The following is a 113,590-nucleotide window of genomic DNA, read 5'->3' as shown; positions in this document are numbered from 1 at the left end:
AGGGCATCGAGGTCAAGCCGCTGTACACCGGCGCCGACCTGGAGGGCCTGGACTTCCTGGAGACGTACCCGGGCGTGGCCCCGTATCTGCGCGGTCCGTACCCGACGATGTACGTCAACCAGCCGTGGACGATCCGCCAGTACGCGGGCTTCTCCACCGCCGAGGAGTCCAACGCCTTCTACCGCCGCAACCTCGCGGCCGGCCAGAAGGGCCTGTCGGTCGCCTTCGACCTGCCCACGCACCGCGGCTACGACAGCGACCATCCGCGCGTGACCGGTGACGTCGGCATGGCGGGCGTGGCCATCGACTCGATCTACGACATGCGGCAGCTGTTCGACGGGATCCCGCTGGACAAGATGTCCGTGTCGATGACGATGAACGGCGCCGTGCTGCCGGTGCTGGCGCTGTACATCGTGGCCGCGGAGGAACAGGGCGTACCGCCCGAGAAGCTGGCCGGGACCATCCAGAACGACATCCTCAAGGAGTTCATGGTCCGCAACACCTACATCTATCCGCCGAAGCCGTCGATGCGGATCATCTCCGACATCTTCGCGTTCACCTCGCAGCGGATGCCCCGCTACAACTCGATCTCCATCTCGGGCTACCACATCCAGGAGGCGGGCGCGACGGCCGACCTGGAGCTGGCGTACACCCTCGCGGACGGTGTCGAGTACATCCGCGCGGGACGCGAAGTCGGCCTGGACGTGGACGCGTTCGCGCCCCGGCTGTCCTTCTTCTGGGCGATCGGCATGAACTTCTTCATGGAGATCGCCAAGTTGCGGGCGGCACGGCTGCTGTGGGCGAAGCTGGTCAGGCAGTTCGACCCGCAGAACCCCAAGTCGCTGTCCCTGCGCACCCATTCGCAGACCTCCGGCTGGTCGCTGACCGCGCAGGACGTGTTCAACAACGTCACGCGCACCTGTGTCGAGGCGATGGCGGCGACCCAGGGCCACACGCAGTCGCTGCACACCAACGCCCTTGACGAGGCACTGGCGTTGCCCACCGACTTCTCGGCGCGCATCGCCCGCAACACCCAGCTGCTGATCCAGCAGGAGTCCGGCACCACCCGGGTCATCGACCCGTGGGGCGGCAGCGCGTACGTCGAGAAACTGACGTACGACCTCGCCCGCCGCGCCTGGCAGCACATCCAGGAGGTGGAGGCGGCGGGCGGCATGGCCAAGGCGATCGACGCCGGCATCCCCAAGCTGCGCATCGAGGAGGCCGCGGCCCGCACCCAGGCCCGTATCGACTCCGGCCGCCAGCCCGTCATCGGCGTCAACAAGTACCGCGTCGAGACCGACGAGGCGATCGAGGTCCTCAAGGTCGACAACTCCTCCGTGCGCACCCAGCAGATCGAGAAGCTGCGGCGGCTGCGCGCGGAGCGGGACGAGACCGCCTGCCGGGACGCGCTCGACGCGCTGACCCGGGCCGCCGACGGCGAGGGGAACCTCCTGGAGCTGGCCGTGGTCGCGGCCCGCGCCAAGGCCACCGTGGGCGAGATCTCCGACGCCCTGGAGAAGGTCTACGGCCGCCACGCGAGCCAGATCCGTACGATCTCCGGCGTGTACCGCAACGAAGCAGGGGAGTCGGAGAACGTGGACCGCACCCGTGCCCTGGTGGACGCCTTCGAGGAGGCCGAGGGCCGCCGGCCGCGCATCCTGGTCGCCAAGATGGGCCAGGACGGTCATGACCGCGGCCAGAAGGTGATCGCCACCGCCTTCGCCGACCTCGGCTTCGACGTCGACGTCGGCCCGCTGTTCCAGACCCCGGGCGAGGTGGCCCGCCAGGCCGTCGAGGCGGACGTGCACATCGTCGGCGTCTCGTCGCTGGCGGCGGGACACCTCACCCTCGTGCCGGCGCTGCGCGAGGCGCTCGCCGAGGAGGGCCGGGAGGACATCATGATCGTGGTGGGCGGGGTCATCCCGCCGCAGGACGTGCCGACCCTCCTGGAGATGGGCGCGGCGGCCGTGTTCCCGCCGGGGACGGTGATCCCGGACGCGGCCTACGACCTGGTGGAGCGTCTGTCGGCCGACCTCGGGCACGGGCAGTGATCGAGCTCGACGCGTATGTGAAGGGTGTCCTCGACGGGAAGCGGGCGATGGTCGCCCGCGCCATCACCCTCGTCGAGTCCACTCACCCCCGACACCGGTCACTGGCCCAGGAGTTGCTCACCGAGCTGCTTCCGCACAGCGGCCGGGCCCGGCGGATCGGGGTCAGCGGGGTGCCGGGCGTGGGCAAGTCGACGTTCATCGACGCGTTCGGCACCATGCTCACCTCGCTGGGACACCGGGTGGCCGTGCTCGCCGTGGACCCGTCCTCCAGCCGTACGGGCGGCTCGATCCTCGGTGACAAAACCCGGATGGAGCGCCTGGCCGTCGACCCGAACGCCTTCGTACGGCCCTCCCCCAGCGCGGGCACGCTCGGCGGGGTGGCGAAGGCGACCCGGGAGTCGATGGTCGTGATGGAGGCCGCCGGCTACGACGTGATCCTGGTCGAGACCGTCGGCGTCGGGCAGTCGGAGACCGCGGTGGCCGACATGGTCGACACCTTCCTGCTGCTGAGCCTGGCCCGCACCGGCGACCAGCTCCAGGGCATCAAGAAGGGTGTTCTGGAGCTGGCCGACGTGATCGCGGTCAACAAGGCGGACGGCCCGCACGAGCGCGACGCCCGCGCGGCCGCACGTGAACTGGCGGGCGCCCTGCGGCTCATGCACGGCAAGGACGCCTTCTGGACTCCCCCGGTGCTCAGTTGCAGCGCCCGCGAGGCGACCGGCCTGGACGTGGTGTGGGAACGCCTCGAACAGCACCGGACACTCCTCGACTCCACCGGGCGGCTCATCGCCAAGCGCCGGGACCAGCAGGTCGGTTGGGCCTGGGCGATGGTCCGGGACGAACTCCTCGGCCGGCTGCACTCCGACCCGGCCGTCCGGTCCCTCGCCCCGGACCTCGAACAGCGGGTAAGAGAGGGCCGGTTGACGGCGACGCTGGCCGCCGAGCGGATCCTTGAAGCGTTCGGCGGCAGCACGGGGGACTGACGGTCCTGAATGAGCTGTTGTGCCTGCGAGCCCGGCAGGACGGCACGGCGGCTCGTGTACGGTTCCGCTCGACGGGCGAGCACCGGCCCGAGCTGGACGAGGCGGCCGCCACCACCCTGTTCCGGGTGGCGCAGGGCCTGCTGGCCAATGTGCGGGAGCACGCGCGGGCGACCAGCCTGCTCGTGACGCTCCACCACTGCGCGGACCGCGTCGACCTGGACGTCTGCGACGACGGTGTGTCGGCCTCGACCTCGCCCGCGTCGCCGGCCCGTCCCCGTCGGACCGCGGGTTCGGCCTCCCGGCCGCCCGGGCGAGACTTCGGGAGTACGGCGGCGATCTCGCCATCGACGGCACGCGGGCCGGGGCACCCGGAATCTGGCCACCGTGCCCGCCCGGACCCCTCCGCCGCCGTTCTGGCCGAGAGTCCCGTGGCGGCTGTCCGGTGACCGCGTCCCCGCTACGCCTGCTGATCGCCGACGAGGGCGAGGCGGACCTCGACGTGATCGCGGAGGCCTCGGGCCCCGAGGAGGCCGTACGCCTCGCCGTGGACCTGGCCCCTGATGTGGTCCTGATGGACCTGCGGTTCGAGGCCACGGGCCGCGGCAGCGGTACACCGGACGGCGTCGAAGCGGTCCGCGTGCTCGCCGCCCGGGCTCCGGCCATGCCCGTGGTGATGCTGACCAGCTACTCCGGACGCGTCGACGTGGTGCGTGCGCTGGAGGCGGGGGCCCGCGGTTACGTCCTGAGGGCCGGGCCGCCGGAGGACGCTGACCGTCGGCCATCAGCTGCACGACCTCCCGCTCCCGGAGCGTCAACTCCGGGAGCGGGGCTGACAAACCGCGCCATCGCCGACTCCCTCTGTCTCAGCGAGGCGACGGTCAGGACGCACCTGGTGCGCGTCTACCGGCAAGCTCGGCGTGGACAACAGGGCGACGGCGGTCTCCGAGGCGGTCCGACGGGGCTGCTGGAGTTCACATAGCCGGTGGGCCGGGGCCCCCGGAACTCAGGCGGCCGGTGGCGGCGGGGCCTGCTGATCCGGCCCCTGCTGATCCGGCCCTTGCTCCCGCACCTTGGCGACGGCCGCGGCCATCTGCTGTTGCACCTGCTCCGGCACCGCGGCTCCGTGGATGGCGCCCATCAGCTCCTGGGCGAGCTCGTGCAGTTTGGTGTTGGTGTTCTGGGAGGCGGTGACCAGCACCGTCCAGGCGTCCTCGGCGCTCAGCCCGAAGGAGGCCATGACGATCCCGCGGGCCACGTCGATGGCCGGCCTGGTCCGCATGGCCCGGCGCAACTGATCGACCTCCAGGCGCAGTTCCTGGTCGACGTCCATGGGCTGCGGCTGTTCCTCCACGGCTCCCGGACCTTCGGGGCGCGCGGAATGCTCGGTCACGAACAGCTCCCGGGCCCCGGTCAGCTCCAGCAGGCGTCCGACGACCGGGCTGTATGCCCGGACGGTGACCGTCTTGCCCTGGTCGAGGGCCTCCCGGCGCAGGCTCAGCAGGACGTTGAGGCCACCGCAGTCGCAGAACCGGACCTCGTCGAGATCCAGGTCCACACCGGTGGCCGAGCGGTCGAGGACGGCGTAGAGCTCGGGCTCGAGTCCCTGGGCCCCGATGTCGAACTCACCGCGACAGGTGACAACCATTCGTTCCCCGGCCGGTACCGCCTCGATCGTGGCCAGACACGGCGGGCGCGCGTCCAGCGTGGCGAGGGGCTGCGCCGAGTGCGCAGGTTCCGGCATGGCCCTCTCCCTCATGTGCTCGGCTGCCTCTGTGCCTCAGATTCCCTTCGGCCGCCAACATACGTCAACCAATACACGAAATAAAGTTCGGGTTTTTGAATACGTGAATGCCCGGTCGCTACACTGCTGCCATGGATGGAGTGCCCGAGTCTCACACCGGATGGACGTTTGTCACCAACCACGCAAGGGTGCTGGCAGCGATCGCCGACAACCCCAGCACCCGGATCCGCGACATCGCCGCGCACTGCCGGCTCACCGAACGTGCCGTACAGAAGATCATTTCCGATCTGGAGCAGGACGGGTACCTCTCGCATGTGCGGGAGGGGCGCACGAACACCTACCGCATCGACCCGGGCAAGGTCCTGCGCCATCCCGCCGAGGCGGGCTTGACGGTGGCGTCACTGCTCTCCCTGCTCGTCCAGGACGAGGCGGACCGCAGCCCGCTCCTCGACAACCGGCGGCACACCCCGGCCTGACGCCGCAGCGAACGGAACCTGTCACGGCCCGCGCCCCGGCAGGTTCGTCGGCCTGGGCGGGCTCGGCGGGACGGCACTCCGGCGATCACAACGGCCGCTCGCCCCCGCCACTCCACCAAGGGCGAAGCCGTTCCACCCCTTTCAGCGTGACGGACCGCGGGATCCGAGCCGTACACGGGCCGTGGACGGCTCCGGCCGGGACAGAATCGTCGGCGTCCCCGCCCACGCATCCCCGCCCGCCATCCGCCGCCACCCCACCCCGGCCTCCGCCACCCCCAGGACACCGGGCGCGATCAGACCGACGCCACCGCCAGGCCGGCCGGGCGCCGTCAGGCCGGCGCCGCCGCTCCCATCCACCTCATGCTCAAGCCGCCGCGCCGAACCACCTGGGCAGTCGGGCCAGCAGTTCGGCCTGGTCCTCGCCGGCCCAGGCCACATGGCCGTCCGGGCGCAGCAGTACCGCGGGGGCGTCCAGTTCCTCGCCGGTGTCGACGACGTGGTCGACCCGGTCCGCCCAGCCCGCCACCGAGAGGCGCCCGGTGCCGTCGAGCAGCAGTCCGCGGCCGCCGCGCATCAGCTCGTAGAGGCGGCCGCGCCCGAGCGTGAGGTCCCGCAGGCGCCGGCCGAGCAGCTCGTGGCCCTCACCGAAGTCGTAGCGGACGCCGATCGCGGTGATCTGCTCGATCAGGTACCGGTTCACCTCGTCGAAGTCCATCAGCCGGGACAGCAGCCGACGCACCGCCTGCGGCCCGGGCTCGGTCGACAGCAGCTCCATCTGCGCACGGGTGTTGTTCAGCACCTCGGCGGCCACCGGGTGCCGTTCGGCGTGGTAGCTGTCCAGCAGGTCCTCGGGTGCCCAGCCGGCCACCTCGGCGGCCAGTTTCCAGCCCAGGTTGAACGCGTCCTGGATGCCGAGGTTGAGCCCCTGTCCGCCCACCGGAGGATGGACGTGGGCCGCGTCGCCGGCCAGCAGCACCCGGCCGACCCGGTAGCGGTCGGCCTGCCGGGTGGCGTCGCCGAAACGGGAGAGCCAGCGCGGTGAGTGCACGCCGAAGTCGGTGCCGGCGACCGCCCGGAGCCGGCGTTTGAACTCCTCCAGGGTCGGCGCGACCGAACGGTCCCCGCTCACCCCCTCGGCGGGCACGACGACGCGGTACAGCCCATCCCCGACGGGTCCGAGACCGAACAGCTTCTGGGTGCGCCGGACGTCGGTCACCACGGCGGTGACCGTCTCCGGCGGCACGCCCACCTCCATCGCGCCGAGCAGCGTCTCGGCCTTGGCGGGTACGCCGGGAAAGCCGACCCCGAGCAGCTTGCGCACGGTACTGCGGCCGCCGTCGCAGCCGACGAGAAAGCGCGAGCGCAGCCACGTTCCGTCGGCGAGGTCCACGCTGACCCCCTCGTCGTCCTGGCTCAGCCCGACCAGCTCGCAGCCGCGCCGGATCTCGGTGCCGAGCTCGACGGCGTGCTCGGCGAGCAGGCGGTCGGTGACCGGTTGCGGAATACCGAGGACGTAGGCGTGCGCACTGTCCAGCCGGTCCGGCCAGGGCTTGTCGACGGCGGCGAAGAAGCCGCCGGCCTTGAGCTGCTTCCCGTGCGCGAGGAACCGCTCCAGCAGCCCGCGCTGGTCCATCACCTCGATGCTGCGCACGTGCAGACCGAGCGAGCGGACGATCTCGGTCGGCTCCCCCGCCTTCTCCAGCACGACCACCCGCACCCCGTGCAGCCGCAGTTCGGCCGCCAGCATCAGCCCGGTCGGTCCCCCACCGACGACGATCACGTCGATCATCGGATCCCCCTCCATTCCCCCTCCGTGTCCCGGACGGAGATTGTGCGGCAGGACGGGGATCTTGCCGCAAGGCCCCCTGTGAGCTATACGTTGAAGAGGGCGAGGAGAGCGGTGATCTCCTTGCCTTTCCGCATTTCCTCATGGGCGTCCTGACGCGGGTGACCGCCCTCAGGACGGCTGGAGGTAGCGCGCCAGCAGATCGTCCAGCGTCACCATCCCCGTAAGCGTGCCCGTCCCGTCCCGTACGACCGCCAGCGAGGCCCGGTTGCGGCGGAGCAGGTCGATCGCGTCGGCGACCTTGGTGTCCTCCGTCAGCTCCGGGACCGGGCGGGCCAGGGTGCGGGCGGTGGCGGTCCGGGCGCGGGCGCGGGCGCGGGCGACCAGGGCGTCGCGGGCGTGGAGCGAGCCGAGCACGAGGTCGCCCTCGCGGACCAGCATGCGGGTGCGGTCGTGGTCGGCTGCCGTGCGCAGGATGGTGTCGAGGTCGGCGTCCCCGGCCACCGAGGTGATCTCCGCGGCCGGGATCCGGAGGTCGGCGACCGGGGTGTCGGGCTCGGTGAGCGAGCGGGTGAGCAGGTCCGAGTCGGCCTCGCTGATCAGTCCCAGCCGCTCCGACTCCTCGACCAGGTGGGTGAGTTGCTCACGGTTGTGCACGGCGGCCAGCTCGTCGCGCGGGGTGACCCGGCACAGCCGTACCAGCGCGTTGCTCATCCTGTTCAGGACCGAGAGCAGCGGCCGCACGGCCTTGACCACGCCTCGGAAGGGCGGCGAGAGCAGCATCGCGGAGCGCTCGGGGTGGGCGATCGCCCAGGACTTGGGGGCCATCTCGCCGAGCACCATGTGCAGGAACACCACGACGACCATGGCGACCACGAAGGCGATGCCGTAGCTGAGCGCGCTGGGCAGGCCCAAGTGGTGCAGCAGCGGGTCGAGTTCGTGGGAGATCGCGGGCTTGGAGACCGAGCCCAGGCCCAGGGTGCAGACGGTGATGCCGAGCTGGGCGCCGGCCAGCATCAGTGACAGTTCGCGCATCCCGGCCAGGGCCGCCTTCGCCCCGCGCCGCCCCTCGGCCGCGGCCTTCTCCATGCGGTGCCGCTTGGCGGCGACCAGCGCGAACTCGGCGGCGACGAAGAAGCCGCTGCCGATCAGCAGCAGGACGGTGACGAAGAGCGCCATCGGGAAACTCATGCCGACTCCACCCTCTCCACGCGGACGCGTTCCGGTACGTGCCGGTCCAGTGTCCGTACGTCGATCACCGCACGGCCGCCGCCGAGCAGCTCGACGGTGACCCGGTCCCCGATCGCCGGGAAGCGGCCGAGGCGGTCCACGACCAGTCCTGCGACGGTGTCGTAGTCCTCCTCCTCGGGCAGTTCGACGCCGGTGGCGTCGGCGATCTCGTCGAGGCGGCGGCCCGCGTCGACCAGCCAGCCGTCCCCGTCGCGCACGGCGGGTTCGGCGACGGTGTCGGTCTCGTCGGCGATGTCGCCGACCAGTTCCTCGGCGATGTCCTCGTAGGTGACGATGCCGGCGACGCCGCCGTGCTCGTCCAGGACGACCGCGAACTCCTCGTCCCGCTCCCGCATCTGCGCGACCGCCTCCGGCAGCGGGAGGGTGTCGGGCAGCAGCAGCGGGGTGCGGGCGAGGGCGCCCGCGGTGACCCGGGTCAGCTCATGGGCCGGCAGGCGCGTCAACTCCCTTACGCCCAGGACGCCCGGGATGTCGTCGGGGTGGTCGCCGAGGACGGGGTAGGTGGAGTGGCCGTGCTCGGCGATCAGGTCGACGGCCTCGGCGGCGGTGGCGTCCTTGCGGACGAAGACGGCGTCGACGCGCGGCACCATCACCTCGTCGAGGGTGCGCTCGGAGAACTCCAGGGCGTGGTCGAGGAGTTCGGCGGTGTCCCGGGGCAGTTCGCCCTGTTCGTGGGACTCGCCGATGAGGTGGCCCAGCTCCTCCAGGGTGGCGCCGTGGTGCAGTTCCTCGACGGGTTCGATGCCGACCCTGCGGAGCAGGCGGTTGGCCGCGCCGTCGAAGACGTGCACCAGCGGGCCGACGACCTTGAGGTAGCCGAGCGTGGAGGGCGCGAGGGCCTTCGCCAGCCGCTCCGGGACGGCGATGGCGAGGTTCTTCGGGGCCAGCTCGCCCAGGACCATCTGGACGACGGTGGCCAGGACGAAGGCCAGCACCACGGAGATCCCGCCGACGGCCCCCTCGGGGACACCGAGGCCGGTGAGGGCCGGCTTGAGCAGGGCGGAGACGGAGGGTTCGGCGATGAAGCCGACGACGAGACCGGTGACGGTGATGCCCAGTTGGGCGCCGGAGAGCATGAAGGACAGCCGCTCCAGCACGCTCAGCGCGCGGGCGGCCTTCCTGTCACCGGCCTCCGCCGCACGGGAGAGGGCGAGCCGGTCCGCGGAGACGTACGCGAACTCCTGGGCGACGAAGTAGCCGGTGCCGGCGGTCAGCAGGAACACGGCCAGCAGGCCGAGGACGGCATTCGTGGTGCTCACCGGCGGGTCGATCGTGCGGGGTGGGAGTCCGTCGGTGTGGCGGACACGGGCTTGCTCCTCAGGTAGTGATGGGCGCTGTGTGAACGGCTGGGGCGATGGCGGCGTTCCCCGGATCCGCCGGCCGGGCGACGGGACCGCCCGGCGGTCATACGGTGGCCGGCGTCGGCCCGACCAGCTCGGTGAGGACGTCCTCCATGGTCACGAAGCCGAGGACGGCCCCCGCCTGTCCCGTCACCGCCGCCAGATGGCTCCCGTCGGCGCGCAGCGCGGTGAGGGTGTCGTCCAGCGGGGTGTCGATGCGGACCCGGGTGACCGGGTGCAGGGCGGCGCGCGGGAAGGGCCGGTCGCGCTCGGTGACGCCCAGGGTGTCCTTGATGTGCAGGTAGCCCAGCAGGGTGCCGTCCGGGCCGGTGACCGGGAAGCGGGAGTAGCCAGCGTCGGCGGCGACCCGCTCCAGCCGGGCCGGGGTGACCGAGGTGTCGACGGTCCGCATCTTCGGCACCGGGACCAGGATCTCGCCGACCGGCCTGGTGCCGAGCTCCAGCGCGTCCCGCAGCCGCTCGCCGTCGGCGGGCGAGAGCAGCCCCGCCTCACTGGCGTCGACGACCATGCGGGCGAGCTGGTCGTCGGTGAACGCCGACTCGACCTCGTCCTTGGGTTCGACGCGCAGCAGCTTCAGCAGCGCGTTCGCGAAGGCGTTGATGCCGAACACGAAGGGCTTGAGCGCGCGCGTGAGGGCCACGAGCGGCGGGCCGAGCAGCAGCGCGGTCGGCACGGGTGCCGCGAGGGCGATGTTCTTCGGCACCATCTCGCCGATCAGCATGTGCAGATAGGTGGCCAGCGACAGGGCGATCACGAACGCGATCGGGTGCACCAGGCCGTCCGGGATGCGGGCCGCCTCGAAGCCGGGCTCCAGCAGGTGCGCGATGGCCGGTTCGGCGACCGCGCCGAGCACCAGCGAGGAGACGGTGATGCCGAGCTGGGCGGTGGCCAGCATCGCGGAGAGGTGTTCGAGTCCCCACAGGGTCATCCGGGCCCGCTTGTGGCCCTCACGCGCGCGGGGCTCGATCTGGCTGCGGCGCACGGAGATCAGGGCGAACTCGCCGCCCACGAAGAAGGCGTTGGTCAGCAGCGTCAGCGCGCCGACGAGCAGCCGGACGGTGGTCATCGGGCCTCCTCCCCCACCCGCACCAGGGCCGGCGCGGTGATCAGGACGCGGTCGGCCCGGTGATGGTCGATCTCCAGGACCTCGATGCGCCAGCCGCCCTCCAGCTCGATGCCGTCGCCCTTGGCGGGGATGCGCGCGAGGCGGGTGGCGACCAGTCCGGCCACGGTCTCGTACGGACCCTCGGGCGCCGTGAGGCCTGTCTCGCCCAGCCGGTCGACGCGGACGGACCCCTCGGCCTCCCACGTCCCGTCACCGGCGGGCCGCAGATCGGGGCTCTCGACGGGGTCGTGCTCGTCGCGGACCTCGCCGACGACCTCCTCGACGATGTCCTCGACCGTCGCCACGCCCGCCGTGCCGCCGTACTCGTCGATGACGACGGCCATGGTGCGGGAGGCCCGCATCCGCTCCAGGAGCCGGTCGGCCGTGAGGCTGTCCGGGACCAGCAGGGGCGCGGTGGCCAGCTCGGTTACCGGGGTGGTGGCCCGCTTGCCGGGTTCCAGGGCGAGTACGTCGCGGATGTGCACGGTGCCGATGACCTCGTCCAGGCTGTCCCGGTAGACCGGGAAGCGGGACAGGCCGGTGGCGTGGGTGAGGTTGGCGGCGTCGGCGGCGGTCGCGTGGGCTTCGAGGGCCTTGACGTCGACGCGCGGTGTCATGACGTTCTCGGCGGTCAGCTCGCCCAGGTGCAGGGTGCGTACGAACAGTTCGGCGGAGTCGGCCTCCAGGGCGCCCTCGGCGGCGGAGTGCTCGGCGAGCGCGACGAGCTCCTCGGGGCCGCGGGCGGAGACCAGTTCCTCGGCGGGCTCCAGGCCGAAGCGTCGTACGAAACGGTTCGCGGTGTTGTTGAGATGGCGGATGAACGGGCCGAAGAGGGCGGTGAAGGCGCTCTGCGGTCCGGCGACGACCTTGGCGACGGCCAGCGGGCGGGCGATCGCCCAGTTCTTCGGCACCAGCTCGCCGACGACCATCAGGACGACGGTGGACAGGGCCACGCCCAGCGCGGTCGCCACCGGAGCGGCGCCGCCGCCCAGGCCGGCGGCCTTCAGCGGGCCCTTGAGGAGCGCCGCGAGGGAGGGCTCGGCGAGCATGCCGATCACCAGCGAGGTGACGGTGATGCCGAGCTGGGCGCCGGAGAGCTCGAAAGTGAGCCGGCGTACGGCCTTCAGCGCGCCCTCGGCGCCGCGCTCACCCGCCTCTGCGGCCCGCTCCAGGTCGCCACGCTCGACGGTGGTCAAGGAGAACTCGGCCGCGACGAACACGGCACAGGCCAAGGTGAGGAGCACGGCCGACACAAGCAGCAGGATCTCGGTCACCGGGCCGTCCCCGCCCATCCGTATGCGGGGGACGTGGCGCGGCCGGTACTGGGAGGTTCACCCATCGCGGAACCGTGGCTCCTTCTTGTCGGGGGCAGGTCGCATCCAATAGTAAAGGACGGGCAAAGCTACCTGTTCCCGGGAGTGCGGGGTACGCTGCCGGTCCGGCGGGCATCTCGTCCGGCCCGGCGTCCCCCCGACGGAGGCCCACCCCATGTTCGGACTGAGCGAGCTCGCGATCATCCTCGTCGTCGTCATAGTGGTCCTCGCCGTCAGGAAGGGCCCGGAACTGACCCGCACGGCGGGCAGGTCGGCACGCATCCTCAAGGCGGAGGCCCGTGCGGGGCGGGAGGACGGTCCGGAACCCAAGGTCGTCCAGGGAGAGGTCCTCCGGCCCGGCACCACCGGAGGCACCGAGCAGGGGCCCGGCACCCGCTGAGACATCGGCGTCCGTACCCGGTCCACGCTTTTCCCTGCCGGCCGGCCCCGCGATGATCCATGATGAGCGGGCCATGCACCTGCCGGCCCCGACCACTCGCGCTCCACTGCCCGTACTGCGGGCCGCGGTGTTCGCCGTCGTCGGCACGGTGCTCGGGGTCAGCGCCCATCACCTGCTCGCCGAGGGCCCGGTGCCCTGGGGGCGGGGGGTCGCCGCGACGGCCGTGCTCTTCGCGGTGGGTCTCGTCGGGGTGCAGCGGCCCCGAAGCCTGGCGACGGTCGTCGCGTGCAGTGTCGCGGGACAGTCCGGGCTGCATCTGTGGCTGACGCTCACCGCCGCCGCGCACCACCCTGGCGGACATGTGCGCGACGGCGGCACGGCGTGGCACGAGCGGCTCCACGGCTCCCTGGTCATGACGGCGGCCCACTCGCTGGTCGCCGTGCTCGTCGCCGTCCTGCTGCACCGCGCGGACGCGGCCTGCTGGACGGTGGCCCGCGGGGTGACGGCGGCTCTCGACGCGGTACGGGACCGACTGGCCGCCGCCCGGCCGCTGTTCACCCGGCCCACGTCACCCGCGTGGACGGCCGCGATGACGGTCGCGCCGGCGTACGACGAACGGCCGCTCACGGCACGCCCGTTGCTGGCGCACGCGGTGGTACGGCGAGGTCCTCCGGCGGCGAGCGCAGCTCTCGCCCACTGACCCCACGGGGACGCCGTCCCGGCCCGCGCCGCACGGCCGCCCCGCCGTACCAGCTCGCCTGGAGACCTCCATGTCCCGAATCCCCCTGTCCCGTCTGTCCGTCGCTGCCGCCGCAGCGGCGACCGCCGTACTCCTGACGGCCGTCCCGGCCGCCGCCCACACCGAGGTCGAGGCCGACAAGGCGCAGGCCCTCGCCGAGAACGTCACCGTCTCCTTCCACGCCGAGGCCGAGTCCGACACCTCCGGGATCAAGGAGGTGCGGGTGGTTCTGCCCGAGGGCATCACCCCGGCCGACGTGAGGTACGGCAAGGGCCCCGTGGGCTGGAAGTTCAGCCCGACCGACGACGGCTACACCGTCAGGGGCACGGAACTGAAGACCGGCGAGAGCGCCGAGTACTCGGTCGTCGTACGGCAGTTGCCCGACGCGGAGGAGGTCGCCTTCAAGACCCTCCAGACCTACGGCGACGGGCACGTCGACCGCTGGATCGAGCTGGACGAGAACGGGGAGAACCCGGCGCCGACCCTGAAGCTGAAGGCGGCGGCACCGGACGCGAAGCCGGTCAGCCCTTCCCCGAGCACCGCCGTGAGCCCGATCCCGACAGCCGTGGAGACCACGCCCGCGCCCTCCCCGCAGGCCGCCGACACCGGGAAGGACGACGAGGGCGGCCTGTCCGCGGGTGCCTGGACCGGGATCGGCGCGGGGATCGTCGTGGCGGTGGCCGCGGCGGTCTTCGCGGTACGGCGGCGGAGCGGCGCCGAGGGGTAGGCGCACCCCGTCCGGGGGTTTTCCCCGGCGCCCTGGATGAATCCCGCGCCTCCGGGTAGGCCAGCCCCACGGCGTACCCGGAGATGGAGTGCCATGACCTGCGCGAACTCCCCTGCACGGCACGGGACCTGGGCGGTGGCCCTGACTGTCGCCGCCCTCGTCCTGACCGGAGCCTGCGGCGACGGCGACGGCGGTGACGAGGGCGCCTCCCGTACGGGCCGGCCTTCCGTCACCGGCTCCCCGGGCCCGACCACGGCCGGCGGCTCCCCCTCGCTCTCCGCCTCCCCGACACCGACCGCGACCGCGCCCTCGGACCCCGACCAGGCGGAGCGGGACATCCGGGAGGCGTGGACGGTCCTGTTCGACCCGAAGTCCTCCCTGGACCAGCGCACTGACGTCGTCGAGGACGGCGACGAGAACGCCCTGATGATCGACAACCTCTTCCGCGACCCGAGCGGCAGCAAGCTGCGCGCCGAGGTGACCTCCCTGGCGTACACCTCGGACGTGCGGGCCGAGGTGGCCTACGACCTCACGCGCGAGGGCCGCCGGCTGGACACCGGCGGCCCGGGGGCGGCCGTACTCCAGGAGGGCGGTTGGAAGGTCGCCCTGCGTACGGTCTGCGCGCTGACGCGGCACGCCGAGGACGCCCCGGAGGCGCCGAGCTGTGCGTCGGCGTCCGCCGGCCCCGCCGCTAGCCCCGCCTCCAGCCCTGCCGGAACAGGTCGTTGAGCTCGGTCGGGGAGAGCTGGTCGGCGGCGTACGAGAAGGTGCCCAGGTCGGCCAGCTCCCGTGCCGCGTCGAGCACACGGCGGTACATCGCACGGGCGATGCTGCCCCCGACCGTGACCCGCCGGACGCCGAGTGCGCGCAGGTCGTCGAGGGAGAGCGCGTTGCCGGTCAGGCCCATGACCACGTTGAGCGGGCCGTCGATCTCGCGGACCAGCCTGCCGATGGTCTCGGCGTCGGCGGCGCCCGGCACGAACGCGCAGTCGGCACCGGCCTCCAGATAGGCGTTGGCCCGCCGCACCGCCTCGTCGAGCGTGCCGCCCACCAGGAGCGCGTCGGTGCGGCCGACCAGGACGAAGGGCTCCCCGTCGGCCGCCAGGGTCTCGCGGGCGGCCCGGACCCGCTCGACGGAGAGCTTGTGGTCGTACAGCGGACGGGTGCGGTCGCCGGTGAAATCCTCGATGTTGCCGCCCGCGGCTCCGGCGGCGAGGGTTTTCGCGACGGTGTCCGCGACGGTCTCGGGCGACTCGCCGTATCCGTCCTCCAGGTCCGCGCTCAGCGGTACGGCGAGCCCGCCCGCGATCTCGCGGACCCGGCCCAGCATGGTCTCGCGGTCGACGCGGTCCTCGGGCGGCTGTTCGGCGAAGAAGTCGTGGTCGGGCCGTCCGAGCGAGAACGCGACGCCCGCGCTCGTGGTCGCCACGGCCGGGAACCCGGCCGCCTCCAGGATCCGGGCGCTGCCCACGTCCCACGCGTTGGGGAGCAGGAAGCAGCCCTCCCGGTGCAGGTCGGCGAAGCGCTGTGCCTTGGCTCGGCTGTCGGTGTCCACACGGTCCTTCCCGGCCCGCCGCCCCTCGACGGACTCCCGGAGAACGTACGCCGGAGGGACCCGCGCCCGTGCGCACTGAACAGAGGGCGGCGCCGGGACGTACCCAGGACGGACGGCGTCGATGCACGGCCGTGACACAGCCCCCCTCTAGGATGAGCCCGATGACCAGCTCCGAGCAGCCCAGCGCGCGTCCGCCCCTGTGGCGGGCGCTGCTCGTGCTGGGGCTGCTCGTGGGGGTGCTGGGCATGCACGCCCTGGCGCCCGGTGGCGGCATGGGTGGGCACGAGGGCAGGTCCCCGCACATGGCGACGGCGGCCGCTGTCGTCGTCGACACCGTCTGTCACGACGGCTGCGGCTCGGGCCATCTCCACCACGCCGACGCGACCTGTACGTCGGGGGCCGTGAGCGGTGGGCCCGTCCTGCCCGCGCTCGTTCCCGATCCGTCGGGAAGCACCCCGGGCACGGTCGACCTGTGCGCCCAGACGGCCGCGGCCCAGGAAGGTGCCCGCGCCCCGCCCTCCCTCGCGGAACTCCAGCTCCTGCGGATCTAGACACGGCGTGTTCCGCCACGTCCAGATCCCTTTCACCGCAACGGAGTTCCAGCATGCGCAGTACCCGTACCGTGATCCGCCGTGCCTGTCTCGCGGCGGTCGCCCTGAGCGCCGCCCTCACCCTCACCGCCTGCGGCGGCGACAGCGACGACAGCGGCTCGGCCGCCTCGTCGCCGTCGGTGTCCGCCGCCGAGACCTCGGCCGGCACCCACAACGCCCAGGACGTCTCCTTCGCCCAGGGCATGATCCCGCACCACCAGCAGGCCGTGGAGATGGCCGGCCTGGCCGCCGACCGGGCCTCCTCGCCCGAGGTCAAGGACCTCGCCGCCCGGATCGAGAAGGCCCAGGGGCCGGAGATCGAGACCATGAGCGGCTGGCTGAGGACCTGGGGCAAGAAGGTCCCCGAGGCGATGCCCGGCATGGACCACTCGGCGCACTCCGGCATGGCCGGGATGATGGACAGCGCCGACATGGAGAAGCTGGGGAAGGCGTCCGGCAAGGACTTCGACTCCATGTTCCTGACCATGATGGTCGAGCACCACGAGGGTGCCGTCGAGATGGCCGGCACCGAGAAGGCCAAGGGCGAGGACCAGGCCGCCACGGCCATGGCCGGTGACATCGTCACCACGCAGAAGGCCGAGATCAGCGAGATGAAGAAGCTCCTCGGCGAGAACTGACCCGTCCGCGTGCCGCCCCGGTGCCCGCGCCGCCGTCCGGCGCGGGCACCGGGGCCGTCACCGGACGGTTCGCGGGTCCTTCTCCGGGCACTAGGAGAAGGGACTCTGCGGATTCACGAGGAGCGACAGTGACGACAGGGCGACTCCCCGATCACGAACAGCGCATCCTGGACGAGTTGGAACGCGCCCTGCGCCGCGACCGCCGGCTGGCCCGCCGGATGCGTTCAAGCCGGCCGCGCCGACGGCCGGACCTCACCCGGGTGACCCACTACCGGCCGCACGTCCTGACCGTGAGCCTGCTGCTCGCGATGTCGACCGGACTCATGGTGACGGGCATCGTCACCTCGCGGCCCGCGGTGATCTGGGCCTTCGCGGCCATATGGCCACTGGCCCTGTTCGCGGTGTTCCGACTCCTGTGCCGCTGGACCCATCCCTGAGCCTCACGCCTCGTCGTTCTCGAAGGCCGACTCGATCGGCCGCTCGTCGACCAGGACCCGCCCCCGCGGCGGCCCGGCGAGCAGCGCGCGTACGGCGGTCAGGACGTCCGGCGCCACATGATCGGCCCGTGCCGTCTCCTCCGGCCGGGTCCGCTCGTCCGGTACGAGGATCCCGTGGGCGCCCACCCGGGCCGCGGCCTCGGCGTCCGCGGCGGTGCCGACGACCGCGCAGTCGGCCGGCGCGGTGCACACCCGGCCCGCCGCCCACAGGATCAGGCCCGGTTCGGGCGGACGGCAGTGGCAGCCGTCGTCGGGCCCGTGCGGGCACACTCCCCAGATGTCGAAGGGGCCGAGCAGTTCGTCGACGCGGTGGTTGACGGCCCGCACGTCGGCATCGCTGAGCGGCCCGTGTCCGATGCCCGGTTGCAGGGCCATGAACCCGGTGCGGACGCCGTGCAGGCGCAGCATGCCGAGCGCCTCACCGGCACCCGGCGCGGGGCGCACCCGGTCGGGGCCGGGCGAGTCTCCGGCAAGGATGCTGTCGCGGTCGAACAGCACCGTACGCACGCGCGTCATGCGGCCACCTCCCGCTCTCACGGCACTTCTTCCCCTCGGCGAGTAACCGTGTGAAGCCGGACCATGCGGCGGCCTGTCCTGCGGTTCGCTGCCCCCAGGGCCCGTCCGGGCGGCCGCCGTACGGTCGCGCGCCCCATGAGATCCACTCTGAGCAGGACTGATTCCCTAAGATCAGCTCGTGGTCACCTTCCTCCTCGAACGTACGGCCCCGCTCTCCCCGGACGAGGCCTGGCGCCGCCTCACGGCGTGGCCCCGCCACGGCGAGGTCGTCCCCCTGACGCGCGTCACCGTCGTGCCGCCGGGGCCGACGGCCGAGGGCACGCTCGTCGTCGCCCGTTCGGGGATCGGCCCGCTCGGCTTCGACGACCCCATGGAGGTCACGGTCTGGCGCCCGCCGGCGGAGGGCGTCTCCGGCCTGTGCCGTCTGGAGAAGCGCGGCCGGGTGGTGCGGGGCTGGGCCGAACTGGAGGTGCACCCGGGCCCGGGTGGCCGGGCCCGCGTGATCTGGCGGGAGACCCTGCGCTTCCCCCTCGTCCCCGAACGCCTGCTTGGCGTGGCCGCCCGGTCGGTGTTCGGGCGGGCCCTGAACCGGCTGCTGCGGGGATCGTGACCGGCCTGCAACAGTGGGCGCCATGACGGCAGTTGACGGTACGACCGTGCGGGTGAACGAGGTCGAGGAGCTCGCGCGCGTTCGCCGGGCCGGACCAGCCCCAGGTGTCCGCTCAGGCCACCGACCCGATCCGCCGGGCCGCTGCCGACGTCCCGTCGTGATGGATCGGTGTGTGCGCGCCGGTGAGGGAGACCCCGCTGCCGCCCCGCCGGGCCGCCACGATCTCCGCGGCGATCGACAGGGCCGTCTCCTCGGGCGTACGGGCGCCGAGGTCAAGGCCGATGGGTGACCGCAGCCGCGCCAACTCCATTTCGGTCACGCCGACTTCGCGGAGGCGTTCGTTGCGGTCGAGGTGGGTGCGGCGGGAGCCCATGGCGCCCACGTAGGCGACCGGGAGCCGGAGGGCCAGGCGCAGCAGGGGGACGTCGAACTTGGCGTCGTGGGTGAGGACGCACAGGACTGTCCGGGCGTCGACCTCGGTGCGCTCCAGGTACGTGTGCGGCCACTCGACGACTATCTCGTCGGCCTCCGGGAAGCGTGCCTCGGTCGCGAAGACGGGCCGCGCGTCGCACACGGTGACCCGGTAACCGAGGAACGTGCCGACCCGCACCAGGGCCGACGCGAAGTCGATCGCGCCGAAGACGATCATCCGGGGCGGTGGCACGGAGGACTCGACGAGCACGGTGAGCGGGGCGCCGCAGAGCGAGCCCTGTTCACCGATCTCCAGGGTGCCGGTGCGGCCCGCGTCCAGGAAGGCGCCGGCCTCGGCGGCGACCGTGCGGTCCAGCTCGGGATGGGCGCCGAAGCCGCCGTGGCCCGAGGGGCCCTCGGGTCGTACGACGAGTGCGCGGCCGACGAGTTCGCCCGGTCCGGAGACGATCCGCGCCAGCGCCGCCGCCTGTCCCTTCGCGGCGGCTTCCAGGGCGGCCGTGATCACCGTACGGACGGGGTCGCCGGCCCGGACCGGGGTGACGAGGATGTCGATGACGCCGCCGCAGGTCAGGCCGACGGCGAAAGCGTCCTCGTCGCTGTAGCCGAAGCGTTCGAGGGCCGACTCGCCGTCCTCCAGCGCCTGTTGGCACATGTCGTAGACCGCCCCCTCCACGCAGCCGCCGGAGACCGAGCCGATCGCCGTGCCGTCGGCGTCCACCGCGAGGGCGGCACCCGGCCGGCGGGGCGCGCTGCCGCCGACGGCCACCACGGTGGCCACGGCGAAGTCACGTCCCTGCTCGACCCACCGGTGCAGCTCTTCGGCGATGTCCAGCATGTCTCGGTCTCCTTCACAGCGGTTGCGTACAGCGGTTGCGTACAGCGGTTGCGCAAGGGGGCGTTCAAGCGTGCTAGTGCACGCCCATCCAGCTCTCGATGGGGTTGAGGGCGTAGTACACCAGGAAGATCACCGTCAGTCCCCACATGAAGGCGCCGATCTCGCGCGCCTTGCCCTGGGCGACCTTGATCGCGACGTACGAGATGACGCCCGCGGCGACGCCCGCGGTGATCGAGTAGGTGAACGGCATGATCACGACGGTCAGGAAGACCGGGATCGCGGTGGCGCGGTCGGCCCAGTCGACGTGGCGGGCGTTCATCATCATCATGGCACCGATCACCACGAGGGCGGCGGCCGCGACCTCGCCCGGCACGATCGCCGTGAGCGGGGTGAAGAAGAGACAGGCAGCGAAGAACAGGCCGGTGACCACGGAGGACAGCCCGGTGCGGGCGCCCTCGCCCACACCCGTCGCCGACTCGACGAACACGGTCTGGCCGGAGGCGCCGGCCACCCCGCCGATCGCGCCGCCCGCGCCGTCGATGAACAGGGCCTTGGACAGGCCCGGCATCCGGCCCTGCGCGTCGGCCAGCTTCGCCTCGGTGCCGACGCCGATGATGGTGGCCATCGCGTCGAAGAACCCGGCGAGCACCAGTGTGAACACGATCATGCCGACCGTCATCGCACCGACCTCGCCCCAGCCGCCGAACTCCACCTTCCCGAAGATCGAGAAGTCCGGCATGGAGACCGCGCTGCCGTGCAGTTCGGGAGCGCCGCTCGCCCACTGCTTCGGGGCGATGGCCCCGGCAGCGTTGAGGAGGACGGCCAGTACGGTCCCGCCGAGGATGCCGATCAGGATCGCGCCGGGAACACCGCGTGCCTGGAGCATGAAGATGGCGAGGAGGGTGACGGCGAACAACAGGACGGGCCAGCCCGCGAGTTCGCCCGTGGGGCCGAGGGTCACCGGGGTGGCCTTGCCCTGGTGGACGAAGCCGGCCTTGTAGAAGCCGATCAGGGCGACAAAGAGGCCGATGCCCATGGTGATCGCGTGCTTGAGGGCCAGCGGGATCGCGTTCATGATCATCTCGCGCAGGCCGGTGACGACCAGCAGCATGATGACCACGCCGTACATCACGCACATGCCCATGGCCTGCGGCCAGGTCATCACGGGCACGACCTGCGAGGACAGCACGCCGGAGACGGAGAGGCCGGCGGCGAGCGCGAGGGGCACCTTGCCGAAGAAACCCATCAGCAGCGTGGTGAGGGCCGCCGCGAACGCGGTCGCGGTGATGAGCGCCTTCTGGCCGAGCGTGTCCCCCGCCGCGTCCTTGCCGGACAGGATCAGGGGGTTGAGCAGGAGGATGTACGCCATCGCCATGAAGGTGGTGACGCCGCCGCGCAGTTCACGCGCGACCGTGGATCCCCGCTTGGATATGTGGAAGTACCGGTCGAGCCAGGACCTGCCTGCCGGGACGCGGGTGCCTTCTCCCGCGTCGTCGGCCGTGGTCCTGGGTTGAAGGGACTGCTGGGTCATGGTGCCGTCTCCCAAGGTTCACAGGGGCACCCGTGCAACCGCCTTGTCGGTCACGGGATTTGGGATGTGCACGACCCGGGGGACGGCCCAGGACGGACAGTTGGGGGCCGGGGGACGAGGTCCCCCGGGTGACTCACCGGTTGATCAGGTGCCGGTCAGGTGTTCCGGCCGCACCGGTGTGCGGTTGAGCTCCAGCCCCGTCGCGTTGCGGATCGCCGCGAGGACGGCCGGGGTCGAGGACAGGGTGGGTGCCTCGCCGATGCCGCGCAGCCCGTACGGCGCGTGGTCGTCGGCGAGTTCGAGCACGTCGACGGGGATGGTCGGCGTGTCGAGGATCGTGGGGATCAGGTAGTCCGTGAAGGAGGGGTTCCTGACCTTCGCCGTCACGGGGTCGACGATGATCTCCTCCATCACCGCCACCCCCAGGCCCTGGACGGTGCCGCCCTGGATCTGGCCGATGACGGACAGCGGGTTGAGCGCCTTGCCGACGTCCTGCGCGCAGGCCAGTTCGATGACCTTGACCAGGCCGAGCTCGGTGTCGACCTCCACGACCGCACGGTGGGCGGCGAAGGAGTACTGGACGTGTCCGAAGCCCTGCCCGGTGCGCAGGTCGAAGGCCTCGGTCGGCCGGTGCCGCCACTCGGCCTCGACCTCGACGGACTCGCCCTCCAGCACGTCGGCCAGGTCCGCGAGGACCTCGCCGCCGTCGGTGACGATCTTGCCGCCCTCCAGGAGCAGTTCGGCGGTGGCCCAGGCGGGGTGGTAGGAGCCGAACTTGCGGCGCCCGAGCTCCAGGACCTTCTCCCGGACGAGCTCGCAGGAGTTCTTCACGGCGCCGCCGGTGACGTACGTCTGACGGGAGGCCGAGGTCGAACCCGCCGAGCCCACCTGCGTGTCCGCGGGGTGGATGGTCACCTGGGTGACACCGAGCTCGGTGCGGGCGATCTGCGCGTGGACGGTGACCCCGCCCTGGCCGACCTCCGCCATGGCGGTGTGCACGGTGGCGACGGGCTCACCGCCGACCACCTCCATGCGCACGCGCGCGGTCGAGTAGTCGTCGAAGCCCTCGGAGAAGCCGACGTTCTTGATGCCGACCGCGTAGCCGATACCGCGGACGACGCCTTCGCCGTGGGTGGTGTTGGACAGACCGCCCGGCAGCTGCCGTACGTCGGCCTCCTCGCCGGCCGCGAGCCACTGCTGCTCCGGGGGAAGCGGCATCGCCTTGACGCGGCGCAGGAGTTCGGCGACGGGGGCCGGGGAGTCGACGGGCTGGCCGGTCGGCATGATCGTGCCCTGTTCCATGGCGTTCAGCTGCCGGAACTCCACCCGGTCCATGCCCAGCGCGTCGGCCAGTTTGTCCATCTGGGCCTCGTAGGCGAAGCACGCCTGGACCGCGCCGAAGCCGCGCATCGCGCCGCAGGGCGGGTTGTTGGTGTAGAGGGCGATGGCCTCGATGTCCACGTCGTCGACGACGTACGGGCCGATCGACAGCGAGGAGGCGTTGCCGACCACGGCCGGGGAGGCGGAGGCGTACGCGCCGCCGTCCAGCACGATCCGGCACTTCACGTGGGTCAACTTGCCCTCGCGGGTGGCCCCGTGCTCGTAGTACAGCTTGGCGGGGTGCCGGTGGACGTGCCCGAAGAAGGACTCGAAGCGGTTGTAGACGATCTTGACGGGCTGGCCGGTGCGCAGCGCCAGCAGGCAGGCGTGGATCTGCATCGACAGGTCCTCGCGGCCGCCGAAGGCCCCGCCGACGCCGGACAGCGTCATGCGCACCTTGCGCTCGGGCAGGCCGAGGACGGGCGCGATCTGCCGCAGGTCGGAGTGCAGCCACTGGGTGGCGATGTAGAGGTGGACGCCACCGTCCTCGTCCGGCACGGCGAGACCCGACTCGGGGCCGAGGAACGCCTGGTCCTGCATGCCGAAGGTGTACTCGCCCTTGACGACGAAGTCGGCGCGCCCCGCGGCCTGTCGCGCGTCGCCGCGGACGATCGGCTGCCGGTGCACGATGTTCGGGTGCGGGACGTGCCCGATGTGGTGGTCGTCGCGGTTCTCGTGGACGAGGACCGCGTCGGGGGCGGTCGCGGAGGCCTCGTCGGTGATGACGGGCAGCTCGCGGTACTCGACCTTGATCTTGGCGGCCGCGCGGCGGGCGGTCTCCGGGTGGTCGGCGGCGACGATCGCGACCGGCTCGCCATGGTGACGGACCTTGCCGTGGGCGAGGACGGGGGTGTCCTGGATCTCCAGACCGTAGTGCTTCACCTCGGTCGGCAGGTCGTCGTACGTCATGACCGCGTACACGCCCGGCAGGGCCAGGGCCTCGCTGGTGTCGATGGAGACGATCTCGGCGTGCGCGACGGTCGAGCGGAGGATCTGACCCCAGAGCATGTCCTCGTGCCACATGTCGGACGAGTACGCGAACTCGCCGGTGACCTTGAGGGTGCCGTCCGGACGGAGCGTGGACTCGCCGATGCCGCCCTTGGTCTGCGAACCCTGGGTGATCTTGGTGGGGGTGCCGTTGGGAGTCGACATGTCAGACCGCCTCTCCCTGCCGGGCGGCCGCGAGGCGGACCGCGTCCATGATCTTCTCGTAGCCGGTGCAGCGGCACAGGTTGCCCGACAGCGCCTCGCGGATGTCCGCGTCGCTCGGGTTCGGGTTGCGTTCCAGCATCTCGTCGGCGGCGACCAGCAGCCCTGGCGTGCAGAAGCCGCACTGGACGGCACCGGCGTCGATGAACGCCTGCTGGATCGGCGCGAGTTCGGAGCCCTCACCGGTCTGCGAGTCGTGCCCCTTGGCGGCCCAGTCCTGGGCCTCCTGGAGCGAGGTCCCGCGCGAGGAACCGCAGGAGCGGTGCTTCGCGTAGTCGGCGAGCCCCTCGACGGTCACCACTTCGCGGCCCTCGGCCTGCCCGGCGGCGACCAGGCACGAGCACACCGGGACGCCGTCGAGGCGCACCGTGCAGGACCCGCACTCGCCCTGCTCGCAGGCGTTCTTCGAGCCGGGCAGCCCCAGCCGCTCGCGCAGCACGTACAGCAGGGACTCGCCCTCCCACACGTCGTCGGCTTCCTGCGGACGTCCGTTGACAGTGAAGTTGACGCGCATTACGCAGCTCCCTCCGTGGTGGCGGCGGTGCCGCGGTACGACTCCCAGGCCCAGGTCAGCGTGCGGCGGGCCATGATGCCGACCGCGTGGCGGCGGTAGCTCGCCGTGCCTCGGACGTCGTCGATCGGGTTGCAGGAGGCGGCGCACAGGTCCGCGAACTGCTTGGCGGCCGAAGGGGTGATGATCTTGCCGCTGTCCCAGAAGCCGCCCTCGTCCAGGGCCGCGTTCAGAAATTCCTCGGCGGCCTTGGCCCGAACGGGCGTGGGAGCCGCGGACCCGATTCCCGTCCGCACGGTCCGCGTCCCGGGGTGCAGCGCGAGCCCGAAGGCGCACACCGCGATGACCATGGCGTTGCGGGTGCCGACCTTGGAGTACTGCTGGGGCCCGTCGGCCTTCTTGATGTGCACGGCGCGGATGAGCTCGTCGGCCGCCAGCGCGTTGCGCTTCACGCCGGTGTAGAACGCGTCGATCGGGATGAGCCGCGATCCGCGCACCGACTCGACCTCGACCTCGGCGCCGGCCGCGAGGAGGGCGGGGTGGGCGTCGCCGGCCGGGGAGGCGGTGCCGAGGTTGCCGCCGACGCCGCCGCGGTTGCGGATCTGCGGGGAGGCCACGGTGTGCGAGGCGAGGGCCAGGCCGGGGAGCTCGCCGCGCAGGCTCTCCATGATCCGGGTGTAGGGCACGGAGGCGCCGAGCCGCACGGTGTCCTCGCCGACCTCCCACTCGGTGAGGTCACCGACGCGGTTCAGGTCGAGCAGGTACTCGGGCCGCCGATGGTCGAAGTTGATCTCGACCATCACGTCGGTGCCGCCCGCGATGGGCACAGCGGTGGGGTGCTCGGCCTTGGCGGCGAGCGCCTCCTCCCAGCTGGCGGGGCGAAGGAAGTCCATGACCGGCTCTCTTCTTCGTCTTGAGGGTCGTACGGATCGAGCCAGATCGGGTGCGGCGGGCCCGGCTCGTTCATGTGGTGTTCACGTGGAGTGGAGCCAGTACACAGCGGTGTACTCCGACGGGGTCAGTCACGGAAACCATGAAGGAGTTGGCTGGTCGGGACCGTCATCTTGTAGATTCGTATGAACGGCTGCGCTCAGCAACCTCCGTGTTTTCCTTTGGAAACATCCGATACAGCCCACGTGACCTGGGACACAGCCCCGGAGGCGGCAGCAGCCGCTCCCCACCCCACCGGACCCCTTCTCCATCGTAGATTTCGAGACAAAGAACGGCGGCGACGAGAATGCGGCTGCGCGCACTGCTGGACACCGACGCGCTGGGCCTGCGGCTGCTCGGCGGCGAGGACGAACTGGACCGCACCGTGCGCGGTGTGATGACCACGGACCTGCGCGACCCCAGCCGCTACCTCTCCGGCGGGGAACTGGTCCTGACGGGCCTCGCCTGGCGCCGGGACGCCGCCGACTCGGAGCCTTTCGTACGACTCCTGGTACAGGCCGGAGTAGCGGCGCTGGCGGCCGGCGAGGCGGAGCTGGGCGATGTCCCGGAGGACCTGGTCGTCGCCTGCGCCCGGCATCGCCTGCCCCTGTTCGCGGTGCACGAGTCGGTGGCCTTCGCGACGATCACCGAGCATGTCGTACGGCAGGTCTCGGGCGAACGCGCGGGTGACCTGGCGGCCGTGGTGGACCGCCACCGCCGCATGATGACCTCGGGCCCGGCGGGCGGCGGCCCGGACGTGGTCCTCGACCTCCTCGGCTCGGACCTGGACCTGCGCGCCTGGGTCCTCTCCCCGACCGGGCGCCTGATCGCGGGCCCGAAGGTGGCGGGCCCCGGCCTGCCCGCGGACACCTGCGCGAAGCTGGCGGCCGAGCACCTGGCAGCGGCCCGCACCGGCCGCCGCGGCCCCCACAGAGTCACGCTCGGCTCGTCGGCGTACTCCCTCTTCCCGGTCCGCAGCAGCGGCCGCTCCTCCCAGGCCTCCAGGGACGTACGCGAGTCCGTCCTGTCCGACTGGCTGCTGGCGGTGGAGGCGGACGCCGGTGACTGGCCGGAGGAGCGCCTGGACCTCCTCCAGGGCGTCACCCAGCTGATCGCGGTCGAGCGGGACCGCAGGGACGCGGCCCGCACGGTCCGCCGCCGGCTGGCCCAGGAGGTCCTGGAACTGGTCCAGACAGGAGCGGCACCCGCCGAGATCGCCGCCCGCCTGCGGGTCGCCGCCCCGGTCCTCCTCCCCGGCCTCGGCGCGGCCCCCCACTGGCAGGTCGTGGTGGCGAGGGTCGAATGGCAGGACGGCGAGCTGGAGGGCGGCCCGATGGCGCAGTCCCTCCTGGAGGAGATCCTGGTGGACCCCCTGGCGACCGGCCCCGAACCGTCCGACCGCATAGCGGTGGTCCACACCGGCGACGAGGCGATCGCGCTCGTCCCCCTCCCCGCGGTCCCGACCGAGCACGACGGCTCGGAGCCGGGCATCCTGGCGGAAGCGCTGCTGGAGTCGGTCCGGGACCCCCTGTCGGCCGGACTGGACGACGACGGCAGGGTCACCCTGGGCGTCAGTGCGTCGGTGCACTCGGCGGAGGGCCTGCGCGGCGCGCTGGAGGAGGCCCGCCACGCCCGCAGAGTGGCGGCGGCCCGCGCAGGCCGCGTCTGCGCGGCAGGCCACCAGGAGCTGGCCTCCCACGTCCTGCTGCTGCCCTTCGTGCCGGACGACGTACGCCGCGCCTTCACGGCCCGGCTGCTCGACCCGCTCCGGGACTACGACCGCCGCCACCGGGCCGAGTTGATCCCCACCCTGGAGGCCTTCCTGGACTGCGACGGCTCCTGGACCCGCTGCGCGACCCGCCTCCACCTGCACGTCAACACGCTGCGCTACCGCGTCGGGCGGATCGAGCAGTTGACGAGCCGCGACCTGTCACGCCTCGAGGACAAGCTGGATTTCTTCCTGGCACTGCGGATGAGCTGAATCCTGCGGGGCCCCGGACTCCCTCGACTTTGTGAATTCCTTCACCCACCCCCTTGGCCAGGCCCGTCGTTTCGTGCTGAGATGCCGCCACCACTCAAAGCTCGACGGCGCGCTCGGGGAGGGCAACGTGGCGCATACCGCCATGTCTGGTAACGGAACGACCGCCGGTGACGATCCACTCCAGACCGCGGTATGGCGGCTGCGCTCCCGGGCCTGCTGGGCCGACGCGGCCGCCCTGCTCCAACCGGTCACCGCACCGGCGGCCCTGCAGAGAGCGGCCCTGCTGGTGGAACGCTGCCTGTACACGGAGCAGGGCTGGCCGGAGGCGGAGGACGCGCTGCGCACCGCCGAGGCGTTGGCCCACAGCGACGGCGAACGGGGGGCGGCCGCTTGTGAACGAGGGCAACTCGCGTACGCCTCGACGCTCCACGGGGTCCGTGACCGCGCGGACGAGGCGAGGGCCGCGCTGGGCCGGGCGGCGGCGCTGATCGCTCCGGGGGCGCGGGGAAGGGCCCTGCTGGACTTCCGCCGGGGCCTGCTGGCGGAGAACCTGGCCCAGGCCCCCCAGGCGGCCCGAGCAGCCTACCGCCGCGCCCACGCGGGCGCCACGGCCCACTCCGACCCCCTGCTGCTGTCCTTCACCTGGCGCCACCTCGCCGGACTGGCCCTGCGGGAGGGCGAGTTGGCCGAGGCGCGGCACGGCTTCGCCGAATCGCTGCGGATCCGCGAGGAGTTGGGCTACCTGGTGGGCACGGCGCCGGCGCTCGCCTCGCTGGCGGACGCGGAGGTGGAGCCGGAGGCGTCCCGGCTGCGCGAGGAGGCGCGGCGGTTGTACCAGCTGCTGGGGGGCGTACCCACGTGGCTGGCACGGCAGTTGACACCCCCGGCGGCTACGGCCTGAGTCGGGTGCCTGAGGGGTGCCACAGGATGCCGACGGCGGCTGCGGGTGAGCGGGGGGCTGGTCGCGCAGTTCCCCGCGCCCCTGGGCTTCGCAGTGACCCTGCGCCACGATGGACTGAGCGCCGCAGGCGTCCGTCCCTCAGGACCCGCCGGCGAAATGCCCGCCCACCAGTGCCCGCACCACATCCAGATCCCGCGCGATCAACGCGTCCAGCAGCGCCGTGTGCTCCGCCGCGTCCGCGATCAGGTCCGCCCGTCCCCGTGCGGCCGACCCGCCCACCAGCGGCCACTGCGACCGTCGGTGCAAGTCCTCCGAGATCTGCACCAGTTGCTCGTTCCCCGACAGCAGCAGCACCGCGCGGTGAAAGGCCCGGTCGGCCTTCGCGTACGTGGCCCGGCACCCCGAGGACGCGGCCCGTACGGTCGCCTCCGCCATCGGCCGCAACTCCGCCCAGCGCTCCACCGGCACACTCCGCGCCAGCCGCAGCACCACCGGCACCTCGATCAGCGCCCGCACCTCGGCCAGCTCGGCCAGCTCGCGAGCCCCCCGCTCGACGACCCGGAACCCGCGGTTGGGAACGACCTCGACGGCGCCCTCCAGCGCGAGTTGCTGCATGGCCTCCCGCACGGGTGTCGCCGACACCCCGAACTGTTCTCCCAGCGCGGGCGCCGAGTACACCTCTCCGGGCCGCAACTCCCCCGCGAGCAACGCGGTACGCAGGGCGTCGAGGATCTGGCCCCGCACCGAGGCCCGCTGCACGACCGGCCGGGGAATCGGCACCTCACTGTGGGTGTGTTCGCCCCGGACCCCGGAACCCGCCTCGACCCGGGCCCGCGCCACGTCGGAGGCCCGCAGCTGCGGCGGCACCCGGACCGACCCCGCGTCCCGGTCCGCGGCCCGCTCCGCACCCCCCGTCCCGGCGAAGCCCTGCGCACCCTGCTTCACGGGCCCTCCTCCGGACGTGTCAGTACTTGGGGTCATTAACGGCAGGTTGTTACTCACCCGTCAAGCACCTTAGGCGCAGAACGCTCCAGTTCAAATCCTGGACAACTTGGTAAGGTTAGGCTTACCTCCAGTCGACTGCGAATCGGTGGACCCGCATGCCCACACCGCTGCCCGCCCCCCGTTCGGCCCCTGCCGTTCGTTCGGCCGTCACCGCCGCCTACGCGCGTCTGACCGAGGCCCTCCCGGTGCTGACGGTCACGGAGCTGCCCGAGGACACCCCACTCCCGGCCGGCGACGGCTGGGTCACCGCCGCCGCCCTCGCGGAGAACGCGACCGCCCTGGACGCCTTCCTCGCCTGGGATGACGAGCAGGTCCTCAGGGACAACGCCAGGAAGGGGCGCCCGGACGTGATCGCCGGCTTCGGTCTGCACCGCTACGCCTGGCCGGCCTGCCTCCTCTTCACGGCACCGTGGTTCCTGCACCGCAGGGTCCCCCGCTACCCCGTGACACACGTCTCCTACGACCGCACCCGGGGCCCGATGGCCCTCGCGGTCCACCCGGGCCGCTTCGCCTGCCTCCCGGACGACCCGGCGGCAATGCTGCCGGGTGCGTACACGGTCCCCGACGAGGAGTCCCTGCGCGCCGAGCTGCGGGACGCGGTCGCCGAGCACATGGGGCCGCTGCTGGGCGCCTTCGGGCCGCGCATGCGCCGCCGGGGCCGGGCCCTGTGGGGCATGGTGACCGACGAGATCGTCGAGGGGATCTGGTACGCCGCCGGGCTCCTCGACGAGCACGAGAAGCACCGGGCCGAACATGCCCTGGAGCTGCTGCTGCCCGGGACGACGAAGCCGTACGTCGGCTCGCCGGCCTTCCGCGTGCTGACCGGTCCGGACGGCGGGTCCCTGCTCACCCGGGACCGGGTGAGCTGCTGCATGTACTACACACTGGCTCCGGACGACACCTGCGCGACCTGCCCGCGCACCTGCGACACGGACCGGATCGCCAAGCTCACGGCGGCCGCGGCGAGTTGAGGGACCCTCAGGGGACCCCCTGGTGCGGACTCCGTTTCCGCGTCCCGTAAGATCAACGCCGACTGAGACGCCCGTTCGGTTACAGGCAATTCACAACTTCCTCACTTGTCGCAGGAACTTTCCGTGGAACCACCCGTGCGGGTAGTCTTATTCGAACTCAACTCCCGCCCCTCAAGCGGCAGTTCGAGCAAAACGCTGCCGTGGGCAATCCCTTGCACCTCCTTGGCGGCCTCTTGCCCCGAAACCCCCTGAGGGCCGACGGGTGTGGGCCACTATGGCGGGCGTTACGCCCTATCCCAATGCAAGGGACCCCAGATGAGACTGACCGACATATCGCTGAACTGGTTGCTTCCGGGCGCCGTACTGCTCCTGGGCATGCTGGCGGCGGTGGCGGTGCTCGCGCGGAGCAAGCGGTCCGGCGGGGAGCACGCGAAAGACGACTCGTGGGAGCGCAGCGAGGAGCGCCGCAGGCGCAAGGAAGCCATATACGGCACCGCCTCCTACGTCCTCCTGTTCTGCTGTGCGGCGGTTGCCGCCGCCCTCTCCTTCCATGGTCTGGTGGGCTTCGGCCAGGAGAACCTCGGCCTCTCCAACGGCTGGGAGTACCTGGTCCCGTTCGGCCTGGACGGCGCGGCCATGTTCTGCTCCGTCCTCGCTGTGCGCGAGGCCAGCCACGGTGACGCCGCGCTCGGCTCCCGGATACTGGTGTGGACGTTCGCGGGCGCCGCGGCCTGGTTCAACTGGGTGCACGCGCCCAGGGGTTTCGGTCACGACGGCGCGCCCCAGTTCTTCTCCGGCATGTCCCTCTCGGCCGCCGTCCTGTTCGACCGCGCGCTGAAGCAGACCCGCCGGGCCGCGCTGCGCGAGCAGGGTCTGGTGCCGCGTCCGCTGCCCCAGATCCGCATCGTCCGCTGGCTGAGGGCGCCGCGTGAGACGTACAAGGCCTGGTCGCTGATGCTGCTGGAGAACGTGCGCAGCCTCGACGAGGCGGTCGACGAGGTCCGCGAGGACCAGCGTCAGAAGGAGGCGGCCCGCCTCATGCGCCGCGACAAGGAGCGCGTGGAGCGGGCGCAGCTCAAGGCGATCAGCCGGGGTCACCGCGGCTTCGTCGGGCGGGGCGGCGGGCGCCAGTTGGAGCAGCAGCAGCCGCAGGCCGCCCTGGAGCGGGCTTCCGCGGAGCCTGCGATATCCAGCCCGGAGCCGCTGCCGGTGCGCCAGCGTCCCTCTCTCCAGCCCGTCCGCGGGGCTTCCGAGTCGAGCTCGGTGGATCTCACCGCGGAGGACGACACAATGGCCCTGCCGCGTCTCGACTCGCTGGAGCGCAAACTCAAGGATCTTGAGCAGCAGTTCGGCTGAGGCGAAGGCCGAGGCCTGAAGGGCGCGGCCGAAAGGCCGGAGCACCACGGGAAGGGGGCGTGACCGACGCGGTCACGCCCCCTTCCCGTGGTTCACGCCGCTCCGGCGTCGAGTTCGAACCAGACGGACTTGCCCACGCCATGTGCCCGTACGCCCCAGGCGTCCGCGAGGGACTGCACCAGGGCGAGGCCTCTGCCGTGCGTGTGGTCGTCGGCGTTCGCCACCCGCACCCGGGGTATGCGGGCGACGAAGTCCCGCACCTCCACCCGCAGGGCCCGCGGCCCGACCGTGGCGGTGACGACCGCGTCGTGGTCGGTGTGCACGAGCGCGTTGGTGACGAGCTCGCTGGTGAGCAGTTCCGCTATCTCGGATCGCCCGGGCCTCCCCCAATGACGTAACAACTCGCGCAAGGCCCTGCGTGTCTCGGGTACGGCCCCCAGGTCCGCCCGCTCCAGTCTGCGCCGGAGCTGAGGCGACTGCGCCTGCTCCAGGGCGCTGTCGGCGTTCTCCTCCATGGTCTGTGCCGAGAAGGCCCCTACTGCCGTGGGACCGCCTCCTCGTGCCTGCCTCTTCATGACCCCCGCCCGCGTGCCGATGTCGGTTTCCCTCCTGCTCGAACACGTTCACGGGGATCCATGCCCCGTAGTTCATGCGCCAGTCATGTCGAATCGTCAACGACCAGGTGTTCGGCCACGTTTGCGGGGGCGACCACGGCCGTGCCGACGGAGCGGACGGATCCCCGACGGCGCCCCGCGAACCCCCGCGTACGACGGCGCGGTTGCCGAGGAGAGGCCCCCCGCGGCGGTCCGCACGGGGCGTCTGCCACACGGTGCCTGTGCCGCTGGTCCCCTCCGGATGGCATGTGCCCCGCGCTCCGCTGTCCGCCTGCCGGACGCCACGGGTGGCGCGCGAGCCCTTCACGAGCGGAAAGGCCCGGGGAAAGCACCTGTTCGGCGGGGTGGGTCCCGAGGTCCGGGAGGAGTGGGCTGACCAGGCCCGGCAGGCGGCGACCGGCCCCGGACGCACCCGTGCCCGGCCCGGCCGCCGGGTGAGGAGCCTGCCGTACGACGGCACGCGCGCCCCTGAACGACGTGCGCCCCCGCCGCCGGCACCCGAGGATCGGGGTCCGGCGGCGGGGGGGGTGAGCCGGTGCACGAGTTCCCCTCGGGCGGCCTCCGGTCCCACGGTGCCGTGGGGCTCCCGGCCCACCTGGCTCCGGGACGCCGGGATCGCCCGGCATGGGCCGATCTGCCGACTCCGCGCTGCCGACCTCGTCGTATACGGCGAAGAGGTGGGGCAGCAGGGAAACTGGCCGGAATCCGCCGCTACTTGCTGCCGACTCCCTTGGCGCCGATGTGGAGGATCTTGTGGCTGTCGCGGGTCATGTCGACCACGAGGGTGCTGGTCTGGCCGACGCTCCAGGTGAGGGTGACGACGGCCTCGGTGCGGGCGGCGGTGGAGCCGTTGTCGGTGACCTTCCACGCCAGGGGCACGTTCTGGGCGCGCAGGACGCCGTCGGCGTGCTCCTTCTCCTCCCAGGCGTTCAGCTCCTTCTGGAAGGCGGGCGTGAGGTAGTGGGCGCGGAGGGCGTCCCTGAGGTCGCCGCTGCCCTCGTCGGTCACCGCGTCGATGTAGGCGCCGTAGAAGTCGGCGATGCGCGTGATGTTGTCGGAGGGCTTTCCGCTGACGCTGCGCGGTGCTCCGGCGGAGGCCTGGGCCGTGACGCCGAGCCCGATGGCCAGGGCGAGGCCGAGGGCCAGGGTGGTGCGGCGGGTCGCCTTGGTCGTGTTCATCGCTGTTCCCCGTTTTCTGTTCGGTTCCTGCTGCTGGTCAGGTGTTGCTGCTGCTCATGCGGTCCGTGCGGGGCCGCCCGCCCGACCCCCGTGCGGGAGGGCGGCCCCGGCTTCAGTGGAGCTTGTTCACCGCGGTGGCGGTCGTCTTCTTGAAGGCCTTGACCGGGGCGTCGGCGAAGTCGCCCATCTGGGACCACTCCACGACGGTGACGGTCCGGTCGTCCCGGCCCACGGACAGCAGGCGGATGTCGGTGGCGCCGTACGAGTACTCCGTGTGCAGCCCGTGCACCCGGGCGCCCTCCTCGACCGCGACCTTGCCGTAGTCCTTGTACGTCGCGTCGAGCTCCGGGTCGCCCTGTTCGAGGCGGTCCGCGCAGGTGCGGATCTCCTTGTTCATGCGGGTGGCGAGGGCCGCGGCCTTGGTCTTGGTGCCGACCTCGATCGTCAGCTGGCGGGCGCTGGTGTCCAGGTCGGTGCGGAAGTCGCGGTACCGGGAGTCGTAGCCCGGCAGCGCGTCCTTCAGGCAGAGGAGCAGTTCGTCCGGTACGCCGTCGGTGACCTTGCCCGCCGTCCACGTGGACGAGGGGTGCGGGGGGAGGTCGGCGGCCGAGAGGAACTTGGGCGCGGCCGGCGCGGCCCCGGCCTGCACCGCGAGGGTGACGCCGAGCATGAGGCCGGTGAGAGAGAGTACGGTGAGCCCGCCTGCTCGACTGTGCTTGGGCATGAGTGTCCCCCGTGAGATACGTACAGGAATGTGGGATGCCACGACGACGCCGGATGGTCGGTCCGGCCCGGTCGGTGTGACACCAGAAGCATCAGCGGTCACACGGGGCGGACGCAACAAGGGACACCGGATCCGTCGGCATGGAACCATCCCAGGCCGTCTGACGTGCAGGTATAGGGAGTGCCTGGGATGCGGGATCTAGGGGGAATCGTTGTCGGCACCTGAACCACAGGACGATGTCCAGGAGTTCGCGGCCCTGCTGCGGCGTCTGAAGGAGCGCACGGACCGCAGCTACGGCTCGCTCGCCCGGCGGCTGGGCATGAACACCTCGACCCTGCACCGGTACTGCGCGGGGGACGCCGTACCGGTCGACTTCGCGCCGGTGGAGCGGTTCGCCGCCCTGTGCGGGGCGTCGGCCGAGGAGCGGATGGACCTGCACCGGCTGTGGCTGTCGGCGGTGGCGGCGAGACAGCGGCCTCGGACTGCGGAGGCGTCGGAGGCGTCGGGGTCGTCTGGGTCGTCCGAGGCTTTCGTCGTGCCGGCGGGAGCTGTGGAAGATCCTCGCGCGGACGCAGCCGGTGGGCCGGACTCGGAGAGCGCGTACGAGGGAGAGGGACCGGACGACAGCGAGAGTGCGGGTGAGCCGGACACCGTGCGGGTGTCGGGGTCGGCTCCCCCGCCCCGCCCCTGGTACCGGCGTCGGCGTCTCCTCGTCACCGCGGCCGCCGTCGTGGCCGCTCTCGCCACTCTGGGCAGTCTGTCGGCGCTGCCGTCCGGCGGTCCCGCCTCGGACAAGGTGGCCCAGGCTCCTGATCCGTCGTCCCGGACGACCGCGTCGGGCCTGCCCGGCCGTTCCGGATCGCCGTCACCGAGTCCCTCCGCCGCCTCCGCCTCTCCCTCGGCCAAGATCACCGGAACACGGCCCTCCGTTTCGGCGTCCCACGGCCGCGGCACCTCGAAGGAGGGCGCGGGGGCCGGGCAGCGGGGGACCTCCGTCGGCACTCCCCTGACCTGGAGCGCGAACTCCCAGATCTGGGAGGGAAGCTGCGGTCACGACTACGTCATCGACAAGCCGCCCTCCCAGGTGCCCCCGCCCCCGCTCGTGCAGGACGCCGGCATCTGGGCGGCGACGCAGGGCGCGATCCACGGGCGGGAGACGAAGGTGCAGATCACCGTGCAGGGACGGTCGTCCACGGCCGTCGTCCTGGAGGCGCTCCGCGTCCGGATCACCGGCCGCGGCTCCCCGGCACCCGGTACCGCGTACGCCATGGACCAGGGCTGCGGCGGCGGGATCACCCCGCGCGGCTTCGACGTGAACCTGGACATCGACCGGCCCGTCGCCCACGCGGTCGCCGGCAACGAGACCGGACAGACCGTCCCCGCGGTGCAGTTCCCCTACCGGGTCTCCGCCACGGACCCGGAGGTGCTGCTGGTCACCGCGACGACGCAGACGTACGACTGCAACTGGTACCTCGAACTCGACTGGTCCTCGCAGGGCCGCACCGGCACGGTCCGCATCGACGACCACGGCCGCCCGTTCCGCACGAGCAGCATCAAGGGCCTGACGCGTCTCTGGTACGGCACGAACAGCGCCGGTGAGCGGGCGTGGGTGCCGTCCGGCACCTAGGGCCTGTCTGGCGCGGACCCCACTCGGTGAGCCGTGCCGTCGGCGTCCACGTAGGTGAACTCCCGTAGCCCGTAAGGCGTGTCGGCCGGCTCGCCGAAACGGCCCTCGACGCCGGAGGCCACCCACTCGGCATGGACGGCGTCGGCGTCGCTCACGTAGAGGTAGACGACGGCTCCGGTACGCAGCGGGTCGTGCTCGGACCACTCGCTGAGGTGGATCGAGACCGACCCCCGCTCGACGAAGCCGTACCGCTGCGGACCGTCGTAGGCACGCGCGGTGAAGCCCAGCCGGCGGTACCGCTCCAGGGCCGCGTCGAGGTTGAGGACCGGGATGACGGGCGCGACATCGGTGAAGGCGATTTCCGGCATGCGGCCAGTCTGGCAGCCACTGGCTCCTCAGGGCCGTGGCACGTTGCGGAGGTTGGAGCGGGCCATCTGGAGCATCCGGCCGACTCCGCCATCCAAGACGATCTTCGAGGCGGAGAGCGCGAAGCCCGTGACCATCTCGGCGCTGATCTTCGGCGGGATGGACAGGGCGTTGGGGTCGGTGACGATGTCGACGAGGGCGGGCCCCTTGTGCTTGAACGCCGACTTCAGGGCGCCTGCGAGGTCCTTGGGCTTCTCGACACGCACGCCGTAGGCGCCACAGGCCTGAGCCACGGCCGCGAAGTCGGGGTTCTTGTTGGTGGTGCCGTAGGAGGGCAGGCCGGCGACCAGCATCTCCAACTCGACCATGCCGAGCGAGGAGTTGTTGAAGAGGACGACCTTCACGGGGAGGTCGTACTGCACGAGGGTCAGGAAGTCGCCCATCAGCATGGAGAACCCGCCGTCCCCGGACATCGACACGACCTGTCGCTTCCGGTCGGTGAACTGCGCCCCGATCGCCATGGGCAACGCGTTCGCCATGGACCCGTGCGAGAACGAACCGATCACGCGGCGGCGGCCGTTGGGCGAGATGTAGCGGGCGGCCCATACGTTGCACATGCCGGTGTCGACGGTGAACACCGCGTCGTCGTCGGCGAGTTCGTCCAGTACGGAGGCCACGTACTCGGGATGGATCGGGACGTGCTTGTCGACCTTGCGGGTGTACGCCTTGACGACCCCTTCGAGCGCGTCGGTGTGCTTCTTGAGCATCTTGTCCAGGAAGCGCCGGTTCGTCTTCTCCTTCACCCGGGGCGTCAGACAGCGCAGGGTCTCCTTCACATCACCCCACACGGCGAGGTCGAGCTTGGAGCGGCGGCCCAAGTGCTCGGGACGCACGTCGACTTGGACGATCTTGACGTCGTCGGGGAGGAAGGCGTTGTACGGGAAGTCGGTGCCGAGCAGGATCAGCAGGTCGCACTCGTGGGTGGCCTCGTAGGCGGCGCCGTAGCCGAGCAGGCCGCTCATGCCGACGTCGAAGGGGTTGTCGTACTGGATCCACTCCTTGCCCCTGAGAGCGTGCCCCACGGGGGACTTGACCTTCTCCGCGAACTCCATGACCTCGGCGTGCGCGCCCGCGGTGCCGCTGCCGCAGAACAGGGTGATCCTGTCGGCCTTGTCGATCATCTCGACGAGCTTGTCGACCTCGGCGTCGCCGGGGCGGACGCTGGGCCGGGAGGTGACGAGGGCGGTCTCGGCGGCCTTCTCGGGGGCGGGCTGGTCGGCGATGTCCCCGGGCAGGGAGACGACGCTGACGCCGGAGCGGCCGACGGCGTTCTGGATGGCGGTCTGCAGCAGCCTCGGCATCTGCTTCGGGTTGGAGATCAGCTCGCTGTAGTGGCTGCACTCGCGGAAGAGCTGGTCGGGGTGGGTCTCCTGGAAGAAGCCGAGGCCGATCTCGCTGGAGGGGATGTGCGAGGCGAGGGCGAGAACCGGGGCCATGGAGCGGTGGGCGTCGTAGAGCCCGTTGATGAGGTGCAGGTTGCCGGGCCCGCAGGAACCGGCGCAGGCGGCCAGCTTTCCGGTGATCTGGGCCTCGGCGCCCGCGGCGAAGGCGGCGGTCTCCTCGTGCCGTACATGCACCCAGTCGATGCCGGCGGTGCGGCGGACCGCGTCCACGACCGGGTTGAGGCTGTCGCCGACGACGCCGTAGAGGCGTTTCACCCCGGCCTTGACGAGGATGTCCACGAACTGTTCGGCGACGTTCTGTTTGGCCATGGATCCATGCACCCCTTCGGTCTCCTTGGGTCCATCAATCCACACTGGCCGCGATCACGCCTCCCAAACGGCGGCGGCCGTGCGGTCGTCGGCATATCCCTTGACCCGGACCTGGGAGTCGGCGAGGAACGCGGCGAGACCGGGCGGGGTGGGGTCCGCCCACCGTCCCGTGAGGTACTCGCGCAGTTCGGGCTCGCCGCGCAGGGGGTCGGCGAGGCCGCCGGTGCACATCAGGAGGGCATCACCCGGGCGGGCGACGGAGGCGCGGAAGCGGAAGGCCTCGCGGGGCGGTTCGGGTGCGGGCTCGTAGGGGCTCGGGGGTGTGGGGATGCCCAGGTCCATGGTGAGCCGGTCGCCGTCGGGGGTCTCGGGGGGCAGCGAGCCGAAGCCGACGACGGGTTCGCCGGGGATGTCGGTGACCTGGGGTTCGATGTCCTGCCACTCGCCGTCGCGGAGGCGGAAGAGTCCGCCCGCGCCGACGCCGAAGAAGACGCGGACACGGCAGTCGGGGTCGGCCGGCAGGAGCAGACAGCGCAGGGTGGCGGCGTACTCCTCCGGGTCGATGCCCTGCTCGACGGCGCTGGCGCGGAGCTTGCCGAGACTGCGGTCGGTGAGCCGGTGCAGCCCTGACTTGAGGTCACCTCGGCGGGCGGCGCCGATGTCCTGCGCGAGCCGGGCGTGACTGCGCCCCACGGCCCGCCCGATCCAGTGACATGCCTCTGCGGCGGCGCGGTGGGCGCCGGGGGTGGCGCGGGCGCCGGTGGCCATGGCCACCAGGATCAGAGCCTGCTCGCCGGTGCCGAAACGGGCGGTGAGCAGGGAGTCCCGCCGAGGCTCGCCCCGGAACCTGGCCGAGTCTCCGCGCATGGACACCGCCCGCAGCGTGCAGGCCCCGTACCTGGCCCCGTCCAGCACGGTGTCCGCCACCAGGTCGTCGAGTTCGTCGGGGTCGGCGGGTGGGAGGGCGGTGGGTTCGGCGTCGTAGGTCGGCGGACCGGAGCCGACGAAGCCGACGGGTGCGGGCGGAAGGGTGGGCAGGTCCACGCGGGTGGCGGTGCGGGGTGCCTGCGGGGCGGGTTCGACCTGGTAGGGGGCGCTGACCTGGCCATGGCCGGGATCCTGCCCGGGGCGCTCGGGCGTGGGATTGGGTTGCGTGGAGCCGGGGCCGGTGCGGAGTGGTGGCGCGACCGCGGGGGTGGCGTCCTGGACGGCGCCGGCATCGGGGGCGAAGCCGGGGGCGGGTGGAGCAGCCCACCAGTCGCCCTCGCCACGCCGTGTGCCGGCCGCGCGTCGATCCGAGGGCCCCGGAAGGCTCTCGGGACGGCGGCCAGGAGTCGGCGCGTCCTCGTCCCCGCCGGCAGAGGCGGCCCCACCGGAGACGGAGCCCTCCCCGGAGTCGGCCTCACGCGAACCGGCACCGCCCGGGACACCCTCCTTGAAGCCGGGCCCAGGGGCGTCGCCACGGTCGGGCGGGACGGGCCCACCGAGACCGCCCCCGCCCGAGTCACCGCGCTCGGACGGGACAGCACGGTCGACGTCCTGGACCGGACCCCCAGCGGGCCCCCCTCGCGAAACCTGCCCGCCGAAACCGCCCCGGTCCGAGGCACCGGTGCCGGGCGGGGGTGGGGCCGCGGGGCGAGGTGGGGCGGAGGGGGGTGGGGGTGGAGCCGTCGGGGGCCTCGGCGGCTCGGTCGGCATCCGCGAGGCCGGGACCGACGTGGCCGGAGGGGTCTCCGTGGACGCACGACCACCTGGTGGCGCAGGCGGCCGGTCCTCGGGGGCGCGCGCGACGAAGCCGGGTGGCTTCGGGCCGGACGGGAAGGAGGCGGGCGCGTCAGAGGGCGGTTCCGGTTCCCACGGCGCTCGGTGCCGGCCGGGTGCGGGGGCCGTCTCGTCGGGGATGCCGGTGCGCGGCGCGGGAACCCCGGTACCGGGCCGAGGACTGCTCACCCCGGAGTCTGCTCCTCCCCCATCGCCGCCGTCCCGGGGTCCTTCGGCCTCGTCGGCCGTGCTCACCGTGCTCCCGGACCCGTCCCGTACCGTCCCCGCCGCCGAGGCGAAGCGGTCGTCGAGGGTGTCCGGGGCCGGTGCGGGGCCCGTGTCGTCGGTGGAGTCGTACAGCTGCCCCCACCAGTCGTCCTCTTGACCGGTGGGCCTTCCCCCCTGCTGGCTCATGCCCCTAATTGTCCACCGTGCGGGCCGTATGAAAACGGGGCATCGCGAAAATCAGGTGCCGCCGCGCCCGTCGAACGGCGTGTCGAGTGAGCTGTCGAACGCGTGTTGCCCAAGAGGCCGGGCCGGGTCCACGACCATCGCTGATCTGCGCTTCCTGCCGTCCTCCTGCACCCTGGACGAATGGGAGTGTGGGACCTCCTGCTGGTCGGCCTGGTCATGCTGTTCGGCCTGGTCGGGGTTCTGTTGCCCGGCGTACCGGGGTCGTGGCTCGTGTGGTCCGGGGTCCTGTGGTGGGCGCTGAAGGATCCGCAGCCGGTCGCGTGGGGCGTGCTCGTGGGGGCCACGGTCGCCCTGTTCCTCTCCCAGGTGGTGCGCTGGGCGCTGCCGCCGCGCCGGCTGCGGACGAGCGGGGCCACCCCGCGCATGGCCGTGTACGCCGGGGTGGGCGCGTTCCTCGGCTTCTTCCTGATCCCCGTGCTCGGCGCGATCCCCGGGTTCATGGGGGGCATCTACCTCTGCGAGCGCCTTCGCCTCGGCCGCCACAGGGAGGCGAAGGCCGCCCTGCGCACGGCGATGCGCTCGGGCGGCTCCAGCGTGCTGGCGGAACTCTTCACCTGTCTGCTGATCACGGGCGCGTGGCTGGGGGCGGTGCTGTGGGGATGACGTACGGGATACCGATGTGCGGGCCGCGCGCGCGTGTTTGGGTGGCTGCCATGACCGAATTCAGCGAGGCCGAGCGCGCGTACCTGAGGTCCCAGCGGCTGGGGCGGCTGGCCACCGTCGACCCGCAGGGACAGCCGCAGGCGAACCCGGTCGGCTTCTTCCCGCAGGACGACGGGACCATCCTGATCGGCGGCCACGCGATGGGCCGTACGAAGAAGTGGCGCAACCTCCAGAGGAACCCGAAGGTCGCCCTGGTCGTCGACGACATCGTCAGCCTGAACCCGTGGACGGTGCGCGGCATCGACATCCGCGGGGAGGCGGAACTCCTCACGGGCCCGCACGAATTGGGCCCGCACTTCAGCGAGGAGCTGATCCGCATCCATCCGCGACGGATCCACAGCTGGGGGCTGGAGGAGTCCTGAGTCTCACAGGGCGCCTTCGAGGGTGAGCAGGGCCGTCTTGCGTTCCAGGCCGCCCGCGTACCCGGTGAGCAGGCCGTTCGCGCCGATCACCCGGTGGCACGGGCGGAGGATCAGCAGGGGATTCGCGCCGATCGCGCCGCCCACGGCCCGGACGGCGACGCGAGAGGCACCGACGCGGGCGGCGATCTCGCCGTACGTCGTGGTCGCGCCGTACGGCACGTCGTCGAGGGCGTCCCAGACACGGGTCCGGAACTCGGTGCCCGTGGGACGCAACTCCAGCTGGAAATCCTTGAGTTCACCGGCGAAGTAGGCGGCCAGCTGCTCCTCGGCGTCCCGGAAGGGGGCGGGGTCGTGGACCCAACCCTCCTGGACGGTACGGCCGTTCTTCTGGCCGGGGACGGACAGCGAGGTCAGTGCGCCGGTCTCGTCGGCGGTGACCAGCAGAGTGCCGACCGGGCTGTCGAGACGGGTCCAGCGGATGGCCATGATTACTCCAACTCTCCTGCTGTGCGCAGGTGTTGCCAGGCGTAGGAGCGCCAGGGGCGCCAGGTGTCGGGGGTGTCGAGGCCCGGTGGGGCGACATCCGGGTCGCCGAGGGCGCGGGTGCGGATGACGGCAACGGTACGGGCGTCCAGACCGGGCAGGGCGAGCAGCGCGTGCTGCGCCTCGTCGCGGTCGGCGCCGGGATCGAGTCGTACGGTTCCGTCGGCGAGGGCGGTGGCGAGCGCGCCGAGAGAGCCGGCCGCCTCGGACAGGGCCGCGGACTCGGGGAAGAGGTGGGTGAGGCTGCCGCAGGGCGCGTCCAGGGTCTTGCCGTGGCGCCGGACGAGCCGTTCGGCTTCGGTACGGCCGACCAGGGCCCGTACGGCGCACTCCTCGGGGTCGGCGGCGCCGGGCGACCGGAGTCCGGGACGGGCGGCGACCAGGGGGGCGAGCCGGGTGTCCTCGCCGAGCCGCTCGTCGACGGCGTAGGGGTCGGCGTCGAGGTCTAGGAGCCGCCGCAGCCGTCCGACGGCGGTGGTCAGATCGCGGGGGTCGGTGAGGTGCAGCTGGGCGTCGAGCCAGCCGCCGGGGTGCGCGCCGGAGGTGGTCCTCGACGTGCCGGGGCGTTCCTGGACGGCGACGATGCCGGTGCCGTACGGGAGGCGGAGGGTGCGGCGATAGGTGCGCCGGCCGGGTGCCCCGCTCACCTCCTCGACGCCGGGCACTGCCTCGCTCTCCAGCAGGTCGAAGACGGCGCCGGACCGGTAGGGGCCGCGGTGGGCGAGCCGTAGCGGAATGCCCGCCGTGGGAGTGGCCGCGCGGCGGGTGGTCCGGGCCGCGGCCCGCAGGGCGCTGGGCGTGGCGGCGTAGATCTCCCGGACCGTGTCGTTGAACTGCCGCACGCTGGCGAAGCCCGACGCGAACGCGATCTCCGTGACCGGCAGGCCGGTGGTCTGGAGCAGGACGCGCGCGGTGTGGGCCCGCTGGGCACGGGCCAGGGCGACGGGTCCCGCGCCGAGCTCGGCGGTGAGCTGGCGCTGGACCTGGCGCGCGCTGTAACCGAGGCGGTCGGCGAGCCCGGCGACGCCCTCCCGGTCGACGACACCGTCGCCGATCAGGCGCATCGCCCGGCCCACCACGTCCGCCCGGGCGTTCCAGTCCGCGGAGCCGGGCACCGCGTCCGGACGGCACCGCCGGCAGGCCCGGAACCCGGAGCCCTGCGCGGCGGCGGCCGTCGCGTAGAAGCGGACGTTGTGACGCTTCGGGGTCACCGCCGGACAGCTGGGGCGGCAGTAGATCCCGGTCGTCTCGACGGCGAAGAAGAACTCCCCGTCGAACCGGGCGTCCCGGCTGCGGACGGCTTCGTACCTGGTGTCTTCGTCCATCACGTGTTCCAGTGTCCGCCGTCGGAGAGGGTTCGGCTGGCGGAAAACGGACACCACGGTCGGGTCCGTCGTGGCCGGTCGCGCCGCGGTTCCACTCCTGAGCAGGGTCTGGCGATACCCACTCAGGGGCGCGGGGAACTGCGCGACCGGCCCCCACCCACCGGCTGCCGGACGACTACGCCCAGCGCCCCCGCTTCGCCTCCATCGCCGCCTTGCCCTGCGCGCCCCGCTTCTTCCACTCCTTCCTGATCTCCGAACGGAGCCTCGCATCCGTCTTCGCCACGATCCGCTGGTTCTCCCGGATCAGCTTCCGGTAGCTCTCCATCCGCCGCTCGGGCAGCTCACCGGAGTCGATCGCGGCCAGCACCGCGCACCCCGGCTCGCTCTCGTGCGCGCAGTCGTGGAAGCGGCACTTCCGGCCCAGTTCCTCGATCTCGGAGAAGACCTGCGCCACACCGGTCTCGGCGTCCCACAGGCCGACCCCCCGGAGGCCGGGCGTGTCGATCAGCACACCCCCGCCGGGCAGGGCGAGCAGGTTGCGGGTCGTGGTCGTGTGGCGCCCTTTCCCGTCGGCGTCCCGCGTGGCCTGCACGGTCATCATGTCCTCGCCGATGAGCGCGTTCGCCAGGGTGGACTTCCCGGCACCGGACTGCCCGAGCAGCACGGACGTACCGCCGGAGACGACCGCGACGAGGACGTCGAGCCCTTCCCCGTCCAGCGCGCTGACGGTCAGTACCGGGACCCCCGGCGCCGTGGTCTCCACGTCCTGCACGAGATGCGCGAGGGTCGCCGCGTCCGGCACGAGGTCGGCCTTGGTGAGCACGACCACCGGCTGGGCGCCGGACTCCCAGGCCAGGGCCAGGAACCGTTCGATGCGGCCGAGGTCGAGTTCGACGGCCAGCGACACCGCGACGATCGCGTGGTCGACGTTGGCCGCGAGGATCTGCCCCTCGGACCGCTTGGAGGAGGTGGAGCGCACGAAGGCCGTACGGCGCGGCAGATACGTGCGTACGTACCGCGGATTGCCCGCGGGCTCGACGACGGCCCAGTCGCCGGTGCACAGCACCCGCATCGGGTCGTTCGGGGTGACGAAGGCGGTGTCGGCCCGCAGCATCCCGTCGGCGGTGACGATGTCGCACTGCCCGCGGTCGACCCGGACCACGCGTCCGGGCAGGAGCCCCTCGGGCTCGTAGGGGGCGAACGCGTCCGCCCAGTCCTCGTCCCAGCCGTAGGGAGCGAGAGCGGAGAAAACCTGAGAAGTGGAGCTGGAAGTCAAGGGAGACCCTTCACAAGGGTGGCCCCGGCACCGGGAGTTGGTGTCAGCCGACGGCCACGGAGGTGGACTTGATGATCTGGATGCGGGCAGCGCTCGTCGCAAAGACAGCCATCGGTCGACACCTCCCTGATTCCTGCTCGTGGGGCACGGCAGCCGTGAGCCGCCGTGCGAAGTGATCTCACCATAGGGGCGCCGGCGTGCGGGGCGCCACCGGTTTTCCGGACCCCGACGCGAGCGCCCACCTCACTCGAACAGCCCGGTGCGCTGGTCGTCCGGGAGGAGCGGTTGTGGCATGGAAGCCGACCCCCATCTCCAGGAGACCCCGTGATGACCCACCGCCCACTCCGCCCGCTCCGTGTCCTCGCCCCCGCACTGGCCGCCGGAGTCCTGTTGACGACCGCCGGGTGCTCGGACGGCGAGGACGGCGGGCGGGACCGCGCGGACACCACGCGGATCTCCTCCTCTCCTCTCGCACAGGCCTCCCCGGCCCCGCTCACCGCGGCCGGGGCGCGGGCCGCGCTGGTGACCGAGGCGGACCTGGAGGACGACTGGACCCAGGTCAAGAACGCGGCCACCTGGCGCGACAGCATGCTGGTCGGCAAGGTGGACGTCGCCGACTTCCTCACCGCCAAGACGAACGCCGCCGACTGCCAGAAACTCCTCGACCGGCTCTACGGCGACGATCTCCTGGGCAAGCCGTCGGGCGCGTCCGCGCTCACGGGCTTCCAGCAGGGCGACTCCCGACTGCTGTACCAGGTGGCCGCCTATGACAGGGCGGGGCTCGACACGTCCTTCGCCTGGCTGAAGAGCCTGCCGGTCAAGTGCGACCAGTTCACGGCGACGGACAGCTCCGGCGCTCCGCGCACGGTCCAGGTGATCGAGCGCTCCCTGCCCAAGGGGGGCGACGCCCGGCAGCGGCTGCGGGTCACGGTCCAGGGCACCTCGGGCGGCGCGCCCGCCACCCTCACTCTGGACGTCGCGGCGGTGCGGGTCGGCACGGACGCGATCACCCTCACCAACGGCGGCCTCGACGGAGTCGACGGCGACAGCACCGAGCAGGCGGTGAAGCTCGGCACGGCACGGCTGAAGGACGTCCACGCGGGCCGGACCCCGTCCGGCGACCCGAGCGAGATCGACTGACGGCGGTCGGCGGGCGCGGCGGGGGGCGGCTGTCGGGGTGTTCCCACCCAGAGAGCCATGTGACATAGTACTGGCGTGAGCAAGCGACTGACCTGCGATGTCGTGGTCGTCGGTGCCGGGATGGTGGGCGCGGCCTGCGCTCTGTACGCCGCCCGGGCGGGCCTCGACGTGATCGTCGTCGACCGCGGCCCGATGGCCGGCGGCACGACCGCCGCCGGTGAGGGCAATCTCCTGGTCTCCGACAAGGAGCCGGGTCCCGAGCTCGGACTCGCTCTGCTGTCCGGCCGGTTGTGGGCCGACCTGGCGGAGGAGGTCGGCGACGCGATCGAGTACGAGCTCAAGGGCGGCGTGGTCGTCGCCGCCGCCCCCGACGGCCTCGAAGCCCTGGAGAAGTTCGCGACCGGGCAGCGGGCCGCGGGCGTCGAGGCGGTACCCGTGGACGCGGATCGGCTCCGGGAGCTGGAGCCCCAGGTGGCGCCCGGGCTCGCCGGCGGTGTGCTGTATCCCCAGGACGCGCAGGTCATGCCCACGCTGGCCGCCGCCCGTCTCGTACGCGCCTCGGGTGCCCGCCTGGCCACGGGGGCGGCCGTGACGGAGGTGCTGCGCGGTGCCGGCGGTGCCGTACGCGGGGTGCGGACCGGCCGGGGAGAGATCCACGCGCCACATGTCGTCAACGCCGCCGGGACGTGGGGCGGTGAACTGGCCGCGCTGGCGGGAGTGCACCTCCCCGTGCTCCCCCGGCGCGGTTTCGTCCTCGTCACCGAGCCCCTCCCCCGCCTGGTCCGCCACAAGGTGTACGCCGCCGACTACGTGGCCGACGTGGCCAGCGACTCGGCGGCCCTGCAGACCTCGCCGGTCGTCGAGGGGACGGCGGCGGGGCCCGTCCTGATCGGCGCGACCCGTGAACGGGTGGGATTCGACCGCTCGTTGTCGCTGCCCGCACTGCGAGCGCTGGCGGCGGGCGCGACCCGGCTGTTCCCGTTCCTGGAGCACGTGCGCGCGATGCGGACGTACCTCGGCTTCCGGCCGTACCTGCCCGACCACCTGCCCGCGATCGGCCCCGATCCGCGCGTGCCCGGCCTGTTCCACGCGTGCGGACACGAAGGCGCGGGCATCGGACTGTCCACCGGGACAGGGCAGTTGATCGCGCAGGTGCTGGCCGGGGAGGCGCCGGAGCTGGATCTGGCACCGTTCCGGCCCGACCGTTTCCCTGTCTCCCCACTCGCCTCCTCGTCCAGCTCCTCGTCCAAGTCGTCGTCCGGTTCCTCGTCCGACTCCGAGGAGGCCTCGTGAATCCGCTGGAACTGGCGCGCGCCGAACCCGGTCCCGCCTTCACCGTCACCCTCGACGGGCGGGAGATCGATGCCCTGCCCGGCCAGACCGTCGCCGCCGCGCTGTGGACCGCGGGGGTCACCTCCTGGCGCACCACCCGGGGCGAGGGCCGCCCGCGCGGGATCTTCTGCGGCATCGGCGTCTGCTTCGACTGCCTGGTGACCGTCAACGACCGTCCGAACCAACGGGCTTGCCTGGTCCCCCTCCGACCGGGCGACGCGATCCGCACGCAGGAGGGGACGGGCCACCATGGGTGAACCGGGACTGGCGGTGATCGGCGCGGGCCCGGCCGGGCTCGCGGCCACCCTCGCGGCAGCCGCACGCGGCGTCCACGTCACGCTGATCGACTCGGCGGCGGAGGCGGGCGGGCAGTTCTACCGGCAGCCCGCACCGGGGCTCGGAGCCCGGCGCCCGCAGGCCCTGCACCATCAGTGGCGGACCTGGGAGAGACTGCGGGACGGACTGCGCACACACGTACGGGCAGGCCGGGTACGGCACTTGACGGATCATCATGTCTGGTTCGTCGAGCGCAGGGGTGCCGCCGGGCTCACCGTGCACGCCCTCATCGGCCCGGAGCAGGAGGAACCGGCCGAGGTGCGCGCCGACGCGGTCCTCCTCGCCACCGGCGGCTACGAGAAGGTGCTGCCCTTCCCCGGCTGGACCCTGCCCGGTGTCGTCACCGCGGGCGGGGCGCAGGCCATGCTCAAGGGCGGGCTCGTACTGCCCGGCCGTACCGCTGTCGTCGCCGGGACCGGCCCGCTGCTGCTAACCGTCGCCACCGGGCTCGCGGCGGCGGGCGCGACGGTCGCCGCGCTGGTGGACTCGGCCGACCCGACGTCGTTCCTACGGCGGTCCCGGGCGCTGGCGGGCCGGCCGGACAAGGTGGCCGAAGGCGCCGGGTACGCGGGCCTGTTGCTCCGGCACCGGGTGCGGACGCTCCTGCGCCACACCGTCGTGCAGGCGCACGGCGCCGAGCGGCTGGAGGCGGTGACGATCGCCGCCCTCGACCGGGACGGACGGGTGCGCCCCGGCACCCGGCGGCGCCTCGGCTGCGACGCCCTCGCCGTGGGCCACGGCATGCTGCCGCACACCGACCTCGCCGACGCGCTGGGCTGCCGGGTCGACGGGACGGACGTGTACGTCGACGACGAGCAGCGCACCGACGTGCCGGGCGTGTGGGCGGCCGGCGAGACCACCGGCATCGGCGGCTCCGCCCTGTCCCTCGCCGAGGGGCACATCGCCGGGCGGTCGGTCGCGGCACGGCTGGCCGGGCGGGTGCCGGACCGGGGTGAGTGGGCGGCCGCCGCGCACGCCCGGGAGAAGCTGCGGGCCTTCTTCGCCGCCGTCGACTCCGTGTACGCGCCGCCCGCGCACTGGGCCGAGCAGGTCACCGACGAGACGGTCGTGTGCCGTTGCGAGGAGGTGTCGGCCGGTGCCGTGCGGGAGGCGGTGCGGGAGCTGGGGGCCGGTGATCTGCGGACCGTGAAGCTGCTCACGCGGGCCGGGATGGGCTGGTGCCAGGGCCGGGTGTGCGAGCCCGGAGTGGCCGGAGTCGCGGGGTGCGCGCAGACGGCGGGGCGCAGGCCGTTCGCTCGGCCGGTGCCGCTGGGCGTGCTGGCGCGCGCCGGAGAGGACAGGGAGTCCGCCGGAGAGACCGGGGAGACCGGGGAGTCCGAGGAACCGTGAGCCGGAGAGACGGGGAACAGTAAAATGTCACACTTCACCGAGAGGGAATCCGTATGATCACCACCGACCTCCGCCCCTGGCGCGGTGTCCTCGTCGCCACCGCCCTCCCGCTGAACGACGACCTGTCCGTGAACTACGACCGGTACGCCGGGCACTGCGCCTGGCTGGTCGAGAACGGCTGCGACGGCGTCGTACCGAACGGCTCGCTCGGCGAGTACCAGGTGCTCACGCCCGAGGAGCGGGCCAAGGTCGTGGAGACGGCCGTGGCCGCGATCGGCGGTGAGCGGGTGATGCCGGGTGTCGCCGCGTACGGCTCCGCGGAGTCGCGCCGCTGGGCCGAGCAGGCGCGCGACGCGGGCTGTGCGTCCGTGATGCTGCTGCCGCCCAACGCCTACCGCGCCAACGAGCGGTCGGTGCTCGCGCACTACGCCGAGGTCGCGAAGGCGGGCCTGCCGATCGTGGCCTACAACAACCCCATCGACACCAAGGTCGACCTGGTGCCCGAGCTGCTGGCCAAGCTGCACGCCGAGGGGTGGATCCGGGCGGTCAAGGAGTTCTCAGGTGACGTCCGGCGCGCCTATCAGCTGGCCGAACTCGCCCCCGAACTCGACCTGTTGATCGGCGCCGACGACGTCCTGCTGGAGCTGGCGCTCGCCGGGGCGAAGGGCTGGGTGGCCGGGTACCCCAACGCGCTGCCCAGGTCGTCGGTCGAGCTGTACCGGGCCGCCGTCGGCGGCGACCTCGCCACCGCGAAGAAGCTGTACGAGCAGCTGCACCCGCTGCTGCGCTGGGACTCCAGGGTCGAGTTCGTGCAGGCGATCAAGTTGTCCATGGACCTCGTGGGCCGCCACGGCGGAAGGTGCCGTCCGCCGCGGGTCCCGCTGCTGCCCGAGCAGGAGGCCGTCGTGCGGGCCGCGACCGAGAGGGCGGTCGCGGCCGGGCTCGTGTGAGCCTCGAACCGTCCCTCCGACCACCAGGAGTGTCATGCGCAGCAAACTCGTCCTGCACGCCGTCGACTCGCACACGGAGGGCATGCCCACCCGCGTGATCACCGGCGGGATCGGCACGATCCCCGGCGCGACCATGAACGAGCGGCGGCTGTACTTCCGTGAGCACCGCGACGACATCAAGCAGCTCCTGATGAACGAGCCGCGCGGGCACGCGGCGATGAGCGGCGCGATCCTCCAGCCGCCGACCCGCCCGGACTGCGACTGGGGGGTCGTCTACATCGAGGTCTCGGGCTATCTGCCGATGTGCGGGCACGGCACGATCGGGGTGGCCACGGTGCTGGTGGAGACCGGGATGGTCGAGGTCGTGGAGCCGGTCACCACGATCCGGCTCGACACCCCGGCGGGCCTGGTGATCGCCGAGGTCGCGGTGGAGGACGGCCGGGCCAAGAACGTCACCCTCCAGAACGTGCCCTCGTTCTCCGTCGCCCTGGACCGCAAGATCGCACTGGCCGACGGGCGGACGGTGACATACGACCTGGCATACGGCGGCAACTTCTACGCCATTCTGCCGCTGGAGGAGTTCGGGCTGCCCTTCGACCGGACCCGGAAGGACGACATCCTGAAGGCCGGGCTGTCCCTCATGGCGGCGATCAACGCCGAGGAGGAGCCCGTCCACCCGGAGGATCCGTCCATCCGCGGCTGTCACCACGTCCATCTGATCGCGCCCGGTGCCACCGCCCGGCATTCCCGGCACGCGATGGCCATCCACCCCGGCTGGTTCGACCGGTCCCCCTGCGGCACCGGCACCAGCGCGCGCATGGCCCAGTTGCACGCGCGCGGTGAACTCCCGCTGCACACCGAGTTCGTGAACGAGTCCTTCATCGGGACGCGGTTCACGGGCCGGCTGCTCGGCACGACCGAGGTGGCGGGCCGTCCCGCCGTGCTGCCCAGCTTCACCGGGCGCGCGTGGATCACCGGCACGGCCCAGTACCTGCTCGACCCGACCGATCCGTTCCCGGCGGGATTCGTCCTGTGAGCCCTGCGGGCGTCGAGGATAATGCCGGGTGCCGCGTGACATTGCACCACTAGGAGATGCCCCTCATGGCCGCCCAGCGATCCAGCACCCCCGCTCTTCCCGTTCTCGGCGGAAAGAAGAGCAGCTACCGGGAGCGGGTCGCCGATGCCCTGCGGGCCGCGCTGATCGCGGGCGAACTCCTCCCGGGGCAGGTGTACTCGGCGCCCGCGCTCGCCGCCCGCTTCGGTGTGTCGGCCACGCCCGTGCGCGAGGCCATGCTCGACCTCGCCAAGGAGGGCCTGGTCGACACCGTCCCCAACAAGGGGTTCCGGGTCACCGCGGTCTCCGAGAAGCAGCTCGACGAGTACACCCACATCCGCTCGCTCATCGAGATCCCCACCGTGGTGGAGCTGGCCTCGACCGCCGACCCGGTCTCCTTGGAGGCGCTGCGTCCGGCCGCCCGGGAGATCGTCCAGGCGGCGGTGTCCGGCGATCTGATCGCGTACGTCGAGGCCGACACCCGCTTCCACCTCGGCCTGCTCGCCCTCGCGGGCAACACCCACCTGGTCGAGGTGGTCGGCGACCTCCGCAAACGGTCACGTCTCTACGGCCTCACCCCGCTGGTGAAGTCCGGCCGGCTGCTGGCCTCCGCCGAGGAGCACCTCGAACTCCTCGACGCGCTGATCGCCCGCGACGAGAGGGCGGTCCACGAGGTCATGACCCGGCACATCGGGCACGTCCGGGGGTTGTGGGCCGCCAAGTAGGCCCTGGAGGCACGAACTGATTCCCGGTCAGGACTTGGCACACTCCTGCCCGTTGAGGGAGAAGTCATAGGCCGGGGCGTTCTTGCTCTGCCAGGAGGCGAGGAATCCGAAAGAGAGCGAACCGTCCGCGGCGACCGACTTGTTGTAGGCGGCGGCGGTCGCGGTGACCTTCGAGCCGCTCTGGGTGAAGTTCGCGTCCCACATCTGCGTCACCTTCTGGCCGTCCTTGAAGGACCAGGTGACCCGCCAGTCGTCGAGCGCCTCGGTGGTGGTGAGGGTGACCTCGGCCTGGAAGCCGTCGGGCCACTGGTTGACGAGGGAGTATTCGAAGCGGCAGGCCGGTGCGGCGCTCTCGCCGGGCTCCGGTTCCTCGGCGCCGGCCGAGGAGGTGCCCTGGGGTTCCGGGTCGGAGTTCGTCGCCCCCGTGGACTCCGACGGGTTCCCCGTGGGAGTCCCGGAGGGCCGCGCAGAGCCGGGCGCCCGCGAGGTGGCGGCGGGGACGGAGAAGGTGGGGTTGGCCACCGGCTGGCCCTCGGCGGTGGTGCCGGGCCCCGCGGCACCGTTCTTCATGTCGTCGCCCGGCATCATCGAGACCGCGAGGGCGAGCAGGGAGACAAGGACGGCGGCGACGAGCAGCCCGTTGCGCGCCACCTTCGCCTTGTGGGCGCCGGGGTGGGGGGACCCGCTCTCCAGGGCGAGCGGGCGCCCGGCACCGAGACGCACCTCGGCGGCCCGGCGGCGGCGCTCCAGATAGGCGAGCCCGCCCCAGCCGATCACCCCGCCCGCGAGGGCCGCGGGCAGCCCGCCGCCGTGCAGTCGAAGACAGGCGGCGGCCTCCGCGCACTGCTGGCACCGCGCGAGATGGCGGGAGAGGTCGACCGGGGCCTCACCGGAGGTGGAGCGGGTGACGGCGTCCAGCAGCCGTGCGTAACTGCGGCACTGCGCGTCCATCGGCATGTCGAGGTGGTTGCGGTGGCTGCGGTCCCGGAACAGGCCGCGCACCTGGTCGAGTTCTTCGCCCACGGTGGCCGGGTCAAGGCCGAGCCGACGGGCCACCACGGGCAGCGGCAGCGCCTCCACCTCGGCCAGCCACAGCAGTTCGGCGTCCGCCGCCTGCAGATCGCGCAGTCCGCGCAGGGCGATGGGGCGCTGCAGCGGCGGCCCGGTGTAGCGGGCGGCCTTGTCGGAGTTGAGCCACAGGCGCAGATCGGGGTCGAGCCGGTGGCCGAGGCCCTGTGTCTCCCAGTCGGCCGCGGTGGTGCGAACGGCGGTGAGCAGCAGGGGTATCCGGGGCAGCCGGGCCGGACGGCGACCGGCACCGCGGACGGCGGCCTCCGCCTCCCGGGCCTCGCGCATGCCGAGGGAGAACGCCTCCGTGGCCAGTTCGCCGGCGGCCGTGGAGCCGGCCGTGCACAGATCGGCGTACGACAGCACGGCATCCCAGCACTCGGAGAACAGCGCGGCCTCGGCGGCGTCCTGGGGGGTCGGCAGGTCGGGCATGGGTCTCCTGCATCCAAAGCGAGGTCAACTCGCCATACTGGCAAAGGAGTTGGGGGGAACCTCGCGGCAGGACAGGAGCCTTTCACGTCTCCCGCACAACTGACAAGCAGGCTATTCAAATCGATTACCGAGGGTTCGGTCCACTCCCCCACGGCATATTGCTGCGCGGAGTCACGCCCTTGTGTACGGACCGGAAGCGGGAACGTATCAATCCCGCCACACAGGAACCAGCCGTAACGCGGAATCACGTCGCCCGGAGGCCCGATGGGACTCGGCGCCGGTCGGCCGGCGGCAGGAACCGACTGAGGCCGAGGTCCGCCCCGCGCGTGCGGGGCGGACCTCGGCCTCGACCGGTGCCGGAGCCGTCAGACCTCGGCCGCCTCGGCCGGTTCCGGGGCCTCCGGAAGGCTGTCCATGAAGGAGCTCACCGAGAACACGGCACGGCCGGGTCCGGGCGGGCCGTAGCCGGGGGGCGAGGAGAGACCGAAGTCGTCCATGGTCTGGCGGTAGGCCTGGAGCAGCCGGATGTGGTACTCCAGCGGCGCGCCCTGCGGGTTGGCCTTGCCGAGCGGAGTCGTCGGCTCGGGGCACCAGGTGGTGAAGCGGGGCGTGATGCCGTGCGACATGAAGAACCGCAGGCCCTCGGTGGTGGACGCGATGGCCTCGTCGACCGTCTTGAAGCCGAAGGGCTCAGCCATCTCCACGCCCGCCACGAAGTTGGGGATCACATTGCGCGCCCCGAAGACGTCCGCCGAGTCCAGGATCCGCTTGTGCCACTCGTCCCGGCCGACATAGCGCTCCTTGCCCGGGCAATACATCTTGAAGAGGTACTCGTCCCACACCTCGTAGTTGGGGTGGTAGATCTGCACGCCGTAGTCCTTGAACCGCTGCACGTCGTCCTTCGGCAGCGCCTGGGCCACGACCTTGCCGATCCAGCGGTTCGGGAAGTGCTCCTCGATGGCCTTGGCGTACATGCCGTAGAAGTCGGCCTCGTCACGGCCCTGGAGCTTGGAGGTGATGGCACCGCCGGTCAGGGTGTAGGCGGTCGACGTCTTCGCCGTGTCGTAGCGGTCGATGATCTCCAGGGCTTCAAGGACCTCGTCGACGTCCTTCACCCCGGTGTACGGCCGCCCGGCCGCCTTGTGCTGGCGCCAGTTGTGGTTGATGTCGCAGTACTGACACTCCTCCTTGGCGCCGAAGTACTGGCAGACCCGGAAGACGGTCAGGTAGATCAGGTAGCCCCACTGGATGGTCGGGGCGACCTCCATGACGGACTTCCCGCTGGAGAGCTTGTGCCGGTAGTACTCCGGCATCGGCGGCACACCCACGTCGGCGATCCGCTTGCCGTCGAGGTAGAGCCCGAGCATGCCGGAGTCATCGGCTGCCACGCGGTAGGGCGAGGCGGGGTTCACCCGCACCGACACCACGGTCCGCCTGAGGTCGTACGGCCCGCCGGTGAGGATGATCTCCTCCGGCGGCCGGCGCAGCGCGGCCTCACCCAGCTCCGGCAGGGTGCCGTGGTCGAAGGAGAAGATGAAGTACGACTTCGGCTTCACCTCACCGGACTCGTTGTCGCTGAGGGCTGACGGGTCGAAGGCCACGCCACCTCGCAGCAGGTCCTCCTTGAAGACGGCTTCCCGCGGAACCTGCGGAAACCGCTCCATCAGATCTTCGACCAGCGCGGTACGGCTGCCCATCCCGTGTCTCCTCCCGGATCGGACGTACGACTCCTCACGGTATGCCCTCGCTCGGACATCATCCGTGCCGGGTCCCCTCACGGCGTGCGATGTGGGGCGGTATGGGTGTTTCCGGAGGCAGTGTCAGGTCCGGAACCGGCGTGCCCCACACCGAGGTGAGCGGAAGCACACCGGCCCACAGCCCCAGCTCGGCGTCGGGTCCGTCGCCGTCGTCGGGCGCGCCGGTACGGATCTTGACGGAGGCCTCGTCGAGGCGGAGGGCGAGCAGGGTGGTGGCCGCCAGCTCCTTCCGGCTGGGCTGCCGGGCGTACGACCACTGTCCGGGCGCCGCGTGTTCGGTCAGCAGGCGCAGGCCCGCCAGCTTCTCCTGCGGGTCGGTCACCTTGCGGGCCTCGCCGTGGATCATGGCGCTGCGGTAGTTGACGCCGTGCTCGAAGACGGACCGCGCGAGGACCAGCCCGTCGACGTGCGTGACGGTGACACAGACCGGCACACCGCCCGCGAGGCTGCGACTGGCGACCGAGCCGTGCAGGTAGAGCTGCCGCTCGTCCCGCCCGTACACCGTGGGCACGACCAGCGGCCGCCCCTCGACCACGACCCCGAGGTGACAGACGAACCCCGCGTCGAGGATCGCCTCCAGGTCGGCCCGGTCCAGACTGCCCTGCTCGCGCAGGCGCCGGTGGCGGGTGAGGTCGGTCTCGGGAAGCCGATCGGGAACCATGAACCAGGACGCTACTGATTCAGCGGCTCCGAGACCAGTATTCAGCCCCTCTGGACTGCGAATTAGCCGAATGACAACGAAATCCGCAGCTCAGGCCGTCCGCTCCAGCCCGGCGTAGTCCACCGGAAACGCGAGCCCCGTCCCGGACACCATCCGCTCCGCCTCTTCGGCGACCGCCAGCCCCAGCCGCGCCAGCTCGTTGCCCTGTGAGCCCGCGAGGTGCGGGGTGACGAAGGCGCCCGGAAGGTCGTGGAGGGGGGAGTCGGCGGGCAGCGGCTCCGGGTCGGTGACATCGAGGACCGCGGACAGGCGGCCGGTGCGCAGTTCGTCCACGAGGGCGTCCGTGTCGACCAGGCTCCCCCGCGCGGTGTTGATCAGGACCCCTCCGTCCGGCATCAGGGCCAGTTCGCGGCGGCCGATCAGGTGCCGGGTCTCGGGGGTCTCCGGGGCGTGGACGGTCACGATCTCCGAGGTGCTCAGCAGGTCGTCCAGCCCCATCAAGGGGACGCCCAGCTCCGCGGCCCCCGCCTCGTCGACGTACGGGTCGCTCAGGCTCACCGAAAGGTCGAACGGCCGCAGCAGCTCGATCACCTTCCGCCCGATCCGGGACGCCCCGATCACCCCGACCCGCCGCCCGTGGTTGCCGATGCCGGGCACGACCCCCCAGCCGGGAGCGGCCCGCTCGGCACGCAGCCGCTCGCGGCGCACGAGGACGTCCTTGCCGGCGAGCAGGATCATGGCGAGCGTGTACTCGGCGACGGGCACCGCGTTGGCCTCGGCGGCCGAGGACACGGCGATCCCGCGCCGCCAGACCTCGGGGGTGGCGAAGCCCTTGACCGACCCGGCCGAGTGCAGGACGGCCCGGAGCTTCGGGGCCGCGTCGAGGACGGCCGCGTCCAGCCGGGGGCAGCCCCAGCCGGTCACGAGGATCTCTGTGCGGGCCAGGACGTCCGCGAAGGCCGGGTCGGTGAGATCCTCGGCCACCAGAGCGGGGTCGATGTCCACCCATTCCCGCAGTCGCGCCAGCACCTCGGGCGGGAAGACGAGCGGCACGTTCTCCGCGGTCATGGCGAACAGCGCCTGAGGTCGCTCGGGCAAGGTGATGGCCCTCCATACCTGCGGAAAGGTTGTAGAAAACGCTCTCTACCGTAGGCCCCGACAAATGAGAGGGTCAACGCATACGCACTCCCGGGAGGAACGACGGACATGTCGGAGACGATCACCAACTGGGCGGGGAACATCACCTACTCCGCCAGGGAACTGCACCGGCCCCGCTCGCTCGACGGGCTCGCCGCCCTGGTCGCGGACAGCGCACGGGTGCGGGTGCTGGGCAGCGGGCACTCCTTCAACGAGATCGCCGAGCCGGGCCCGGAGGGCGTCCTGCTGTCGATCGCCGACCTGCCGCCGGTGATCGACGTGGACACCGAGGCCCGTACGGTACGGGTCTCGGGCGGCGTCCGGTACGCCGAACTGGCCCGCACGGTCCAGACCCACGGTCTCGCGCTGCCCAACATGGCGTCACTGCCGCACATCTCGGTGGCCGGCTCGGTGGCGACCGGCACCCATGGCTCGGGCGTCGGCAACGGTCCGCTCGCGTCGGCCGTGCGTGAGGTGGAGCTGGTCACCGCGGACGGCTCCCCGCTGACCATCGGCCGGGACGACCCGCGTTTCGGCGGCGCGGTCACCTCCCTGGGGGCGCTCGGTGTCGTCACCGCGCTCACCCTGGACCTCGTGCCGTCCTTCGACGTGGAGCAGTACGTCTTCACCGAACTCCCCCTCGCCGGGCTGGACTCGGCGGCCTTCGGAACGGTCATGTCGACGGCGTACAGCGTCAGCCTGTTCACCGACTGGGGGGCGCCGGGCTTCCGGCAGGTCTGGGTCAAGCGGCGGACGGACCAGCCCCTCGCGGACTTCCCGTGGGCCGCGCCCGCCGGCGAGAAGATGCACCCGGTGCCGGGCATGCCCGCGGTCAACTGCACCGAGCAGTTCGGGGTGCCGGGGCCCTGGCACGACCGACTGCCGCACTTCCGGGCCGAGTTCACGCCGAGCAGCGGGGCCGAACTCCAGTCGGAGTACCTGCTGCCGCGCGCGTACGCCGTCGAGGCGCTGCACGCGGTGGACGCCGTCCGGGAGACGGTCGCCGGGGTGCTCCAGATCTGCGAGGTGCGGACCGTGGCCGCCGACGAGCAGTGGCTGAGCCCCTCTTATGGCCGGGACACCGTCGCCCTGCACTTCACCTGGATCGAGGACACCGCGGCCGTCCTTCCGGTGGTGCGCGGACTGGAGGAGGCACTGGCCCCCTTCGACGCGCGGCCGCACTGGGGGAAGGTCTTCACCACGCCCACGGATGTGCTGGGCGAGCGCTACCCGCGCCTCGGCGACTTCCGGAAGCTGGCGCGTGAGCTGGACCCCGAGGCAAAATTCGCCAACGCCTTCGTGCGGACCGTACTCGCCGACTGACTTTATAAAGCCCCTTTCCTAACCCCTTGTACAAAGTCCCTCGCTGCCCATAGCCTTGCGCCGCGCCGGTGCCACTGTCGTCCCGGCATGAGCGAAGGGATGGGGCAGGCCCGGTGAAGCGCACATCACGCGACATCCGCACCGCGAACCGCTATGAGGTGTTGCGCCAGATCATCGCCGAGTCGCCCACCTCCCGGCAGGAGCTGGCGGCGGCCACCGGGCTGAGCCTGGCCACCGTCGCCACGCTCGTGGGCGAGCTGCTCGATCTCCGGATGATCACGGAGGTCGGGTTCGAGGAGTCGGCCGGCGGGCGTCCGAGGGGCCTCGTGGCCGTCAACGCGTCGGGGGGCGCGTTGATCGGCGTCGACATCGCGGAGACGTACGTCCACGTCGAGCTGTTCGACCTCGCGCTGAACGTCCTGGCCCGCGCCGAGGAGGACGTCCACCCCGGCGAGAGCCTCCCCGAGCAGGTGGTCGGCCATGTCGCCGCCGCCGTCGGCTCGGTGGTCACCCAGGCCGGGATCGAGGGCGCCCGGGTGCTCGGCGTGGGCGTGAGCGTGCCGGGGCAGGTGGACCGCGCGACCGGCATCTCGGAGTACGCGCCCAACTGGGACTGGCACGACGTGCCGCTGGTCGACCTGCTCTCCGAGTACATCGCCTACCCCCTCTACCTGGACAACCCGCTGCGTGCCGTCGCCGTGGCGGAGCTGTGGTTCGGGGCCGCGCGCGGGAGCGGGAACGCCGTGGTGGTCACCCTCGGGACCGGCGTGGGGGCCGGGCTCGTCCTGGGCGGCGCACTGCACCGGGGCGTGTCCAACAGCGCCGGCGAGTGGGGCCACAACACGATCGTCCTGGACGGACGCCTGTGCCGCTGCGGCAACCACGGCTGCGTGGAGACGTACGTGGGCGCGCCCGGGATCATGCTGAACCTGCGGGAGCTGAGCCCCGACAGCGAACTGCTGCACCCGGGCGACCAGACGGCGACGGTCGACGCTCTGGCCCGGGGGATGCGCACCGGGGACCCGGTGGCGATCGAGGTCGTCCGGCACACCGCCCGCTATCTGGGCGCCTCCATCGCGCACCTGGTCAACCTGTTCAACCCGGAGGTGGTCGTGCTCAGCAGCTGGGTCGCGGCCGCCCTCGGGGAGCCCCTGGTCGCGGAGGTGCGCGAGGCCGTCGCCCGGCACGCGCTGCCCCGGCCGATGGCCGCCACCGAGATCGTCCTCTCCCCGATCCCGACGGACCCGGCGTGCCTGGGCGCGGCGACGTTCGCGCTCGAAGGGGCTCTCCAGTCGGTCGGGCAGAGGTCCGTGAAACGCACCACCCCGGCACGCCCGAAGGCGCACAACTCCCGCTAGGAGCCGTACCGCACCACCTTCATGACGACGGAAGGGATGCACGTGTCTCACCCCCACCGCAGGAGATCGGCCCTGCTGACAGCCGCAGCCGCGTTCGCTGTCGCGGGACCGCTGATATCCGCTCCGCCGGCGTCGGCCGCCACCCCCACGGTGGCCGAAGTCTCCCCGCACGCCGCCCAGACCATCGACAACATCGGTGCCTCGGGTGCCTGGTGGGTCAACGACCTGAAGAACTTCGACCCGAAGGTCCAGGCCCGGGTGTCCAGGCTGCTGTTCTCCAAGGACGGCCTGGCGCTCAGCAGTTACCGCTACAACATCGGCGGGGGCGGAACCGGCGTGACCTACGCGCCGCGCGCCCCCGAGACCTTCGTGAACGACGACGGGTCCTACGACTGGAGCAAGGACAGGGCGGGCCGTACGTTCCTGTACGCGGCCGCCAAGTACGGCGTGAAGGACCTGATCGCCTTCGTCAACAGCGCGCCGGCGCGGTGGAAGACCAACGCCAAGAGCTGCGGCGGCTATCTGAAGGCGGAGAACACGCAGGACTACGCGAAGTACGTCGCCGACGTCACCGCCCACTTCGCCCAGCAGGGCGTGAAGTTCGACTACATCAGCCCGTTCAACGAGCCGACCAACAGCTTCGACGACTGCGGCCAGGAGGGCATGCTGGTCCCGGTCGACCAACGCGACGACATCGTGCGGGCGTTGGGCGCCGAGCAACGGGCCCGGCACCAGCGGACCGGCATCATCGCGGACGAGTCCAGCAGCACGGTCAGCTTCAACACCGAGGTCCCGCAGTGGATCTCGCAGCCGGGCACCGCCCAGTACGTCGACAAGCTCGCCCACCACACGTACAACAACCCGGGCGACGATCAGCGGGCGAAGATCTACGAGACGTCCAGGTCGGTCGGCAAGCAGTCCTGGTCCACGGAGATCTGCTGCTTCGGCAAGGGCGGCACGGGCTGGGCGCAGGAGTACGACCCCACGATCGACGGCGGTCTGAATCTCTCGCGGATCATCTACAAGGACTTCGCGACCGCGCACGACTCGGCGTTCCAGTGGTGGGTCGCCCTGTCCGAGATGATCGGTTCCGACGCTCTCGCGCGCAACGACGAGGGCTGGAACGACGGCCTGATCTACTACGACCCGAACTACGCCGGCAACGGCAACCAGACCCTGTACTTCACCAAGCGCTACTACGCGCTCGGCCAGTACAGCAAGTTCGTCCGGCCGGGCTCGGTCGCGCACAACGTGACCGGCGTACCGGACGGCGTCGAGGTGTCGACGTACGACGACCACGGCAAGTGGGTGGCGGTGGTCAACAACCACAACACCACCGACACCGCCCTGCAGTTGCACTTCAACAGCAAGGCTCCGGTGCGCGCGAGCAAGGCCGTGCGGACCTCGGCGACCGAGAGCTGGGCGAACGTCACCAAGCCGTCGGTCAAGGGCGGCACAGCCTCGGCGACCCTGCCGGCCCGGTCCATCACGACGTACGTCCTGGACCAGAAGGGCCACGGCACGTCGGTGGTCGCGGGCGCGCTCCAGGGCAAGCAGTCCGGCAAGTGCCTGACCGCGAACGCCTCGGGTGCGGTGATCACGAGCTGCACGGGCGGGCCCGAGCAGGTGTGGTCGTACGACGCGAAGGGCCGTCTGAAGGGCGTGAACGGCTATCTGACCGCGGGGAGTTCGGGACTCACGACGAGCCCGGAGGCAACCCGTGACGGCAGCCGGCAATGGCTGCTGAACTCCAACGGCCAAGTCGTCAGCGAGGCGTCCGGCACCTGCCTGGACGTCGGCGGACAGGCGACGGCCGAGGGCAGCAAGGTCGGCCTGTGGACCTGCAACGGCGGGACCAACCAGGCCTGGTTCAGGCACTAACACAGCACATCCGCAAGGGGGTTGCGGGCCGCTGGTGCGGCGGCCCGCGATCCCGAGCCGTCCGGTATCCCGAACGCCGCACAACGCTTCGAGCAGACTTCGTCCAACCCCTTGCCGAAGCCTTAGCCGAAGGTTAACGTCCCGCACCGCAGGTCCATTTGAGCCACCTGGCACTGAGCCGCAGAGCCTTGGCACAGAGTCGCAGCCGTATTCGAGACAAGGACGTCAGCATGTCGGCAATGAGCAACAACCACTGGAACCGTCGAAGCGTTCTGCAGGCCGGGATGGGTCTTGCCGCCGCCGGCGGGCTGGCCGCGTGCGGCGGCAACACGGGGCGCAGCGGTGGCGGATCGGGCGACGGGCTCGTCCAGTACTTCCACGCGTACGGCGAGGCGGGCACGGAGCAGGCCATCAAGCGGTACGCGGCGGCCTACAAGAAGGCCGACGTGAGGACCAACTGGATCACGGGCAGCAACTTCGAGTCCGCGCTCTTCGCGGCCCTGCTCACCAAGAAGGCGCCCGACGTCTTCGAGTTCCACCCGCAGATCCAGATGGTCAAGAGCGGGCAGGTGGCCGACCTGACCGACATCATCGACCCGGTCAAGGACGACTTCAATCCGGCCGACATCAAGTCGCACACGGTGGACGGGAAGATATACGGCGTCCGCATGATCGACGACCCGCAGTTCTTCTTCTACCGGAAGTCGATGCTGGAGAAGGCCAAGGTCGAGGTGCCGACCACCCTCGACGAGCTACTCGTGGCGGCGGAGAAGCTGACCACCAGCAAGGTCAAGGGCGTCTTCCTCGGCAACGACCTCACCCCGGCCATCAACCCGCTCCTCTGGTCGGCCGGCGCCGACACCCTCACCCCCGACAACAAGCCCGCCTTCCACACGGACGCGGTCGTCGCCGGCATGAAGCAGCTCCGCCAACTGTTCACCAGCGGCAACCTGCTCCTTGACGCCCCGGCCGACTACTGGGACCCGTCCACGATCAACCAGGGCCTGTGCGCCATCCAGTTCTGCGGCATGTGGGCGATGCCCGCCATGCAGAAGGCCCTCGGCGACGACCTCGGCGTCTTCCCCTTCCCCAAGGTCGGGGACAACGGCAAGCAGTCGGTCTACAACGGCGGCTGGTCGATGTTCGTCAACGCCAAGGGCAAGAACGTCGACGCGGCCAAGGAATACGTCAAGTGGCTGTGGATCGACCAGAAGCAGTACCAGGAGGACTGGGCCACCTCGTACGGCTTCCACATCCCGCCGCGCACCTCCATCGCCCAGTCCGCCACCAAGCTCAAGACGGGTCTGCCGGCCGAGGGCGTCAAGCTCTTCAACGAGTTCGGGCACTTCGACAACATCGGCTGGACCCAGGCGATGATCACCGCCCTGACCGACGCGTTCGCCAACAGCGTCCGTAAGAACGGCGACCCGAACGCCGCGCTCGCCACCGCGGAGAAGAAGGTCAACGCAGAGCTCAAGAAGCTCTTCGGATAGGTCGACGGAGAAACCACGACATGTCGACCACCACCACGCGCGGGGTCGCCCAGCCCGCCCCGGCCAAGGCCTCACCGGCCCGGCCGCGGCGGGGCCTACGGGGCAACCCGACCTTCAACTTCTGGCTCTTCACCGGGCCGTTCCTCATCGGCCTGGCGATCTTCGTCTTCGTGCCGATCGTCTGGAGCATCTGGCTCAGCTTCTTCGACGCGCGCTTCACCGTCACGCCGAGCAAGTTCATCGGCCTCGACAACTACAAGAGCATGCTGACGAACGCCAATTTCACCGGCTCCCTGGTGACGTTCACGGTGTTCGCCGCGCTCATCGTGCCGCTCACCTGGGCCCTGTCCCTGGCCCTGGCGATGCTGGTGCACCGGCTGCGGTTCATGCGGGCGTTCTTCCGGTCGGTGTTCTTCCTGCCGACCGCCGTGTCCTACGTCGCCGCCGCGCTGATCTGGAAGATGTCCATCTTCACCGGGGTCCGCTTCGGCCTGATGAACACGGTGCTCGGCTGGTTCGGCGTCGACAACATCGCCTACCTGTCCGACCCGAACCCGCCCTGGTACTGGCTGGTCATCGTGACCGTACGCCTGTGGCTGCAGTCCGGGTTCTACATGATCCTGTTCCTGGCGGCGCTGCAGAACATCCCGGCGGAGCTGTACGAGGCGGCCGCGATCGACGGCGCCAAGTCCGGCTGGCAGACCTTCCGGTACATCACGCTGCCCCAGCTGCGCGCCACCTCGACCGCGGTGATCCTGCTGCTGCTCGTCGCCGCCTACCAGGCGTTCGACGAGTTCTTCAACATCGTCACGACCAAGGCGACCTGGGGTCAGACGCCGCTCATGGTCCTGTACAAGACAGCCCTCGGCGACAACCAGGACTACGGCGCCGGCAGCGCGGGCGCCGTCATCCTCACGGTGCTGATCTGCGCCGTCACACTCCTCCAGGGCAAGTTCATGGGCTTCGGAAGGGGGGAGGACTCCAAGTGACCACCACCGCACCTCAGGTGGGCAAGGAGCGCCGCAAGCAGCGCGGCGGCGTCCTCGGCAACGCGGGCCTGTACATCGCCGTCAGTGTCGCCGCCCTGCTGTTCCTGCTCCCCTTCTACCTGATCCTCCGCAATTCCCTCTCCACGGACCCGGAGATCACGGGCGAGAACTGGAAACTGCTCCCCTCCTTCCAGTGGGGCAACATCAGCGAGCTGTTCAGCGACCCGACGGTCGACTTCGCCAGGTCCATGTGGAACTCGACGGTGATCGCCGTCTCCATGACCGTCGGCACCCTGCTGATCTGCTCCCTGGCCGGCTACGGCCTCGCACGCATCCCCTACAAGCACGCCAACAAGGTCTTCTACGTCGTCCTCGCGACCCTGATGGTCCCCACCGCCGTCACCTTCGTGCCGAGCTTCGTGCTGGTCTCGTCCCTCGGCTGGATCGACACCTACCGCGGTCTGATCATCCCGGGCCTGTTCAGTGGTTTCACCTGCTTCCTCTTCCGGCAGTACTTCCTCGGGTTCCCGAAGGAGCTGGAGGAGGCGGCACGCGTGGACGGGCTCGGTTACTGGGGCGCATACTGGCGCATTGTCGTACCCAACTCGCTGAACTTCTTCGCGGCGATGGCCACGATCACGTTCATCAGCGGCTGGAACGCCTTCCTGTGGCCGTTGGTCATCGGCCAGGACCCGAGCTCCTGGACCGTCCAGGTCGCACTGTCCTCCTTCACGACCAACCAGACCGTCAACTTCCACCTGATCTTCATGGCCACCGCCATTTCCATCCTGCCCCTGGTGTTCGTGTTCGTCTTCCTCCAGCGCTGGCTGGTCCAGGGAATCGCGCAGACCGGCATCAAGGGCTGACACCTTCTCTCAGGACCTGGAGACCGATGTCCTTCCGCACCACCAGCAGCGCTTTCGACTACGTCGAGGACGTGTCCCCGGGCAGCGGGGCCCTCCCGCCCCGCGCCTGGTACGCCACCTCCGACGCGAAGGTTCTGCCCCTCGACGGCGCCTGGCGCTTCCGGCTCTCGGCGACCGCAGACGCCGAGGACGACTCCTTCGCCGAGGAGGGATACGACGCCGACGGCTGGGCCGAGGTCACGGTCCCCGGGCACTGGGTCCTCCAGGGGGACGGCGCCTTCGGGCTGCCCGCCTACACCAACCACCTCTACCCCTTCCCGGTGGACCCGCCGCACGTCCCCACCGAGAACCCGACCGGCGACCACCTGCGCGTCTTCGACCTGCCGGAGGACTGGCCCGCTCTCTCCGAGGGAGGCGCCGTCATCCGGTTCGACGGTGTCGAGTCCTGCGCCCGGGTCTGGCTCAACGGCACGGACATCGGCGAGTTCAAGGGCTCCCGGCTCGCGCACGAGTTCGCGGTCGGCCATCTGCTGAAGCCGAAGGGCAACGTCCTCGCGGTCCGTGTGCACCAGTGGTCGGCCGGGTCCTACCTGGAGGACCAGGACCAGTGGTGGCTGCCGGGCATCTTCCGTGAGGTCACGCTGCTGCACCGCCCGGCGGGCAGCGTCCAGGACTTCTTCGTGCACGCCTCCTACGACCACCTCAGCGGCGAGGGCACCCTGCGCGTCGACTCCGACGTCGACGGGCGGGTGCTCGTCCCCGCGCTCGACATCGATGTCGCCACCGGTGAGTCCGTGACGGCCCTGGTGGCCCCGTGGAGCGCCGAGAGCCCCCGGCTCTACGACGGCGAACTGGTCACCGAGGGCGAGCGGGTCCCGCTGCGGATCGGTTTCCGTACGGTCGCGCTAGAGGACGGCCTGATCAAGGTCAACGGCAAGGCGATCCTGTTCAAGGGCGTCAACCGGCACGAATGGCACCCGGAGAGGGGCCGCACCCTCGACCTCGCGACCATGCGCGAGGACGTGCTGCTGATGAAGCGGCACAACATCAACGCCGTGCGCACCTCGCACTACCCGCCGCACCCGGCCTTCCTGGACCTGTGCGACGAGTACGGCCTGTGGGTCATCGACGAGTGCGACCTGGAGACCCACGGCTTCACCGAGCAGGGCTGGCGGGACAACCCCGTCGACGACGACCGCTGGACCCCGGCCCTCCTGGACCGTGCGGCCCGCATGGTCGAGCGCGACAAGAACCACCCCTCCATCGTCTTCTGGTCGCTGGGCAACGAGGCCGGCACCGGCCGTGGTCTGACCGCGATGGCCGAGTGGATCCACGGGCGCGACCCCGAGCGGCTCGTGCACTACGAGGGCGACTGGAACTGCCGGGACACCGACGTCTACTCGCGCATGTACGCCACCCACGCCGAGGTCGAGCAGATCGGCAAGGAGCTGGACGGGGGCACGCTGGGGCGGCGCGGGCTGCCGTTCATCCAGTGCGAGTACGCCCACGCCATGGGCAACGGCCCCGGCGGCCTCGCCGACTACCAGGAGCTGTTCGAGAAGTACGACCGGCTCCAGGGCGGCTTCATCTGGGAGTGGATCGACCACGGCGTGCGCCATGCCGAGCTCGGCTACGCCTACGGCGGCGACTTCGGCGAGGAGCTGCACGACGGCAACTTCGTCTGCGACGGCCTGATCTTCCCGGACCGCACGCCCTCCCCCGGCCTGATCGAGTACAAGAAGGTCATCGAGCCCGTCCGCATCGAGGGCGCCGAGGGCGCCGTACGCGTCACGAACAAGTACGACTTCGCCGACCTGTCCGCGCTCGCCTTCGAGTGGTCGTACCAGGTGGACGGCGAGACGGTCGAGGCCGGCACGCTGTCGGTGCCCGCGCTGGCTCCCGGTGAGTTGGCGGACCTGAAGCTGCCGCAGCCGCCGGCGCACGAGGGTGCGGAGGCGCAGTGGACCGTGCGGGCGCTGCTGGCGTCCGACACGGCCTGGGCGGCGAAGGGCCATGTCGTCGCGTGGGGCCAGCTGCCGGCTTCTTCACCGGCACGGCCCTCCGTCGCGGCCACCGACCGGCCGGTGCGCGGCGAGAAGCTGATCACCCTCGGCCCGGCGTCCTTCGACGGCCGTACCGGCGCTCTCAAGGCGATCGGCGGGGTGGCCGTCGAGAACCCGCGGCTGGACGTCTGGCGGGCGACGACCGACAACGACGACGGCATGGAGTGGAGCTCCGGTATCCAGTACAGCGCGCTGTGGCGCACGCTGGGCCTGCACCGGATGCAGCACCGGCTGGACTCGGTGGAGCTCGGCGAGGACGCGCTGACGGTCCGGACCCGGGTGGCGCCCGCCGCCCGCGAGGTGGGGCTCGCCGTCGCGTACCGCTGGACCTCGGACGGCTCGCGGCTGCGCCTGACGGTGTCCGTCGGCCCCGAGGGCGAGTGGACGCAGCCGCTGCCCCGGCTCGGCATCAGGCTCGGACTGGCCGAGGCCGACCAGGTGAAGTGGTTCGGCGGCGGGCCCGGCGAGGCCTACCCGGACACCCGGAAGGCGTCCATGGTCGGGCGCTGGCAGGCCAGTGTGGACGAGCTCCAGACGCCGTATCTGCGCCCGCAGGAGAACGGCGCCCGGGCCGACGTCCGCTGGGTGGAGCTCGGCGGGCTGCGGATCGAGGGGGACCCGGAGTTCTCCTTCACCGCCCGGCGCTGGACGACCGAGCAGCTGGACGCGGCGACGCATCTGACGGATCTGCGCCCCGGTGACACGGTGTGGGTGAACCTCGACCACGGCCACCACGGAGTCGGCTCGCAGTCCTGCGGTCCCGGCCCCCTGCCGCAGTACCACCTGCGGGCCGAGCCGACGGAGTTCTCGTTCGTCTTCTCGGTGCTTGGACGGTGATCGATTAGTCCAATTCTCCGGTGGGTTAGTCCATTGCCAGTGTGATCGGGATTCTGCGACGGTCATGGGGTACCCGCGGCCGGTCGGCCTTCCAAGCCGACCGGCCGCACCTCTTGTTCGCAACAAGGGAGTCCCAGCGTGCCCGGAAGCATCGAGGTTCGCGGCCTGTCCCGCACCTTCCACACCACCGTCCGCCGCCCCGGCCTCGGCGGCACCCTGCGCTCCCTGGTCAATCCGGAGCGGGTCGCCAAGCACGCCGTCTCGGACATCACCTTCGACGTGGCGCCCGGCGAACTCCTCGCCCTGCTCGGCCCGAACGGCGCCGGCAAGTCCACCACCATCAAGATGCTCACCGGCATCCTCACGCCCACCTCGGGCGAAGCCAGGGTGGCGGGCGTGGTGCCGTACGAGGATCGCGAACGCAACGCCCGTAACATCGGCGCGGTGTTCGGGCAGCGCACGCAGCTGTGGTGGGACCTGCCGGTGCGCGAGTCGTTCTCGATCCTCCGGGACATCTACGAGGTGCCGAAGGCCGAACACGCGGTCCGGCTCGCGGAGTTCGACGCCATCCTGGAGCTGTCCACGTTCTGGGACACCCGGGTCCGCCATCTCTCCCTCGGCCAGCGGGTGCGCTGCGACCTGGCGGCCGCGCTGCTGCACGACCCGCCGGTCGTCTTCCTCGACGAGCCGACCATCGGCATGGACGTGGTGGTCAAGGAGCAGGTGCGGGAGTTCCTGCGCCACCAGGTCGAGGAGCGCGGCCGTACGGTCCTGCTGACCACCCACGACATGACCGAGGTCGAGCGGCTCGCCGAGCGGGTCGTCCTGATCAACCACGGCAGGCTCGTCCTGGACGGCAGCCTCGACGAGATCCGCCGCAAGTTCGGCTCCACCTGGCAGGTCCGCGCGACCCTCGCCGACGCGCACACGGACGTCGTGCCGCTGCCGGGGATCGCGGTGCTGCGCAAGGAGGGCCCGCAGGTCGTCTTCGGCCCCGAGAGCCCCGACGGACCGGACTCCCCCACCGTGCACCAGGCCCTGAAGGCGGTCATCGAGCGGTACGAGGTGACGGGCGTCGCCATCGACGAGGCCGACCTCGAAGACGTGATGCGGGCGGCCTACGTCCACGCGGAACCCGCGACCGAGGCGGTCTGACATGGCCGTCCTGCACGCCTGGCGCGCCGCCCGGGTCACCCCGCTCGGCGAGCTGCACGCACCGCCCCGGATGACGGCCGTCCTGGTCCGACTGGCCGTCCAGGTAGTCCTGGTGGCCTCCCTGTGGCACGGTCTGTACGCGCACACCGGCACCACCGCGGGCCTCGCGGAGGGCCAGGCGGTCACCTATGCCGTGCTGGCCGTACTCGCCTCCCGGATCAGGGAGCTGGACCAGTACGCGGGCCGGGACACCGTGCTGCAGCACATGCACTTCGGCACGATCGTCTACTGGTATCTGCGCCCGCTGCCGCCTCAGCGCTACCACGCCCTGCGGGCGCTGGGCGAGCAGCTGTACGGCTTCGCGTGGGCGCTCGGCGGCTATCTGGTCTGCCTGGCGGCCGGGGTGGTGGAACCGCCCAGGTCGGCCGCCGTGGCCGGGGTGTTCGTGCTGAGTCTGCTCCTTGGCCAGGGCGTCCTGTACTTCGTGATGCTCACGCTGGACCAGCTGTGCTTCTGGACGGTCCGCAACAACGCGGCGATGCTGATCCTGATCTTCGCGCAGAACCTGCTGTCCGGTGTGTACGCGCCGCTGTGGTTCTTCCCGGACTGGTTCATCACGCTGAGCGGATTCCTGCCGTTCCAGGCCACGTTGAGCGTGCCGCTCTCCCTCTACATCGGACGCATCCCGCTGTCCGACGCCTTCGGGCAGCTGGCGATCCAGGCGTTCTGGGTCGTGGCGCTGTTCCTGTTCACCCGTTTCCTGTGGCGGCGGGCCGCCCGTCGCGTCATCTCCCAGGGAGGCTGAGGCCTGTGAACGGCATGCGGATCGCGTGGCGCGTCACGCGTCTCAACTTCCGTGCGCAGCTGGAGTACCGCACCGAGTTCCTGCTGATGATCGCGATCGGTGCGATCTGGCAGGTGTCGGTGATCGTGTTCGCCACGGTGCTGCTGACCCGGTTCACCGGGATGGGCGGCTGGGACAGCTCGGAGGTCCTGCTGATCCCGGCGACGCGGATGCTCGCGCACGGGCTGTTCGTCCTGTTGCTGGGCCGGGTGCACGGCGCGGGCCGGCAGATCCAGGAGGGCAGGATCGACATCTACCTGACCCGCCCGATGCCGGTGTACCGCCAGCTCCAGCTGGCCTTCTTCCCCACCAACGCGATCGGCGACCTGACGGTCGCGGTGGGCCTGATGGTCGGCGCGCTCAGCCGCAGCCAGCTGGACTGGACGCCGGGCCGGATCTCCTACCTGATCGCCGCGGTCGTCGGGGGCATGTTCCTGGAGGCGGCCCTCTTCACGGCGATCACCTGCGCGGGCCTGCGGTTCCCGGCCGCGGACTACTGGAGCCGCTGGCTGGAGGAACTCCTCGGCACCTTCGGCAGCTACCCCCTCAACGTCCTCCCGAAGGCGGTGGGCGGCCTCCTCACCTACGGCCTCCCCCTCGCCTTCGTCGCCTACTTCCCGGCGGCGATCCTGACGGGCCACGGCCACGACACGGGCGTCCCGTACTGGCTGGCGGCGATATCGCCGCTGCTGGGCGTGGTGGCGTATCTGGGGGCGCGGGTGCTGTGGGGGTGGAGTCTTCGGCATTATTCGGGGGTCAACGGGTGACGTCGGGCTTCCACCCGAACTGACCCAACGCACAGCCTGCAAAAGGGACTTGGCCGAAATTCGTGCGGTAGCGGGTTGCGGTAGGAGCGGAGCATTCATCGCGTGCTCACCGGGGAACAATCCCCCGCATGACCGACTCCGCCCTCTGGTTCTCCTCGTTGACCGCCGGCACAGCCGTGCTGGCCAGTTGGGTCACCAGCCGCGGCACGGCGCGCGCGGCACAGATTCAGGCGAACACGGCCGAGAAAACCCAACGCGTGGTCCGGATCAGCGCGGCACGCCGGACCGCGTATGTGAGCCTCATCGAGCAGGCCCACAAGATGGCCGAGTTGTACTGGATGATTTCGGACATCCACGCCTCAGCCGTACCACGTATCGAACAGTTGCCCGCACTGAAGGAGGTAAGGGCGGGCCTTCGCGAGGAATACGCGCAGCTGCGCCACGTCATATGGGTCATCAACCTGGAGGGCCCCGACACCGTGGCTGAAGCAGCGGAAAACCTGCGCCTCGCGACCAGGCCTCCCTACCGTGTCCTAGAGGCGGCGATCGCCGGCGATTCGAGCGCACTCACCGAGTTCGACCAGTACTACGACCCCTTTTGGCTGTCGCTGCTGGCCTTCGTCTCCACAGCTCGGTCGGCGGTTCACGACCTGTGAAGCGCGCAGGGTGCGGTCAGGGTCGCCCCGCCCGTCGTACGGGAGTGAACAGTGCGGCTACCGCGATCACCACGCAGCACCCACCGGCGACCAGACCCACCGGCGCTGTGCCTTGCCGGTCCGCCGCCCAGGTCAGGACGGCCGCGCCGATCGGGGCCGCCGAGTAGTGGAGGGTCCAGAAGGCGGAGGTGACGCGGCCCAGGAGGGGTTCCGGGGTCACCTCCTGGCGCAGGGACATCGAGCAGGTTCCCGCCATGCCGCCGCAGGCGAGGAAGACCGCGCACAGCGCCGCGACGGCCGGTACGTCGCGGGCCCAGCCGATGCCGGCGAACGCGAGCCCGCACAGCGCGACCGAGCCGGTCCAGACCGCGCCGAAGCCGAGCCGCCGGCGTACCCGCGCCACCAGCAGGGCGCCGGTGATGGTGCCGAGCGCGCCGACGGCCATGACGGTGCCGACCGTGCCGTCGTCGTGGCCGAGGTCGTGCTTGAGGTGGTAGATCACCAGGTCGTTCAGGCCGAGGGTGAGGAAGCTGAACACGAACAGCAGCAGGGTGAGCGAGCGGAGCACCGGGTGCCCGCGCAGGAACGCCACCCCGGTGCGCAGGTCGCGCCACAGGCCGGTGCGTTCGGGTGCCTCGGCGAGGCGGGAGCGGAACCGTACGAAGTACGTGCACAGCGCCGACACCCCGAAGCTCGCCGCGTCCACGCCGACCGCCGTGGCGGGGCCGGTCCAGGCCGCCACCACACCCGCGCACACCGGCCCCAGCACCCCGGCCGCGGCGGCGGTCGCGTTCAACCGCCCGTTGGCCTCCGTGAGTTGACCGGTACCGACGAGACTCCGTACGACGGTGACGTACCCGACGGCGAACAGCATGCCGACCGCCTCGCACACCGGCAGCACCGCGTACAGCAGCCAGACCCGCGGCCCGAACAGCCACACCAGCGGGATCACCCCGTACAGCACCATGCGCACGAGATCGCAGCCGATGAGCAGCCGGCGCCGGTCCACCCGGTCCACCACCACGCCCGCGAACACGGCGGCGACGACCGAGGCGGCACCGCCGACCGCCGTCAGGAGCCCCATCCGGGCGAGGGAGCCCGTGGCCTCCAGCACCAGCAGGGGCAGCGCGATCAGGGCGAAGGAGTCACCGAGGACGGAGAGGGTCTGGGCGGCCCAGAAGACGGCGAAGTCGCGTTGCCGCCAGAGCGGGCGCGGCTCGTCGTCGGACTTCGGGGAAGCCGTGCGGCCGTCGGACTCTCCGTCACGCCTCGCCTTGCACGCCATGCCCCTCCCCAGGTCTCGGACAACCTGGGCAACCTTAGGGCCGCCGCCACCGGCACGGAAACGACTTTCGGCGCCCGTGTCCCGCGCCCCTGGGCATCGCGGGATGTGGTGCGACAGGAGGCCCGGACGGGCGCACCCTGGCCACCGCGAGCGGCAGTCGCGGATCGGTGACGATGTGGGACGCGCGCACCGGCCGGCTCCAGGACGGCTTCCGTGTCGAAGGTGAAGTGGCGTCGCTGGCCTTCAGCCCCGATGCGCGCACCCTGGCCGCGAGCGGCGCGAGAGACGTCCAGTTGTGGGACCTCGCCACCAGCCAGAACAGACTCACCCTGCCGACGCGCTCACCCGAAGCGGTGGCGTTCAGCCCCGACGGACACACCCTGGCCATCGGCACGGACGGCTCCGTCGGCCTGTGGAACGTCGACCTGCCCGACCCGGGCCGCGCGATCCACGACATCTGCGCGGCCGTCGACACTGGCCTCACCCCTCCAGAACAGTCCCGCTACCTGCACGACCGGTCCACGGAAGCCGACTGTCGGCAGGCCGCGCCATAGGAGGAGTCAGTCGGCGCACGACCCCACTCGGAGCTCCGCCCAGACGGTCTTGTACGCCCCGCCCGGCCGGAGTTCGACGCCCCACTTCTCCGACAGCGCCTCGACCAGCAGCAGCCCCCGCCCTCCTTCGTCCGCCTCCCGCGCCGGCACCGGCAGCCGATCCACCCTCGCGTCGCTCACCTCCACCCGCAACGACTCCTCGCGCGCAGCAGTCGTACGCGGAACCCGCGCCCACTCACCCGACCGTGCCGTACGGCGTTGGCGGCCAACTCGGCGACGACGAGGGTGACGTCCTCGTTCGGTTCGCTCCCGTGCGCGTAGCCCCAGACGTCCATCCGGTTGGCGACGAGCCGTCGGGCCCGCCGGGCACCGGGCGGGGTGCAGGCGAAGAGCTGGGTGAACGTGCTGACGACGACGGGAGGTTGGAGATCGGTCTCTGCGTGCATGCCCCAACCGTCCCGGGAGCGACGGGAGTCGGCCAGGCACGAAACTCGTACGCTCCGGGTTGTACGAGTTACGGAGTGGACATTGCCAGTGACCGTACGTGATCATAGGTGGTCCGGCGGGGTCGGGAACTGTTGCCGGTTTGCCCAGCATGAGTGACCTCTGGTGAGCGTGGGTGAGTGTCCGTGCTGGATGCGCATGTTCCGTTGTGCGTCATGAGGGTCTCCTCCGGCCTGGGATGTTCTGTGGTCCTTTGCTGTCGGGAGGGGAACGGGAGTTCCTGGGGCGAATGGGTGACCTTTTCCGGGGCTGCTCGTTGACTGCCGTGACAGATCGCCCCCTGCTCCACGTCCACGGCGACGAAGAGCATGTCGAGGTCGGACCGGGGCTGGAACGTCTGCGACCGGACGAAGGCCATCAGCGTGCCCCGTCGGACCAGGACCCCGGTGGACATCCTGGCCTTCACCTGCACGGCCAGGGTCGCGGTGCTGCCGCGCCGGTGGAAGACGAGGTCCACGCCTTCGTCGTCCACGAGCGAGGTGGAGACGTTCAGCTCGCCGTCCGTGGCGAGGATGGAGGAAGCCGCGACCAGGTACTCGGCAGCCTTCCCCATCCGTGCGGCGGCCGGGCTCTTGTCCTGGTACTCCTCGTCGTCACTCATGGCGTGAATCTACTGTCCGCGCAAGGCACTTGAGCCTGTTCCCGCTCTCTGAAAATCGCTGGCCGACGACCGAGGCACCCCGGGTAGCCTCCTCCCGTGAGTCCTGGAGCAGGCCTGCCCGCCGACCGTCTCGCCGGGCCGGGAGCACGCCGCGGGCGGCGGGCGGCTTCGACGCCTGCCAGGACGAACACGACCCCTGAGGAGAGACCATGGCCGACCCGCATCTTCACTACGACGTCACCGGCACCGGCCCCGTCCTGCTGCTGATCCCCGGCGGCGCCGGCCACCCCATGGGCCTCGGCCCGATGACGGAGGCACTCGCCGGGCGCTTCACCGTCGTCACCTACGACCCACTCGGCCTCGCCCACGGACGGCTGGGCGCGCCCGTCGAGGACCAGCGGCCCCAGGACTGGAGCGGCGGGGCGCGGCGGGTGCTCGACGCGACGCTCCCGGACGGCGAGTCGGCGTATGTCCACGGCATCAGCGCGGGCGGTGTCGCCGCCCTCGACCTGGTCGCCCGGCACCCGGAGCGGCTGCTGCACGTCGTCGCGCACGAGCCGCCGTGTGTGAGCGTGCTGCCGGACGGGGCACGGCAGCGGGCCGGGTTCGTGGAGGTCTGCGACGTCTACCGCGACCGGGGTCTCGCCGCGGCGGGAGCCCGCATGACCGCCCTGCTGGAGGAGCGGGCGGCCGGCGAGCTGCCGGAGGGCCAACCTCTTTCCAGGGAGGAGGAGTTGGCCAGTCCCATGGCGATCTCCCTGGCCCACGTCCTGCGGCCCTTCACCGCGTACATCCCGACGGCGGCTCCATCGGGGCCCCGGCTCACCCTCACCGCCGGCACCGACTCACGCAGCCAACTCCTCTACCGCACAGCCGAGTTGCTCGCCAAGGAGCTGCACGGCGACTTCGTCGAGTTTCCCGGCGGTCATCTCGGCGCCGCCCAGCATCCGGTGGCCTACGCCGAACAGCTCACGCGGACGCTGCTCGGGGCGGACGTGCCCGGCTGATCTTTTGGGCGGGCGCCGGGGCGGCCTCAGTCCGAGGCGATCGACCTCCTCGTCGCGGGTGCGGTCCTGCGGCTGGAGGTCGAAGTGAAGGCGGTTCCTGACGGCCTGCCGCCCAGAAGGACGGGACGCTGACCTGGGCGTACGCTCCGGTGACACCGTCGTACGCCACCCCACTGAACGGTTTCTCCCCGACCGCGACGACTCTGCGGATCGTCCGCCTCAAGCCCTGAGGACAGCCGTGCAACCGTCTCCCCCGGCCGCGTGTCCCACTCAGTGCGACGCACGCGGACGGGGGAGAGCACATGGGCGACGGTGTACGAAGTGTCCGACGGTTCTTTCGGCGGCCTCCGACGGAGCCACCCCAGCCCTCGGAGCTCCTGCCCATTCTGCGGGTGTGGTTGTTCCTGCTGGCCGTGGGGGCGGGTGCGGCCGCGCTCGGCTGGGAGACGGTGTCGCTCACGCTCCTCGTCGGGACGGTGTGCGCCATGTTCGACGAAGTGACCGTGGGCGTACGGCACGGTTTGCCCGCCTTCGTGGCAGCGCTGGCGGTCGGCCAGGGCGTGAAGCGCCTCGCGCGGGCCGCGGTGCCCGGTTCTGGGTCACTGTGGGACGAGTTCTGCGTGAACGCCCTGTGCACCGCGGCGGCTCTGGTGACGTTCGTCGGGGTCAGTCGGCTGCGGTGGCGGAGGCACTGATCCGGTCGACCATCCGCCGCATGACCTCGACGGGCAGCGCCGGGTTCCGGGCGGCGGTCTCCGCGGAGCCGCCGCCCTGGCGCAGCAGTCGGACCAGGATTCCGGCCGGCATGTGGGGGTGCCGGGCGGCCGCATTGCGGATGTGCTCGTGCGGATCCTCCAGCAGCCGGGCCGCGGCGGCCGGAGACAGTCGCGGGTCGCAGACGGCCCGGTAGCGCACCTCTTCGTTCCTGTCCCGGCTGAGCCGTTCGACCAGCTCGGGTGTGGACTCCGGGTCGTCGAGGGCGAGCCTGCGCATCCGCGGGTTCGGGTCGTCGGCGTACCGCACGAGGTCCCGGCGGGGGAAGTTCGGATGACCACGGGGACGGTCGGGCGCCGTGAGGCTGCCGTCCCACCACTGCCACACCCGCATCAGCATGTCGGCGGGCGCGTCGTCGCAGGATTCGGCGAGGAAGAGCTGGACGACCCGGTCCTCGTCGTGGGCGAGGCGTTCGACGACGTCGGGCGGGAGGTGTCGGGCGCGGGCGACGCTTCTGCGGACAACGGGGTGAGAGGAGGCTGCCAGGCGGCGCATGGCCTCGTCGTCCTGGTGGAGGGCGACGACCCAGTCGAGCGGGTGGTAACGGCCTCGCGGGTCGAACTCGTAGAGGATACCGGCGCGTTGCTCCTCGGTGAGGTCGGCGCGGAGGGACACCACGAAGCGGACGCCGGCATCGGGGTCCTCGCCGAGGACAGCCACCAGATCAGGGTCCAGCCCGGGATTCGCGGCGAGGGAGCTGCGCTCACCGGGCTCCCCGTTGCGCACCAGGTACTCGGCGAGGCCGCGCTCCAGCCGGCAGGTCTCCAGCACGTGGGCCCCGACGTCCTGTGCCCCGTACACCGAGCGGGGCATCGGGTGGTCCTGGTGGTGCAGCAGCAGCGCCTGCGCTCGCACCTTGGCCTCGGGGTCGTTCAGCAGTGCGTGCCGTGCCGGGGCGTCGAGGTGCGGCCAGGCCGGTTTGCAGGCCACGTACCGCACCCCGCCGTCGGGGTCTGCGGCCAGCGCGACGGCCAGGGACGGGGGCAGTCCCCGGAGGCGGGCGGCCTCGGAGCGCACGCGGGCGGACGGGTCGGCGGCGAGCGTCCGGCAGGTGTCCTCGGGGACTTCGGCCCGGCGATCGGCGGCCAGCAGGGTGAGGACCCACCGTTGGCGGTCGTCCTGCTCGCCGAGGATCACACGGGACCACTGCTCGGGCGTGATGTTCGGCTGCACCTCGGCAGCCCGTGACCGCGTCTTCCAGTCCGGATGGGCCAGTGCCGCGTCCACCGCCTCCGTCGGCAGGACGCTGTACATCCCGTAGGAAGACCTCTCCCACAGCTGGGACCGCGGCTCCTTCGGGAGCGCCGGGTTGAGCGAGAGTCCGCTCGCCCACGCGTCGAGCAGTCTCCCGCGGGCCTGCGGTCCCCGGAACAGCCCCTCCCAGGCGTCCGCCCGGTCCTGCGGGCTCTCCTCGGCGGCCGCCAGCGCCGCCGCCTCCCGCCGCTCCCTGAGCCGGTCGACGGCGACGAGCCAGACCGCGTACTCCTCGGTCGTGGCGCCCACCATGGTGTCGCCGTCCAGGGACAGCGTCAGGAACTCCGGCTGTCCCGGCCGCGGGCCCAGCACTCCGGCCAGATCCCAGTCGTCGGTGAGCCGGACCCGCACCCAGCTCCCGTTGCCGGAGAAGTCGACGAGGAACACCCCGTCGCCGCCGAGGATCCCGGTCTCGGTCGCCAGCCGGTGCCACTGGGCGTTGAGTTCGGCGACCAGGTCCGGCCGGTCGTCCGCCACCGCGACGGTCGGCTCGGTCTCCCACCCGACGACATGCCGCCACGCGAACGGCGGCGGCAGCACCTCCTCGACCCGCCGGTCCCGCACGACCTCCAGCCCGGCCCGGCCGAGCAGTTCTACCAGTTCGTCTCTCCCACCCATGATCCTCATACTGCCCGAGGCGGTTCAGTCCCCGGCGGTGATCTCCACTCCGGAACCGTCCAGCCGGACCCGCGTCTCGGAGCCCCCGCTCCAGACCACGGTCAACTCCCCTTCCCCCGCGGCCCGTACGGACACCGTCTCCCCCAACGGCACGGCATCGGCGTCAGCGGTGAGCCGGGCCAGCGCGACGAACAGGGTGTCCCCCTCGCCCGTCACCCCGCTCAACTCGTCGTCGAGACCCACGGCGGGCAGGAGTTCGGCCCGGACACCGTCCCGCGCGGCCCACCCCGTCACCCGCACCGGCGTCCCGGGCTCGGCCCCGGACACGAGGAAGACGCGCACCTCCACGGCCCCCCGCGCGAGGACGACACCGAAAACCCGCGCACCCCCGGCCGCCCTGTGCCGCGAGGCGGCCCACCCCTCCCCCACCCCCAACGGCTCGATCTCCGTGCGGCTCGGATCCCCCGCCACGATGAAGCTGTTGTCGTACGACGCCGAGGGCTCGGTCGCCGTCGAGTACGCGAGGCGGGTGTAGTACGGGTCGTAGCGGACGTCCTCGCTGCCGTGGTTGTGGAGGCGGACGAGGCCGTCGGAACGGGTGGACTGGAGCAGCCAGTTGGGGGCGGCGATCGAGGTGACCGCGTCGGAGCGTTCGGCGGGGCCCGGTTCCTCCACCGCCGTCCACACCTCGTGGTCCGACGGGAGGAGCAGGCCGAGGAAGCCCTTGCTCGCCCAGTACGGGGAGGCCGGGCCCGAATAGCCTTGCAGGACGGCGGGGTCGGGGCCGTGCCAGCCGAGGGTGAGCAGGTCCCGGGAGTCCACCGCGCCCCGGTCCAGGAAGTACTTGAGGGCTCCGGAGGCCAGCCGTCGGGTCTCGCCCGGGGGCAGCGGGGTGTGGCCCGTCAGCGCGCCCAGCCACAGCGGGGCAGTGGTCGCGAAGCGGTACGTCAGTGAGCGGCCCTGGTGCATCGGGGCGCCGTCGGCGCCGAACAGGCGGGCGTAGTCCTGGAGATGGCGGGAGAGGCGGCCGCCGTACAGGTCCAGCAACCGGTCATCTTGGGCCAGCCAGGCGTGCAGCACCGGGTAGAGATGCATGGCCCAGCCGTTGTAGTAGTCGAACTTGCGGCCCTCGCCGTCCGTGTACCAGCCCTCGCCGACGTACCACTGCTCGATGCGCTCCAGGCCGCGGTCGATCGCCTTGCGGGAGGCGTCCGGCTCGTACCCGAGCGAGGACAGGAAGCCGGCCACCGTGACCGGGAAGAGCTCCCAGTTGCAGGGCCAGGCCTCGGCGGTGAGCGCGTCTGCGAGCCAGGCCGCGGCGCGCTGCCGTACGGCGTCGTCCAGGCGGTCCCAGAGCAGCGGCTTCGTGATGCGCAGCGCGAACGCGATCGACGCCGCCTCGACCAGCGGCTGGCCGCGGTCCTCGATGCGGGGCCAGACTCCCGAGACTCCGGCGGCGAGACCCTCGGCGTACCGCTCCAGCGCGGTCCCGTCCTGGCGGAAGGCCGCCAGCAGGAGCGTACGGGCGTAGCCCTCAAGGCCGTCGGACAGGCGGCCGGACCAGCTCTGCCGGTCACCGGGGAGGTGGTAGAGGGCGCGGTCCCCGGTGGCGTACGGCTCGACCGCGGCGAGCAGGGCGTCGGCCGCGGCCTCCCAGTGGGCGCGCGTGTAGCCGGTGTACGGACTGAGGGTGTGGTCCTCGGAGGGCAACTGCATCGGTTCTCTTTCTTCGGCTCGCAGGCTCACAGGCGCGTTGGCTCGTTGGCTCGTTGGCTCGTTGGCTCGTTGGCTCGCAACACAGACCTGGGGCGCCCCGGTTCCGGTCGGGACGCCCCAGGCGTCTATCCCACCCTCACGGCCCCTTCGGGCACCAGTCCCCGGGCGACGAGTTCGTCGCGGACCAGGCCCGCGTACACGGTGGCGCCGTGTACGGAGGTGTGGGTGTTGTCCCTTTTCTCGTTGTAGAGGTAGATCGCCTTGGAGCCCTCCACTCCCAGGGACTCCACGAGCGACTTCGTCTTCGCCGTCAGGTCGATCAGCGGGACGTCCTCGGCCGCGGCCACCGAGCGGATCACCGCGGGATGGTCCACCCCGAGGCCGTTGACCAGCAGGGCCGTCCCGTTGTTCAGCGTGCCGTCCGAGTTGAACCAGCGTCGCACGATGGGCGTCACGAGGACAGGGTTCCCGCCTTTCTCCCTCACACCCGCCACCAATGTCTCCAGGTTCGCCCGGTACGTCGCCTCGTCCGTCGTCTTGTCGTTGTGGGCGAGCTGGACGAGGACGAGGTCGCCGGGCCGGATCAGCGGCTGGACGGTGGCCCACAGACGCGGCTCGGACAGATAGGTCACCGTGCTCTCGCCGGAGTCGGCGTAGTTGGCCACGGACACGCCCTTGCGCAGGTACTGGGGCAGCTGCTGGCCCCAGCCGGAGTAGGGGTCGCCGGGCTGGTCGCACACCGTGGAGTCGCCGACGAGGAGGATCTGGCGGGCGTGCCGGGCGCGGGTGACCTTGATGTCGGCGAGCGCGGGGGCCGAGCCGCCCAGCACCAGGTCCAGGCCCGGGGTGCCGTCGGGTCCGGTCGGCTCGCCCTCCGGGGTGCGGACGTTCACGGTGAAGCTGCGGAAGACCCGCCGGCCGGCCTCGGCCGCCGTCTCCGGCAGCAGCGAACGCAGGGTCTCGCCGCTGATCGCCGTGCTCGACGCGGTGTCGCCGCCGAGGAGGACCTTCACGTCGTACGTGCCCGGCGGGACGTCGAAGTGGCAGCGGGCGGTGGTGCAGTTCTCGATGCCGAGGGGGCGGCCGGAGTGCGCCTGTGCCGGTACGGCGGTCAGTCCCGCGCCCAGCGTGACCGCCGCCAGCACGGCGAGGTTGAAACGTCTCATTCGAGGCTCCTCAGACGGACGACAAGGCCTGGCGGCTGGACCGTACCCTCATCGACAAGCGCTTTCTAGCCCCTGGGCCGATTTCACGAGATTGCCAACTCCCAGGCAGTGCAAGCCCTTTCGCGAAATCGATTCAACTGTCACCCTCCAAAGCACCCGCACCACCCCCACACCTCCCGTAGGAGGCACCCCCACATGTCCGAATCCACCGTGAACAGACCGGTCGGACGCCGCACCTTCGTCCTCGGCACCGCGGCCGCCGCGGGCACCGCCGCCCTGGCCGGGCCGCTCGCCGACAGCGCGTCCGCCGCGGGCTTCGGCTGGTCCGACGACGGCTCGAACTACGTCGTCGACACCGGCGCGAGCCTCGTCTTCAAGGTCAGCAAGACCAACGGCGACCTGACCTCGCTGGTCTACAAGGGCACGCAGTACCAGGGCTACGGCGGCAAGAACTCGCACATCGAGTCCGGCCTCGGCACGTCCACCGTGAGCATCAAGCAGTCCGGTACGACGATCCTGATCTCGGTCGCGTACGGCACGCTGAAGCACTACTACGCGGCCCGCAGCGGCGAGAACAACGTCTACCTGTGGACCGACAAGGCCGACGACTCGGTCTCGGCGACCCGCTACATCCTGCGCGTCAACGCGGGCAAGTTCCTCAACGACGAGCCCGACTCGTACACCTACGCGCCCACCACCATCGAGGCCTCCGACGTCTTCGCGAAGTCCGACGGCCAGACCCGCTCCAAGCACTACGCGAAGGCGCGGGTCATCGACTACAACTACGTCGGCTGGACCACCGGCAGCGTCGGCCTGTACATCGTGCGCTCCAACCACGAGAAGGCCTCCGGCGGTCCGTTCTACCGCTCCCTCCTGCGCCACCAGAGCGCGGACGGCGGCGGCCTGTACGAGATCCTGTACTACGGCGAGAACCAGACGGAGGCCCAGCGCTTCGGCCTCCAGGGCCCCTACGTCATCGCCTTCACCGACGGCGGCGCCCCCTCCTCCGCGCTGTACCCCGGGACCCTCACCACCTCGTGGGCGGACTCGCTCGGCATCTCGGGCTACGTCCCCGCGAGCGGCCGGGGCAGGGTCGCGGGCGTCGGCATCACCGGCCGGACCACGTCGTACGCCTACACGGTCGGGCTCGCCAACTCCGCCGCCCAGTACTGGGGTTCGGCGCGGTCCTCGGACGGCTACTTCTCCATCGGGGGTGTGCTGCCGGGGACGTACGCGCTGACCGTCTTCAAGGGTGAACTCGCCGTCCACACCGGCTCGGTGAGCGTCGGAGCGGGCGGCACGACCACCCTCAACAGCATCGCGATCCCGTCCTCGAACGATCCGGGCAACGCGAGCGCCATCTGGCGCATCAACAACTGGGACGGCACGCCCGGCGGTTTCAAGAACGCCGACCTGATGACGTACGCCCATCCGTCCGATGTCCGCGCCTCCTCCTGGACCGGCAACGTCGTCATCGGCAGCGGCACCGAGACCTCGGCCTTCCCCTGCTATCTGTGGAAGGACGTCAACAGCGGAATCGTCGTCTACTTCAAGCTGACGGCCGCCCAGGCCGCCGCCGCGCACACCCTGCGCATCGGGGTGACGACGGCCTACGCCAACGGCCGCCCGCAGGTCGTCGTCAACGACACCTGGACCTCCGCCGTCCCCTCCCCGCCCACCCAGCCGAGCACCCGGTCGCTGACCGTGGGCTCGTACCGGGGCAACAACTACACGTTCACCTACCGCGTGCCGGCGTCCGCCTGGCTGACGGACACCAGCGCCTACAACACGCTGAAGATCTACGTGGCGAGCGGTTCGGGGTCGACGTCGTTCCTCAGCGCGGGCACGTCGATCGACGCGATCGACCTGCTGACCTGACGTCAGGTACCGCGTGTCCACTGCTGGTTGGTCGCCCCGCTGCACGTGTACGTGATGATCGCGGCGGAGTTGGCGGTGGACGCGCCGTTCACATCCAGGCACTCACCGCTGGCGCGCGCCTTGACGGTCACGTACGAGCCCGAGGTGACCAGCGACCACTGCTGGGCGGTCGCGCTGCCGCAGTTCTCCTGGGTGACGTTCGTGGCGTTCTCCTGGAGACACAGCGAGCTGCCGCGGCCGACCAGCTGGTAGTAGCCGGTGCCGAGGTTCTTGAACCACCACTTCTGGTTCGCGCCGCTGTTGCAGGTGTACTGGCTGATCGCGACGCCCTGCCACAGCGACTGGTCGGCCACGTCCGCGCACTTGCCGCTGTTGCGGGAGACCAGCGTGTTGTACGTGGCGCTGGTACCGGAGAGCGTCCCGGCCGCCGCGTCGATCGTGACCTCGGGGTACCAGGACATGGACATCGTGGTCGAGGTCGGGAAGGTCAACGGCAGCCACACGTACCGCGAGTCGTTGACGGTCCCGCCGAAGGAGTTGCCCCAGCGGTCGCCCATGTAGAGGTACGAGGTGCCCGAAGTCCCCTGCACCGGAAGGACGTACGCGGTCTGCGAGTTGTAGGCCGTGGAGTCGCCGACGTTCGCCATCGAGGTCCAGGGACCGGCCAGAGAGGTCGCGGTGGCGTACTGCTGCTGGTTGGCGCTCCAGCCGGTCGCGCCCGAGGTCAGCATGAAGTAGACGCCGCCCCGCTTGAAGAGGGCCGGGGCCTCGCGGTGTCCGCCGGGCCACGGGTTGGCGACCAGGCTCGCGATGCCGGTGTAGTCGGCGGTCAGCCTGTAGATGTGCAGGTCGTAGTTCTCGTTGGCGGCCGAGACCATGTAGCCGGTGCCGTCGGTGTCGACGAAGGTCGTGATGTCACGGGACATGTTGTCGCCCAGCGGGCGGAAGCTGCCCTGGTAGGTGTAGCTCCCGTCGACCGTGGACGAGACGGCGACGGCCGCGCGGGCCTCGCTGTAGTCGGTGCCGTTCTCCTTGTGCATCCACATCACGAACTTGCCGGTGGACGCGTTGTAGACGACCTTGGGCCGCTCGATGTAGGCGGTGGACAGCTCGGAGGCCGAAGATTGGCTCAGGACGTGGTTCCTGAACTCCCAGTTCTTCAGGTCGGTGGAGCGGTAGGCGTCCACGTACCGGAAGGTGTTGTCGGCGTTGCGGTCCTCGCCGAACCAGTAGTAGTAGGAGCCGACCTTGATGACCCCGCCGCCGTGGGCGTGCAGGGCGGCTCCCGAAGTGTCCGTGAACTGGACGCCGTTGGGGATCGTCAGCGGGGCGGCCTGGGCCGGACCGGCGGTCGCCAGGGCGCCGGCCAGGGCCAGGCACAGGGCGAGCAGTACCGCGTGAGCTCGTCTCATGACGCGAGCTCCGTGGCCGTGGCGGTGTCCGCCACCGGTATGCCGAAGTCCGGGGTGCCGTCGGCGTGCCAGCCGAGCTTCTGGACGCGGGTGTGCCGGTTGGGGTCGTTCAGCGGGTCGCCGACGATCTCCTTGTACTGGCGGGCGTGGTAGACGAGGACGTCACTGCGGCCGTCCTCGGCCACCGTGAAGCAGTTGTGGCCCGGGCCGTACTGCCTGGTGGTGTCGTTGCTGGTGAAGACGGGGGTCGGCGACTTGGACCAGCTCGCCGGGTTCATGAGGTCGGCGTTGGCGTCGGCCGTGAGCAGGCCCATGCAGTAGTGCCAGTCGGTCGCGCTGGCCGAGTAGGACATGAAGAGGCGGCCGTTGCGGGCGATGACCGACGGCCCCTCGTTCACCTTGTAGCCGACGCACTCCCAGTCGTACTCCGGGGTGGAGAGCCGGATCTGAGGTCCCGTCAGGGTCCATGGGTTCGCCATCCTGGACAGGAAGATGCCGGTGTTGTTGTCCAGGCCGGGCTCGTGCTGCGCCCAGGCGAGGTAGCGGGAGCCGCGGTGGGTGAAGGTCGTGGCATCCAGGGAGAAGGTCTCCCAGGCGGTCCTGATCTGGCCCTTCTCCACCCAAGTGCCCTTGAAGGGATTGGGGTTGGCGTTCTCCAGGACCCAGATGCGGATGTCCCACACGCTCTCGGCGGGCGCGGAGGCGAAGTAGATGTACCACTTGCCGCCCACGCGGTGGATCTCCGGCGCCCAGATGTGGGCGCCCATGGCACCGGTCGGGTGCTTGGCCCACAGGACGGACTCGTCGGCGGTCGCGAGCCCGGCCAGGGTGCGGGAGCGGCGCAGGACGATGCGGTCGTACTCGGGGACGGTGGCGGTGAAGTAGTAGTAGCCGTCGGTGTGCCGGTGGATGTACGGGTCGGCGCGGTGCCGGACGAGCGGGTTCACGTAGGGCGCGGCCTTCTTCGGGCGCGGGGCGGCTTCGGCGACGGTGGGGGTCGCGGCCAGGGCGCCCGCGGCCAGGGCACCTTTCAGCAGCAGTCGTCGGTGGGGGACGTCGGGGGCGCGGCTCATGCGGACTGCCTCTCGGGTGGGGGTGTCCTGAGAGCGATGTTCGATATTGAGAACATCTGTTGTGATTGCGAACAGCCGAAAGGTACGGCTGGGGAACCAGGAGGTCAACGGGTCGGACGCGACCAGAAGAAGGCGCTTTCTGCGTTCCGGATTTCTGTTATCCGTCCGGCCTTCGCGCGTCTCCGATCATGTGAGCAGCCAAACCCGCAAGACAGCAGCAGTCGTGGGCGCCCTCGTCGCCCTCCTGGCCTGGGCTCCCCCGGCTCTGGCCGCCGGCCCCCGGGACGTCACCGCCGACGTCCTCGCGGACCGGGACGTCACCCTGACCGGCGACACGGTGGTCAGCGTGCCCGCGGGGACGACGACGTACGACGGGGTGTTCCGCGGCGAGGGCACGCTCACCGTGCGCGGCACCGGGACGCTGGTCCTCACCAAGGACAGCGACTTCACGCTGCCCAGGTCCCGGCAGCGGCAGTCCGTGCGGACTCAGGGCGGCAACCACCCGTACGTCACCACGACCCGCCCGGACCCGCCCGCGATCACGGTCGAGCGCGGGGCGACCCTGCAGTACGGCGACGGCGGGACGACAGGACTGATCGGCCACTTCCCCTACAACACCCCGGCGTTCCGGCTGAACCAGGACAACATCCGGGTCGACGGCACCCTGCGGCTGTCCCTGACGAGCGCCTACAACCTGGGCACCGTCAGCGGCTCCGGCCTGATCACCCAGCCGCGCTTCCTCTGGGGCACGTGGGACCTGACGTCCGGCCCGTTCTCCGGGGTCGTCGACAACGGCACGCAGACCAACGCGGGGCGGCCCGAGTACGCGACCGCGCTGCCGAACATGCGCAAGGTGCTGAACCAGGGCACCTGGACCGTGGACACCCCGCTGGGACAGACCGTCACCGAGCGGATGGACTTCTACCAGCGCGAGTACGGCAGCGACATCAACGTCCAGTCCCGGCCGGGCAGCAAGGTGATCCTGACGGGCCAGTACAGCTGGTCGAACCAGGGCGGCGACACCGATCCCTCGCTCAGCGACCCCGCCCTGAACTGGACCCCGGCCGTCAAGAACGTCAACAAGCGCGGCACCAACATCAAGGGCGCGAACGTCCAGTGGGGCGACGGGACGACCAGCAGGATCTTCATGCCGGGCACGGCGAAGACGGTGTACATCAACCTCCTTGCGGCGCGCTCCCGTTCACTGCTGACCTTCGACTACAACGGGCCGGTCACCCTCGGAGCCCCGATCGGCGGCGGCCGCTTCCACGACACCCTGTCCGCGCCCGGCGCGGGCGACATCGTCATCAAGGGGACCAAGGGCAACGACGTCACCTTCGCGGCCGTCCAGTACTACGACGGTTCCACCACCATCGAGAAGGGCGCCGCACTGCGCCTGGGCAGCGGCAAGGCGGGGAGCGACGGAGGGCTCTACACCGGGGGCGGCCTCTACAAAGTCGTGAACAACGGCTCGCTCGTGCTCGACAACACGGCCAGGTCCCTGACCCTGCCCCGGATCAGCGGCAGCGGCTCCCTCACCCAGACGGGCAGGGCGACGACGACACTGACCGGTGGCGCGATCACCTACACCGGCACGACGACGGTCAAGAAGGGCACGCTGGCCCTGCGCGGCGGAGCAACACTCGCCCGCAGCAGGGGAATCCGGCTCACCTCGACGGCCGCACGGCTCGACGTCGGCACAGCGGGCCTCCGGGTGGTCTTCGCGCTGTCCGGCAAGGGAACGGTGAAGGGCACGGTCACGAACGAGGGCGTGGTCGCGGGCGGTCTCGCCGTCACCGGCGGGTACACCCAGAGCGCCAAGGGCCAACTCGTCCTGGGAAGCACCCCGTTGAAGGTGACGGGTCCGGTACGGCTGTCCGGTGACCTCGACCTCGCCGCGGCCGGCGCGGACCCGGCCCGCAGGATCACCGTGCTGGACAACAAGGGCGCCGCGAAGATCGTGGGCGCCTTCAAGGGCCTGAAGGAGGGCACGCGGCTCAAGCTCGCCGACACGACCTACCGGCTCACCTACCGCGGCGGCGACGGCAACGACGTCGTCCTGACCGCCGTATCGGCGAGCGCGTCCCCGCAGGTCCGTTCCGCCTCGACGCCGAAGGAAGAGGCCGCGGCACCCCACGCCACGGGTGAGGCGAGCGAGGGACTGGGCTGGTGGCCGTACATCCTGGCGCTGGGACTGCTGCTCGGCCTGGTGGTCCCGCCGACGGTGCGGAGGCGGAGCAGGCGACCCGGGGGCGGGCGCCACGCGGCGCACTGAACGACCCGGGGGTTCCGCGGCACCCCCGTCCGGTCCGCCTGCCGAGCCCGGTGTTCGCGGACCGGACGGCCCCGGCCGTCCGGCGGTCCTTCGGTTAGCGTCGAGGCATGACCAGCGACACCCCGGAAGTCCCCGACGCCCTCTCCCGCCCCTTCGCCGAGGCCCTCGCGGCCGGACCGGTCGTGCTCGACGGCGGTATGTCCAACCAGCTGGAGTCCGCCGGGCACGACCTGAGCGACGAGCTGTGGTCGGCCCGGCTGCTCGCGGAGCGGCCCGAGGCGATCACCGAGGCGCATCTCGCGTACTACGAGGCGGGCGCGGACGTGGCGATCACGTCCAGCTACCAGGCCACCTTCGAGGGCTTCGCCAAGCGCGGCATCGGGCGCGAGCGGGCCGCCGAACTGCTCGCCCTGAGCGTCGGACTGGCTCAGGAGGCGACGCGGCAGGCGCGGGCGAAGGGGGTATTGCGGCCGCTGTACGTGGCGGCCTCGGTCGGGCCGTACGGCGCGATGCTCGCGGACGGCTCGGAGTACCGCGGGCGGTACGGCCTGAGCGTGGCCGAGCTGGAGGCGTTCCACCGGCCCCGGCTCGAGGTGCTGGCGGCGGCCGGACCCGACGTCCTGGCCCTGGAGACGATCCCGGACAGCGACGAGGCGCAGGCGCTGCTGCGGGCGGTCCGCGGTCTCGGTGTGCCGGCCTGGCTCTCCTACTCCGTAGCGGGCGGCCGTACCCGGGCCGGCCAGCCGCTGGAGGAGGCGTTCGCCCTCGCCGCCGACGTCGACGAGGTCATCGCGGTGGGCGTCAACTGCTGCGTCCCCGAGGACGTGGACACCGCGGTCGAGACCGCCGCGCGGGTCACCGGCAAGCCGGTGGTCGTCTATCCCAACAGTGGGGAGACCTGGAACGCGGGCGCGCGCCGCTGGGAGGGACGGTCCTCGTTCACGCCGGAGGAGGTCACCGGGTGGCGGAAGTCGGGGGCGCGGCTGATCGGGGGGTGCTGCCGGGTGGGGCCGGGGGCGATCTCCGGGATCGCGGGGGCGCTGCGCTAGCGGGAGCCATACGCCTCATCGCCATAGGGGTTCTGACGGTGCGCGGCCGCGGCTTTCGTCGGGGTTTTAGCGCAGCTCCCCGCGCCCCTGAAGGTGCGCTTCGCGCCCCCCAGGACCAGCGGGCGGGGCGCTGCGCTAGCGGGAGCCATACGCCTCATCGCCATAGGGGTTCTGACGGTGCGCGGCCGCGGCTTTCGTCGGGGTTGCTCGCGCAGCTCCCCGCGCCCCTGAAGGTGCGCTTCGCGCCCTCAGTGTCGGCGGGCGAGCCCCGAGCGCCGCAGCCGTCGTACGACCGACCGCAGTTCCGCGGTCCGCGCGGGCCAGCCCTCCGCCGGTTCCGACACGGGCGCCGTCTCCTCGGTGGTCGGGTCCGCCGTCCACACCGCGAAATCGTGGTCCCGAGGGCCGGACACGACGTAGGGGTCGCCCTTGCCGAAGATCTGGACCGGGTGTGTGGGGTCCCAGGGCTGCCAGCCGGGGTCACCGTCCACGGCGAAACGCACCCAGGCCCCGTGCATGGCGTCGGCGAGCTCGGTCGGGGCGCCCTCGCCCGCGAGCTTGGCCGACTCGGGGGTGTCTCCGGTGTCGAAGACGAAGCCCAGCTCCAGGGCGTGGCAGGCGCCGAGTTTCGGCAGGTGGGAGGGCCAGGCGAACTCGTAGACGTACGACGTGCCCGGACGGGACCCGGCCAGGCGGTGCAGGGGGATGCGGAGCAGGTGGTCGGTGACCATCTGGCCGACGGTCTCGGCGGTGCCGGCGTCGGGGTGCAGGGCGCGGTAGCCGCGGACCACCTCGGAGCCGCAGTGGCAGCGGGCCATGGCTCCGGCGAGGGCGACCGGGCCGAGCCGGTCGACGCGCTCCACGAGGCCGCCGGGGACGAGCCAGAGGCGGTACTCGTCGCTGGTCCAGCCGAGCATCAGCTCGACGTCCTTCGCGACGCCGGCACCCGGCTCGGTGAGGGCCTCCAGGGGGTCGCGCGGCACGAGGTCGCCGTCGACCACGATCCCGAATGCGGGGCCGCCGAGGACCGGGCTGCTGAGCCGGCCCACCTCGGCCTGGGTGCGCAGCAGCAGGTCACGGTCGACCTCGGCGAAGGCCGCGGCGGTGGCGGGCACCTTCAGCCGGCCGGCCATCCGGCGCACCATCCTCCGCACCTTGTCGCGGTCGCTCACCTCGGGCGGCCCGCTCTGCAGGACCGCCCGCCGGAACAGCCCCTGGGCCTGCGGGGCGGCCAGCAGGGCGCCGGTGCTGATCGCGCCGGCCGACTGCCCGGCCAGCGTCACCCGCCCCGGGTCGCCGCCGAAGGCCCCGATCGCCTCGTGGACCCATTGCAGGGCGGCGAACTGGTCGCGCAGGCCCGGGTTGGCGGGGGCGTCGGGGAACAGGCCGTAGCCCTCCACGCCGAGCCGGTAGTTCACCGAGACGAACACGACGCCGTCCCGGGCGAAGGCATGCCCGTCGTACACCGGCACCGCGGAGGAACCCCTGGTCAGGGCACCGCCGTGCAGCCAGACCAGGACCGGGAGCCGGGCCCCGGGGCCGGGCTCGGGGGTCCACACGTTGAGGTTGAGGCAGTCGTCGCCGGGCACGACCGGGTCGGAGAGGTACTGCGCGAAGGCCTCGGAGTACGGCGGTTTCGGTGCCGTCGGCCCGAAGTCGACCGTGTCGCGCACGCCGTCCCAGCGCTCGGGCGGCTCCGGTGGGCGGAAGCGGCGGGGGCCGAAGGGCGGGGCCGCGTAGGGGATGCCCCGAAAGACCGCGACGCCGTTCTCGTACCGGCCGCGTACGGCCCCGTACGGCGTGCTGACCACGGGGTTCGTCCGGACTGCTGTCATGCACCAGCCTCCTCACCGCGCTACCGCACCGGTAACAACAGAGCACCACACTTCCGCTCGGTATTCCGGTGCAGAGCGCCGTTCGGCCGCTACTTGGCGTACCTCGGGGTGCCGCAGCCCAGCTGACCCGGCCATGGTGCACAGGTCCCGTTGGCCCAGGCCGGCGGCGAGGAAGCGGTCGGCGTTGCCGGTGACCGAGGTCAGCGTCGTCGACCAGCGCTCACGCCGCGTTGGCCTCGGTCACACCGACCCGGGATGGTTCTCCCCGGTGCCGCCGCGGATGATCGTGGCGGTGGCCCGGCTGGTCCAGGTGGACCGGGAGCGGGAGTCGGCGACCGACCTTGTTCCAGCCGGAGAGCCAGGGGTCGGTGCCCGCGGCGACCCTGACCTCGGCCCCGTTGATGTCACCGGCGTTGTGCAACATGCCGGGGTGGGTCCAGGTCGGGGGCGCCGCGTCGGCCGTGGTGGCCAGGCGGGCGAGGGGAGCACTCGCCAGGTGGCCGTGGTCGCCGTCGGCACGGAAAGCGCCTTCACCCTGGGGGTGGCCGTGGCGGACGGGGTGGCCTGTTTCCGGTTCCTCGACAGCGACGGCGCACGGCCGTCCGCAGGTCCGGAACCGGACTTCACCCGTCTCTCCGACGACCGCGGGTCCAGGCTCCGGTTCGCGGGCGCGATGGCCGGAATCCATGCCATGGACCTGGTCGACGCGGCTTTCACGGTCGACTTCACCGGGTTCCGTCTGAGTTGCGGGGCAGCGTTCGGGTTTCGAAAGTCAGGGGGACCTGAAGACCCGCCCAGCCCGACCTCTTCCCGACGTCATCGGGCGAACCTAGGGTAGGAAGCGCTTACTGCTTCCGCGCTGGTCGAAACTTTCATGGCCCTCGGGCGGGCCGGAGAGGTGGTTCCCGATGGTCCGCACGGGGAGTGCGAGCGTGGCGGCCGGTCCCACGCTGGCGGTCGTGGCCCGGGAGGCGGGCGTGTCGGTGCCGACCGCCTCCAAGGTGGTCAACGGCCGGGAGGACGTGGCCCCCGAGACCCGCCGCCGGGTCACCGAGGCGCTGGACCGGCTCGGCTATGTCCGCAGACCGAGGTTCGACGCCGCGAAGACGTCGGGCCTCGTCGACCTGGTCGTGCACTCGCTGGAGACCTCCTGGTCGGGGGCGGTGCTGCACGGCGTTGAGGCGGCCGCCCACGACGCGGGCCTGGAAGTGGTGGTCTCGGCCGGGCTGACCCGCAACCGTGCCGGACGCCCGGACCGCGGCTGGATGGACAAGCTCACCGCGCGCGGCTCCTCCGGGGTGCTGTTCAACCTGGCCGAGCTGACGTCGTCGCAGTACGGCTGGCTGGACCAGCACCGCATCCCGTACGTCCTGATCGACCCGGTCCTGGAGCCGCCGCCGGGCGTGGTCTCGGTGGGCGCGGCGAACTGGCAGGGCGGGGTGACGGCGACCGAGCACCTGCTGGCGCTGGGCCACGAGCGCATCGCGGTCGTCGCCGGCCATCAGCGCAAGATGTGCAGCAGCGCCCGCGTGGCGGGCTACCGTTCCGCGCTCGCGGCGGCGGGGATGCGGCAGCGGCCCGAGTACGTCCGGCACGCCGGTTTCGAGGAGAGCGCGGCCCACCGCCGCACGCTGGAGCTCCTGGATCTGCCCGGACCGCCCACCGCGGTCTTCGTCTGCTCCGACCACATGGCCCTCGGGGTGTACGAGGCGCTGGCAGAGCGGGGTCTGCGCGTCCCCGACGACATCAGCGTCGTGGGTTTCGACGACCTCCCCGAGGCCCGCTGGACCACTCCGGCGCTCACCACGGTCCGTCAGCCCCTGTCGGAGATGGCGGCGACGGCCCTGCGTCTGCTGGTCCGCATGATGGAGGGCGAGCGCCCGGAGAGCACCCGGACCGAGCTGTCGACGCGACTGGTGGAGCGGGCGAGCACGGCCCCGCCACGCGACTGACCGCCGATCGGCTGCAGGGGCCACCCACCGCCGGATTCGTTCAGCTTCGGTCATCCGCGGGCGAGGGGAACTGGCCGGGGCGGACGGGCGTCGAACGTTGCGGCGGGGAGGGGGGCCGCTGCCCCTGCCAGGGCGGCGGCGAGCACTTGGGGGACGACGATGACGCGCTGGCGGCCGCTGCCGGACTCGCTTCCGAGGGAGGCGCGGCATCTCGTCGAACAGCTGCGGCACCTCAAGGACCGTACGGATCTGAGCCTCGCCGAGCTGGCCCGGCGCACCGCGTACAGCAAGTCGTCCTGGCAGCGGTATCTCAGCGGGGCCAAGCAGCCGCCGCGGGGGGCGGTGCAGGCGCTGTGCCGGGTGGCGGGCGCGGACCAGGGGCGGCTGCTGGCACTGTGGGACCTGGCCGACCCGGTCTGGCCGTACGGCACGGTGGTGGGCGTGGTGGCGCAGGAGGTGGCGGTGTCGGTTCCGGCCGCTCTGGAGTACCGGCGGTGGCGTACGGCGGCGCTGGTCGCGTTCGCCGTCATCGTGCTGCTGGTGGCTGGGGTGCTGTGGGCGTGGCCGTCGGGGAGCGGGTGACCGCGGGGCCGCCCGCTCCCCCGCCGGCCGGGGTCAGCCGACCTGGTCGTAGTACGCGATCCGCCAGGGTCCTGTGCCCTTGAGCTTCACCCGGTACTTGCCGCTGACCCGCTTGAGGTCGACGTCCCGCTTGTCGCCCTGGTAGCGGACACTGCCGCCCGAGCCGGGGCCGTGGAGCCACTGCTGGGCGAACTCCCAGCTCTGGTCGGTGACCACGCCGTCGTTGTCGGTGAGGCCGTAGTGCTCCTGCCACCACTGGGTGGCCGACTCGGTCTCGGGGCCGAACGAGCCGTCGATCTGGCTCTTGGCGTAGTTGTGCCAGTCCCCGTCCTCGTCCTGCCACTTGGCCCCGTCCGCGTACAGGACGGACTGCCACAGGGCCGTGGCGTTGCTGTTGGCGTGGTCGTCGACGCTCAGGTTCTCCTCGTCCTGGAAGTCGTCACTGACGACGCCGTTGCCGTCGATGCCGTGGTACGAGGCAGCGTCCGCCGCCGGCGCCACGGCGAGGCCGAGCGTCCCGGCGCCCAGCAACGCGGCCGTCATCATCGCGACGGCCCGCTTGCGCATGCTCATGGAAGTCTCCCTTTCCGAACCGCCGTGGTTCCCCCCGTGGTTCCCCCTGGGGCGGCTCGCTTGGCTTGGCACGGCACAGACTCACAGGACTGAGGTGCGCACGGCGAGACCTGCCCGCGTCCCCGGGCCGGCGGGGGACGGTCCGTGCCGCGTACGGCGGTGTGGTCCGGGAGCGCGGGCCGTACGGGGACCTGCTGGGACGGGCTGGGACAGGCTCAGGACCCGCTGTGCGCCAGCCGTGCCGCCCAGGTGATCCCGCCGAGCAGATGGGCCCGGAAGTCCGGGTCCGCCCATGCCTCGGCGGCATGTCCGAGCGCGGTGTAGAAGACGCGGCCCGCGCCCTGCTCCCGGCACCACACCAGCGGATGGTCGGCGCCCATGCCGCCGCCCTGGTACGACGACTCGTCGGCGCACGCCAACACCCGCACGGACCCTCGAGGGTTGGTCCGGAAGTCGTACCACTCGTCGGTGAACTCCCATACCGCGGGCAGGTGTCGGGTGGCCGGGTGGTCGCGGTCCTCGACGCGGATCCTGCCGGGCTGGTACGCGGGGTGCTTGTCGAACCGGGCGCCCAGCAGTTCGCCGTAGTAGGGCCAGGTGTACTCGGTGCAGGCGGCCGCGTGCACGCCGACGAACCCGCCGCCCGACTCCACGTGGGCGGCCAGCCGTTCGCGCCCCGCGGGGGTGAGGATCTCACCGCTGGTGGAGAGGAAGACGACGGCGGCGTAGCGGTCGAGGGGCCGCTCCAGGGCCGCGGGGTCCTCGCTCGCGTCCACCGCGAAGCCGCCGAGGGCGCGGACGGCGTCGACGGCGGCCGGGATGGAGTCGTGGCGGTAGGCGGTGGTGCGGGTGTGGACGAGGAGTCGGGGAGCCATGGCCCGAGCCTAGGAGGTGTGTCACCGTACAGGTGTTCCGTCGTGCGGTCGGGGCGCCGTAGCGTCGGCGCGGTGAACGCGATTCCCGCACGGCTGGACCATCTGGTCCTGGCGACCCCCGACCTGGCGGCGACGGTCGCCGACTTCACCCGGCGCACCGGCGTGAGCCCCGCCCCCGGCGGGGTGCACGTCGGTCTCGGCACCCGCAACCATCTCGTGTCGCTGGGCGGCACCGCCTATCTGGAGATCATCGGCCCGGACCCGGAGCAGCCGGAGCCGAGGGGCCCGCGTCCCTTCGACGTCGACGCGCTCGCCGCCGCCCGCACGGTCACCTGGGCGATCAGCCCGCCCGACCTGGACGCGGCGGTGGCGACGGCCCGGGCCCGTGGTTACGACCCCGGCGAGATCCGCCCGATGAGCCGCCGCCGGCCCGACGGCACCCTGCTGGAGTGGCGCCTCACGGACGGCGACACCCAGCACCCCTCCGGCCTGGTCCCCTTCCTCATCGACTGGGGCGCCACCGCGCATCCGACGGCCTCCGGCCTGCCCACCACTCCCCTGCGCTCCCTGACCGCGACCGCCCCCGCACCGCACGAGATCCGTCGCCTTCTCTCCGCCCTCGACACCGAACTCCCCCTCGCCGAGGGGCCGGTGGGCCTCTCCTTCACCGTGGACTCCCCGCGGGGACCGGTGACCTTCGGCTGAGGTGTCCGATTCCTTCAAGACCGGGTGCCCCGCCCCTGCCTACGGTGGCGTCATGACTCCACGATTCGACGCCATCGGTCTGGTGGCCTCCGACCTCGCCGCCTCCGTCGCCTTCTACCGGCGGCTCGGGTTCCCGTTCTCCGAAGGGGCGGAGACGCAGCCGCACGCCGAGGCCGAACTGCCGGGCGGTGTACGGCTGATGCTCGACACCGAGGACACGGTCCGCTCCTTCCACCCCGGTTGGCGGGCGCCGGCCGGCGGCAGCCGCACCGGGCTCGCGCTGCGCTGCCACAGTCCGGCCGAGGTCGACGCGGTGTACGAGGAGCTGGTGGGCGAGGGTTTCCACGGGGAACTCAAGCCGTGGAACGCCGACTGGGGCCAGCGGTACGCGTCCTTGCACGACCCCGACGGCAACAGCGTCGACCTGTACGCCCCGCTAGCCGGCGGCGAGTAGCCGCCCGAGCGGCACGCCCGCCAACTCTCGCACGTCCCGGGCGAGATGGGCCTGGTCGGCGAAACCGCACCGCGCCGCCGTCTCCGCGAACGGCACTCCGGCCCCGGCCAGCGCGAGGGCCCGCCGCAGCCGCAGGATCCGGGCCAGGGTCTTCGGCCCGTACCCGAACGCCACGAGCGACTTCCGGTGCAACTGCCGTGCCCCGAGGCCGATCTCGTCGGCGGTCGCGGCGACGGGACGGCCCGCGCCCAGAGCGGCGACGAGGGCGTGCAGGGAGGGGTCGGGAGGGGCCGCGCGCTCCAGGGCGATGTCCTCCAGCGCGGTGGCGGGGTCGGGGGCCTCGGTGATACGGCTCCGCAGCCGCCGTACCTCCGGCGCGGGCCAGAGATCGGCCAACTCCACTCGCCGGTCCCGCAGTTCATGGGCGGGCACCCCGAGGAAGGCGGGCGCGGAACCGGGAGAGAAGCGCAGGCCGGTCCAGGTGCTGGGGGCGCCCGCGGTGACGTACGCACGGGTGTCGGGCCCGGCGACGAGGAGTCGCTCCTCGTGCCAGAGCAGATCCATGCACCCGTCGGGCAGGACGCGTCCGGACCCGTCACCGGTCCAGACGACGGCACCGGCGAGCCGGGACGGCCGTTCCGTGTACACGTCCCCAGGCTACGGCCGGCCGGCCCGCAGCCGGAACTCCTGCGGGCTGACCCCGTAGCCCCTCTTGAACGCGCTGGACAGCGCGAACGCGCTGGACAGCGCGAACGCGCTGCCGTACCCCACCTGCCGGGCGATCGCGTCCAGCGTCGCGTCCCCCTCCCGCAGCCGGTCCGCCGCCAACGCCAGCCGCCACCCGGTCAGATAGGTCATCACCGGCTCCCCCACCAGCTCACTGAACCGCCGGGCGAGCGCCGCACGCGACACCCCCGCCTTGGCGGCGAGGGAGGCCACCGTCCACGGATGCGCGGGATCGTCCTGCATCAGCCGCAGCACCCGCCCCACCACAGGGTCCGCCAGCGCCGCGTACCACGCGGGCGCCTCCGCCTCGGGCCGGGAGAACCAGGCCCGGAGCGCCGCGATGACCAGCAGGTCCAGCATCCGGTCCAGGACGACCTCCTGCCCCGGCTCGTCACGCACGATCTCCTCCATGAGGAGGGGGGTCAGCGGGCACTCCCACACGTCGGTGGTGAGCGACAGCAGCGGCGGCAGCGCGTCCAGGAGCCGGTTGCTGATCTCGCCCTCCATCAGATACGTCCCGATGAGGACCACCGTCCCGCCGTCGAGCCGGTCGCCCCAGGTGCGCACGCCGAGGTCCATGGAGCCGTTCAGGGACCGTCCGTCGGGGTAGCTGCACTCCGCGCCGGGCAGGATCAGCGCCTGCGGGGCCGTACCGGGGTCGTCGGCGCAGGTGTACGGGTCGGGGCCGCGGGCGATCGCGAGGTCGCCGGGGCGCAGCCGGACCGGCTCGCCCGCGTCGGGCAGGACCACGGCTTCCCCGCGGACCATCAGCATGACCGTCAGCGGTGCCCGGTCCTCCACCCGCACCGCCCACGGCGGGTCGAAGCACGCGCGGATCATGAAGGCGCCACGCGCCCGCGGTCCTTCCAGCAGGCCTGCCAGAGCGTCCATGCGGCCAGCGTAGACGCGTACGCATGGGAATGAGCCGTTCAGCGATGGGCCCGTGCCGGGCACGGGAGTTGACTCGACGGCATGACACAGAACACGCGCAACACGACGGTGGTGGTGACCGGTGCCTCGGGTCGCACGGGCAGCCGGGTGGCGCGGTCCGCTCGGGCCGCGGGGCTGACGGTGCGGGCGGCCTCACGGGCCCAGGGGTTCGACTGGCAGGACCGGTCCACGTGGGAGCAGGTGCTGCGGGGCGCGGACGCGGCGTATCTGGTGTACCCCTCGGACATCGGCGCCCCGGGGGCCGCCGAGGCGCTCGGGGCGCTCGCGCGGGAGGCGGTGGGGGCCGGCGTACGGCGGCTGGTGCTGCTGTCGTCGCGGGGGCAGGACCGGGCGCGGGACGCGGAGGAGGCGCTGCGTGCGTCGGGGGCCGACTGGACGGTCGTACGGGCCGCCTGGTTCGCGCAGAACTTCAGTGAGGGGCCGCTGGTCGAGGAGCTGCGGCTGAGCGGGGAACTGGTGTTCCCGGCGGGCGAGGTGCGGGAGCCGTTCGTGGACGTGCGGGACATCGGGGACGTGGTGGTGGCCGCGCTGGTGGCGGGCGAGCGGTACGTCGGGGAGACGATCACCGTGTCGGGGCCCCGGCTGCTCACCTTCGGCGAGGCGGTCGCGGAGATCGCGAAGGCGACGGGGAGGGAGCTGACGTACCGGGCGGTGTCGGCGAAGGAGTACGGGGAGCGGCTTGCGGCGTTCGGGGTGCCGGAGGGGGAGGCCGGCGCACTGGTGGAGGCGTTCGAGCAGCTGCTGGACGGGCGTAACGCGTATCTGTCGGACGGGGTGCGGGAGGTGCTGGGTCGCGAGCCCCGGGACTTCACGGACTTCGCGAGGGAGGCGGCGGCTGCGGGGACCTGGAAGGTCTGACGCGGGCGAGCGATGCTTTTTGGGGGCGCGGGGCTGTGTCGATATGCGGCTCCGCCGCGTGGGCGCGAGAAGCCCCACCGGCCCGCACCCGACGACGGACGCCCCCCTCAGGACCCCTCCGGCTTCCGCGGGGGATGCGTCGACTTCGCGTGCGTCCGCAGGCGGGACGTCACGTCCTCCGGCGGCAGGAAGCGCGACCACCTCTCCGGGAACTCCGACGGCATGTCGGGGTCGTCGGGATCGTCGGGGCCCGCGTCCCGGACCGCCGCGGCCGCGCGGGCCACGTACTCCGCGACCTGCGCCTCCCGCACCCGTTCCTGCGCCGCGCGCGCCGCCGCCGTGGCCGCCGCGGGCCACACGCGGTCGATCGCGGCGTTCATCGCCGCGCCCACCAGGACCGCGAAGGCCGAGACGCCGATCCACAGCAGCACCGCCACCGCGGCGGCGAGCGAGCCGTAGATCGTCGCGCCCTCGATCGTGCTCTGGAGATAGATCCGGAGCAGGAAGCTCCCCAGCACCCACATCGCCAGGGCCACCAGTGCGCCCGGGACGTCCTCGATCCACGGTGAGCGCACCGGCACCGACACGTGGTACAGGGTCGTCAGGAAGGCGATGGACAGGATGATCACCACGGGCCAGTACAGGACCTGGACGACCGTCGTCGACCACGGCACGATCCGCACCACCGCGTCCGGACCCGCCACCATCAGCGGCAGCGCCACCGAGCCGATCAGCAGCGCCGCGACGAACAGCGCGAACGCCACGAGCCGGGTCTTGACGATGCCGCGGACCCCGTCGAGGCCGTACATGACGGTGATGGTGTCGATGAAGACGTTCACCGCGCGCGACCCGGACCACAGGGCGAACAGGAAGCCGACCGAGATGACGTCGGGACGGCCGCCCTTCATCACGTCGTCGAGGATCGGCTGCGCGATCTCCCGTACCCCCTTGTCGGACAGGACCGTGCGCGCGGCGTCCAGGAGGTTGGCCTCCAGGCTGCTGATGCTGTCGGTGCCGGTCCAGTCGTCGACGTAGCCCAGCAGGCCGATCAGGCTGAGGAGCAGCGGCGGCACGGACAGCAGCGAGAAGAACGCGGCCTCGGCGGCGAGCCCCAGGATGCGGTACTCGATGCACGAGTTGACGGTGTCCTTGAGCAGCAGCCAGGCGGTCCTGCGCTTCGACACGTTCCGGTAGAGAGCACGGGCCCGGTGGAGTCGACCGGAGGGTGGCTGAGGGGATTCGCTTGCTGCCTGCACGTCCTAAAGGTATCCGCCACGCGAGCGTGCACTCATCCCCCCGTCCCTGTCCGGGGCACGCCCGTGCGGGGAACGCCCGCTCGCGTTCGGTTCCGTCATACCGCGGAAAACGCCGGGCAACCCCGGGGAAATCGCGAAGAAAATCGAACCCCTTTTCTGTCATGAACCCGCTGGCCGGTTTTCGCGGACCCGGGAACCGGAATGCCCGACGACATGTGCACCGTCCATGAAGTGAGTTCCCCGGTGGCGCCACCGAACGGCATGAGTGATTCCTATCGGCAGCGAACTGCCGACCGGCAGGAAACCGCCATTGACTGAAACGCGCTTGACCCGTTCATGAGCGCCTCGAAACAATTCGGATTGCATTCTCAGGGCTCCGACCAAGGCCCGAGTCAGGCCACCCCGTCCCCCTCGCGTGGTCACTCCAGGCACATACCGAACCGCTCCTTCTGCATATTCCATTCCGTGCCTCACGGCACTTCCTTTTCTTCCGGAACACCGGAACCACGGGGGTCCCTCTTCATGATTTTCCGCTGCGCGGTGAACAGCGGGCGATATTCCGCCGTATCCCACTCTGGAGAATTCGCATGCCTGCTCCATACACACCGAAGCAAGCCGCGCCGCGCATCGCGGGGGTCGATGTGGCACGGGGGCTCGCCCTGCTCGGAATGTTCTCCGTTCACGTGTTCGGGGCATTCGACGAGGCCGGATCGCCCACCCCCGCCTGGATGTTCGCGGGCGGCCGTTCCTCGGCGACCTTCGCCGTGACGGCCGGGATCGGTCTGGCCTTCACGACCGGCGGTCGGCGGCCTGCGACCGGGCGGCCCGCGGCCGTCGCGGTGGCGGCGCGGGCTGGTGTCATCGCGCTGATCGGGCTGCTGCTCGGCTACGCCTCGCGCGCGGCGGACCTGGACGTGGACGTGATCCTGGTGTTCTACGCCCTGTTGTTCCTGATCGCGATCCCGCTGCTGGGCCTCCGACCGGGGACCTTGACGGCGCTCTCCCTGTCCCTGGCCGTGGGGGCGCCGTTCGCCGTCCACGCGCTGCGGGGCGCACTGCCCCGGCCCGCGTTCGACGGCGACCCGACCCTCCAGGACCTGGTCACCGATCCGCTCGGCCTGGTGTCGGACCTGCTCGTGCACGGCGACTACCCGGTGCTCGCCTGGACCGCCTATCTGTGCGCCGGACTCGCCCTCGGCCGCCTGGACCTGACGTCACGCAGGCTCGCGCGCCGGCTCCTCGGGGGCGGTCTCGCGCTCGTGGCCGGGGTCTGGCTGGTGTCGTCCCTGGTCCTGTTCCGGTTCGACGGGCTGCGGCAGCTGTGGCGCGCGGAGTTCCCCGGCGCCTCCCGCGCCGAGGCCCTGTGGGACAGCCCGGACGGCGTGACCTGGTGGGCGCTGCTCTCCCGCGCGCCGCACGCGACCACGCCCTTCGACCTGCTCCTCACCTTGGGCTCGGCGGCGGCGATCCTCGGCGGCGCCCTGCTGCTGACCAGGAGCGCCCTGCTCACGCGGGCTCTCACCCCGCTCGCGGCGGCGGGCAGCATGCCGCTGACCCTGTACGCCGCCCATGTGCTCCTGCTCGCCACCGGCGCGCTCTCCGGCTCCCCCGAGCTCCTCTACGCCGCCATGACCACCGGAGCGCTCCTGTTCGCCCTCTCGTGGCGGCACGTCGGACGTGGCCCGCTGGAAACGGTCGTCGCAGGCGCGGCCCGGCGGTGTCGCGAGGCCGTAACACCGCCGCAACCCCCGGAACCGGTGGCGGACCCGGTCCGACTTAGCAAGCACACCGAATAGTCCATAAGACCAAAAGTAATGATCTAGGAGCTCAAGTGGTGGTAAATCCCGGCGACATCACGACAGTCGCCCCGGTGGACGGCACCGCCCAGGTCCTCGCCGAGGTGCTGGCCGGGGTCGTGAAGACCGATCAAGTCCCCCTCGACAGCCACTTCTTCGACGACCTGGGCGCCAACTCCCTGGTCATGGCGCAGTTCTGCGCCCGGGTGCGCAAGCGGGACGATCTGCCGCAGGTGTCGATGCGGGACGTCTACGGCCACCCGACCATCCGCGGCCTGGCGACCGCTCTCGCCGAGGTCCCGGCCACCGGACCGGCCCCCGCCCGGCCGGCCGAGCCGCCCCCGCCGCCGGGCAGCACCGCCCGCTATGTCCTGTGCGGGGTGCTGCAGTTCCTCGTCTTCGCCGCGTACTGCTCCGGAGCCGGTGTCGCCACCGCCGCGGGGTACTCCTGGATATCCGGCGCCGACGGCCTGCTCCCCGTCTATCTGCGCTCACTCGTCTTCGGCGGTGCCCTGTTCCTCGCCCTGTGCACGCTGCCCGTGGTGGCGAAGTGGGTGCTGGTCGGCCGGTGGAAGGAGACCGAGTTCCCTGTCTGGAGCCTCGCCTACGTCCGCTTCTGGCTGGTCAAGGCACTGCTGCACGCCAGCCCGATGGTCCTGTTCACGGGCAACCCGCTGTACGTCCTCTACCTGCGGGCCCTCGGCGCCCGCATCGGCCCGGACGTCACGGTCCTGTCCCACTCGATGCCGGTCTGCACCGACCTACTGACCGTCGGCGCCGGCACGGTGATCCGCAAGGACGCCCTGCTGCTCGGCTACCGGGCGCACGCGGGACGGATCCGCACCGGCCCGGTCACCCTCGGCCGGGACGTCTTCGTCGGCGAGAAGACCGTCCTCGACATCGGCACGTCCATCGGCGACGGCGGCCAGCTGGGCCACTCCTCCGCGCTGTACGACGGTGCCGCGATCCCCGCGGGCGAGCGCTGGCACGGCTCCCCGGCCCGCCCCACCGACGTCGACCACATCCGGGTCCCGGCGACCGGCTGCACCTCCGCGCGCCGGGCCGGTTACGCCCTCGTGGCGCTGCTGCAGACGCTGCTGGTGTACGTCCCGCTCGGCATCGGCGGTGTCTTCCTCGTGATGGACCTCGTGCCGGCGCTGGACCCGCTGCTGGAACCGAACGCGAAGGAACTCGCGTCGGCGGCCTTCTACGCCGAGGCGCTCGCCCTGTCCGTCGCCCTCTTCGCCGGTTTCGTGGTCCTCGGCCTCGTCACCGTGACGGTGCTGCCGCGGCTGCTGAACCTGGCCCTGACGGCGGACCGGGTCTATCCGCTGTACGGCTTCCACTACTCCGTGCAGCGCGCGATCGCCCGCATGACCAACATCAAGTTCTTCAAGTGGCTGTGCGGCGACAGCTCGTACATCGTCCCCTACCTGCGGTCCATCGGCTACGACCTCTCACGCGTCGAGCAGACCGGCTCGAACTTCGGAACCGAGGTCGCGCACGAGACGCCGTACCTGGCCACCGTCGGCAGCGGCACGATGGTCGCCGACGGGCTGTCGATCCTCAACGCCGAGTACTCCAGCACCTCGTTCCGGCTCTCACGGGTCACGATCGGCGGGCAGAACTTCCTCGGCAACCACATCGCCTATCCGGTCGGCGGCCGCACCGGGGACAACTGCCTGCTCGCCACCAAGGTGCTGGTGCCGCTCGACGGCGAACTCCGCGAGGGCGTGGGCCTGCTGGGCTCGCCGCCGTTCGAGATCCCGCGCACGGTGGAGCGCGACACCCGCTTCGACCACTTCCGCGAGGGCGACGAGCTGCGCCGCCGCCTCTCGGCCAAGAACCGCTCCAACGCCCGCACGATGGCCCTGTTCCTCTTCCTGCGCTGGCTGCACTGGTTCCTGCTGACGCTGCTCGGCTTCGCGGCCGTCGACCTCTACGGCGGCCGGGGCGCCCTCGGTGGACTGCTGATCGGCGCCTACCTGATGACCGGCCTCGCGGTGACCGTCGGCTACTGGGCGCTGGTGGAGCGCGTGATCACCCGCTTCCGGCCGCTGAAGCCGCGGCTGTGCTCGATCTACGACCCGTACTTCTGGTGGCACGAGCGGCTGTGGAAGGTGCCCGACCACCATCTCGTGGTGTTCAACGGCACCCCGTTCAAGAGCCTGGTCTGGCGGCTGCTGGGAGTGCGGATCGGCCGGCGGGTCTTCGACGACGGCTGCTACCTCACCGAGCGGACGCTGGTGGCGATCGGCAGCGACACCACGCTCGGCCACCACTCCAAGGTGCAGGCCCACTCCCAGGAGGACGGCACCTTCAAGTCCGACCACATCGTCATCGGCGACGGCTGCACCGTCGGGACGGGCGCGCTGGTCCACTACGGCGTCGCGATGGGCGACGGCGCCGTACTCGGTGCCGATGCCTTCCTGATGAAGGGCGAGGAGATGCCCGCGGGGGCGCACTGGGGCGGGAATCCGGCGGTGGCACGTGCCTGAAGCACCCGAAGCCGGCCGAACCGCCTGCACTGCCTGCACTGCCTGCACTGCCTGAACGAAGAACACACAGGGGGACGAACGTCATGGAAACAGCTCCGCACCGCCCGCCCGGTCCGCTGCCGGACATCGGGGAGTACGCGATCCCGCTGCCCGCGGGCACACCGACCGATCCCGCCGCGCTGCTCGCGGCCCGCACCAGGGTCCTCGCCGCCCTCTCGGGCGGCACGGAGGACACGTCCGGCGCCGACCTGCGCGTCACCGTCACCGACGGCACGCTGCGTCTGCGCTACCGCGCCGGTGTGCTCGACGCCGAAGCCGCCGCCCGCATCGCGGGCTACCACCTCACCGCGCTCACCCATCCGGACCGCCGGAGCCTGCTGTCCGAGAAAGAACTCCGCTTCCAGCTGGAGGAGTTTGCCGGCCCGGTCCGTGAACTCCCGGACCGGCGGGTGCACGAGCTGTTCGAGGAGCGGGTCGAGAAGCACCCGGACGCCGTGGCCGCCGTACAGGACGACCGGCGGTGGACGTACGCCGAGCTCAACTCCCGCGCCAACCGGATCGGCCGGGCGCTGCTGGCCCGCGGCCTCGCGGCCGAGGACGTCGTCGCCGTCGTCATGGAACGGAACCTGGACTGGATGGCGGCCGTGCTCGGCGTGCTCAAGGCGGGCGGGGCCTATCTGCCGGTCGAGCCGCACTTCCCTGCCGAGCGGGTCGCGAGGACGCTGCTGCGGGCGGGCTGCGCGTTCGTCGTCACCGAGGAGGGCAGCACCGGATCGCTCTCCGGAACGTCCGCCGGGACGGGTACGGCCGCCGAGACCGTTGCGTCCGCCGAGACGCTGTTCGTGGACACCGCGTACGCAGAGGGCCACGCGGGCGACGATCTCGGAGTCCCGGTGTCGGCGAACCAACTCGCCTACATCTACTTCACGTCCGGCTCCACCGGTGAGCCCAAGGGCGCCATGTGCGAGCACGCCGGTTTCCTCAACCACGTGCTCGCCAAGGTCGAGGACCTGGGGATCGGCGAGGACGACGTGGTCGCGCAGACCGCCCCGCAGTGCTTCGACATCTCCCTGTGGCAGCTGCTCGCCGGGCCGGTCGTCGGCGGGCGGACGCTGATCGTCGGGCAGGACACGATCCTGGACGTGCCGCGGTTCGTGGACACGGTGGTGCGGGAGCGGGTTCATGTGCTCCAGGTCGTGCCGTCGTATCTGGAGGCCGTGCTCGCCGAATTGGGGCAGCGGCCGCGCGAACTGGCCGACCTGCGCTGCGTGTCGGTGACCGGCGAGGCGGTGAAGCGGGAGCTGGTGCAGCGCTGGTTCACCACCGCGCCCGGCATCAGGCTGGCCAACGCCTACGGCCTGACCGAGACCTCGGACGACACCAACCACGAGGTGATGGACCGGGTACCGGACGGCGACCGGGTCCCGCTCGGGCACCCTGTGCGCAATGTGCGGGTGTACGTCGTCGACGAGGACCTGGTCCCTGTGCCGCTGGGCGCGCCCGGCGAGATCGTCTTCTCCGGGGTGTGCGTGGGACGCGGCTACGTCAACGATCCCGAGCGCACCGCGGCCGCCTTCATGGAGGACCCGTACCGGCCCGGCGAGCGGCTGTACCGCAGCGGTGACGTGGGGCGCTGGCGGGCCGACGGCAGGCTGGAGTTCCTCGGCCGCCGGGACACCCAGGTCAAGATCCGCGGGTTCCGTGTCGAGATCGGCGAGATCGAGAACGCGCTGCTGCGGGTGGACGGGGTGCGCGACGGGGCCGTCGTGGTCGTGCGGGGCGCTCAGCTCGCCGCGTTCTGCGCCGGGCCCGAGCCGGTGGCCGCGGACACGGTGCGGGAACGGCTGGCCGTGTCGCTGCCGTCGTACATGGTCCCCGCCGTCGTGCACTGGCGGGAGCACCTGCCGGTGACCGCCAACGGCAAGACCGACCGACGCACGCTGACCGTGCTCGCCGAGGACCTCGACACTGGTGCCGCGGGTGGGCCCGTGACGGACGGCGAGCGGCGGGTGGCGGAGGCATGGGCCGAGGTGCTCGGCGTTTCCGCCGACCGGATCGGCCGCCTCGACCACTTCTTCGACCGCGGCGGCAGCTCGCTGTCCGCCGTGCGTCTCGCGATCGCCCTGGACCGGGCGATCACCCTCCAGGACGTCGTCCGTCACCCGGTCCTCGCGGACCTGGCGGATCTGCTCGACCGGCGCAGCTGAAAGGAACACCGAGATGTCCTCCACGAGTCTCCTTCCGTACCTGGACCTGGCCCCGGGCAATCCGCCGGTCCTGCACGCCAAGTCCGGCGGCGAGCCGGTGAGTTGGGCCGCCGAGCACCGCGACCCACTGCGGGCCCTCGTCCTCGAACACGGTTCCGTCCTGGTGCGGGGGCTGGGCCTCGCCGACCCCTCGACGAGCGAGGCGGTCTTCAGGCGGCTGACCGACGGTCTGATGCCCGATCGTGAGCCCTTCGCACCCCGCCGGCGCTACGCGGACGGCGTGTACTCGTCCACCAAGTGGCCGCCGAACCAGCAGATGTGCATGCACCACGAGGTCAGCTACGGCCTGGAGTTCCCCGGCCTGCTGCTGTTCGCCTGTCTGGAGGCGCCCGGGTCCGGGGGCGCGACGGCGCTCGCCGACGCGTCGGCGGTGCTGCGGGCCCTGCCCCGCGAGCTGGTCTCCCGCTTCGAACGGGAGGGGTGGCTGCTGACCCGGGCCTACCACGAGGAGATCGGCGCGTCGGTCGAGGAGGCCTTCGGCACGGACGACCGCGACGCCGTCGAACGCTACTGCCGCCGGCACGCCATCGAGTTCGCCTGGCAGCGCGACGGCTCCCTGCACACCCGGCAGCGGCGCGGCGCGGTGCTGCGGCACCCGCGCTCCGGACTGCCCTGCTGGTTCAACCAGATCGCGTTCCTCAACGAGTGGACCATGGAGCCGGAAGTGCACGAATACCTGGTGGACCTGTACGGCGCCGACGGGCTGCCCTTCAACACCCGCTTCGGGGACGGGAGTCCGATCGACGCGGAGGTCGTCCGGACGATCAACGAGGTGTACGACGCCCACACCGTGCGCGAACCCTGGCAGGACGGCGACCTCCTGCTCGTCGACAACATCCGTACGGCGCACAGCCGTGAGCCCTTCGAGGGGCCGCGCGAGGTGCTGGCCGCGCTCGGCGACCCGGTGCTGCGCGCCGACGGCGAGGTGAGCGGCGCATGAGCACCCTCGACTCCCCGTCCTTCGCGCTCGTCACCGGCGCCCAGGTCCAACAGGCCCTGCACGGCCGGGAACCGGAGATCGCGGACCTCGTCGAGGCCGTGTACCGGCTGCACGGCGCGGGCGACTCGGTGAACCCGCCGTCGTACTTCCTGAGGTTCCCGGACCGCCCGTCGTCCCGGATCATCGCGCTGCCCGCCTCGCTGGGCGGACCCCTCAGGGTCGACGGTCTGAAGTGGGTCTCCAGCTTCCCGGAGAACATCCGTTCAGGGCTGCCGCGAGCCTCCGCGGTGCTGATCCTCAACGACCCGGAGACCGGCTATCCGTTCGCCTGCCTGGAGAGCTCGGTCATCAGCGCCACGCGCACGGCGTCCTCGGCGGCGCTGGCGGCGGACAGGCTCAGTGCGGGCCGGACCCGCCCGACCCGCGTGGGCTTCATCGGCACCGGGCTGATCGCCCGCTACATCCACACCCATCTCACCGCCACCGGCTGGGAGTTCGAGGAGACGGGCGTGCACGACCTGTCCGCCGAGAGCGCCGCCGGGTTCCGCGGCTACCTGGAGCGGTCCGGCGCGCCGGGGAAGGTGGCCGTGCACGACTCGGCCGAATCCCTCGTCCGCTCCAGCGACCTGGTCGTCTTCGCCACCGTCGCCGGCGAACCGCACGTCCACGATCCGTCGTGGTTCGGCCATCACCCCCTGGTCCTGCATGTGTCCCTGCGCGACCTCGCCCCGCAGATCCTGCTCGCGTCGGCCAACTTCGTCGACGACGTCGAGCACTGCCTCAAGGCGGAGACCTCCCCGCATCTGGCCGAACAGCTCACGGGGAGCAGGGACTTCATCGACGGCACGCTCGACGACGTGCTGACCGGACGGGTGACCGTCCCGACGGACCGGACGGTGGTGTTCTCCCCCTTCGGCCTCGGGGTGCTCGACCTCGCCGTCGGCCGGTACGTCCACGACGAACTGGCCCGGCGCGGCGAACTGCACGTCGTCGACGGGTTCTTCAACGAGCTGCGCCGGTACGGCTGAACGACCCGTGCGCATGAGGAGGGGGGCGTCATGCCCGTCATATCCGATCCTTCGGAGTTCAACGAGTCAGACCTCTACGTCGACCTGCGGGCCGCGCTGGAGCTTCCGCTGTTCCTGAAGTGCGAGGGCTTCAACTTCGCCGGGTCCATCAAGCTGAAGGCGGCCCGCGAGATGGTGAACGCCGCCGAGCGCGACGGCACCCTGCGGCCCGGGTCGGTCCTGGTCGAGTCGTCGTCGGGGAACCTGGGGGTGGCCCTGAGCATGATCGCGGCGAGCCGGGGCTACCGGTTCCTGTGCGTGACCGACACCCGGTGCAACCTGCTGACGATCCGGCTGATGGAGTCACTCGGCACCCGGGTGCACGTGGTCAGGGAACCCGACCTGCACGACGGCTACCTGGGCGCCCGGCTCGCGTACGTGCGGGCGCTGTGCGCCTCGGACGAGCGGTACGTGTGGCTCAACCAGTACAGCAACCAGGGGAACTGGCGGGCGCACTACCGCACCACGGCGCCGGAGATCGCGCGCCGCTTCCCGGACCTGGACGTGCTGTTCGTCGGGGCCGGCACCACCGGGACCCTGATGGGCTGCGCCCGCTGGTTCTGGCAGTGGCGGCGCCCGGTGCGGATCGTCGCCGTCGACAGCGTCGGCTCGGTCACCTTCGGCGGGCCGCCGGGCGTCCGTCTGATCCCGGGTCTCGGCACGAGCGTGCCGCCGCAGCTGCTCGACAAGTCGTACATCGACGACGTGGTCCTCGTCGAGGAACCGGACACCCTCCAGGTCTGCCGCGGGCTGGCGGCTCGGGGCTTCCTGTTCGGCGGCTCCACCGGCACGGTCGTCAGCGGCGCCCACCAGTGGCTGTCCGCCCACGGCCGCCGCGGCCTCACCGCGGTGGCGATCGCCCCGGACCTCGGCGAACGCTACCTCGACACCGTGTACCGGGCGGGCTGGCCGCACGGCACCCACGACACGGACCCGCTGCACCACCCGACGGAGGCGATGGCCCACCTGGCCTGACCCTGCCCACGGCACCCGCCCCGCCCGTCCACGGGCAGCGGGTGCCGTGCAGGTGAGGGGCGAACAGGGATCGCCTCCGCGAGACATCCGCTCCGCACACTCGGGGCGGACAGTGCTCGTTTCCGCGGGGCACCAGGCGGCACCCTCGGGGCGACCAGGCACCATACCCGCGGGAGCCGCGCACACAGGCCCGCGCCGACACGGCCACCACCCCCGGGCCGCCCATCACGGCAACACGTGCCGTGCCCACGAGGCGCGACCACGGATCGCCCCTTCCGGAGACGGTCCACCCGCTTGGGGCGAGCCGGCACGGTACCCGCGAGGAGCCGCGTACACGGGCCCGCGCCAGCGAGGTACCGGCCCCGAGACACCCGTCGCGGCACCGGGTGCCGTGCCCACAAGGCGCGCTCAGAGAAGTACGCCGGCGGCGACCAGGCACCGTAAACATCAGCTACCGTCCGTGCCCGTCCCCCCGACGGGTCTCCCTGCACGAGACGACCTGCGCAGGCACCCGCAACGACCCGGCACCACGGCCATCGGACCCGGCCCAGACCCCCCGCCCCGTATCCGCAAGACCCCCCACGCACACCGACCCGACACCGTGCTCGTGATGCGCCGGCGGGACGACCGGCACCCCCATGGCCATCAGGCGTCGCACCCCCCTGCGCCCACCCCCACCACCCCACCCCGTGTCCGTGAGGTGACCCTCCCCCGCCCCGGGGTACTTTCGCTGGCATGGCAGGCACCACGCACACCGTGACCAACCAGCCCCCGCCCCTGACCGGCTACGACGTCTACGGCGCCGACCGCGCCCTGAAGGAGGCCGTCGAGCGGCACCTCGACCCGGCCATGCTCGACGACGTCCACGGCGAGCTGGCCGCGCTCGGCCGGGCCTGTGGGTCGGCGCAGGTGCAGGAGTGGGGGGCCCAGGCCAATGAGAACCCGCCCCGGCTGCGCACCCACGACCGCTACGGCCACCGTGTCGACGAGGTCGAGTTCCATCCGGCCTGGCACCGGTTGCTGGGCAAGGGCGTCTCGGCGGGCCTGACCGCCGCCTGGGGCCGCCCCGGCGGGCACGTACGGCGCGCGGCGGCCTTCGTCCTGTGGACGCAGGTCGACGCCGGCAACTGCTGCCCCCTGTCGATGACCCACGCCGCGGTCCCCGCCCTGCGCACCGATCCGGACCTGGCCGCCGAGTGGGAGCCGCGTCTGACGTCCATGGTCTACGACCGCGGGCTGCGGCCCGCCCACCTCAAGGCCGGGGCGCTGTTCGGGATGGGGATGACCGAGAAGCAGGGCGGCAGCGACGTCCGGGCGAACACGACGTCCGCGCGCCCCCTGCCCGACGGCGAGACCTACGAACTCACCGGTCACAAGTGGTTCTGCTCGGCCCCCATGTCGGACGGCTTCCTGGTCCTCGCCCAGGCCCCGGGCGGGCTCACCTGCTTCCTGGTCCCCCGTGTCCTGGAGGACGGCACCCGCAACACGTTTCTCCTCCAACGCCTCAAGGACAAGCTCGGCAACCGCTCCAACGCCTCCGCCGAGGTCGAGTTCGACCACACCTGGGCCCGCCGCGTCGGCGACGAGGGGCGCGGGGTCCGCACCATCATCGAGATGGTCGCGGCGACCCGGCTGGACTGCGTCCTCGGCTCGGCCGGCCTGATGCGCCAGGCCGTCGCCCAGGCCATCCACCACTGCACCCACCGCGAGGCCTTCGGGGGCAAGCTCGTCGACAAACCGCTGATGCGCAACGTCCTGGCCGACCTCGCCCTGGAGTCCGAGGCCGCGACGACCCTCGCCCTGCGCCTGGCGGCCGCCTACGACAACGACGACGAGCAGGAACGGGCCCTCCTCAGGATCGCGGTGCCGGCGGCCAAGTACTGGATCACCAAGCGCTGCACCCCGCTGACGGTGGAGGCCGCCGAGTGCCTGGGCGGCAACGGCTACGTGGAGGAGTCGGGCCTGCCCCGCCTGGTCCGTGAGTCACCGCTGAACTCCGTCTGGGAGGGCGCGGGCAACATCCAGGCCCTGGACGTCCTGCGGGTCCTCCAGCGCGAGCCCCACGCCCTGAACGCCTACCTCCTGGAGATCGGCCGGACCCGGGGCGCCGACCACCGCCTGGACGCGGCGACGAAGAGCCTCTTCACCGAACTGGCCGATCTGGAGGGCATCGAGGGGCGGGCCCGCCATCTGACGGAACGGCTCGCGCTCGTCCTTCAGGGCTCCCTGCTCGTCCGCCACGCCCCCGCGGAGGTCGCCGACGCCTTCTGCGCGTCCCGTCTGGGCGGCGACGGCGGCGCGGCCTTCGGCACCTTGCCCACGACCCTCGACCTGGCGTCGGTGGTGGATCGGGCCCGGCCCGTGGAGTGACCTGCCTCAACCGCGGGCAACAGTGAACGGGGGTGGTGCTGCGCCGACACGGCACCACCCCCGTTACGGCCCTCAGAGGCCGAAACACGCCGCTGCGAGACGGCGTTCGCCCAAGTTTCAATCAAGCCGGAGCCCACCACCAGGGTTGCAGGGGGTTGCAACTTCCTGGTGACTGTGGGCGGATTGTGTCCCTTCCCGAGCCGCGACCGGCACTATGAGACAGACAGTCAATGGATCCGGGACCGGGAGGACCAGTGCCGCTCTCGCCGACGCATGTGACCCACCTAGCCACCCTGGACACGGCAGGCGCGGCCCGGGTACTGAACGACATCCGCTCCGCCACCCTGTCCGGCCGGCGCACGCCCCTCGCCCCGCGCCCGGTGATCGAGGAGTCCTGGAGCCGGATGCTGCGCAGCGGCGTCGATCCGGAGCACGATTTCCGGTCAGGTCTGCTGCCCCCCGAGGAGGTGCAGCGGCGCCGGGAGACCACGCGTCTGCGGCACGTCCTGCCGGTGCTCAGGGAGGGGCTGTTGTCGGTCGCGGACGTCGCCCACCACATCATGGTGGTCGCCGACGACGACGGCCGGGTGCTGTGGCGGGAGGGCAGCTCCCGCGTGCTGCGCAAGGCCGACGGCACCGGCTTCGAACTCGGCGCCGACTGGCGGGAGAACGTCGTCGGCACGAACGGCGTCGGCACCCCGGCGGTGGTGCGCCGCCCCGTCCAGGTCTTCGCCTCCGAGCACTTCGTGCGCTCCCAGACCTCCTGGACCTGCACCGGCGCCCCCATCAAGGACCCGCGGGACGGCCGGCTGATCGGTGTGGTCGACGTGAGCGGGCCGCTGGACACCATGCACCCGGCGACCCTCGCCTGGGTCGACTCGGTGGCCAAGCTCGCCGAGTCCCGGCTGCGCGAGCTGCATCTGGCCTCGCTGGAGCAACTGCGGGCCGTGGCGGCGCCGGTGCTCGCCCGGCTCACCGGGCGGGCCCTGGTGGTGGACCGGGACGGCTGGACGGCGGCGGTGACCGGAATGCCGTATCCGAACCGGATCGCCCTGCCCAAGTCGCCCTCGCCGGGCCGCCGATGGCTGCCGGCGCTCGGTCTGTGCACCCTGGAACCGCTGGCGGGCGGCTGGTTGGTCCGCGCCACCGACGAACCGGAGCCGCAGGGCGCCACCCGGATCGTGCTGGACCTCGCGCATCCGCGCCGCTGGACGGTGACGGTGTCGGGCGGCGCGGGCACCTGGAGTCACGAACTCAGTCCCCGGCACGCCGAATTGCTCTACCTGCTGGCCCTGCACCGCTCGGGCCGCAGCGCGGCGGGCCTGGCGCAGGACATGTTCGGCGATCCCGGCCGCACGGTGACCGTACGTGCGGAGCTGTCCCGGGTGCGGCGCTATCTCGGGGCGTTCCTGGACCACCGGCCGTATCGTTTCTGCGAGGACGCCGAGGTCGAGGTGCTGCTGCCGGCCAGCCCGGGCGACCTGCTGCCGCACTCGACGGCCCCGGCCGTGCTCGGGGCGCGCGCCTGCGCCGAGACCGGGTGAAAACCCTCGCTCATGGTGCATCTTCCGCATAATTGCAGCATCTTCATCCCCAGCGGTGCCGCACTGCCGTAGCATCCTCTGCGGGCCACCCCACCTGCTCCTCGGTCAACGTACGGATCATCAGGCGCAGTTGGCCCGCCTCGGGAGGACGTATGAAGCAACGTGGCAGACACCGCAGGCGCAAGCGGGGCCAAGCACTACGCGCCTTCCTGGCCGGGACAGCCCTCGCGCTGACCGCCGCCGCCACCATGATCAGCGCCTCGCAGGCCACGGTCGCCGCCAATCCGGGGACGCTGAAGCCGCTCACCTCGGCCGCCGACACCGCCCCGCTGCGCCTCAAGGAATCCCGGGTTCCGAAGAGATCCCTCGACCGGCTCTCCGCCGGGATGGGGCGTCCGGTCGGTGTCTCCGCCGTCCTGAACTCCGCCGACCGGCCCCTGCGCGACGCGATCGACTGCACGGCCGGTGAGCGCACGGCGCTGCCCGTGGAGCCGACGGCCACCGCCGCCTACTGCTGGGACGCCGCCGACACCCGCTCCTGGCGGGCCGGGGCGGTCACCACCTCCGGGGACGCCGACGACGACGGCCTGTGGGGTGCCAACCGCGTGATCCTCTCCGCGTGGAGCCGCACCGGCACCGCGGCGGGGGGCGGGGGCCTGGCCCGGGTCGCCTTCGTCGACGCCAACGACCTCGACCATCCCGCCTACTCCTGGGTTCTCCTCGCCGTCCCGGTCGACGGCGGACGCGACTTCCGCGGCCTCGTCTCCGAGGTCTCCGGGATGGTCTGGTACCAGAACAAGCTGCTGGTCACGGCGAGCGGCGACGGCGGCGACGCGCTGTACGTCTACGACATGAACCGCGTCCAGCGGGCCACCGTCGACAGCGGCGCGGTCGGCAGGGTCCGCGGCGGCTGGTCGGCGCACGGCGCCCAGTGGGTCCTGCCCGCCGTCGGCTCCTATCGCCTGACCGACGCGGCCGGCGCCACCCGCCCCGACTACCTCTCCCTGGACCGCAGCACCGCACCGGACAGCCTGGTCGCGAGCGAGTGGCTCTCCGGGGACGGCGACACGGCCGCCCGGCTGTGGCGCTACGACTTCAGCGGCGCCCCCGACCGTGCCGGCTTCCTGGCCACCGACTCCGGCGGCTACGCGCGCGTGGCCGAGGCCTTCGCCACGAAGGCCTCGGGCTCCGGCCCCGTCCTGGCGCACGACTCCCAGTGGTACCTGGGCCGGGCGGCCGCGACGGAGGGCGACCACGGCACCCTCTGGCGCCAGAACACCGCGAACCCCGCGAAGGCCACCCGCTGCGGCGCGGACGAGACCCGCAGCTGCTGGAGCGGGGAGTCGGAGTCGCTGTCGTACTGGGAAGAGACGGGCGACGTGTGGTCCCAGTCGGGGCGGGTGCTGTTCGCGCTGCCGCTAGCCTCGATCGACAGATCTCTGGGATAGATGATTCCCTGACCGGCATGCCGAACATCCCCGTGACCACCTGGTCCCTGGAACAGTCCGCCCCCACCGACCTCCTCCCGGCCGAACCCCCGGAGAGCGACGTCCGCATCCATCGCGCGGAAGTCCCCTCCCCCGAGTTCAGCCGTTTCCTGTACGCCTCCGTGGGCGGCGACATCCGCTGGACCGACCGGCTCTCCTGGACGTACGCGCGGTGGACGGAGCACCTGGAGCGGCCGGGCGTGGAGACCTGGGTGGCCTACGACCACGGCACACCCGCCGGATACGTCGAGCTGGAGGCCCAGGACGACGGTGTGGTGGAGATCGCCTACTTCGGCCTGATCCCGGCCTTCCGCGGCAGGCGGATCGGCGGTCACCTGCTCTCCTACGGCACCGCCCGCGCCTGGGACCTCGCGGACCGCTGGCCGGGACTGACGGACACCAAGCGGGTCTGGCTGCACACCTGCTCCAAGGACGGCGAGCACGCGATGGCCAACTACCAGCGCCGCGGCTT

101 protein-coding genes and 1 pseudogene (2 of these 102 only partly in view) are annotated in these 113,590 nt (G+C 71.6%); 59 read left to right on the top strand and 43 right to left on the bottom strand.

Annotated features, from left to right (window positions below):
• The 4 genes and pseudogenes from scpA to H293_RS52735 form a co-directional block, all read left to right on the top strand.
• On the top strand, positions 1-2,051 hold the 3' portion of the coding sequence (gene scpA, locus H293_RS0116675) for a methylmalonyl-CoA mutase (protein WP_020118998.1). It extends 142 nt beyond the left edge of the window; only the last 2,051 of its 2,193 coding nucleotides appear in the window; its start codon lies off the left edge, out of view; the stop codon is at positions 2,049-2,051.
• Positions 2,048-3,034: a methylmalonyl Co-A mutase-associated GTPase MeaB gene (gene meaB, locus H293_RS0116670; protein WP_020118997.1), complete on the top strand. Its 987-nt coding sequence runs from the start codon at positions 2,048-2,050 to the stop codon at positions 3,032-3,034. The genes scpA and meaB overlap by 4 nt, the downstream gene beginning before the upstream one ends.
• Before the next feature lie 17 nt (positions 3,035-3,051).
• Positions 3,052-3,480, top strand: a complete 429-nt coding sequence (locus tag H293_RS0116665) for a sensor histidine kinase (protein WP_028807904.1) — start codon at positions 3,052-3,054, stop codon at positions 3,478-3,480.
• A pseudogene (locus tag H293_RS52735) lies at positions 3,477-4,068 on the top strand (response regulator). The gene H293_RS0116665 and the pseudogene H293_RS52735 overlap by 4 nt, the downstream one beginning before the upstream one ends.
• Here H293_RS52735 and H293_RS49635 read toward each other — a convergent pair.
• A complete protein-coding gene (locus tag H293_RS49635) occupies positions 4,038-4,775 on the bottom strand; it encodes an ANTAR domain-containing protein (protein ID WP_020118996.1) in 738 nt (245 codons plus the stop codon). The pseudogene H293_RS52735 and the gene H293_RS49635 overlap by 31 nt on opposite strands.
• Positions 4,776-4,906: 131 nt before the next feature.
• Between H293_RS49635 and H293_RS0116650 the strand changes: the two genes are divergently transcribed.
• Positions 4,907-5,251: a helix-turn-helix transcriptional regulator gene (locus tag H293_RS0116650; RefSeq protein ID WP_028807903.1), complete on the top strand. Its 345-nt coding sequence runs from the start codon at positions 4,907-4,909 to the stop codon at positions 5,249-5,251.
• Between the two features lie 364 nt (positions 5,252-5,615).
• On the opposite strand, the gene rox is transcribed toward H293_RS0116650, so the two are convergent.
• From rox to H293_RS0116625, 5 genes are all read right to left on the bottom strand, one after another.
• Positions 5,616-7,040 carry a rifampin monooxygenase gene (rox, locus tag H293_RS0116645; protein ID WP_028807902.1) on the bottom strand — a complete coding sequence of 475 codons (1,425 nt, stop codon included), beginning with the start codon at positions 7,038-7,040 and terminating at the stop codon, positions 5,616-5,618.
• A 168-nt stretch (positions 7,041-7,208) separates the two neighbouring features.
• On the bottom strand, positions 7,209-8,228 hold the full coding sequence (locus tag H293_RS0116640; protein ID WP_028807901.1) for a hemolysin family protein: 1,020 nt from the start codon (positions 8,226-8,228) through the stop codon (positions 7,209-7,211).
• Positions 8,225-9,547 carry a hemolysin family protein gene (locus tag H293_RS0116635; RefSeq protein ID WP_020118992.1) on the bottom strand — a complete coding sequence of 441 codons (1,323 nt, stop codon included), beginning with the start codon at positions 9,545-9,547 and terminating at the stop codon, positions 8,225-8,227. The genes H293_RS0116640 and H293_RS0116635 overlap by 4 nt, the downstream gene beginning before the upstream one ends.
• A 145-nt stretch (positions 9,548-9,692) precedes the next feature.
• The gene (locus tag H293_RS0116630; protein WP_020118991.1) at positions 9,693-10,715 is read right to left on the bottom strand and encodes a hemolysin family protein; all 1,023 of its coding nucleotides are present in this window, start codon (positions 10,713-10,715) and stop codon (positions 9,693-9,695) included.
• Positions 10,712-12,028 carry a hemolysin family protein gene (locus H293_RS0116625; protein WP_020118990.1) on the bottom strand — a complete coding sequence of 439 codons (1,317 nt, stop codon included), beginning with the start codon at positions 12,026-12,028 and terminating at the stop codon, positions 10,712-10,714. Before H293_RS0116625 ends, H293_RS0116630 begins: the two co-directional genes overlap by 4 nt.
• A 214-nt stretch (positions 12,029-12,242) precedes the next feature.
• On the opposite strand from H293_RS0116625, the gene H293_RS0116620 reads away from it, so the two are divergent.
• From H293_RS0116620 to H293_RS0116605, 4 genes are all read left to right on the top strand, one after another.
• On the top strand, positions 12,243-12,467 hold the full coding sequence (locus H293_RS0116620) for a twin-arginine translocase TatA/TatE family subunit (RefSeq protein WP_020118989.1): 225 nt from the start codon (positions 12,243-12,245) through the stop codon (positions 12,465-12,467).
• 73 nt (positions 12,468-12,540) lie between these two features.
• Entirely contained in the window at positions 12,541-13,167 is a 627-nt protein-coding gene (locus tag H293_RS0116615; RefSeq protein WP_020118988.1) for a hypothetical protein, read from the top strand.
• Positions 13,168-13,237: 70 nt separating this feature from the next.
• Positions 13,238-13,933 (top strand): DUF1775 domain-containing protein, encoded by a 696-nt coding sequence (locus H293_RS0116610; RefSeq protein ID WP_020118987.1) that lies wholly within the window; start codon positions 13,238-13,240, stop codon positions 13,931-13,933.
• A 93-nt stretch (positions 13,934-14,026) separates the two neighbouring features.
• The gene (locus H293_RS0116605) at positions 14,027-14,662 is read left to right on the top strand and encodes an MTB12 C-terminal domain-containing protein (RefSeq protein WP_020118986.1); all 636 of its coding nucleotides are present in this window, start codon (positions 14,027-14,029) and stop codon (positions 14,660-14,662) included.
• Here H293_RS0116605 and H293_RS0116600 read toward each other — a convergent pair.
• Positions 14,625-15,488: an isocitrate lyase/PEP mutase family protein gene (locus H293_RS0116600; protein ID WP_020118985.1), complete on the bottom strand. Its 864-nt coding sequence runs from the start codon at positions 15,486-15,488 to the stop codon at positions 14,625-14,627. The genes H293_RS0116605 and H293_RS0116600 overlap by 38 nt on opposite strands.
• A 161-nt stretch (positions 15,489-15,649) precedes the next feature.
• Between H293_RS0116600 and H293_RS0116595 the strand changes: the two genes are divergently transcribed.
• The 3 genes from H293_RS0116595 (at position 15,650) to H293_RS0116585 (ending at position 17,153) form a co-directional block, all read left to right on the top strand.
• The gene (locus H293_RS0116595; RefSeq protein WP_020118984.1) at positions 15,650-16,039 is read left to right on the top strand and encodes a DUF6153 family protein; all 390 of its coding nucleotides are present in this window, start codon (positions 15,650-15,652) and stop codon (positions 16,037-16,039) included.
• A gap of 53 nt (positions 16,040-16,092) precedes the next feature.
• Positions 16,093-16,716 (top strand): DUF305 domain-containing protein, encoded by a 624-nt coding sequence (locus H293_RS0116590; RefSeq protein ID WP_020118983.1) that lies wholly within the window; start codon positions 16,093-16,095, stop codon positions 16,714-16,716.
• 128 nt (positions 16,717-16,844) lie between these two features.
• Complete coding sequence (locus tag H293_RS0116585; protein ID WP_020118982.1) at positions 16,845-17,153, top strand: DUF3040 domain-containing protein; 309 nt, start codon at positions 16,845-16,847, stop codon at positions 17,151-17,153.
• A gap of 3 nt (positions 17,154-17,156) precedes the next feature.
• Here H293_RS0116585 and H293_RS0116580 read toward each other — a convergent pair whose 3' ends face one another.
• On the bottom strand, positions 17,157-17,729 hold the full coding sequence (locus H293_RS0116580) for an HAD-IIIA family hydrolase (protein WP_020118981.1): 573 nt from the start codon (positions 17,727-17,729) through the stop codon (positions 17,157-17,159).
• A gap of 178 nt (positions 17,730-17,907) precedes the next feature.
• Here H293_RS0116580 and H293_RS0116575 point away from each other — a divergent pair, with 178 nt between their 5' ends.
• Positions 17,908-18,339: an SRPBCC family protein gene (locus H293_RS0116575; protein ID WP_020118980.1), complete on the top strand. Its 432-nt coding sequence runs from the start codon at positions 17,908-17,910 to the stop codon at positions 18,337-18,339.
• Positions 18,340-18,451: 112 nt separating this feature from the next.
• Here the strand turns inward: H293_RS0116575 and H293_RS0116570 are convergent, their stop codons facing one another.
• The 5 genes from H293_RS0116570 to H293_RS0116550 form a co-directional block, all read right to left on the bottom strand.
• Entirely contained in the window at positions 18,452-19,606 is a 1,155-nt protein-coding gene (locus H293_RS0116570; RefSeq protein ID WP_020118979.1) for an XdhC family protein, read from the bottom strand.
• 73 nt (positions 19,607-19,679) lie between these two features.
• Positions 19,680-21,137: an NCS2 family permease gene (locus H293_RS0116565; RefSeq protein WP_020118978.1), complete on the bottom strand. Its 1,458-nt coding sequence runs from the start codon at positions 21,135-21,137 to the stop codon at positions 19,680-19,682.
• Between the two features lie 144 nt (positions 21,138-21,281).
• Positions 21,282-23,669, bottom strand: coding sequence for a xanthine dehydrogenase family protein molybdopterin-binding subunit (locus H293_RS0116560; protein WP_020118977.1), 2,388 nt, complete (start codon positions 23,667-23,669; stop codon positions 21,282-21,284).
• Between the two features lies 1 nt (position 23,670).
• Positions 23,671-24,240, bottom strand: a complete 570-nt coding sequence (locus H293_RS0116555) for a (2Fe-2S)-binding protein (RefSeq protein ID WP_020118976.1) — start codon at positions 24,238-24,240, stop codon at positions 23,671-23,673.
• Positions 24,240-25,130 (bottom strand): FAD binding domain-containing protein, encoded by an 891-nt coding sequence (locus H293_RS0116550; RefSeq protein WP_020118975.1) that lies wholly within the window; start codon positions 25,128-25,130, stop codon positions 24,240-24,242. Before H293_RS0116550 ends, H293_RS0116555 begins: the two co-directional genes overlap by 1 nt.
• Before the next feature lie 344 nt (positions 25,131-25,474).
• Here H293_RS0116550 and H293_RS0116545 point away from each other — a divergent pair, with 344 nt between their 5' ends.
• Both H293_RS0116545 and H293_RS0116540 read left to right on the top strand, forming a co-directional pair.
• The gene (locus H293_RS0116545; RefSeq protein WP_020118974.1) at positions 25,475-27,148 is read left to right on the top strand and encodes a PucR family transcriptional regulator; all 1,674 of its coding nucleotides are present in this window, start codon (positions 25,475-25,477) and stop codon (positions 27,146-27,148) included.
• Positions 27,149-27,275: 127 nt separating this feature from the next.
• Entirely contained in the window at positions 27,276-28,049 is a 774-nt protein-coding gene (locus tag H293_RS0116540) for a hypothetical protein (RefSeq protein ID WP_028807900.1), read from the top strand.
• Positions 28,050-28,187: 138 nt separating this feature from the next.
• On the opposite strand, the gene H293_RS0116535 is transcribed toward H293_RS0116540, so the two are convergent.
• Positions 28,188-28,994, bottom strand: coding sequence for a GntR family transcriptional regulator (locus H293_RS0116535; protein ID WP_020118972.1), 807 nt, complete (start codon positions 28,992-28,994; stop codon positions 28,188-28,190).
• 155 nt (positions 28,995-29,149) lie between these two features.
• Here H293_RS0116535 and H293_RS0116530 point away from each other — a divergent pair, with 155 nt between their 5' ends.
• Together H293_RS0116530 and H293_RS0116525 are read left to right on the top strand one after the other, a co-directional pair.
• Positions 29,150-30,025 (top strand): (2Fe-2S)-binding protein, encoded by an 876-nt coding sequence (locus H293_RS0116530; RefSeq protein WP_020118971.1) that lies wholly within the window; start codon positions 29,150-29,152, stop codon positions 30,023-30,025.
• Positions 30,026-30,340: 315 nt separating this feature from the next.
• Positions 30,341-31,381 carry a DUF2637 domain-containing protein gene (locus H293_RS0116525; protein WP_020118970.1) on the top strand — a complete coding sequence of 347 codons (1,041 nt, stop codon included), beginning with the start codon at positions 30,341-30,343 and terminating at the stop codon, positions 31,379-31,381.
• A gap of 92 nt (positions 31,382-31,473) precedes the next feature.
• Here the strand turns inward: H293_RS0116525 and H293_RS0116520 are convergent, their stop codons facing one another.
• The 3 genes from H293_RS0116520 to H293_RS0116510 all read right to left on the bottom strand — a co-directional run bounded on the left by H293_RS0116520 (position 31,474) and on the right by H293_RS0116510 (position 33,898).
• Positions 31,474-31,896, bottom strand: a complete 423-nt coding sequence (locus H293_RS0116520; protein WP_020118969.1) for an ATP-binding protein — start codon at positions 31,894-31,896, stop codon at positions 31,474-31,476.
• 810 nt (positions 31,897-32,706) lie between these two features.
• Positions 32,707-33,174 (bottom strand): hypothetical protein, encoded by a 468-nt coding sequence (locus tag H293_RS0116515; RefSeq protein WP_020118968.1) that lies wholly within the window; start codon positions 33,172-33,174, stop codon positions 32,707-32,709.
• A 112-nt stretch (positions 33,175-33,286) separates the two neighbouring features.
• A complete protein-coding gene (locus H293_RS0116510; protein ID WP_020118967.1) occupies positions 33,287-33,898 on the bottom strand; it encodes a hypothetical protein in 612 nt (203 codons plus the stop codon).
• A 211-nt stretch (positions 33,899-34,109) separates the two neighbouring features.
• Between H293_RS0116510 and H293_RS0116505 the strand changes: the two genes are divergently transcribed.
• Positions 34,110-35,525 carry a helix-turn-helix domain-containing protein gene (locus tag H293_RS0116505; protein WP_020118966.1) on the top strand — a complete coding sequence of 472 codons (1,416 nt, stop codon included), beginning with the start codon at positions 34,110-34,112 and terminating at the stop codon, positions 35,523-35,525.
• Here H293_RS0116505 and H293_RS0116500 read toward each other — a convergent pair.
• Genes H293_RS0116500 through H293_RS57270 form a run of 3 tightly spaced genes read right to left on the bottom strand, consistent with a single transcriptional unit; the run spans position 35,522 to position 39,838 of the window.
• Positions 35,522-35,893 (bottom strand): bleomycin resistance protein, encoded by a 372-nt coding sequence (locus H293_RS0116500; protein WP_020118965.1) that lies wholly within the window; start codon positions 35,891-35,893, stop codon positions 35,522-35,524. The two genes, H293_RS0116505 and H293_RS0116500, sit on opposite strands and share 4 nt — an antisense overlap.
• A 27-nt stretch (positions 35,894-35,920) precedes the next feature.
• The gene (locus H293_RS0116495) at positions 35,921-37,663 is read right to left on the bottom strand and encodes a pyruvate dehydrogenase (RefSeq protein ID WP_020118964.1); all 1,743 of its coding nucleotides are present in this window, start codon (positions 37,661-37,663) and stop codon (positions 35,921-35,923) included.
• 54 nt (positions 37,664-37,717) lie between these two features.
• The gene (locus H293_RS57270) at positions 37,718-39,838 is read right to left on the bottom strand and encodes a protein phosphatase 2C domain-containing protein (protein WP_259294480.1); all 2,121 of its coding nucleotides are present in this window, start codon (positions 39,836-39,838) and stop codon (positions 37,718-37,720) included.
• A 180-nt stretch (positions 39,839-40,018) separates the two neighbouring features.
• Here H293_RS57270 and H293_RS0116480 point away from each other — a divergent pair, with 180 nt between their 5' ends.
• Positions 40,019-40,501 carry a DUF456 domain-containing protein gene (locus H293_RS0116480; protein ID WP_028807898.1) on the top strand — a complete coding sequence of 161 codons (483 nt, stop codon included), beginning with the start codon at positions 40,019-40,021 and terminating at the stop codon, positions 40,499-40,501.
• 50 nt (positions 40,502-40,551) lie between these two features.
• Positions 40,552-40,923: a PPOX class F420-dependent oxidoreductase gene (locus H293_RS0116475; protein ID WP_020118961.1), complete on the top strand. Its 372-nt coding sequence runs from the start codon at positions 40,552-40,554 to the stop codon at positions 40,921-40,923.
• Positions 40,924-40,926: 3 nt separating this feature from the next.
• Here the strand turns inward: H293_RS0116475 and H293_RS0116470 are convergent, their stop codons facing one another.
• The 3 genes from H293_RS0116470 to rsgA form a co-directional block, all read right to left on the bottom strand.
• A complete protein-coding gene (locus H293_RS0116470) occupies positions 40,927-41,409 on the bottom strand; it encodes a methylated-DNA--[protein]-cysteine S-methyltransferase (protein WP_020118960.1) in 483 nt (160 codons plus the stop codon).
• 2 nt (positions 41,410-41,411) lie between these two features.
• On the bottom strand, positions 41,412-42,791 hold the full coding sequence (locus H293_RS0116465) for a DNA-3-methyladenine glycosylase 2 family protein (RefSeq protein ID WP_020118959.1): 1,380 nt from the start codon (positions 42,789-42,791) through the stop codon (positions 41,412-41,414).
• Between the two features lie 175 nt (positions 42,792-42,966).
• Positions 42,967-44,067, bottom strand: a complete 1,101-nt coding sequence (rsgA, locus tag H293_RS0116460; protein WP_020118958.1) for a ribosome small subunit-dependent GTPase A — start codon at positions 44,065-44,067, stop codon at positions 42,967-42,969.
• Between the two features lie 327 nt (positions 44,068-44,394).
• Here rsgA and H293_RS0116455 point away from each other — a divergent pair, with 327 nt between their 5' ends.
• The 7 genes from H293_RS0116455 (at position 44,395) to H293_RS0116425 (ending at position 50,954) form a co-directional block, all read left to right on the top strand.
• Positions 44,395-45,207 carry a hypothetical protein gene (locus tag H293_RS0116455; RefSeq protein ID WP_020118957.1) on the top strand — a complete coding sequence of 271 codons (813 nt, stop codon included), beginning with the start codon at positions 44,395-44,397 and terminating at the stop codon, positions 45,205-45,207.
• A 75-nt stretch (positions 45,208-45,282) separates the two neighbouring features.
• Positions 45,283-46,500 carry an NAD(P)/FAD-dependent oxidoreductase gene (locus tag H293_RS0116450; protein ID WP_020118956.1) on the top strand — a complete coding sequence of 406 codons (1,218 nt, stop codon included), beginning with the start codon at positions 45,283-45,285 and terminating at the stop codon, positions 46,498-46,500.
• Complete coding sequence (locus H293_RS0116445) at positions 46,497-46,796, top strand: (2Fe-2S)-binding protein (RefSeq protein WP_020118955.1); 300 nt, start codon at positions 46,497-46,499, stop codon at positions 46,794-46,796. Before H293_RS0116450 ends, H293_RS0116445 begins: the two co-directional genes overlap by 4 nt.
• Complete coding sequence (locus tag H293_RS0116440; RefSeq protein WP_020118954.1) at positions 46,789-48,225, top strand: NAD(P)/FAD-dependent oxidoreductase; 1,437 nt, start codon at positions 46,789-46,791, stop codon at positions 48,223-48,225. The genes H293_RS0116445 and H293_RS0116440 overlap by 8 nt, the downstream gene beginning before the upstream one ends.
• Positions 48,226-48,278: 53 nt before the next feature.
• Positions 48,279-49,175, top strand: coding sequence for a dihydrodipicolinate synthase family protein (locus H293_RS0116435; RefSeq protein ID WP_020118953.1), 897 nt, complete (start codon positions 48,279-48,281; stop codon positions 49,173-49,175).
• Positions 49,176-49,209: 34 nt separating this feature from the next.
• Positions 49,210-50,211, top strand: a complete 1,002-nt coding sequence (locus H293_RS0116430) for a proline racemase family protein (protein WP_020118952.1) — start codon at positions 49,210-49,212, stop codon at positions 50,209-50,211.
• A 65-nt stretch (positions 50,212-50,276) separates the two neighbouring features.
• Positions 50,277-50,954: a GntR family transcriptional regulator gene (locus tag H293_RS0116425; protein ID WP_020118951.1), complete on the top strand. Its 678-nt coding sequence runs from the start codon at positions 50,277-50,279 to the stop codon at positions 50,952-50,954.
• A gap of 27 nt (positions 50,955-50,981) precedes the next feature.
• On the opposite strand, the gene H293_RS0116420 is transcribed toward H293_RS0116425, so the two are convergent.
• The 4 genes from H293_RS0116420 to H293_RS0116405 all read right to left on the bottom strand — a co-directional run bounded on the left by H293_RS0116420 (position 50,982) and on the right by H293_RS0116405 (position 55,970).
• On the bottom strand, positions 50,982-52,454 hold the full coding sequence (locus tag H293_RS0116420; RefSeq protein WP_020118950.1) for a cellulose-binding domain-containing protein: 1,473 nt from the start codon (positions 52,452-52,454) through the stop codon (positions 50,982-50,984).
• Positions 52,455-52,819: 365 nt separating this feature from the next.
• A complete protein-coding gene (locus H293_RS0116415) occupies positions 52,820-54,151 on the bottom strand; it encodes a radical SAM protein (RefSeq protein WP_020118949.1) in 1,332 nt (443 codons plus the stop codon).
• Positions 54,152-54,209: 58 nt separating this feature from the next.
• Positions 54,210-54,872, bottom strand: a complete 663-nt coding sequence (locus tag H293_RS0116410; protein WP_020118948.1) for a pyridoxamine 5'-phosphate oxidase family protein — start codon at positions 54,870-54,872, stop codon at positions 54,210-54,212.
• 90 nt (positions 54,873-54,962) lie between these two features.
• On the bottom strand, positions 54,963-55,970 hold the full coding sequence (locus H293_RS0116405; protein WP_020118947.1) for a hydroxyacid dehydrogenase: 1,008 nt from the start codon (positions 55,968-55,970) through the stop codon (positions 54,963-54,965).
• Positions 55,971-56,078: 108 nt separating this feature from the next.
• On the opposite strand from H293_RS0116405, the gene H293_RS0116400 reads away from it, so the two are divergent.
• The 11 genes from H293_RS0116400 (at position 56,079) to H293_RS0116350 (ending at position 70,241) form a co-directional block, all read left to right on the top strand.
• Complete coding sequence (locus H293_RS0116400) at positions 56,079-57,332, top strand: FAD-binding protein (RefSeq protein ID WP_020118946.1); 1,254 nt, start codon at positions 56,079-56,081, stop codon at positions 57,330-57,332.
• A gap of 113 nt (positions 57,333-57,445) precedes the next feature.
• The gene (locus tag H293_RS0116395) at positions 57,446-58,690 is read left to right on the top strand and encodes an ROK family transcriptional regulator (RefSeq protein ID WP_020118945.1); all 1,245 of its coding nucleotides are present in this window, start codon (positions 57,446-57,448) and stop codon (positions 58,688-58,690) included.
• A 36-nt stretch (positions 58,691-58,726) separates the two neighbouring features.
• Entirely contained in the window at positions 58,727-60,571 is a 1,845-nt protein-coding gene (locus H293_RS0116390; protein ID WP_020118944.1) for a glycoside hydrolase, read from the top strand.
• Positions 60,572-60,801: 230 nt separating this feature from the next.
• A complete protein-coding gene (locus tag H293_RS0116385; protein ID WP_033415440.1) occupies positions 60,802-62,064 on the top strand; it encodes an ABC transporter substrate-binding protein in 1,263 nt (420 codons plus the stop codon).
• A gap of 20 nt (positions 62,065-62,084) precedes the next feature.
• Positions 62,085-63,053 carry a carbohydrate ABC transporter permease gene (locus H293_RS0116380; protein ID WP_020118942.1) on the top strand — a complete coding sequence of 323 codons (969 nt, stop codon included), beginning with the start codon at positions 62,085-62,087 and terminating at the stop codon, positions 63,051-63,053.
• Entirely contained in the window at positions 63,050-63,919 is an 870-nt protein-coding gene (locus tag H293_RS0116375) for a carbohydrate ABC transporter permease (protein WP_020118941.1), read from the top strand. The genes H293_RS0116380 and H293_RS0116375 overlap by 4 nt, the downstream gene beginning before the upstream one ends.
• A gap of 26 nt (positions 63,920-63,945) precedes the next feature.
• Positions 63,946-66,819: a glycoside hydrolase family 2 TIM barrel-domain containing protein gene (locus H293_RS0116370; RefSeq protein WP_020118940.1), complete on the top strand. Its 2,874-nt coding sequence runs from the start codon at positions 63,946-63,948 to the stop codon at positions 66,817-66,819.
• A gap of 138 nt (positions 66,820-66,957) precedes the next feature.
• The gene (locus H293_RS0116365; protein ID WP_020118939.1) at positions 66,958-67,974 is read left to right on the top strand and encodes an ABC transporter ATP-binding protein; all 1,017 of its coding nucleotides are present in this window, start codon (positions 66,958-66,960) and stop codon (positions 67,972-67,974) included.
• Position 67,975: 1 nt separating this feature from the next.
• Positions 67,976-68,779 carry an ABC transporter permease gene (locus tag H293_RS0116360; protein WP_020118938.1) on the top strand — a complete coding sequence of 268 codons (804 nt, stop codon included), beginning with the start codon at positions 67,976-67,978 and terminating at the stop codon, positions 68,777-68,779.
• Between the two features lie 5 nt (positions 68,780-68,784).
• Positions 68,785-69,585: an ABC transporter permease gene (locus tag H293_RS0116355; RefSeq protein ID WP_020118937.1), complete on the top strand. Its 801-nt coding sequence runs from the start codon at positions 68,785-68,787 to the stop codon at positions 69,583-69,585.
• A 128-nt stretch (positions 69,586-69,713) separates the two neighbouring features.
• Complete coding sequence (locus H293_RS0116350; RefSeq protein ID WP_020118936.1) at positions 69,714-70,241, top strand: hypothetical protein; 528 nt, start codon at positions 69,714-69,716, stop codon at positions 70,239-70,241.
• Between the two features lie 16 nt (positions 70,242-70,257).
• Here the strand turns inward: H293_RS0116350 and H293_RS0116345 are convergent, their stop codons facing one another.
• Entirely contained in the window at positions 70,258-71,526 is a 1,269-nt protein-coding gene (locus H293_RS0116345; RefSeq protein WP_020118935.1) for an MFS transporter, read from the bottom strand.
• A 173-nt stretch (positions 71,527-71,699) separates the two neighbouring features.
• Between H293_RS0116345 and H293_RS49630 the strand changes: the two genes are divergently transcribed.
• Positions 71,700-72,080: a WD40 repeat domain-containing protein gene (locus H293_RS49630; RefSeq protein WP_020118934.1), complete on the top strand. Its 381-nt coding sequence runs from the start codon at positions 71,700-71,702 to the stop codon at positions 72,078-72,080.
• Between the two features lie 6 nt (positions 72,081-72,086).
• Here the strand turns inward: H293_RS49630 and H293_RS61410 are convergent, their stop codons facing one another.
• The 3 genes from H293_RS61410 to H293_RS60155 form a co-directional block, all read right to left on the bottom strand.
• On the bottom strand, positions 72,087-72,266 hold the full coding sequence (locus tag H293_RS61410; RefSeq protein WP_020118933.1) for an ATP-binding protein: 180 nt from the start codon (positions 72,264-72,266) through the stop codon (positions 72,087-72,089).
• On the bottom strand, positions 72,257-72,526 hold the full coding sequence (locus H293_RS61405) for a hypothetical protein (protein ID WP_310591883.1): 270 nt from the start codon (positions 72,524-72,526) through the stop codon (positions 72,257-72,259). The genes H293_RS61410 and H293_RS61405 overlap by 10 nt, the downstream gene beginning before the upstream one ends.
• A gap of 68 nt (positions 72,527-72,594) precedes the next feature.
• Positions 72,595-73,185 carry a hypothetical protein gene (locus H293_RS60155; protein WP_020118932.1) on the bottom strand — a complete coding sequence of 197 codons (591 nt, stop codon included), beginning with the start codon at positions 73,183-73,185 and terminating at the stop codon, positions 72,595-72,597.
• Positions 73,186-73,394: 209 nt separating this feature from the next.
• Between H293_RS60155 and H293_RS0116325 the strand changes: the two genes are divergently transcribed.
• On the top strand, positions 73,395-74,192 hold the full coding sequence (locus tag H293_RS0116325) for an alpha/beta hydrolase (RefSeq protein WP_020118931.1): 798 nt from the start codon (positions 73,395-73,397) through the stop codon (positions 74,190-74,192).
• A 392-nt stretch (positions 74,193-74,584) separates the two neighbouring features.
• Positions 74,585-74,887, top strand: coding sequence for a hypothetical protein (locus H293_RS0116320; protein WP_020118930.1), 303 nt, complete (start codon positions 74,585-74,587; stop codon positions 74,885-74,887).
• Here H293_RS0116320 and H293_RS0116315 read toward each other — a convergent pair.
• The 3 genes from H293_RS0116315 to H293_RS0116305 all read right to left on the bottom strand — a co-directional run bounded on the left by H293_RS0116315 (position 74,859) and on the right by H293_RS0116305 (position 79,720).
• Entirely contained in the window at positions 74,859-76,838 is a 1,980-nt protein-coding gene (locus H293_RS0116315) for a hypothetical protein (RefSeq protein WP_020118929.1), read from the bottom strand. The genes H293_RS0116320 and H293_RS0116315 overlap by 29 nt on opposite strands.
• A gap of 24 nt (positions 76,839-76,862) precedes the next feature.
• Positions 76,863-78,554 (bottom strand): DUF2264 domain-containing protein, encoded by a 1,692-nt coding sequence (locus H293_RS0116310; protein ID WP_020118928.1) that lies wholly within the window; start codon positions 78,552-78,554, stop codon positions 76,863-76,865.
• A gap of 125 nt (positions 78,555-78,679) precedes the next feature.
• Positions 78,680-79,720, bottom strand: coding sequence for a rhamnogalacturonan acetylesterase (locus H293_RS0116305; protein WP_020118927.1), 1,041 nt, complete (start codon positions 79,718-79,720; stop codon positions 78,680-78,682).
• Positions 79,721-79,915: 195 nt separating this feature from the next.
• Between H293_RS0116305 and H293_RS0116300 the strand changes: the two genes are divergently transcribed.
• Positions 79,916-81,598 carry a rhamnogalacturonan lyase B N-terminal domain-containing protein gene (locus tag H293_RS0116300; RefSeq protein ID WP_020118926.1) on the top strand — a complete coding sequence of 561 codons (1,683 nt, stop codon included), beginning with the start codon at positions 79,916-79,918 and terminating at the stop codon, positions 81,596-81,598.
• A 2-nt stretch (positions 81,599-81,600) separates the two neighbouring features.
• Here H293_RS0116300 and H293_RS0116295 read toward each other — a convergent pair whose 3' ends face one another.
• The gene (locus tag H293_RS0116295) at positions 81,601-83,010 is read right to left on the bottom strand and encodes an RICIN domain-containing protein (RefSeq protein ID WP_020118925.1); all 1,410 of its coding nucleotides are present in this window, start codon (positions 83,008-83,010) and stop codon (positions 81,601-81,603) included.
• The gene (locus H293_RS0116290; RefSeq protein ID WP_020118924.1) at positions 83,007-84,083 is read right to left on the bottom strand and encodes a glycoside hydrolase family 43 protein; all 1,077 of its coding nucleotides are present in this window, start codon (positions 84,081-84,083) and stop codon (positions 83,007-83,009) included. The genes H293_RS0116295 and H293_RS0116290 overlap by 4 nt, the downstream gene beginning before the upstream one ends.
• A 190-nt stretch (positions 84,084-84,273) precedes the next feature.
• Here H293_RS0116290 and H293_RS0116285 point away from each other — a divergent pair, with 190 nt between their 5' ends.
• A complete protein-coding gene (locus tag H293_RS0116285) occupies positions 84,274-86,358 on the top strand; it encodes an autotransporter (protein WP_028807897.1) in 2,085 nt (694 codons plus the stop codon).
• Between the two features lie 107 nt (positions 86,359-86,465).
• Positions 86,466-87,407 (top strand): homocysteine S-methyltransferase, encoded by a 942-nt coding sequence (mmuM, locus tag H293_RS0116280; RefSeq protein ID WP_020118922.1) that lies wholly within the window; start codon positions 86,466-86,468, stop codon positions 87,405-87,407.
• A 248-nt stretch (positions 87,408-87,655) separates the two neighbouring features.
• Here the strand turns inward: mmuM and H293_RS0116275 are convergent, their stop codons facing one another.
• Together H293_RS0116275 and H293_RS61660 are read right to left on the bottom strand one after the other, a co-directional pair.
• Positions 87,656-89,242, bottom strand: coding sequence for a carboxylesterase/lipase family protein (locus H293_RS0116275; RefSeq protein ID WP_078612600.1), 1,587 nt, complete (start codon positions 89,240-89,242; stop codon positions 87,656-87,658).
• A gap of 220 nt (positions 89,243-89,462) precedes the next feature.
• Positions 89,463-89,930, bottom strand: a complete 468-nt coding sequence (locus H293_RS61660) for a hypothetical protein (protein WP_028807896.1) — start codon at positions 89,928-89,930, stop codon at positions 89,463-89,465.
• A 220-nt stretch (positions 89,931-90,150) separates the two neighbouring features.
• Here H293_RS61660 and H293_RS0116265 point away from each other — a divergent pair, with 220 nt between their 5' ends.
• Together H293_RS0116265 and H293_RS0116260 are read left to right on the top strand one after the other, a co-directional pair.
• Positions 90,151-91,194, top strand: coding sequence for a LacI family DNA-binding transcriptional regulator (locus H293_RS0116265; RefSeq protein ID WP_028807895.1), 1,044 nt, complete (start codon positions 90,151-90,153; stop codon positions 91,192-91,194).
• A gap of 159 nt (positions 91,195-91,353) precedes the next feature.
• Positions 91,354-91,776, top strand: a complete 423-nt coding sequence (locus H293_RS0116260; protein ID WP_020118919.1) for a helix-turn-helix domain-containing protein — start codon at positions 91,354-91,356, stop codon at positions 91,774-91,776.
• A 33-nt stretch (positions 91,777-91,809) separates the two neighbouring features.
• Here H293_RS0116260 and H293_RS0116255 read toward each other — a convergent pair whose 3' ends face one another.
• Together H293_RS0116255 and H293_RS0116250 are read right to left on the bottom strand one after the other, a co-directional pair.
• Positions 91,810-92,349, bottom strand: a complete 540-nt coding sequence (locus H293_RS0116255; protein WP_020118918.1) for a peptidoglycan-binding domain-containing protein — start codon at positions 92,347-92,349, stop codon at positions 91,810-91,812.
• Positions 92,350-92,564: 215 nt separating this feature from the next.
• Positions 92,565-93,224: a ThuA domain-containing protein gene (locus H293_RS0116250; protein ID WP_020118917.1), complete on the bottom strand. Its 660-nt coding sequence runs from the start codon at positions 93,222-93,224 to the stop codon at positions 92,565-92,567.
• Positions 93,225-93,296: 72 nt separating this feature from the next.
• Here H293_RS0116250 and H293_RS0116245 point away from each other — a divergent pair, with 72 nt between their 5' ends.
• A complete protein-coding gene (locus H293_RS0116245; protein ID WP_028807894.1) occupies positions 93,297-93,929 on the top strand; it encodes a VOC family protein in 633 nt (210 codons plus the stop codon).
• 52 nt (positions 93,930-93,981) lie between these two features.
• Positions 93,982-94,383 carry a VOC family protein gene (locus tag H293_RS0116240; protein WP_020118915.1) on the top strand — a complete coding sequence of 134 codons (402 nt, stop codon included), beginning with the start codon at positions 93,982-93,984 and terminating at the stop codon, positions 94,381-94,383.
• Here H293_RS0116240 and H293_RS0116235 read toward each other — a convergent pair.
• Entirely contained in the window at positions 94,366-95,031 is a 666-nt protein-coding gene (locus tag H293_RS0116235; RefSeq protein WP_020118914.1) for a helix-turn-helix domain-containing protein, read from the bottom strand. The two genes, H293_RS0116240 and H293_RS0116235, sit on opposite strands and share 18 nt — an antisense overlap.
• Positions 95,032-95,040: 9 nt before the next feature.
• Positions 95,041-96,000 carry an AraC family transcriptional regulator gene (locus H293_RS0116230; protein WP_028807893.1) on the bottom strand — a complete coding sequence of 320 codons (960 nt, stop codon included), beginning with the start codon at positions 95,998-96,000 and terminating at the stop codon, positions 95,041-95,043.
• 81 nt (positions 96,001-96,081) lie between these two features.
• On the opposite strand from H293_RS0116230, the gene H293_RS0116225 reads away from it, so the two are divergent.
• Positions 96,082-96,918, top strand: coding sequence for an NmrA family NAD(P)-binding protein (locus H293_RS0116225; protein WP_020118912.1), 837 nt, complete (start codon positions 96,082-96,084; stop codon positions 96,916-96,918).
• A gap of 107 nt (positions 96,919-97,025) precedes the next feature.
• On the opposite strand, the gene H293_RS0116220 is transcribed toward H293_RS0116225, so the two are convergent.
• The gene (locus H293_RS0116220) at positions 97,026-98,174 is read right to left on the bottom strand and encodes a YihY/virulence factor BrkB family protein (protein ID WP_028807892.1); all 1,149 of its coding nucleotides are present in this window, start codon (positions 98,172-98,174) and stop codon (positions 97,026-97,028) included.
• Positions 98,175-98,761: 587 nt separating this feature from the next.
• On the opposite strand from H293_RS0116220, the gene H293_RS0116215 reads away from it, so the two are divergent.
• The 10 genes from H293_RS0116215 to H293_RS0116170 form a co-directional block, all read left to right on the top strand.
• A complete protein-coding gene (locus H293_RS0116215; protein WP_028807891.1) occupies positions 98,762-99,970 on the top strand; it encodes a heparan-alpha-glucosaminide N-acetyltransferase domain-containing protein in 1,209 nt (402 codons plus the stop codon).
• 35 nt (positions 99,971-100,005) lie between these two features.
• Entirely contained in the window at positions 100,006-102,468 is a 2,463-nt protein-coding gene (locus H293_RS0116210; RefSeq protein ID WP_020118909.1) for a Pls/PosA family non-ribosomal peptide synthetase, read from the top strand.
• A gap of 83 nt (positions 102,469-102,551) precedes the next feature.
• Positions 102,552-104,675, top strand: coding sequence for a non-ribosomal peptide synthetase (locus H293_RS0116205; RefSeq protein ID WP_020118908.1), 2,124 nt, complete (start codon positions 102,552-102,554; stop codon positions 104,673-104,675).
• A gap of 13 nt (positions 104,676-104,688) precedes the next feature.
• Positions 104,689-105,675 carry a TauD/TfdA family dioxygenase gene (locus tag H293_RS0116200; RefSeq protein WP_020118907.1) on the top strand — a complete coding sequence of 329 codons (987 nt, stop codon included), beginning with the start codon at positions 104,689-104,691 and terminating at the stop codon, positions 105,673-105,675.
• Positions 105,672-106,703, top strand: coding sequence for a 2,3-diaminopropionate biosynthesis protein SbnB (sbnB, locus tag H293_RS0116195; protein ID WP_020118906.1), 1,032 nt, complete (start codon positions 105,672-105,674; stop codon positions 106,701-106,703). Before H293_RS0116200 ends, sbnB begins: the two co-directional genes overlap by 4 nt.
• A 30-nt stretch (positions 106,704-106,733) precedes the next feature.
• A complete protein-coding gene (gene sbnA, locus H293_RS0116190) occupies positions 106,734-107,717 on the top strand; it encodes a 2,3-diaminopropionate biosynthesis protein SbnA (protein ID WP_020118905.1) in 984 nt (327 codons plus the stop codon).
• Between the two features lie 735 nt (positions 107,718-108,452).
• Entirely contained in the window at positions 108,453-110,087 is a 1,635-nt protein-coding gene (locus tag H293_RS0116185) for an acyl-CoA dehydrogenase family protein (protein WP_020118904.1), read from the top strand.
• A gap of 254 nt (positions 110,088-110,341) precedes the next feature.
• Positions 110,342-111,631 carry a GAF domain-containing protein gene (locus H293_RS0116180; protein ID WP_020118903.1) on the top strand — a complete coding sequence of 430 codons (1,290 nt, stop codon included), beginning with the start codon at positions 110,342-110,344 and terminating at the stop codon, positions 111,629-111,631.
• Positions 111,632-111,783: 152 nt separating this feature from the next.
• The gene (locus H293_RS0116175) at positions 111,784-113,079 is read left to right on the top strand and encodes a hypothetical protein (RefSeq protein WP_020118902.1); all 1,296 of its coding nucleotides are present in this window, start codon (positions 111,784-111,786) and stop codon (positions 113,077-113,079) included.
• 17 nt (positions 113,080-113,096) lie between these two features.
• Positions 113,097-113,590, top strand: the 5' portion of a protein-coding gene (locus H293_RS0116170) for a GNAT family N-acetyltransferase (protein WP_020118901.1). The gene runs 79 nt beyond the window's last position; only the first 494 of its 573 coding nucleotides appear in the window; it begins with the start codon at positions 113,097-113,099; the stop codon falls past the right edge of the window.

The sequence above is a fragment of the Streptomyces canus 299MFChir4.1 genome (assembly GCF_000383615.1).
GTDB lineage: Bacteria > Actinomycetota > Actinomycetes > Streptomycetales > Streptomycetaceae > Streptomyces > Streptomyces canus_C.
This window is presented reverse-complemented; position numbering and strand designations above follow the sequence as displayed.

What these genes read in the sequence shown, in the direction of transcription:
- H293_RS0116380 (WP_020118942.1), top strand. Translation starts at nt 62,085, where the DNA reads ATGTCGACCACCACCACGCGCGGGGTCGCCCAGCCCGCCCCGGCCAAG.
- H293_RS0116345 (WP_020118935.1), bottom strand. Translation starts at nt 71,526, where the DNA reads ATGGCGTGCAAGGCGAGGCGTGACGGAGAGTCCGACGGCCGCACGGCT.
- H293_RS0116435 (WP_020118953.1), top strand. Translation starts at nt 48,279, where the DNA reads ATGATCACCACCGACCTCCGCCCCTGGCGCGGTGTCCTCGTCGCCACC.
- H293_RS0116295 (WP_020118925.1), bottom strand. Translation starts at nt 83,010, where the DNA reads ATGAGACGAGCTCACGCGGTACTGCTCGCCCTGTGCCTGGCCCTGGCC.
- H293_RS0116570 (WP_020118979.1), bottom strand. Translation starts at nt 19,606, where the DNA reads ATGCTGGACATCGCCGAAGAGCTGCACCGGTGGGTCGAGCAGGGACGT.
- H293_RS0116370 (WP_020118940.1), top strand. Translation starts at nt 63,946, where the DNA reads ATGTCCTTCCGCACCACCAGCAGCGCTTTCGACTACGTCGAGGACGTG.
- H293_RS0116425 (WP_020118951.1), top strand. Translation starts at nt 50,277, where the DNA reads ATGGCCGCCCAGCGATCCAGCACCCCCGCTCTTCCCGTTCTCGGCGGA.
- H293_RS0116350 (WP_020118936.1), top strand. Translation starts at nt 69,714, where the DNA reads ATGACCGACTCCGCCCTCTGGTTCTCCTCGTTGACCGCCGGCACAGCC.
- H293_RS0116175 (WP_020118902.1), top strand. Translation starts at nt 111,784, where the DNA reads ATGAAGCAACGTGGCAGACACCGCAGGCGCAAGCGGGGCCAAGCACTA.
- H293_RS0116275 (WP_078612600.1), bottom strand. Translation starts at nt 89,242, where the DNA reads ATGACAGCAGTCCGGACGAACCCCGTGGTCAGCACGCCGTACGGGGCC.
- H293_RS0116430 (WP_020118952.1), top strand. Translation starts at nt 49,210, where the DNA reads ATGCGCAGCAAACTCGTCCTGCACGCCGTCGACTCGCACACGGAGGGC.
- H293_RS0116495 (WP_020118964.1), bottom strand. Translation starts at nt 37,663, where the DNA reads ATGGCCAAACAGAACGTCGCCGAACAGTTCGTGGACATCCTCGTCAAG.
- H293_RS0116420 (WP_020118950.1), bottom strand. Translation starts at nt 52,454, where the DNA reads ATGCCCGACCTGCCGACCCCCCAGGACGCCGCCGAGGCCGCGCTGTTC.
- H293_RS0116360 (WP_020118938.1), top strand. Translation starts at nt 67,976, where the DNA reads ATGGCCGTCCTGCACGCCTGGCGCGCCGCCCGGGTCACCCCGCTCGGC.
- H293_RS0116310 (WP_020118928.1), bottom strand. Translation starts at nt 78,554, where the DNA reads ATGCAGTTGCCCTCCGAGGACCACACCCTCAGTCCGTACACCGGCTAC.
- H293_RS0116500 (WP_020118965.1), bottom strand. Translation starts at nt 35,893, where the DNA reads ATGCCGGAAATCGCCTTCACCGATGTCGCGCCCGTCATCCCGGTCCTC.
- H293_RS60155 (WP_020118932.1), bottom strand. Translation starts at nt 73,185, where the DNA reads ATGAGTGACGACGAGGAGTACCAGGACAAGAGCCCGGCCGCCGCACGG.
- H293_RS0116325 (WP_020118931.1), top strand. Translation starts at nt 73,395, where the DNA reads ATGGCCGACCCGCATCTTCACTACGACGTCACCGGCACCGGCCCCGTC.
- H293_RS0116390 (WP_020118944.1), top strand. Translation starts at nt 58,727, where the DNA reads ATGCACGTGTCTCACCCCCACCGCAGGAGATCGGCCCTGCTGACAGCC.
- H293_RS0116510 (WP_020118967.1), bottom strand. Translation starts at nt 33,898, where the DNA reads ATGCCCAAGCACAGTCGAGCAGGCGGGCTCACCGTACTCTCTCTCACC.
- H293_RS0116440 (WP_020118954.1), top strand. Translation starts at nt 46,789, where the DNA reads ATGGGTGAACCGGGACTGGCGGTGATCGGCGCGGGCCCGGCCGGGCTC.
- H293_RS0116580 (WP_020118981.1), bottom strand. Translation starts at nt 17,729, where the DNA reads ATGACGCGCGTGCGTACGGTGCTGTTCGACCGCGACAGCATCCTTGCC.
- H293_RS0116230 (WP_028807893.1), bottom strand. Translation starts at nt 96,000, where the DNA reads ATGGACGCTCTGGCAGGCCTGCTGGAAGGACCGCGGGCGCGTGGCGCC.
- H293_RS0116265 (WP_028807895.1), top strand. Translation starts at nt 90,151, where the DNA reads ATGGTCCGCACGGGGAGTGCGAGCGTGGCGGCCGGTCCCACGCTGGCG.
- H293_RS0116615 (WP_020118988.1), top strand. Translation starts at nt 12,541, where the DNA reads ATGCACCTGCCGGCCCCGACCACTCGCGCTCCACTGCCCGTACTGCGG.
- H293_RS0116305 (WP_020118927.1), bottom strand. Translation starts at nt 79,720, where the DNA reads ATGAGACGTTTCAACCTCGCCGTGCTGGCGGCGGTCACGCTGGGCGCG.
- H293_RS0116200 (WP_020118907.1), top strand. Translation starts at nt 104,689, where the DNA reads ATGTCCTCCACGAGTCTCCTTCCGTACCTGGACCTGGCCCCGGGCAAT.
- H293_RS0116550 (WP_020118975.1), bottom strand. Translation starts at nt 25,130, where the DNA reads ATGGACTTCCTTCGCCCCGCCAGCTGGGAGGAGGCGCTCGCCGCCAAG.
- H293_RS0116300 (WP_020118926.1), top strand. Translation starts at nt 79,916, where the DNA reads ATGTCCGAATCCACCGTGAACAGACCGGTCGGACGCCGCACCTTCGTC.
- H293_RS0116595 (WP_020118984.1), top strand. Translation starts at nt 15,650, where the DNA reads ATGACCAGCTCCGAGCAGCCCAGCGCGCGTCCGCCCCTGTGGCGGGCG.
- H293_RS61405 (WP_310591883.1), bottom strand. Translation starts at nt 72,526, where the DNA reads ATGCACGCAGAGACCGATCTCCAACCTCCCGTCGTCGTCAGCACGTTC.
- sbnA (WP_020118905.1), top strand. Translation starts at nt 106,734, where the DNA reads ATGCCCGTCATATCCGATCCTTCGGAGTTCAACGAGTCAGACCTCTAC.
- sbnB (WP_020118906.1), top strand. Translation starts at nt 105,672, where the DNA reads ATGAGCACCCTCGACTCCCCGTCCTTCGCGCTCGTCACCGGCGCCCAG.
- H293_RS0116545 (WP_020118974.1), top strand. Translation starts at nt 25,475, where the DNA reads ATGCGGCTGCGCGCACTGCTGGACACCGACGCGCTGGGCCTGCGGCTG.
- mmuM (WP_020118922.1), top strand. Translation starts at nt 86,466, where the DNA reads ATGACCAGCGACACCCCGGAAGTCCCCGACGCCCTCTCCCGCCCCTTC.
- H293_RS0116385 (WP_033415440.1), top strand. Translation starts at nt 60,802, where the DNA reads ATGTCGGCAATGAGCAACAACCACTGGAACCGTCGAAGCGTTCTGCAG.
- H293_RS0116255 (WP_020118918.1), bottom strand. Translation starts at nt 92,349, where the DNA reads ATGAGCATGCGCAAGCGGGCCGTCGCGATGATGACGGCCGCGTTGCTG.
- H293_RS0116250 (WP_020118917.1), bottom strand. Translation starts at nt 93,224, where the DNA reads ATGGCTCCCCGACTCCTCGTCCACACCCGCACCACCGCCTACCGCCAC.
- H293_RS0116455 (WP_020118957.1), top strand. Translation starts at nt 44,395, where the DNA reads ATGACCCACCGCCCACTCCGCCCGCTCCGTGTCCTCGCCCCCGCACTG.
- H293_RS0116290 (WP_020118924.1), bottom strand. Translation starts at nt 84,083, where the DNA reads ATGAGCCGCGCCCCCGACGTCCCCCACCGACGACTGCTGCTGAAAGGT.
- H293_RS0116215 (WP_028807891.1), top strand. Translation starts at nt 98,762, where the DNA reads ATGCCTGCTCCATACACACCGAAGCAAGCCGCGCCGCGCATCGCGGGG.
- H293_RS0116410 (WP_020118948.1), bottom strand. Translation starts at nt 54,872, where the DNA reads ATGGTTCCCGATCGGCTTCCCGAGACCGACCTCACCCGCCACCGGCGC.
- H293_RS0116640 (WP_028807901.1), bottom strand. Translation starts at nt 8,228, where the DNA reads ATGAGTTTCCCGATGGCGCTCTTCGTCACCGTCCTGCTGCTGATCGGC.
- H293_RS0116565 (WP_020118978.1), bottom strand. Translation starts at nt 21,137, where the DNA reads ATGACCCAGCAGTCCCTTCAACCCAGGACCACGGCCGACGACGCGGGA.
- H293_RS0116525 (WP_020118970.1), top strand. Translation starts at nt 30,341, where the DNA reads ATGAGACTGACCGACATATCGCTGAACTGGTTGCTTCCGGGCGCCGTA.
- H293_RS0116205 (WP_020118908.1), top strand. Translation starts at nt 102,552, where the DNA reads ATGGAAACAGCTCCGCACCGCCCGCCCGGTCCGCTGCCGGACATCGGG.
- H293_RS0116590 (WP_020118983.1), top strand. Translation starts at nt 16,093, where the DNA reads ATGCGCAGTACCCGTACCGTGATCCGCCGTGCCTGTCTCGCGGCGGTC.
- H293_RS61660 (WP_028807896.1), bottom strand. Translation starts at nt 89,930, where the DNA reads ATGGATTCCGGCCATCGCGCCCGCGAACCGGAGCCTGGACCCGCGGTC.
- H293_RS0116605 (WP_020118986.1), top strand. Translation starts at nt 14,027, where the DNA reads ATGACCTGCGCGAACTCCCCTGCACGGCACGGGACCTGGGCGGTGGCC.
- H293_RS0116225 (WP_020118912.1), top strand. Translation starts at nt 96,082, where the DNA reads ATGACACAGAACACGCGCAACACGACGGTGGTGGTGACCGGTGCCTCG.
- H293_RS0116555 (WP_020118976.1), bottom strand. Translation starts at nt 24,240, where the DNA reads ATGCGCGTCAACTTCACTGTCAACGGACGTCCGCAGGAAGCCGACGAC.
- H293_RS0116475 (WP_020118961.1), top strand. Translation starts at nt 40,552, where the DNA reads ATGACCGAATTCAGCGAGGCCGAGCGCGCGTACCTGAGGTCCCAGCGG.
- H293_RS0116560 (WP_020118977.1), bottom strand. Translation starts at nt 23,669, where the DNA reads ATGTCGACTCCCAACGGCACCCCCACCAAGATCACCCAGGGTTCGCAG.
- H293_RS0116530 (WP_020118971.1), top strand. Translation starts at nt 29,150, where the DNA reads ATGCCCACACCGCTGCCCGCCCCCCGTTCGGCCCCTGCCGTTCGTTCG.
- H293_RS49635 (WP_020118996.1), bottom strand. Translation starts at nt 4,775, where the DNA reads ATGCCGGAACCTGCGCACTCGGCGCAGCCCCTCGCCACGCTGGACGCG.
- H293_RS0116515 (WP_020118968.1), bottom strand. Translation starts at nt 33,174, where the DNA reads ATGAACACGACCAAGGCGACCCGCCGCACCACCCTGGCCCTCGGCCTC.
- rox (WP_028807902.1), bottom strand. Translation starts at nt 7,040, where the DNA reads ATGATCGACGTGATCGTCGTCGGTGGGGGACCGACCGGGCTGATGCTG.
- H293_RS57270 (WP_259294480.1), bottom strand. Translation starts at nt 39,838, where the DNA reads ATGAGCCAGCAGGGGGGAAGGCCCACCGGTCAAGAGGACGACTGGTGG.
- H293_RS0116470 (WP_020118960.1), bottom strand. Translation starts at nt 41,409, where the DNA reads ATGGCCATCCGCTGGACCCGTCTCGACAGCCCGGTCGGCACTCTGCTG.
- H293_RS0116520 (WP_020118969.1), bottom strand. Translation starts at nt 31,896, where the DNA reads ATGGAGGAGAACGCCGACAGCGCCCTGGAGCAGGCGCAGTCGCCTCAG.
- H293_RS0116315 (WP_020118929.1), bottom strand. Translation starts at nt 76,838, where the DNA reads ATGGGTGGGAGAGACGAACTGGTAGAACTGCTCGGCCGGGCCGGGCTG.
- H293_RS0116650 (WP_028807903.1), top strand. Translation starts at nt 4,907, where the DNA reads ATGGATGGAGTGCCCGAGTCTCACACCGGATGGACGTTTGTCACCAAC.
- H293_RS0116185 (WP_020118904.1), top strand. Translation starts at nt 108,453, where the DNA reads ATGGCAGGCACCACGCACACCGTGACCAACCAGCCCCCGCCCCTGACC.
- H293_RS0116240 (WP_020118915.1), top strand. Translation starts at nt 93,982, where the DNA reads ATGACTCCACGATTCGACGCCATCGGTCTGGTGGCCTCCGACCTCGCC.
- H293_RS0116480 (WP_028807898.1), top strand. Translation starts at nt 40,019, where the DNA reads ATGGGAGTGTGGGACCTCCTGCTGGTCGGCCTGGTCATGCTGTTCGGC.
- H293_RS0116260 (WP_020118919.1), top strand. Translation starts at nt 91,354, where the DNA reads ATGACGCGCTGGCGGCCGCTGCCGGACTCGCTTCCGAGGGAGGCGCGG.
- H293_RS0116610 (WP_020118987.1), top strand. Translation starts at nt 13,238, where the DNA reads ATGTCCCGAATCCCCCTGTCCCGTCTGTCCGTCGCTGCCGCCGCAGCG.
- H293_RS0116465 (WP_020118959.1), bottom strand. Translation starts at nt 42,791, where the DNA reads ATGGACGAAGACACCAGGTACGAAGCCGTCCGCAGCCGGGACGCCCGG.
- H293_RS0116620 (WP_020118989.1), top strand. Translation starts at nt 12,243, where the DNA reads ATGTTCGGACTGAGCGAGCTCGCGATCATCCTCGTCGTCGTCATAGTG.
- H293_RS0116400 (WP_020118946.1), top strand. Translation starts at nt 56,079, where the DNA reads ATGTCGGAGACGATCACCAACTGGGCGGGGAACATCACCTACTCCGCC.
- H293_RS0116630 (WP_020118991.1), bottom strand. Translation starts at nt 10,715, where the DNA reads ATGACCACCGTCCGGCTGCTCGTCGGCGCGCTGACGCTGCTGACCAAC.
- H293_RS49630 (WP_020118934.1), top strand. Translation starts at nt 71,700, where the DNA reads ATGTGGGACGCGCGCACCGGCCGGCTCCAGGACGGCTTCCGTGTCGAA.
- H293_RS0116415 (WP_020118949.1), bottom strand. Translation starts at nt 54,151, where the DNA reads ATGGGCAGCCGTACCGCGCTGGTCGAAGATCTGATGGAGCGGTTTCCG.